The 115,343-nt window shown below is 34.6% G+C and carries 114 protein-coding genes, 1 other RNA gene and 3 other annotated features (1 of these 118 cut by a window edge); of the genes, 11 read left to right on the forward strand and 104 right to left on the reverse strand.

Annotated elements, in window-relative coordinates; genetic code table 11:
* Positions 1 to 1,001: 1,001 nt before the first annotated feature.
* Entirely contained in the window at positions 1,002 to 1,496 is a 495-nt protein-coding gene (locus CRO45_RS03795; RefSeq protein WP_141400313.1) for a hypothetical protein, read from the forward strand.
* Between the two features lie 9 nt (positions 1,497 to 1,505).
* On the opposite strand, the gene recO is transcribed toward CRO45_RS03795, so the two are convergent.
* From recO to gpr, 26 genes are all read right to left on the reverse strand, one after another.
* On the reverse strand, positions 1,506 to 2,300 hold the full coding sequence (recO, locus tag CRO45_RS03800; RefSeq protein ID WP_097148308.1) for a DNA repair protein RecO: 795 nt from the start codon (positions 2,298 to 2,300) through the stop codon (positions 1,506 to 1,508).
* A 254-nt stretch (positions 2,301 to 2,554) separates the two neighbouring features.
* A complete protein-coding gene (locus tag CRO45_RS03805) occupies positions 2,555 to 3,463 on the reverse strand; it encodes an NAD(P)H-dependent flavin oxidoreductase (protein WP_097148309.1) in 909 nt (302 codons plus the stop codon).
* Between the two features lie 143 nt (positions 3,464 to 3,606).
* Entirely contained in the window at positions 3,607 to 4,524 is a 918-nt protein-coding gene (era, locus tag CRO45_RS03810; RefSeq protein WP_097148310.1) for a GTPase Era, read from the reverse strand.
* On the reverse strand, positions 4,499 to 4,924 hold the full coding sequence (locus CRO45_RS03815; RefSeq protein WP_170949400.1) for a cytidine deaminase: 426 nt from the start codon (positions 4,922 to 4,924) through the stop codon (positions 4,499 to 4,501). Before CRO45_RS03815 ends, era begins: the two co-directional genes overlap by 26 nt.
* Positions 4,925 to 4,952: 28 nt before the next feature.
* Entirely contained in the window at positions 4,953 to 5,303 is a 351-nt protein-coding gene (locus CRO45_RS03820; RefSeq protein ID WP_097148311.1) for a diacylglycerol kinase family protein, read from the reverse strand.
* Between the two features lie 2 nt (positions 5,304 to 5,305).
* A complete protein-coding gene (gene ybeY, locus CRO45_RS03825) occupies positions 5,306 to 5,773 on the reverse strand; it encodes an rRNA maturation RNase YbeY (protein ID WP_097148312.1) in 468 nt (155 codons plus the stop codon).
* A gap of 30 nt (positions 5,774 to 5,803) precedes the next feature.
* Complete coding sequence (locus tag CRO45_RS03830; RefSeq protein WP_235864516.1) at positions 5,804 to 7,954, reverse strand: HD family phosphohydrolase; 2,151 nt, start codon at positions 7,952 to 7,954, stop codon at positions 5,804 to 5,806.
* Between the two features lie 149 nt (positions 7,955 to 8,103).
* Positions 8,104 to 9,060, reverse strand: a complete 957-nt coding sequence (locus CRO45_RS03835) for a PhoH family protein (RefSeq protein ID WP_097148313.1) — start codon at positions 9,058 to 9,060, stop codon at positions 8,104 to 8,106.
* A gap of 4 nt (positions 9,061 to 9,064) precedes the next feature.
* Positions 9,065 to 10,189, reverse strand: a complete 1,125-nt coding sequence (locus CRO45_RS03840; RefSeq protein ID WP_097148314.1) for a sporulation protein YqfD — start codon at positions 10,187 to 10,189, stop codon at positions 9,065 to 9,067.
* Positions 10,186 to 10,428, reverse strand: coding sequence for a hypothetical protein (locus tag CRO45_RS03845; RefSeq protein WP_097148315.1), 243 nt, complete (start codon positions 10,426 to 10,428; stop codon positions 10,186 to 10,188). Before CRO45_RS03845 ends, CRO45_RS03840 begins: the two co-directional genes overlap by 4 nt.
* 77 nt (positions 10,429 to 10,505) lie before the next feature.
* Entirely contained in the window at positions 10,506 to 10,973 is a 468-nt protein-coding gene (locus tag CRO45_RS03850; RefSeq protein ID WP_141400314.1) for a hypothetical protein, read from the reverse strand.
* 87 nt (positions 10,974 to 11,060) lie between these two features.
* On the reverse strand, positions 11,061 to 12,047 hold the full coding sequence (gene floA / locus CRO45_RS03855) for a flotillin-like protein FloA (protein ID WP_170949411.1): 987 nt from the start codon (positions 12,045 to 12,047) through the stop codon (positions 11,061 to 11,063).
* Positions 12,048 to 12,070: 23 nt separating this feature from the next.
* Positions 12,071 to 12,826, reverse strand: a complete 756-nt coding sequence (locus CRO45_RS03860) for an NfeD family protein (protein ID WP_097148318.1) — start codon at positions 12,824 to 12,826, stop codon at positions 12,071 to 12,073.
* Positions 12,827 to 13,073: 247 nt separating this feature from the next.
* Positions 13,074 to 13,247 carry a 30S ribosomal protein S21 gene (gene rpsU, locus CRO45_RS03865; protein ID WP_097148319.1) on the reverse strand — a complete coding sequence of 58 codons (174 nt, stop codon included), beginning with the start codon at positions 13,245 to 13,247 and terminating at the stop codon, positions 13,074 to 13,076.
* A gap of 133 nt (positions 13,248 to 13,380) precedes the next feature.
* Positions 13,381 to 14,049: a deoxyribose-phosphate aldolase gene (deoC, locus tag CRO45_RS03870; RefSeq protein WP_097148320.1), complete on the reverse strand. Its 669-nt coding sequence runs from the start codon at positions 14,047 to 14,049 to the stop codon at positions 13,381 to 13,383.
* Positions 14,050 to 14,201: 152 nt separating this feature from the next.
* The gene (gene mtaB / locus CRO45_RS03875) at positions 14,202 to 15,536 is read right to left on the reverse strand and encodes a tRNA (N(6)-L-threonylcarbamoyladenosine(37)-C(2))-methylthiotransferase MtaB (RefSeq protein ID WP_097148321.1); all 1,335 of its coding nucleotides are present in this window, start codon (positions 15,534 to 15,536) and stop codon (positions 14,202 to 14,204) included.
* A 16-nt stretch (positions 15,537 to 15,552) separates the two neighbouring features.
* Positions 15,553 to 16,296 (reverse strand): 16S rRNA (uracil(1498)-N(3))-methyltransferase, encoded by a 744-nt coding sequence (locus CRO45_RS03880; RefSeq protein ID WP_097148322.1) that lies wholly within the window; start codon positions 16,294 to 16,296, stop codon positions 15,553 to 15,555.
* Positions 16,297 to 16,586: 290 nt separating this feature from the next.
* The gene (prmA, locus tag CRO45_RS03885; protein WP_097148648.1) at positions 16,587 to 17,525 is read right to left on the reverse strand and encodes a 50S ribosomal protein L11 methyltransferase; all 939 of its coding nucleotides are present in this window, start codon (positions 17,523 to 17,525) and stop codon (positions 16,587 to 16,589) included.
* 78 nt (positions 17,526 to 17,603) lie between these two features.
* Positions 17,604 to 18,728: a molecular chaperone DnaJ gene (dnaJ, locus tag CRO45_RS03890; RefSeq protein WP_097148323.1), complete on the reverse strand. Its 1,125-nt coding sequence runs from the start codon at positions 18,726 to 18,728 to the stop codon at positions 17,604 to 17,606.
* Between the two features lie 298 nt (positions 18,729 to 19,026).
* A complete protein-coding gene (gene dnaK / locus CRO45_RS03895) occupies positions 19,027 to 20,871 on the reverse strand; it encodes a molecular chaperone DnaK (protein ID WP_097148324.1) in 1,845 nt (614 codons plus the stop codon).
* Between the two features lie 64 nt (positions 20,872 to 20,935).
* Complete coding sequence (grpE, locus tag CRO45_RS03900) at positions 20,936 to 21,517, reverse strand: nucleotide exchange factor GrpE (protein WP_097148325.1); 582 nt, start codon at positions 21,515 to 21,517, stop codon at positions 20,936 to 20,938.
* Between the two features lie 12 nt (positions 21,518 to 21,529).
* Complete coding sequence (hrcA, locus tag CRO45_RS03905; RefSeq protein WP_097148326.1) at positions 21,530 to 22,564, reverse strand: heat-inducible transcriptional repressor HrcA; 1,035 nt, start codon at positions 22,562 to 22,564, stop codon at positions 21,530 to 21,532.
* Positions 22,565 to 22,654: 90 nt separating this feature from the next.
* Complete coding sequence (gene hemW / locus CRO45_RS03910) at positions 22,655 to 23,800, reverse strand: radical SAM family heme chaperone HemW (RefSeq protein WP_097148327.1); 1,146 nt, start codon at positions 23,798 to 23,800, stop codon at positions 22,655 to 22,657.
* 133 nt (positions 23,801 to 23,933) lie between these two features.
* Entirely contained in the window at positions 23,934 to 25,763 is a 1,830-nt protein-coding gene (gene lepA, locus CRO45_RS03915; RefSeq protein ID WP_097148328.1) for a translation elongation factor 4, read from the reverse strand.
* A 215-nt stretch (positions 25,764 to 25,978) separates the two neighbouring features.
* Positions 25,979 to 26,845, reverse strand: coding sequence for a stage II sporulation protein P (gene spoIIP, locus CRO45_RS03920; RefSeq protein WP_097148329.1), 867 nt, complete (start codon positions 26,843 to 26,845; stop codon positions 25,979 to 25,981).
* 138 nt (positions 26,846 to 26,983) lie between these two features.
* Complete coding sequence (gene gpr / locus CRO45_RS03925) at positions 26,984 to 28,015, reverse strand: GPR endopeptidase (RefSeq protein WP_097148330.1); 1,032 nt, start codon at positions 28,013 to 28,015, stop codon at positions 26,984 to 26,986.
* A gap of 165 nt (positions 28,016 to 28,180) precedes the next feature.
* Between gpr and rpsT the strand changes: the two genes are divergently transcribed.
* Positions 28,181 to 28,432, forward strand: coding sequence for a 30S ribosomal protein S20 (rpsT, locus tag CRO45_RS03930; RefSeq protein ID WP_097148331.1), 252 nt, complete (start codon positions 28,181 to 28,183; stop codon positions 28,430 to 28,432).
* A 59-nt stretch (positions 28,433 to 28,491) separates the two neighbouring features.
* Here the strand turns inward: rpsT and holA are convergent, their stop codons facing one another.
* Positions 28,492 to 29,502 (reverse strand): DNA polymerase III subunit delta, encoded by a 1,011-nt coding sequence (gene holA, locus CRO45_RS03935; RefSeq protein WP_097148332.1) that lies wholly within the window; start codon positions 29,500 to 29,502, stop codon positions 28,492 to 28,494.
* A 177-nt stretch (positions 29,503 to 29,679) separates the two neighbouring features.
* Between holA and CRO45_RS03940 the strand changes: the two genes are divergently transcribed.
* Positions 29,680 to 29,841 carry a YqzM family protein gene (locus CRO45_RS03940; protein ID WP_097148333.1) on the forward strand — a complete coding sequence of 54 codons (162 nt, stop codon included), beginning with the start codon at positions 29,680 to 29,682 and terminating at the stop codon, positions 29,839 to 29,841.
* Positions 29,842 to 29,885: 44 nt separating this feature from the next.
* Here the strand turns inward: CRO45_RS03940 and CRO45_RS03945 are convergent, their stop codons facing one another.
* From CRO45_RS03945 to CRO45_RS03995, 11 genes are all read right to left on the reverse strand, one after another.
* Positions 29,886 to 32,183 carry a DNA internalization-related competence protein ComEC/Rec2 gene (locus CRO45_RS03945; RefSeq protein WP_170949401.1) on the reverse strand — a complete coding sequence of 766 codons (2,298 nt, stop codon included), beginning with the start codon at positions 32,181 to 32,183 and terminating at the stop codon, positions 29,886 to 29,888.
* On the reverse strand, positions 32,152 to 32,727 hold the full coding sequence (locus tag CRO45_RS03950; RefSeq protein WP_097148334.1) for a ComE operon protein 2: 576 nt from the start codon (positions 32,725 to 32,727) through the stop codon (positions 32,152 to 32,154). The genes CRO45_RS03945 and CRO45_RS03950 overlap by 32 nt, the downstream gene beginning before the upstream one ends.
* A gap of 80 nt (positions 32,728 to 32,807) precedes the next feature.
* Entirely contained in the window at positions 32,808 to 33,416 is a 609-nt protein-coding gene (locus CRO45_RS03955) for a helix-hairpin-helix domain-containing protein (protein WP_097148335.1), read from the reverse strand.
* 131 nt (positions 33,417 to 33,547) lie between these two features.
* Entirely contained in the window at positions 33,548 to 34,288 is a 741-nt protein-coding gene (locus CRO45_RS03960) for a class I SAM-dependent DNA methyltransferase (RefSeq protein ID WP_097148336.1), read from the reverse strand.
* Positions 34,285 to 34,635 (reverse strand): ribosome silencing factor, encoded by a 351-nt coding sequence (rsfS, locus tag CRO45_RS03965; RefSeq protein ID WP_097148337.1) that lies wholly within the window; start codon positions 34,633 to 34,635, stop codon positions 34,285 to 34,287. The genes CRO45_RS03960 and rsfS overlap by 4 nt, the downstream gene beginning before the upstream one ends.
* Before the next feature lie 64 nt (positions 34,636 to 34,699).
* Complete coding sequence (gene yqeK / locus CRO45_RS03970) at positions 34,700 to 35,260, reverse strand: bis(5'-nucleosyl)-tetraphosphatase (symmetrical) YqeK (protein ID WP_097148338.1); 561 nt, start codon at positions 35,258 to 35,260, stop codon at positions 34,700 to 34,702.
* Positions 35,247 to 35,819, reverse strand: coding sequence for a nicotinate-nucleotide adenylyltransferase (locus CRO45_RS03975; protein WP_097148339.1), 573 nt, complete (start codon positions 35,817 to 35,819; stop codon positions 35,247 to 35,249). The genes yqeK and CRO45_RS03975 overlap by 14 nt, the downstream gene beginning before the upstream one ends.
* A gap of 13 nt (positions 35,820 to 35,832) precedes the next feature.
* The gene (yhbY, locus tag CRO45_RS03980; protein WP_097148340.1) at positions 35,833 to 36,138 is read right to left on the reverse strand and encodes a ribosome assembly RNA-binding protein YhbY; all 306 of its coding nucleotides are present in this window, start codon (positions 36,136 to 36,138) and stop codon (positions 35,833 to 35,835) included.
* A 41-nt stretch (positions 36,139 to 36,179) separates the two neighbouring features.
* Complete coding sequence (gene aroE / locus CRO45_RS03985; protein WP_097148341.1) at positions 36,180 to 37,004, reverse strand: shikimate dehydrogenase; 825 nt, start codon at positions 37,002 to 37,004, stop codon at positions 36,180 to 36,182.
* Between the two features lie 26 nt (positions 37,005 to 37,030).
* Positions 37,031 to 38,134, reverse strand: a complete 1,104-nt coding sequence (gene yqeH / locus CRO45_RS03990; RefSeq protein WP_097148342.1) for a ribosome biogenesis GTPase YqeH — start codon at positions 38,132 to 38,134, stop codon at positions 37,031 to 37,033.
* Entirely contained in the window at positions 38,131 to 38,652 is a 522-nt protein-coding gene (locus CRO45_RS03995) for a YqeG family HAD IIIA-type phosphatase (RefSeq protein ID WP_097148343.1), read from the reverse strand. Before CRO45_RS03995 ends, yqeH begins: the two co-directional genes overlap by 4 nt.
* Before the next feature lie 236 nt (positions 38,653 to 38,888).
* On the opposite strand from CRO45_RS03995, the gene sigK reads away from it, so the two are divergent.
* Positions 38,889 to 39,629 carry an RNA polymerase sporulation sigma factor SigK gene (sigK, locus tag CRO45_RS04000; RefSeq protein ID WP_170949412.1) on the forward strand — a complete coding sequence of 247 codons (741 nt, stop codon included), beginning with the start codon at positions 38,889 to 38,891 and terminating at the stop codon, positions 39,627 to 39,629.
* Between the two features lie 311 nt (positions 39,630 to 39,940).
* Here the strand turns inward: sigK and mtnN are convergent, their stop codons facing one another.
* From mtnN to alaS, 13 genes are all read right to left on the reverse strand, one after another.
* Complete coding sequence (gene mtnN, locus CRO45_RS04005; protein WP_097148345.1) at positions 39,941 to 40,633, reverse strand: 5'-methylthioadenosine/S-adenosylhomocysteine nucleosidase; 693 nt, start codon at positions 40,631 to 40,633, stop codon at positions 39,941 to 39,943.
* A 65-nt stretch (positions 40,634 to 40,698) separates the two neighbouring features.
* Entirely contained in the window at positions 40,699 to 41,445 is a 747-nt protein-coding gene (locus CRO45_RS04010) for a YrrS family protein (RefSeq protein WP_097148346.1), read from the reverse strand.
* A gap of 199 nt (positions 41,446 to 41,644) precedes the next feature.
* Positions 41,645 to 42,130 carry a transcription elongation factor GreA gene (gene greA, locus CRO45_RS04015; protein WP_097148347.1) on the reverse strand — a complete coding sequence of 162 codons (486 nt, stop codon included), beginning with the start codon at positions 42,128 to 42,130 and terminating at the stop codon, positions 41,645 to 41,647.
* A 246-nt stretch (positions 42,131 to 42,376) separates the two neighbouring features.
* Entirely contained in the window at positions 42,377 to 43,015 is a 639-nt protein-coding gene (udk, locus tag CRO45_RS04020) for a uridine kinase (RefSeq protein WP_097148348.1), read from the reverse strand.
* On the reverse strand, positions 43,016 to 44,293 hold the full coding sequence (locus CRO45_RS04025; RefSeq protein ID WP_097148349.1) for a peptidase U32 family protein: 1,278 nt from the start codon (positions 44,291 to 44,293) through the stop codon (positions 43,016 to 43,018).
* Positions 44,294 to 44,309: 16 nt separating this feature from the next.
* A complete protein-coding gene (locus CRO45_RS04030) occupies positions 44,310 to 45,242 on the reverse strand; it encodes a peptidase U32 family protein (protein ID WP_097148350.1) in 933 nt (310 codons plus the stop codon).
* Between the two features lie 5 nt (positions 45,243 to 45,247).
* Positions 45,248 to 45,877: an O-methyltransferase gene (locus CRO45_RS04035; RefSeq protein WP_097148351.1), complete on the reverse strand. Its 630-nt coding sequence runs from the start codon at positions 45,875 to 45,877 to the stop codon at positions 45,248 to 45,250.
* Positions 45,878 to 46,123: 246 nt separating this feature from the next.
* Entirely contained in the window at positions 46,124 to 47,248 is a 1,125-nt protein-coding gene (gene mltG / locus CRO45_RS04040; RefSeq protein ID WP_097148352.1) for an endolytic transglycosylase MltG, read from the reverse strand.
* 189 nt (positions 47,249 to 47,437) lie between these two features.
* Positions 47,438 to 47,959 carry a DUF1292 domain-containing protein gene (locus tag CRO45_RS04045; protein ID WP_097148353.1) on the reverse strand — a complete coding sequence of 174 codons (522 nt, stop codon included), beginning with the start codon at positions 47,957 to 47,959 and terminating at the stop codon, positions 47,438 to 47,440.
* Positions 47,960 to 48,079: 120 nt separating this feature from the next.
* Positions 48,080 to 48,388 (reverse strand): DUF1292 domain-containing protein, encoded by a 309-nt coding sequence (locus CRO45_RS04050; protein WP_097148354.1) that lies wholly within the window; start codon positions 48,386 to 48,388, stop codon positions 48,080 to 48,082.
* A gap of 108 nt (positions 48,389 to 48,496) precedes the next feature.
* Positions 48,497 to 48,922 carry a Holliday junction resolvase RuvX gene (gene ruvX, locus CRO45_RS04055; protein WP_097148355.1) on the reverse strand — a complete coding sequence of 142 codons (426 nt, stop codon included), beginning with the start codon at positions 48,920 to 48,922 and terminating at the stop codon, positions 48,497 to 48,499.
* A gap of 6 nt (positions 48,923 to 48,928) precedes the next feature.
* Positions 48,929 to 49,195: an IreB family regulatory phosphoprotein gene (locus CRO45_RS04060; RefSeq protein ID WP_097148356.1), complete on the reverse strand. Its 267-nt coding sequence runs from the start codon at positions 49,193 to 49,195 to the stop codon at positions 48,929 to 48,931.
* Between the two features lie 150 nt (positions 49,196 to 49,345).
* The gene (alaS, locus tag CRO45_RS04065; RefSeq protein ID WP_097148357.1) at positions 49,346 to 52,006 is read right to left on the reverse strand and encodes an alanine--tRNA ligase; all 2,661 of its coding nucleotides are present in this window, start codon (positions 52,004 to 52,006) and stop codon (positions 49,346 to 49,348) included.
* 502 nt (positions 52,007 to 52,508) lie between these two features.
* Between alaS and CRO45_RS04070 the strand changes: the two genes are divergently transcribed.
* Complete coding sequence (locus CRO45_RS04070; protein ID WP_097148358.1) at positions 52,509 to 53,198, forward strand: YjbE family putative metal transport protein; 690 nt, start codon at positions 52,509 to 52,511, stop codon at positions 53,196 to 53,198.
* Positions 53,199 to 53,214: 16 nt separating this feature from the next.
* Here CRO45_RS04070 and CRO45_RS04075 read toward each other — a convergent pair whose 3' ends face one another.
* The 7 genes from CRO45_RS04075 to recD2 all read right to left on the reverse strand — a co-directional run bounded on the left by CRO45_RS04075 (position 53,215) and on the right by recD2 (position 60,812).
* Entirely contained in the window at positions 53,215 to 54,363 is a 1,149-nt protein-coding gene (locus tag CRO45_RS04075; protein ID WP_097148359.1) for an MFS transporter, read from the reverse strand.
* 127 nt (positions 54,364 to 54,490) lie between these two features.
* Positions 54,491 to 55,513 (reverse strand): threonine aldolase family protein, encoded by a 1,023-nt coding sequence (locus CRO45_RS04080; protein ID WP_097148360.1) that lies wholly within the window; start codon positions 55,511 to 55,513, stop codon positions 54,491 to 54,493.
* Between the two features lie 178 nt (positions 55,514 to 55,691).
* Positions 55,692 to 56,462, reverse strand: a complete 771-nt coding sequence (locus CRO45_RS04085; protein WP_097148361.1) for a sporulation protein — start codon at positions 56,460 to 56,462, stop codon at positions 55,692 to 55,694.
* Positions 56,463 to 56,536: 74 nt separating this feature from the next.
* Positions 56,537 to 56,965 carry a DUF1801 domain-containing protein gene (locus tag CRO45_RS04090; protein WP_097148362.1) on the reverse strand — a complete coding sequence of 143 codons (429 nt, stop codon included), beginning with the start codon at positions 56,963 to 56,965 and terminating at the stop codon, positions 56,537 to 56,539.
* A 127-nt stretch (positions 56,966 to 57,092) separates the two neighbouring features.
* A complete protein-coding gene (locus CRO45_RS04095) occupies positions 57,093 to 57,743 on the reverse strand; it encodes an SIMPL domain-containing protein (protein WP_097148363.1) in 651 nt (216 codons plus the stop codon).
* A 14-nt stretch (positions 57,744 to 57,757) separates the two neighbouring features.
* Positions 57,758 to 58,210, reverse strand: a complete 453-nt coding sequence (locus tag CRO45_RS04100) for a DinB family protein (RefSeq protein ID WP_097148364.1) — start codon at positions 58,208 to 58,210, stop codon at positions 57,758 to 57,760.
* 106 nt (positions 58,211 to 58,316) lie between these two features.
* On the reverse strand, positions 58,317 to 60,812 hold the full coding sequence (gene recD2, locus CRO45_RS04105; RefSeq protein ID WP_097148365.1) for an SF1B family DNA helicase RecD2: 2,496 nt from the start codon (positions 60,810 to 60,812) through the stop codon (positions 58,317 to 58,319).
* Positions 60,813 to 60,981: 169 nt separating this feature from the next.
* Between recD2 and hisA the strand changes: the two genes are divergently transcribed.
* A complete protein-coding gene (gene hisA / locus CRO45_RS04110; protein ID WP_097148366.1) occupies positions 60,982 to 61,740 on the forward strand; it encodes a phosphoribosylformimino-5-aminoimidazole carboxamide ribotide isomerase in 759 nt (252 codons plus the stop codon).
* Positions 61,741 to 62,194: 454 nt separating this feature from the next.
* Here the strand turns inward: hisA and CRO45_RS04115 are convergent, their stop codons facing one another.
* The 4 genes from CRO45_RS04115 to cymR are packed head-to-tail and all read right to left on the reverse strand — an operon-like array spanning position 62,195 to position 65,663.
* A complete protein-coding gene (locus CRO45_RS04115) occupies positions 62,195 to 62,854 on the reverse strand; it encodes a tetratricopeptide repeat protein (RefSeq protein ID WP_097148367.1) in 660 nt (219 codons plus the stop codon).
* 59 nt (positions 62,855 to 62,913) lie between these two features.
* Positions 62,914 to 64,035 (reverse strand): tRNA 2-thiouridine(34) synthase MnmA, encoded by a 1,122-nt coding sequence (gene mnmA, locus CRO45_RS04120; RefSeq protein WP_097148368.1) that lies wholly within the window; start codon positions 64,033 to 64,035, stop codon positions 62,914 to 62,916.
* A gap of 32 nt (positions 64,036 to 64,067) precedes the next feature.
* Complete coding sequence (locus CRO45_RS04125) at positions 64,068 to 65,210, reverse strand: cysteine desulfurase family protein (RefSeq protein ID WP_097148369.1); 1,143 nt, start codon at positions 65,208 to 65,210, stop codon at positions 64,068 to 64,070.
* 33 nt (positions 65,211 to 65,243) lie between these two features.
* A complete protein-coding gene (cymR, locus tag CRO45_RS04130; RefSeq protein ID WP_097148370.1) occupies positions 65,244 to 65,663 on the reverse strand; it encodes a cysteine metabolism transcriptional regulator CymR in 420 nt (139 codons plus the stop codon).
* A gap of 147 nt (positions 65,664 to 65,810) precedes the next feature.
* On the opposite strand from cymR, the gene CRO45_RS04135 reads away from it, so the two are divergent.
* On the forward strand, positions 65,811 to 67,097 hold the full coding sequence (locus CRO45_RS04135; protein ID WP_097148371.1) for a replication-associated recombination protein A: 1,287 nt from the start codon (positions 65,811 to 65,813) through the stop codon (positions 67,095 to 67,097).
* A gap of 52 nt (positions 67,098 to 67,149) precedes the next feature.
* Here CRO45_RS04135 and CRO45_RS04140 read toward each other — a convergent pair whose 3' ends face one another.
* A complete protein-coding gene (locus tag CRO45_RS04140) occupies positions 67,150 to 67,686 on the reverse strand; it encodes a hypothetical protein (RefSeq protein ID WP_097148372.1) in 537 nt (178 codons plus the stop codon).
* Positions 67,687 to 67,975: 289 nt separating this feature from the next.
* Between CRO45_RS04140 and CRO45_RS04145 the strand changes: the two genes are divergently transcribed.
* On the forward strand, positions 67,976 to 69,436 hold the full coding sequence (locus tag CRO45_RS04145; RefSeq protein WP_097148373.1) for a methyl-accepting chemotaxis protein: 1,461 nt from the start codon (positions 67,976 to 67,978) through the stop codon (positions 69,434 to 69,436).
* A 49-nt stretch (positions 69,437 to 69,485) separates the two neighbouring features.
* Here CRO45_RS04145 and CRO45_RS04150 read toward each other — a convergent pair whose 3' ends face one another.
* From CRO45_RS04150 to hisS, 4 genes are all read right to left on the reverse strand, one after another.
* Positions 69,486 to 70,250: a tRNA threonylcarbamoyladenosine dehydratase gene (locus tag CRO45_RS04150; RefSeq protein ID WP_097148374.1), complete on the reverse strand. Its 765-nt coding sequence runs from the start codon at positions 70,248 to 70,250 to the stop codon at positions 69,486 to 69,488.
* 154 nt (positions 70,251 to 70,404) lie between these two features.
* Positions 70,405 to 70,592: non-coding RNA, 6S RNA (gene ssrS / locus CRO45_RS04155), on the reverse strand.
* A gap of 165 nt (positions 70,593 to 70,757) precedes the next feature.
* A complete protein-coding gene (gene aspS / locus CRO45_RS04160; RefSeq protein ID WP_097148375.1) occupies positions 70,758 to 72,521 on the reverse strand; it encodes an aspartate--tRNA ligase in 1,764 nt (587 codons plus the stop codon).
* A 31-nt stretch (positions 72,522 to 72,552) separates the two neighbouring features.
* Positions 72,553 to 73,821, reverse strand: a complete 1,269-nt coding sequence (gene hisS, locus CRO45_RS04165) for a histidine--tRNA ligase (RefSeq protein ID WP_097148376.1) — start codon at positions 73,819 to 73,821, stop codon at positions 72,553 to 72,555.
* A gap of 92 nt (positions 73,822 to 73,913) precedes the next feature.
* Positions 73,914 to 74,149 (reverse strand) — a binding site (T-box leader).
* A 245-nt stretch (positions 74,150 to 74,394) separates the two neighbouring features.
* Here hisS and CRO45_RS04170 point away from each other — a divergent pair.
* Positions 74,395 to 75,945, forward strand: coding sequence for an N-acetylmuramoyl-L-alanine amidase (locus CRO45_RS04170; RefSeq protein WP_097148377.1), 1,551 nt, complete (start codon positions 74,395 to 74,397; stop codon positions 75,943 to 75,945).
* 25 nt (positions 75,946 to 75,970) lie between these two features.
* Here CRO45_RS04170 and CRO45_RS04175 read toward each other — a convergent pair whose 3' ends face one another.
* The 8 genes from CRO45_RS04175 to CRO45_RS04210 form a co-directional block, all read right to left on the reverse strand.
* Positions 75,971 to 76,867 (reverse strand): manganese catalase family protein, encoded by an 897-nt coding sequence (locus tag CRO45_RS04175; RefSeq protein WP_097148378.1) that lies wholly within the window; start codon positions 76,865 to 76,867, stop codon positions 75,971 to 75,973.
* Between the two features lie 66 nt (positions 76,868 to 76,933).
* Positions 76,934 to 77,143, reverse strand: a complete 210-nt coding sequence (locus CRO45_RS04180; protein ID WP_097148379.1) for a DUF2642 domain-containing protein — start codon at positions 77,141 to 77,143, stop codon at positions 76,934 to 76,936.
* Between the two features lie 65 nt (positions 77,144 to 77,208).
* Positions 77,209 to 77,649: a D-aminoacyl-tRNA deacylase gene (gene dtd / locus CRO45_RS04185; RefSeq protein WP_097148380.1), complete on the reverse strand. Its 441-nt coding sequence runs from the start codon at positions 77,647 to 77,649 to the stop codon at positions 77,209 to 77,211.
* Between the two features lie 21 nt (positions 77,650 to 77,670).
* Positions 77,671 to 79,863, reverse strand: coding sequence for a RelA/SpoT family protein (locus CRO45_RS04190; RefSeq protein WP_097148381.1), 2,193 nt, complete (start codon positions 79,861 to 79,863; stop codon positions 77,671 to 77,673).
* Positions 79,864 to 80,088: 225 nt separating this feature from the next.
* Positions 80,089 to 80,601, reverse strand: a complete 513-nt coding sequence (locus tag CRO45_RS04195; protein ID WP_097148382.1) for an adenine phosphoribosyltransferase — start codon at positions 80,599 to 80,601, stop codon at positions 80,089 to 80,091.
* Positions 80,602 to 80,620: 19 nt separating this feature from the next.
* The gene (gene recJ, locus CRO45_RS04200; RefSeq protein ID WP_097148383.1) at positions 80,621 to 82,957 is read right to left on the reverse strand and encodes a single-stranded-DNA-specific exonuclease RecJ; all 2,337 of its coding nucleotides are present in this window, start codon (positions 82,955 to 82,957) and stop codon (positions 80,621 to 80,623) included.
* 392 nt (positions 82,958 to 83,349) lie between these two features.
* Positions 83,350 to 85,623, reverse strand: a complete 2,274-nt coding sequence (secDF, locus tag CRO45_RS04205) for a protein translocase subunit SecDF (protein ID WP_097148384.1) — start codon at positions 85,621 to 85,623, stop codon at positions 83,350 to 83,352.
* Positions 85,624 to 85,821: 198 nt separating this feature from the next.
* Positions 85,822 to 86,145: a post-transcriptional regulator gene (locus CRO45_RS04210; protein ID WP_097148385.1), complete on the reverse strand. Its 324-nt coding sequence runs from the start codon at positions 86,143 to 86,145 to the stop codon at positions 85,822 to 85,824.
* Between the two features lie 98 nt (positions 86,146 to 86,243).
* Between CRO45_RS04210 and CRO45_RS04215 the strand changes: the two genes are divergently transcribed.
* Positions 86,244 to 87,758 (forward strand): putative polysaccharide biosynthesis protein, encoded by a 1,515-nt coding sequence (locus CRO45_RS04215; protein WP_097148386.1) that lies wholly within the window; start codon positions 86,244 to 86,246, stop codon positions 87,756 to 87,758.
* On the opposite strand, the gene CRO45_RS04220 is transcribed toward CRO45_RS04215, so the two are convergent.
* The 8 genes from CRO45_RS04220 to CRO45_RS04255 form a co-directional block, all read right to left on the reverse strand.
* Positions 87,739 to 88,392, reverse strand: a complete 654-nt coding sequence (locus tag CRO45_RS04220; protein ID WP_097148387.1) for a DUF421 domain-containing protein — start codon at positions 88,390 to 88,392, stop codon at positions 87,739 to 87,741. The two genes, CRO45_RS04215 and CRO45_RS04220, sit on opposite strands and share 20 nt — an antisense overlap.
* A gap of 115 nt (positions 88,393 to 88,507) precedes the next feature.
* Entirely contained in the window at positions 88,508 to 88,768 is a 261-nt protein-coding gene (gene yajC / locus CRO45_RS04225) for a preprotein translocase subunit YajC (protein WP_097148388.1), read from the reverse strand.
* A gap of 146 nt (positions 88,769 to 88,914) precedes the next feature.
* Positions 88,915 to 90,060, reverse strand: coding sequence for a tRNA guanosine(34) transglycosylase Tgt (tgt, locus tag CRO45_RS04230; RefSeq protein ID WP_097148389.1), 1,146 nt, complete (start codon positions 90,058 to 90,060; stop codon positions 88,915 to 88,917).
* 93 nt (positions 90,061 to 90,153) lie between these two features.
* On the reverse strand, positions 90,154 to 91,194 hold the full coding sequence (gene queA / locus CRO45_RS04235; RefSeq protein WP_097148390.1) for a tRNA preQ1(34) S-adenosylmethionine ribosyltransferase-isomerase QueA: 1,041 nt from the start codon (positions 91,192 to 91,194) through the stop codon (positions 90,154 to 90,156).
* Positions 91,195 to 91,211: 17 nt separating this feature from the next.
* Entirely contained in the window at positions 91,212 to 92,210 is a 999-nt protein-coding gene (gene ruvB, locus CRO45_RS04240; protein ID WP_097148391.1) for a Holliday junction branch migration DNA helicase RuvB, read from the reverse strand.
* Positions 92,211 to 92,222: 12 nt separating this feature from the next.
* Positions 92,223 to 92,849, reverse strand: coding sequence for a Holliday junction branch migration protein RuvA (ruvA, locus tag CRO45_RS04245; protein WP_097148392.1), 627 nt, complete (start codon positions 92,847 to 92,849; stop codon positions 92,223 to 92,225).
* Between the two features lie 143 nt (positions 92,850 to 92,992).
* Positions 92,993 to 93,835 (reverse strand): aminoglycoside phosphotransferase family protein, encoded by an 843-nt coding sequence (locus CRO45_RS04250; protein WP_097148393.1) that lies wholly within the window; start codon positions 93,833 to 93,835, stop codon positions 92,993 to 92,995.
* Between the two features lies 1 nt (position 93,836).
* Positions 93,837 to 95,414, reverse strand: coding sequence for a LysM peptidoglycan-binding domain-containing protein (locus CRO45_RS04255; RefSeq protein ID WP_097148394.1), 1,578 nt, complete (start codon positions 95,412 to 95,414; stop codon positions 93,837 to 93,839).
* A gap of 144 nt (positions 95,415 to 95,558) precedes the next feature.
* On the opposite strand from CRO45_RS04255, the gene CRO45_RS04260 reads away from it, so the two are divergent.
* The gene (locus CRO45_RS04260; RefSeq protein ID WP_097148395.1) at positions 95,559 to 96,089 is read left to right on the forward strand and encodes a transcription repressor NadR; all 531 of its coding nucleotides are present in this window, start codon (positions 95,559 to 95,561) and stop codon (positions 96,087 to 96,089) included.
* Between the two features lie 67 nt (positions 96,090 to 96,156).
* Here the strand turns inward: CRO45_RS04260 and pheA are convergent, their stop codons facing one another.
* The 21 genes from pheA to CRO45_RS04370 all read right to left on the reverse strand — a co-directional run.
* A complete protein-coding gene (gene pheA / locus CRO45_RS04265) occupies positions 96,157 to 97,032 on the reverse strand; it encodes a prephenate dehydratase (RefSeq protein WP_097148396.1) in 876 nt (291 codons plus the stop codon).
* Between the two features lie 56 nt (positions 97,033 to 97,088).
* A complete protein-coding gene (locus CRO45_RS04270; RefSeq protein ID WP_097148397.1) occupies positions 97,089 to 97,544 on the reverse strand; it encodes an ACT domain-containing protein in 456 nt (151 codons plus the stop codon).
* Between the two features lie 82 nt (positions 97,545 to 97,626).
* Positions 97,627 to 98,916, reverse strand: a complete 1,290-nt coding sequence (obgE, locus tag CRO45_RS04275; protein WP_097148398.1) for a GTPase ObgE — start codon at positions 98,914 to 98,916, stop codon at positions 97,627 to 97,629.
* A gap of 12 nt (positions 98,917 to 98,928) precedes the next feature.
* Complete coding sequence (locus CRO45_RS04280; RefSeq protein ID WP_170949402.1) at positions 98,929 to 99,450, reverse strand: Spo0B domain-containing protein; 522 nt, start codon at positions 99,448 to 99,450, stop codon at positions 98,929 to 98,931.
* 240 nt (positions 99,451 to 99,690) lie between these two features.
* Positions 99,691 to 99,981 carry a 50S ribosomal protein L27 gene (rpmA, locus tag CRO45_RS04285; protein ID WP_097148650.1) on the reverse strand — a complete coding sequence of 97 codons (291 nt, stop codon included), beginning with the start codon at positions 99,979 to 99,981 and terminating at the stop codon, positions 99,691 to 99,693.
* 5 nt (positions 99,982 to 99,986) lie between these two features.
* A complete protein-coding gene (locus tag CRO45_RS04290; RefSeq protein ID WP_097148400.1) occupies positions 99,987 to 100,343 on the reverse strand; it encodes a ribosomal-processing cysteine protease Prp in 357 nt (118 codons plus the stop codon).
* Positions 100,344 to 100,357: 14 nt separating this feature from the next.
* Positions 100,358 to 100,666, reverse strand: a complete 309-nt coding sequence (rplU, locus tag CRO45_RS04295) for a 50S ribosomal protein L21 (protein ID WP_097148401.1) — start codon at positions 100,664 to 100,666, stop codon at positions 100,358 to 100,360.
* Positions 100,667 to 100,680: 14 nt separating this feature from the next.
* Positions 100,681 to 100,756, reverse strand: a sequence feature (ribosomal protein L21 leader region).
* 42 nt (positions 100,757 to 100,798) lie between these two features.
* Complete coding sequence (locus CRO45_RS20255; protein ID WP_235864517.1) at positions 100,799 to 101,437, reverse strand: site-2 protease family protein; 639 nt, start codon at positions 101,435 to 101,437, stop codon at positions 100,799 to 100,801.
* The gene (locus CRO45_RS04305; protein WP_097148402.1) at positions 101,410 to 101,976 is read right to left on the reverse strand and encodes a peptidoglycan DD-metalloendopeptidase family protein; all 567 of its coding nucleotides are present in this window, start codon (positions 101,974 to 101,976) and stop codon (positions 101,410 to 101,412) included. Before CRO45_RS04305 ends, CRO45_RS20255 begins: the two co-directional genes overlap by 28 nt.
* A 166-nt stretch (positions 101,977 to 102,142) precedes the next feature.
* The gene (minD, locus tag CRO45_RS04310) at positions 102,143 to 102,940 is read right to left on the reverse strand and encodes a septum site-determining protein MinD (RefSeq protein ID WP_097148403.1); all 798 of its coding nucleotides are present in this window, start codon (positions 102,938 to 102,940) and stop codon (positions 102,143 to 102,145) included.
* 1 nt (position 102,941) lies between these two features.
* Positions 102,942 to 103,610 carry a septum site-determining protein MinC gene (locus tag CRO45_RS04315; protein ID WP_097148404.1) on the reverse strand — a complete coding sequence of 223 codons (669 nt, stop codon included), beginning with the start codon at positions 103,608 to 103,610 and terminating at the stop codon, positions 102,942 to 102,944.
* 26 nt (positions 103,611 to 103,636) lie between these two features.
* A complete protein-coding gene (gene mreD, locus CRO45_RS04320) occupies positions 103,637 to 104,164 on the reverse strand; it encodes a rod shape-determining protein MreD (RefSeq protein WP_097148405.1) in 528 nt (175 codons plus the stop codon).
* Positions 104,165 to 104,166: 2 nt separating this feature from the next.
* Positions 104,167 to 105,066, reverse strand: a complete 900-nt coding sequence (gene mreC / locus CRO45_RS04325; RefSeq protein ID WP_097148406.1) for a rod shape-determining protein MreC — start codon at positions 105,064 to 105,066, stop codon at positions 104,167 to 104,169.
* 12 nt (positions 105,067 to 105,078) lie between these two features.
* Complete coding sequence (locus tag CRO45_RS04330) at positions 105,079 to 106,098, reverse strand: rod shape-determining protein (protein WP_097148407.1); 1,020 nt, start codon at positions 106,096 to 106,098, stop codon at positions 105,079 to 105,081.
* A 513-nt stretch (positions 106,099 to 106,611) separates the two neighbouring features.
* A complete protein-coding gene (radC, locus tag CRO45_RS04335) occupies positions 106,612 to 107,310 on the reverse strand; it encodes a RadC family protein (RefSeq protein ID WP_097148408.1) in 699 nt (232 codons plus the stop codon).
* A gap of 7 nt (positions 107,311 to 107,317) precedes the next feature.
* Complete coding sequence (locus CRO45_RS04340) at positions 107,318 to 107,911, reverse strand: Maf family protein (RefSeq protein ID WP_097148409.1); 594 nt, start codon at positions 107,909 to 107,911, stop codon at positions 107,318 to 107,320.
* 94 nt (positions 107,912 to 108,005) lie between these two features.
* Positions 108,006 to 108,668 carry a hypothetical protein gene (locus tag CRO45_RS04345; protein WP_097148410.1) on the reverse strand — a complete coding sequence of 221 codons (663 nt, stop codon included), beginning with the start codon at positions 108,666 to 108,668 and terminating at the stop codon, positions 108,006 to 108,008.
* A 173-nt stretch (positions 108,669 to 108,841) separates the two neighbouring features.
* Positions 108,842 to 110,098 (reverse strand): bifunctional folylpolyglutamate synthase/dihydrofolate synthase, encoded by a 1,257-nt coding sequence (locus CRO45_RS04350; protein WP_097148411.1) that lies wholly within the window; start codon positions 110,096 to 110,098, stop codon positions 108,842 to 108,844.
* Entirely contained in the window at positions 110,098 to 111,393 is a 1,296-nt protein-coding gene (locus CRO45_RS04355) for a bifunctional folylpolyglutamate synthase/dihydrofolate synthase (protein ID WP_097148412.1), read from the reverse strand. Before CRO45_RS04355 ends, CRO45_RS04350 begins: the two co-directional genes overlap by 1 nt.
* A 123-nt stretch (positions 111,394 to 111,516) precedes the next feature.
* Positions 111,517 to 114,165: a valine--tRNA ligase gene (locus CRO45_RS04360; protein ID WP_097148413.1), complete on the reverse strand. Its 2,649-nt coding sequence runs from the start codon at positions 114,163 to 114,165 to the stop codon at positions 111,517 to 111,519.
* A 54-nt stretch (positions 114,166 to 114,219) separates the two neighbouring features.
* Positions 114,220 to 114,469 (reverse strand) — a binding site (T-box leader).
* 373 nt (positions 114,470 to 114,842) lie between these two features.
* On the reverse strand, positions 114,843 to 115,343 hold the 3' portion of the coding sequence (locus tag CRO45_RS04370; protein ID WP_097148415.1) for a hypothetical protein. It continues 471 nt past the right edge of the window; the window shows 501 of its 972 coding nt (coding positions 472–972); its start codon lies off the right edge, out of view; it ends in the stop codon at positions 114,843 to 114,845.

A 115,343-nucleotide genomic window follows, 5' to 3' on the forward strand; every position in this document is an offset into this window, starting at 1 on the left:
ACAATTCTAGAATGTATCGGAGTATATTTCGCTAAGGCGAGATATACTCCCTTTTTCATACTTACATGCGCGTTTGCACCGAGGATTGTGTTGCTTGCAAGACAACCACAGGTGCAGATTTTTGTCGTCGTATGCCTATTTCAGAAGTGAAGGCATATATCGAGAAGCATTTACAATTCTAGAATGTATCGGAGTATATTTCGCTAAAAGCGAGATATACTCCCTTGTTATTAGCTGCATACGAATCTGCGTCGAGGATTGTGACGCTTTAGCGTGACAACCGCAGACGCAAAGTTGCCTATTTCAGAAGTTAAAGCTTATATCGAGAAGCATTTATAATTCTAGAATGTATCGGAGTATATTTCGCTAAGGCGAGATATACTCCCTTTTTCATACTTACATGCGCGTTTGCACCGAGGATTGTGTTGCTTGCAAGACAACTTCAGGTGCAGATTTTTGTCGTCGTATGCCTATTTCAGAAGTGAAGGCATATATCGAGAAGCATTTACAATTCTAGAATGTATCGGAGTATATTTCGCTAAGGCGAGATATACTCTTTTTTTCTTCCAAGGGTAATTCCCCCTATTAACTCTTTGATGAGAGGTGGTTATCTTGACAATAATTCTAAATTCTACGGTATATTGTCAAGAATAGGTGGTTATCTTGACAGAAATTCTAAAGTATCGTTAAAAGTGTCAAATAGTAAGCAATGGTGTATAAGATTCATATGTCCAAAAGCTACTTCTATTACAACAAACGCTTCAATTAGAACAGTTTACCCTATCTATATATCATTTTCTTCCAATACAATTGTACTCCTCTATTAATTAATTCATTCCCACTTCACGCTCCCCCTCTTTTGCAGGGAACGAATTTTATCCCAAAATGGCTAAGACAACTAACCACTTCTCAACTTAAAAATCAAATATCTGAAATTTCGAAATTTATAGGTGAATAGTTTTTTCCAATTAGGTATATTAGTGGTAGGGGATATTTTTACATTGGGGAGGTTTGCTATGTTCTTTCAATCATTTACAAAAAGACAAATGGAAACCGTTATTAAAAAAGATTTATATGATCAGCTACAGCATATAGTTGTAACAATTTTATCGGGAGAAGTAACAAATCATTTTCAAGCGAACCATATACTTTATTCCGCTAATATACAGTTAGCAGAATTAAAAGAGATTGCTTCATATCATCGTAAAAATATTAATATGCATTCTGAAGTTGGTCAATTTCATAAAGATGCTTACGATATGACTATTAAAAAAGCTAACCAACTTCAGCTAATAATTGATTCTTATGTAACTTTGCATATTGATTTGGAGCGAGAACGTATCAATCATAGACTTCGATTTTTGGATGATAAAGTAGTATCACTTTATAATGAATTAATAGAATTTAAGAATCAAACGATTCTCCCACAGTTAGAAGAATCATATTGGGGAGCATATAAAACCGATTTAATGCCTATTTTAGCCGAATTAAGATAAGGAGGATAGCTAACTGCTACCCTCCTTTTTTTCATCATTATCTGTATTCCTAGGTAATATTTCCGGTGTTCTTTCCAACTGTTCAATAAAGGTTCTAGACTTTAATCGAATTCCTGTTTGTTCTTCGTAAATCGTTGTCACAATTTTTTTAATAAACCTTTTTGTTTCACGTTTTAATTCAATTTTACCGAGTTGATCAATCGGTACCATATAAAACATTCGTATTAACTTCAATTGCGTAGGTGTTAAGCGAATGATATATGGATCTAGATGAAAACAACGATGACATAAAAATCCACCTTGGGTAAATGAAAATGCAAACTCCCCATCTACTGCACCACAAGAAGCACATGCATGTAAAATTGGTTGAACTCCAGTATAAGGTAGCATTTTCCAATCAACAAACAAAGTGATAGCCTCAGGATCATATCCTTCTTCAATCGCATTTAAAGCTTGTTGTAACACGTCAAAGGCATGAGGTTCAGGTTTTCCCTCTTCCACAAGACGGTCAATAATTTCAACAATATAACTAGCGTAAGCTGTCAAAATAATATCCGTTTGAATATGTCGCATAGAATTTAAATGTTCTCCTTGTTGGAGAGTTCCCATTCCACTTGTTCGTTGACAAACAAACATCCCGTGCATAAATGTTTGTGTAACACCCGCTAAACGGCTTGTTGGTTTTTTGGCACCTCTAGCCATCACTGTAACTTTTCCCGCTTCCCTTGTTAAAAGCGTAACAATTTTATTTGATTCGCCATAAGCGCGAGATTTGATCACGATGCCTTCCCATTTATGTAACACATTGGCACTTCCTTCAATAATTCATTACTTCTATTATACATGAGAAAGATAAAGGTTGCGTTAATTCAAAGAGCAATTTATTTTTACTCACTACTTTCTAAATCTTGTATTTTCTCCATAACCATCTTTTGCATACGACATATTAAGAAATATGTGCAAAATGCACTTAATTTTAAATAAGTTGTATGTCGATTTCGTGAATCGTCACTTCTTTCATACAAAAAAGAACACCTACGAAACGTAGGCATTCTCCATTAAACAACTGGAATTAATTTTGACTTTGCTTCTTCATATTCTTTCTTCAAATCGTCAACTACTTCTGAAACTTTTTTAATTGCCTTAATGGTTGTCACACCTTGTCCTGCTGACCAAACATCACGCCACATTTTCACTTCGTCCATATGTGAAAAATCAACGGATTCTTTACTTTTTAAATTTTTAGGATTTAAATTATTTTTTAGCAAACTTGGTATGAGGAAATTTGCATGAACTCCGCTGATCGCATCAGTATAAAGAACATCTTCAATAGATGAATCTACTAACATTTCTTTATACTCTTCAAATGCAACACTTTCTTTAGTTGCGATAAATTTTGTACCCATATAGGCAAAATCAGCACCCATAATTTGTGCAGCTAACACATCTTTTCCGTGAGAAATTCCACCAGCTAAAATTGTGTAACCATTCCAAAACTCTCGAACTGCATCTAAAAAGGCAAAGGGATTAAGTGTGCCTGCATGTCCCCCTGCACCGGCAGCAACTAAGATTAACCCATCCACATTGGCTTCTGCAGCTTTTCTTGCATGTTTCACCGTTGCAACATCTGCAAACACAAGCCCACCATAACTATGAACGACTTCAGTTACAGTTCCAGGATGACCAAGGGATGCAATAACTATTGGTGGTTGATAAGTTTTAATTAACTTTAAATCTGTATCGTGTCGCTTATTTGTTTTATGAGCGATAAAATTTACAGCCCACGGTTCAGTTGGTAAAGCTTCTTTTAATGACTTTAACATATTCTCTGCTTCTTCGGCTGTTCTTGCGTTTAACATTGGAATGGAACCAACAAGCCCGTTCTTACATGATTCAATAACCAATTCTACACTTGAGACTAAAAACATAGGTGCTACGATAACTGGTAACTTCAGTTTATCAAACATACCTTTTCCCCCTTTTACATTACTCCATGTATTTATTCAACAGTAAGCTAAAATATCCTTTTAATAATATATCTTCTATAAAAAACGGTTTTCTGGTTCCATAAAAAAGACACCTACAGCTTTCACTGTAGATGTCCTTCTATCTAATATTCATCTTCACGATATCCAAAATCTCTTAATTGCGTTTGTTTATTGCGCCAATCTTTTTGCACTTTTACCCAGAGTTCTAAATATACTTTAGATCCCAAAAGCATTTCAATATCTTTTCGTGCCTGTGTACCAACTTGTTTTAATAAGGAACCTTGTTTTCCAATAACAATCCCTTTTTGAGAGTCACGTTCAACCATAATTGTCGCTGCTACGCGAATTTTATTTTCATTTTCTTCATCACGTTTAATTTTATCGATGACAACTGCAATTGAATGAGGGATTTCCTCACGAGTTAAGTGTAGTATTTTTTCACGAATTAACTCCGAAATGATAAATCGTTCAGGATGGTCGGTTACTTGGTCTGCTGGATAATATTGCGGACCTTCAGGTAAATAACTTTCAATTGTTGCCAACAAATTATCTACATTATTTCCTTCCAGCGCTGAAATTGGAATAATCTCTTTGAACGGATATTTATCCTTAAATGAATTAATAAATTTAGCTAATGCATCTGGATGAACTTGGTCAATTTTATTTACAACTAAAAATACTGGAGTAGAATTTCCTTCCAACATTTCAAGGATGAATTCATCACCCTTCCCTAATTCTTGCTCGGCATTGACCATAAACATGACAATATCAACTTCGCGTAATGTATTTTTAGTTACCTTAAACATAAACTCACCTAGTTTATGTTTAGGTTTATGAATTCCTGGTGTATCGATAAAAACCATTTGGCTATTCGTTCGAGTTAAAACACCTTGAATTTTGTTACGTGTAGTTTGCGGTTTATCGGACATAATTGCAATTTTTTGACCAATTACTCTATTTAAAAATGTAGACTTACCTACATTCGGTCTACCAATTATTGAAATAAACCCTGATTTATAATTCTGATTTTCCTGCTGCATAATCTAAATCCTCCGGTGAGAAGGCAAATGGTATAAGTTCGCCTACTGTAGTTTCTAATACGTCCCCTTTTAGGTTTGTTAAATATACTGGCATATTTGGTGAGCAAAATTCACTCATTACTTGCCTACACGCCCCACATGGAGCACATGGTCCATCAGTATCTGCAACAACTGCTATTGCTTTAAATTTAGTAACGCCATCTGAAATTGCTTTAAAGAAAGCTGTACGCTCTGCACAGTTAGCCATACTATAACCTGCATTTTCAATATTGCATCCGTGATAGATTTTCCCGTCTTCGCCTAAAAGCGCAGCACCTACTGGGAATTTTGAATAAGGGACATATGCCTTTTCACGTGCAACTTTTGATTGTTCTAATAATGTATTCTTATCCACTGTCATTGTAATGACACCCCACAATAATAATTTATTAAGTCCATTTTGGTAAAAAAATAATCAATCCAATCACTATACTCGCTACGGCAAATATTAATACCGCGCCTGCAGCAATGTCTTTTGCTTGTTTTGCAAGAGGATGTATCTCAGGCGAGGCTAAGTCAACAACACTTTCAATAGCGCTATTAATCATTTCCGCACCGATCACTAATGTTATGATTAAAATAATGACTAGCCATTCAAGTGATGAAAGCCCAGTTAATAAACCTACAATAATTACGATTACAGCACTTGCAAAATGAATACGCAAATTTTGTTGCTTTAAAGCCGTAATAATTCCTTCAAGCGCATAGCCAAAAGAGAGAACGAGCTTCCTCAAATCCATGTTTACTCACGACCTAAACCGTAAGACGACAATATTTCATCTTGTTTACTAAACATTTCCTTTTCATCTTCAGCTGACATATGGTCGTATCCTAAAAGGTGTAAAAAACCGTGAACGGCTAAAAAACCTAACTCTCTTTCAAAAGTGTGTCCATACTCTTCAGCTTGCTCTTTCGTTCGATCAATGGAAATAATGATGTCGCCTAAAACTCTAGGCATATCTTCACCTAAAATTTCAACTTCTCCATCGCTTAATTCTTCTAAAGCAAAGGAAATTACATCAGTAGGTTGATCTTTATCTCTATAAGTGCGATTAATTTCATGTATCGCTTCATTTGTTACAAAGGTAATTGAAACTTCGCTATCTTCTTCAATATTTTCCACTTTTGCAGCATGGTGAAGCAATTTTTCAACCAAATCGATATGTTCTTTCTGCACTTCATTTGTTTCATCTAAAAAATCGATATTCATCGCTTTGATTTCCTCCAATTGTTCATGAACTTAACCCTCTTTTGGATATTCAATTCGCGAGTGGAAAATGCCATTTAATGTTTTACAAAGTTCTTCTTCAATTATTTTTAATTCTTTTATGGAAACATCACATTCATCAAATTGATTTTCTTGTACGCGACTTTGAATGATGGAATGGACTAAATTACGGATTTTATCACTATTTGGATTTTTCATGGAACGTACTGCTGCCTCTACACTATCCGCAATGCTAATGACAGCTGCTTCTTTCGTTTGCGGCTTAGGTCCTGGATAAGAAAACATTGCCTCATCGACTTCTTTCCCCTGTTCCTTCGCTTTGTGTACGAAGAACTTTAATGTACTTGTCCCATGATGCTGTAGTGCAATATCAATAATTTCTTTAGGCATTTTATATTTGTTTAACAAGTCCGCCCCATCCGTAGTATGTGCAATAATAATTTCTGCACTTCTTTCGGGAGGTAGTGAATCGTGTGGATTAATACCTGACATTTGGTTTTCTATGAAGAATGCTGGTCTTTTTGTTTTCCCAATATCATGATAATAACATCCTACACGCGCTAAAAATCCATCTGCACCAATCGCTTCACACGCTGCTTCTGCTAAATTAGCTACCATTACACTATGATGATATGTTCCAGGTGTTTCTGTTAATAGTTTTTTCAACAGTGGATGATTTGGATTAGATAATTCAATTAATCTCATTGTCGACAATAATCCAAATGCTGATTCAAAAAATGGCAATAATCCCATCGTTAATGCTCCCGAAAGTAACCCCGATACAACCCCGGAAATACCATAGAATAATAATTCCATTAAGCCATAATCTGTTTGAATCATTAATAAATAAAAAGCTATAAATGATACGTTAATAATTGCAACGATACCGCAAGCTTTAAGTAGATCTGATCGTTTTTCGATACTTCGCATAAAGAAAATACTAGCAAATCCACCAAACATAATATAAAGAGCAATGTCCATTTGAAGTACTGCAGCATAACCTTCTTGGAAGATGACGCCAGCAGACGTTGCAATTAATACTGTCACGACACTTGCTATTTTATCATTACATAATAATCGCACAATCATAGTAGCTAATGCTGTTGGGTAAATAAATGCAACTGTCACATCGAATTCATCGACAATTAAACTCATAAGCTCCATTAATATGATTGATAACGCATATACAATAGATGTTACTAGAACAGCATTGCGCTTTTTAGTTAACTCCATTTTTGACCTGTCAAATAAAATATATAAGAATGACATTTGAATCGATATTAAAATAATTAATCCAAATATCGGATTATAGGATGCTTTATTATCTAACATCCCTAATAATTCTAACTGACGATAAACTTCTCGGTCGACAAGCTCTCCTTCGGTTACAATAATTTGACCTTGTAGTATGCGAGTCGGTTCAACTGAATCTCGAGCTTGTTTCTTAAGTTCATCAGTTTTTGCTTGGTCTAAAAGATAGTTTTCAACAATTGCTCCTCTAGCAATAACAATCGCAGCATTAATAAGCGTAGGGTCAATATTTGAGTTTTGACGAACATCATTTTCTATTTCGTTACGTACAGAATTTACTTGCTCTTTAGTAATATATTTGTTTAATCTCTCTTTTACTAAAGTTTGTATCGTATTACTTGCAATTTGCAAATCAGATTTCGCACTAGTAAGAAGTGACCATAAGTGATCGTCTGTAAATGTTAGTTGTGATTGACTTTCAGTTATTTCCGCCAACTTTTCTCGTAATAATTTAATTTGAGTTTCTTTAGATGGAGGCTTTACTTCAACACCAATACCTTCGGTTTCTACAGGAAGTGCATTACTATTTTCAAAATCAGTACGTACATCCAGAACGATTTCAAAAATAGAGTAAATTAGCTCCATTCGATGTTCTACAGTTTCATCATTAAAAACATAAACCTGTTCAACAGCTCTTTCAGCTTCATCTCGCTCTTTTTCTGTCTTAAATGTATCTTCTACCGTTTTAGCTGAGCGAATCGTATCAGGTGCTAATTCAAATGTTTCAATATCGTAAGTTACGCCTCTCACGTTTTCAAACATTAGTACAAATTGTAGTAAACCAGTAATTATGAGGACAATAACTAAAAATGTACGAAAGTTAATAATGTTTAGAAACTTATTATAGTGCAATTATAAGCACCCCCAATAGCATATATATACTAGTTTACCAATTTATAATATGAATTTCATTGATTCATATAAAATTTATTTTAAATCCTTTACAAAAAATTCAACTCGACCATAATTTGGTCGAGTTGATTCAATTGGCAATATGGGTTTTATAATTCTTGATCAGTGTAAGCTTGGATAATTCTAGCTACTAATGGATGACGAACAACATCACCAGCTTCTAGAACTTGAAAACTAATATCTTTTACATATTTTAAAGTTCTTTCAGCTACTATAAGACCGGATTCAGTATTTTTAGGTAAATCAATTTGAGATTTATCGCCTGTAATGACCATCTTCGATCCAAAACCTAAACGAGTTAAAAACATTTTCATTTGGGCATGGGTTGTATTTTGAGCTTCATCTAGAATAACAAAAGCATCATCCAATGTTCTACCTCTCATATAAGCTAGAGGCGCAATTTCAATGGTACCACGCTCTATTAATCGGCCTGTTTGTTCTGCTCCATAAATATCATGTAAAGCGTCATATAGCGGTCGTAAATACGGATCTACTTTTTCTTTTAAATCACCAGGTAAAAAACCTAGAGATTCTCCAGCTTCAACTGCAGGCCGCGTTAAAATAATCCGTTTTACATGTCCATTTTTTAACGCTTGTGTCGCCATTACAACAGCTAAGTAAGTTTTCCCAGTACCGGCAGGACCTATTCCAAACACAAGATCCTTGTGACGAATTGCTCGAATATATTCCCTTTGACCAATAGTTTTTGCACGTATCGGTGTCCCTTTACTATTTCTGGCAATTTCTTCATTATACAATTCGCTAAAATATTCTATTGTACCTTTATTGACCATTTCTATTGCTGTAGCAACATCTCGTAAATCAATATTTATTCCTTTACGAATAACTTTTAATAGCTCTGAAACAAGTGTTGTAGCTTGTTTTTTAGCCTCTTGTTCACCTGTTATTTGAATTACTTCTCCACGAGTAATAATTTGTACTTTAAATGTTTCTTCGATTAATTTAATATTTGCATCTTTCATGCCTAATAGCATTACTGCTTCATTTGGGTTTTCAACTTGTAGTATTGATAATTGTTCTGACATTCAATCATTCTCCTTGGGAAATAGGGTATGGTTTTGCAATGTTTTCATTTACCAAAAATAGGACTTTCCCCTTCACTTTATCACCATCGAAGGAAACGTGCAAAATGTTTTCCTTTTTGATAATTGTTTTTGGTGGTAAAGACTTTAATATTTTTTCGTGCAATAGTGGCAAAATAAATGAGTCGATTTGTTCTTCTGTAATTTCTTGACTTGAAGTAACGTACTCTTGCGTCTCTCTGATTTCGATAAATCTTGAAAGCCACTCCGGTAAATCCACTTCTCGAAACGATTGTACCTGCTCCTTCTCGTCATTTGATGATTTAAAATTAATTGTCCATTTCCTTTCTGTCGAAGAAACGAATTGAACTTTTTTAGGTATGGTAAATTCCGTTTCCAACCAGTAATCTGCATATACTTCTCCAACAGCACCAATTGTTACGGATTTATCACCTACAGTAATCTCCCCTGAAACAAGCATATCTCCTTCGTGAACAGTCGTATTTGGCATAATGCGCCGTTCACCACTAGATAAATTAAAATGGGTAACAACACCGCTTTTAGAAGCAACTAAATGGTTTAGTTGTTCAGTTTTTTGCTCCCTCGTATCTGTAATTGGTGCAAGTTGAGGTGCAATAGTCATTTTACTCCCATTCTTGAAAATATGAACCCAAGATAAATCTCGCATTTCTTCCATAATGGTTTGCCTTATTTCAAAATCAGACTCAATATTTCTTTTAAACACCGGGCTATCGAGGGTTAGCTTTTCAGCCATAACCTTCTCTACAGCAACTCTAACTTCAGGTGTTTCTGCCACTACTTCCACTTCCCAAACAAACTGTGAAAAAGCAATTGGAATTATAAATAAAAATAATAACCCTATTAAAGTTTTTAGTTCTTTTTGAAAAATTTTTGATGTATGCAAATAACGTATTTTTAATTTAAGGTTGTATTTTTTACGTATTTCTCGAACGATTTTTACATCATGTCTAGAAATTTCAAAAGTCACTTCGTTGTCATTTACATCGATGTTTTTAACTTTCACTTTTCTATGATGTAATGCTTGTATAAATCGATTGACCTTCTCATTCTTTTTAATTTTTATTTCAACTGGGCGATAATCAATTGTCATGACGAATCACCCTTCTTTTTCATTTCAATGGACTCTAAATCTTCAACATGTAATAGTAATTCTTCCACCTTTAACACATCAATATGTACTTTTTTCGCTTTTATCTGTATGTAAAATTGTTCATACAAAAAAGCGCAATGTTGGTCAGATGCTTCTAAAAACTTATACTGACCAATTATTCGAAACTCTTTACATTTGAATAGTTCAATTAAAGGTTCGGTTTGGAACAATTTTTTCAAATAAAAACGCCCCCTTTCGCAAAAGTATATGCTTTTGGAAAGAGGGACATGAGTTATTTTAGACGTTGTTCTTAAAGTTATCTTTGTTTCGCTTTTGGTGGCCCAATAATTTCTGAAGCCACAATAGCCTGGATAAGAGCCTGTTTTGTAGATGGTACGTAAGAACCAATTTCGTTCTGTTTAATCACATCGTTATCTAATGGCTTGTCATATTTTTTGGATGAGCGGTTTTCATCGAATGTAGGTCTATTTCTAGGAACACTCTTTGTAACCGTGGATTCTGGATTATTTACATTTGAATGACTTACTTTAGGTTCAACAACCACTTCTTTTGTTTCTGGAACAGTGAAAATATCCTGCGGTTGATTATTTTTTTCGTTAAGTTGTTCAAATACCTCTTTAGCAAAATCCTCTAAAGACTTCGCCGTTCTTTGTGATCTCGTAGGTTCCACTCTCTGTTGTGGAGTAGGTTTATACCTGGTAGTATCTGGCTTATTGTTAAATGGGGGCATCGGTTTTTGTTGTTTTTCTTTATTTTTAGACATTAAGGAGCCTATGATCCCCATTATAATAAAAAGTATAAATGCTTCCACAGCAAACGGACACTCCCTTCTTTAGGGCTGTAAATCACCTTATTTATTATTAGGTGCATCTGGTTTATCATTTGATACTTTTGCAATTGAGTCACGCATTGAAGTGTCAGCTTGGATATTTTTATAGTTCATATAATCCATTATTCCGAAGTTACCTGAACGTAACGCTTCAGACATCGCCATTGGTACTTCAGCTTCCGCTTCAACTACTTTTGCTTTCATCTCTTGAACACGTGCGATCATTTCTTGTTCTTGGGCTACTGCCATTGCACGACGTTCTTCTGCTTTTGCTTGAGCGATATTTTTATCTGCTTGTGCTTGTTCAATTTGTAATTCTGCACCGATGTTTTTACCAACGTCCACATCAGCGATATCAATGGATAAGATTTCAAATGCAGTTCCTGAATCTAAACCTTTTGCTAGAACTGTTCTAGAAATCATATCTGGGTTTTCTAATACATCTGTATGTCTTGCAGAGCTACCGATTGTTGAAACGATCCCCTCACCAACACGGGCAATGATTGTCTCTTCACCAGCACCACCGACTAAACGTTCGATGTTCGCTCTTACAGTAATACGTGCTTTCGCCTTAACTTCAATCCCGTTAATCGCCATACCAGCAATGAATGGTGTTTCAATTACTTTCGGGTTAACGGACATTTGTACCGCTTCTAATACGTCACGACCAGCTAAGTCAATAGCTGCACAACGTTCAAATGGTAATTCAATATTTGCACGGTGAGCCGCAATAAGTGCGTTAACTACTCTGTCAACATTACCACCTGCAAGGTAGTGGGACTCTAATTGGTTAATTGTCACTGCTAATCCTGCTTTATGAGCTTTAATAAGAGGATTTACGATACGAGATGGAATTACTCGACGTAATCTCATACCAATTAAAGTGAAAATACTAACTCTAACACCTGCTGCTAGTGCGCTAATCCACAGTGCAACTGGAACTAACGTAAAGAATACAGATAAAACAATGATGGCAAGTACTACAATAATTATCATACTTACTAACATTCCATCTTCAAAAATACCCATTCTTATTCATCTCCTTTAATAATTTCTCTCACGACAATGCGTGAACCTTCAACACGAATAATTTCTACATTCTTATTGGCATTGATGTAACTACCTTGTGATACAACGTCAAGTCTTTCATTTTCCACTTGGATCGTACCTGCTGGACGTAAAGGTGTAATAGTTACTCCCATTTTTCCTAAAAGATCCACACGGTTCTCATTTGAGACGTAACCTTCATCTGTCGTAGTTGCATCTCTTAAAATAAGCTTGTTAAAGAAATGTAAGTGTTTACCCAGGAATTTCATCATTATCACCATTCCTAATACCGCAATAATAATTGCAATTAAAATCGAATAGGCCATATAAACAATATTTTCACCTGCAAATAACAAACTAATAATTACAAGTGCAGCGCCTATTACACCAACTATTCCACCTGGTATAAATAGCTCGCCTATGATAAGCGCAAAACCAATAATAAACATAATAACGGAAGCATAACTTGCATGCCCTTCCACCATATGTCCATAGAAAAATAGGGCGAAGGCAATTATTCCTATTACACCAGGTAGGCCAAATCCAGGTGAAAATAATTCAATGACTAAACTTAAACAAGCGATACTAAGTAGGATTGTTACCACAATTGGATTGGTTAAAAAGTTTGCAATGGAGTCAACAAATGTGTTTTTCGTATCAGTGTTAGCGAATGCGTGTAGACTTGGAAAAGCAAGCAAGAAAGCGACCATTAACAAACCAACCCTATTAATACTTCTCATAGTTCCATCAAATCCTCCCTTCCCAAATGCTCTTACTATGTTTACGGTTACATACTTAAAAAGTTTCAAATGTTTATAAAATATTTCATCTTTATTTTACACTATGTATAAGATTCATTTTAACTAAAATAATAATAAAAATGAAAAATACCCTAGTATTTACTTTTAGCAAACACTAGGGTATGTCATTTCTCATGTTAGAAAATCTAAAATTGCGTGTTTTGAACGTAGGGACTTACAGGAAAAATTAGTACTTACGTTTACGTGCAGCTTCTGATTTCTTTTTACGTTTTACGCTTGGTTTTTCATAAAATTCGCGTTTTCTTACCTCTTGAATAGTACCACTTTTAGAAACAGTACGTTTGAAGCGGCGAAGAGCATCTTCAAGCGATTCGTTTTTTCTAACGACAGTTTTTGACATCTCTCTTTCCCTCCCTCCGAACACACGTCAATACACAACCATGAAAATTCTCATTTGTGTACTAAAAGATTATATCGTATAGTATAATCCCAGTCAATAGAAAGACGAAAATCTATTTAATAAAATTTTCGCATTAATAATTAGAACTGGAAGTTAAACCATTCATAATAGCTACGCCAGAACTTGCACCAATTCTAGTTGCGCCTGCTTCGATCATTTTCTTCATGTCTTCAAGGTTTCTTACTCCACCAGAAGCTTTTACTCCTACATCAGGGCCAACTGTTTTTCTCATTAATGCAACATCTTCTGCTGTTGCACCACCTGTAGAAAACCCAGTTGATGTTTTGACAAAATGAGCACCTGCTTCAACCGATAATTCACAAGCTTTTAATTTTTCTTCATCAGTCAACAAACATGTTTCAATAATAACTTTAACTAAAGTACCATTTGCAGCTGTTACAACAGCTTTAATGTCATCTCTTACTAAATCATATGCTTTATCTTTTAAAGCACCGATGTTAATGACCATATCAATTTCTGTTGCACCGTTTAGAATAGCATCCTTTGTTTCAAATGCTTTTACTTCTGATGTCGTAGCACCTAACGGAAATCCAATAACTGTACAAACTTTTACTTCCGAATTAGCTAATTTTTCTGCACTTAATTTTACCCAAGTTGGATTAACACAAACGGAAGCAAATTTGTATTGTAATGCTTCTTCGCATAACTTTTCAATTTGTGATTGCGTTGCATCCGCTTTTAATAAAGTATGGTCAATTAATGCCGCAAAATTTGTTGTCATTATCCTACCTCCAAATAAATATACGCCCATATTATCATATCATTAAATTTTTATAAGTGGAAAAAATCAAATATTATAACTATTTCAATTATTAATAATTAGTATGGAGAAAAAAATAACGGTAAACCCTATTAAGATTTACCGTTACTTGATTATTGTACTTGTTCTTCTAAAACTCTTACAAATTGCCCTTCATTATAAGGGTATCCAGCTTTTGTTATTTTTACTTTAATTAATTTACCAATCATCTCTTCTGAGCCTTCAAATACAACACGTAAATAATTATCAGTATAACCAGATAACAAATTATTTTTTCCAGTCTCAGTGAATTTTTCTTCTGGAATTACTTCTAATACTTCGCCTTCAAAACGAGAAGCGTATTCTTTAGCTAATTGATCATTTAATGTAAGTAAACGATGAACACGTTCATTTTTCACTTCTTCATCCACTTGATCTTCCATACGTGCAGCAGGTGTACCTGTACGTTTTGAGAATGGGAACACGTGTAATTCAGCAAATTTATGATCTGCAATAAAATTATATGTTTCCATAAATTCTTCTTCTGTTTCACCAGGGAAACCAACGATCACGTCTGAAGTAATTGCCAAGTCTGGAAGAGCATCATTAAGTTTTTCTAGTCTTTCAGCAAAGAATTCCATTGTATACTTACGACGCATACGTTTTAAAACAGTATTTGAACCAGATTGAATTGGAATATGCAAATGACGTACAACGATATTTGAATTTTTTAATACTTCGATTACTTCATCAGTTAGTTGAGAAGCTTCAATCGAAGAAATTCGTAAACGTTTTAAGCCCTTAACATTCCCTTCTAAATCGCGAAGTAATTGTGCTAAATTGTAGTCTTTAAAGTCTTGACCGTACCCACCAGTATGAATACCAGTTAATACGATTTCTAAGTAACCAGCATCAACTAATTGTTGTGCTTGTTTAATTACTTCTTGAGGATCACGAGAACGCATTAATCCACGTGCCCAAGGAATAATACAAAATGTACAGAAGTTGTTACAACCTTCTTGAATCTTTAATGATGCACGTGTACGATCTGTAAAATATGGTACGTCTAATTCTTCATAGACACGATTTTTCATAATGTTACGTACAGCATTTATTGGTTGACGTTCTTGACGATATTGGTCGATATATCCTAGCATTTTTTGACGATCTTGTGTTCCAACCACAATATCGACACCAGGAATTGCCATTATTTCAGCAGGTGAAGTTTGTGCATAACAACCCGTTACACAAATTACCGCATCTGGATTTTGACGTACTGCACGACGAATTACTTGACGTGATTTCTTATCTCCAGTATTTGTTACAGTACATGTATTAATTACATAAACGTCTGCTTGATGTTCAAATTCAGTACGTTCATATCCTTGTTCTTTAAACAGTTGCCAAATAGCCTCTGTCTCATAATGGTTTACTTTACAACCTAATGTATGAAAAGCCACTGTTGCCAAGGCTAGTACACCTCTTTCATTCAAATTCATATGAAATGGCAGAAAGCGCATATAGTGGTGCTGTTTCTGCTCGTAAAATTCTTGGTCCAAGTGACATCGTTTCTGCTCCAGCAGTACTAAAGCCTTCAGCTTCTGTTCTAGAGATTCCACCTTCAGGGCCAAAGATTAATAAAATTGACTTCGATTTATTATCATACACCTTTTTTAGCTTATCCGCAAATCTTGTACGATTATCTTTCTTCGCATCTTCCTCATCAGCAATAAAAACGACATCGTAATCTGACATCAATGAAATAAGCTGTTTAAACGATATGGGAGGAAGGATTTCCGGTACTTGTGTACGGTGAGATTGTTCCGCTGCTTCTTGTGCAATTTTTTGAAGTCTTTCGGTTTTCTTTTCACCTTTTTTCTCGTCCCATTTTACAATTGAACGTTCTGCCTTAAACGGGATTAACCGATGCATTCCAAGCTCTGTTGCTTTTTGTGCAATGAATTCTAATTTATCTCCCTTTGGAAGTCCACAGGCTATGTCAATACGAATAGGCATTTCTGGAGAAGGAACGATATCCCCGGTTTGCCTTACTACGATTTGATCACTTATGGAAACAATCTCACATATGTATGCAACTTCATCTACAACTGTTACTATTTTTTCTCCAACTTCCATTCTCATTACTTTCGAAATATGTCTAGCACTCTCTCCAGTAATGGATAATTCATTTTGTTCATTAAACGTTTCTTGTACAAAATATCGTTGCATTTCGTACCTCCAAATAGTTTTTAAGACAATGTAAATACCTGCGTTCAGATGTTCATCTTTTGCATGACTGTTTTTCGTTTATTGGTTAGTATAGTCATCTATTTTAAAAAATTGACGATTTGAAGAATCTATTTTAGATTTTAAGTTTCCGAGAAACAGTATCATTGACATTTTTTAGATTTTTAGCTTTTGTGTCCTCGAGAACAGAACCCAATTCAAGAACAACTTCTCCACCAAAAAATAGACTGTTGATAATCATTGATTATCATACAGTCTAATATAAACTAATATTAAGGACGCTTAGCGATAATTGCTACCCAATCTTCCATCATTAACACTTCTTCGATTTCAAATCCGGAGTTCTCTAAAGATTGTTTTACTTCATCCTTTTTAAACCCGATAATTCCGGAAGTAATGTATTTACCACCTGGTTTCACAATTGAAAAAGCATCATCAGTAAATGACATAATAATTTCTGCTAATAAATTTCCTACTACGACATCTGCAGGTTCATTTATAGAATCTAGAAGATTTCCATGAAATACTTCAACTACATCATTTACTTTGTTTAACTCAACATTTTCCTGGGCTGATTTGACTGCAACTTCATCCAAATCTAATGCATGAACTTTACCAGCACCTATAAGAGCTGCACCAATTGCAAGAACTCCTGATCCAGTTCCAACATCCACAACAGAATCGCCACTTTTCACTACTTTTTCAAGGGCTTGAAGACACATAACCGTCGTTGGGTGTGTTCCTGTTCCAAATGCCATACCTGGATCGAGTTCAATAATTAATTCATCTGTACTTACTGGTTTATAGTCCTCCCAAGTAGGTACAATAGTAAAACGTTCAGAAATTTTAACTGGATGGTAGTATTGTTTCCATGCTGTTGCCCAATCTTCCTCATCTACTAGAGCAGTTTGAAGCATCTCATCCCCAATATTAATGTCGAAGTTTTTAAGATTTGCTAATGCAAGTTTGATTTCCTCAACAGTTTCAGCAATAAAACTCGATGCAGGTAAATATGCTTTTACCACGACTCCTGCCGTTGGGTAATCATTTGGATTCAAATCATAAATTTCTCCAAATTGGTCAACCCGTTCTTTTTTTACTTCCGTTGAATCTTCAATAACAACTCCACTTGCGCCTGATTCATGAAATACGTTTGAAACAGCTTCTACCGCTTCGTTTGTTGTTAACAATGAAATTTCAGTCCACTTCACTTGCATCCAGCTCCTCTTAAAAAATTATTGCAATCAGCCATTATGTTAAACACATTATTTCCAAACTTTGCGTTCTAATTAGTCACCTTTTAATGTTTTCTTAATTCGGTCAAATAAAGAACTACCTTGCTCTTCAGGTATATCTCCACTTATTTCAGCAAAATCTCTTAAAAGCTGTTTTTGTTTTTCTGTTAATTTAGTTGGAGTTACTACTTTAACAATGACATATTGATGACCTTGCCCATAACCATGAACATTTTTAACACCTTTATCTTTCATACGGAACTTTTCGCCGGATTGCGTACCTGCAGGTATTTTTAATTTCACTTTTCCATAAATTGTAGGCACTTCAATATCATCACCAAGTGATGCTTGTGGGAAAGTCAGTTTAAGTTCATAGTAGATGTCATCGCCATCTCGTTCAAAGTATTCATGGTCTCTAACATTGAATAAAATGTATAAATCACCTGCTGGTCCTCCGTTTTTACCTGGTTCACCTTGACCAGATACACGTAGTTGTTGACCATCGTCCACCCCTGCAGGAATAGTTACTTTTATTTTTTTACGTTTTTGAACTGCCCCAGCTCCGTGACATGTTGAACATTTATCTACAATGATTTTACCCGTACCACGGCAAGTATTACATGTTTTACGATTTACCATACGGCCAAATGGTGTTTCGACAGTTTGATTAATTTGACCTGCACCATTACAGCTACCACATGTTTTTGGTGAAGTACCTGGTTTTGCACCGGATCCGCTACATGTCTCACATGTTTCTTCACGAGGTATCTCTACTTCGGTTTGTTTACCAAATACAGCATCCTCAAAAGAAATATTCATGCGATATTGGAGATCGTCACCTTTACGAGGGGCATTTGGATCTGAACGACGACTACTTCCGCCAAAGAAGGAACTAAAAATATCATCAAAGCCACCGAATCCAGAGAAGCCATCACTAAAGCCACCGCCAAAGCCGCCTCCAGGACCTTCATGACCGAATTGATCGTATTGAGCACGTTTATTTTCATCACTTAATACTTCATACGCTTCAGCAATTTCCTTAAATTTTTCATCCGCGCCTGGTTCTTTATTAATATCTGGGTGGTATTGTTTTGATAATTTGCGATATGCTTTTTTTATTTCATCTTGACTAGCACTCTTACTAACTCCAAGTACTTCATAATAATCGCGTTTACTCATCGTTCACACTCCGCTCTCTATACATAACGTTCATTGTAACATATTTTCTATCTATATTTATTAAATAAAGTTTTGAAAAGTATGTTACAAAATTCACCTTACAATGAAAAAGTCAAAGACCGATATCGGCTTTGACTTTTCAACTTAAATGAATCTTTATCTTCAGTAATTTTAATGATGTCTAGCTACGAACGCTAGCTCCTCTACAACTTCGAAACCGCCTGCAAGGGCAAAGAACGCGCCATTTTGCCGGTTCCTCCAGTTGTTATCGGAGCTGGGCGAGCGTTCTTCGCTTTTCTTATTTGTTATCGTCTTTTACTTCTTCAAAGTCAGCGTCGACAACACCGTCGTCTTTCTTGTCAGCATTGCTAGCGTCTGCTCCAGCATCGCCTTGTGCTGCTTGTGCTGTTGCAGCTGCTTGCTCATAAACTTTCATCACTAAAGGTTGTAATACACCTTCCAATTTTTCTTTAGAGGCTTTAATTGTATCGATGTTGCCCTCTTCTAAAGCTTTTTTCAACTCTTCCTTAGCTTCATTCACTGAATTTTTCTCATCTTCAGTAATTTGTTCACCAAGATCAGAGATTGTTTTATCTACTTGGAATACTAATTGATCTGCCTCGTTACGTAACTCAGCTTCTTCTTTACGTTTAGCATCGGCTTCTGCATTCGCTTCTGCATCTTTCACCATACGTTCGATCTCTTCATCTGATAATCCAGAATCAGATTGAATTACTATTGTTTGTTCTTTTTGTGTTCCAAGGTCTTTAGCTTTAACTGATACAATACCATTTTTGTCGATATCGAAAGTTACTTCAATTTGAGGAACACCACGTGGTGCTGGTGGAATATCCGCAAGTTGGAAGCGACCTAAAGTTTTGTTGTCTGCTGCCATTGGACGTTCCCCTTGAAGAACATGAATATCTACAGCTGGTTGGTTATCTGCAGCAGTTGAGAATACTTGTGATTTTGAAGTTGGAATTGTAGTGTTACGATCGATTAGTTTCGTCATAACTCCGCCCATTGTTTCAATACCAAGTGAAAGTGGTGTTACGTCAAGTAAAACGATGTCTTTCACATCACCTGTAAGTACTCCACCTTGTACAGCAGCACCCATTGCTACTACTTCGTCTGGGTTAACACCTTTATGTGGTTCATGACCAGTTTCTTTTTTCACTGCATCTTGAACAGCTGGAATACGTGTTGACCCACCAACTAAAATTACTTTGTCTAATTGTGAAGCTGCAATACCAGCATCTTGTAGAGCTTGACGTACTGGAACCATTGTTCTTTCCACTAAATCACGTGTAATTTCATCGAATTTAGCACGAGTTAAGTTTACTTCCAAGTGTAATGGACCATCAGCACCAGCTGTGATAAATGGTAAAGAAATTTGTGTTGAAGTTACACCTGATAAGTCTTTTTTCGCTTTTTCAGCTGCATCTTTCAAACGTTGCATTGCCATTTTATCTTTTGATAAGTCAATGCTATTTTCTTTTTTGAATTCGTCTACTAAATAATCGATAACTTTTTGGTCAAAGTCATCTCCACCAAGTTTGTTATCACCTGCTGTTGCAAGAACTTCAAATACACCGTCACCTAACTCTAGGATAGATACGTCAAACGTACCACCACCAAGGTCAAATACTAAGATTTTTTGATCTACATCTTGTTTATCTAAACCGTAAGCTAAAGCAGCTGCAGTTGGTTCGTTAATAATACGTTCTACTTCAAGTCCTGCAATTCTACCAGCGTCTTTTGTAGCTTGACGTTGAGCATCATTAAAATAAGCCGGAACAGTGATAACTGCTTTAGTAACAGTTTCACCTAAATATTCTTCAGCATAACCTTTTAAATATTGTAAGATCATTGCAGAAACTTCTTGAGGTGTATACTCTTTATCTTCAATCTTAACTTTTTCACTTGAACCCATTTTAGATTTAATTGATAGAATTGTGTTTGGGTTAGTAATAGATTGACGTTTTGCAACCTCACCAACTTGGCGTTCACCATTTTTGAATGATACAGCTGATGGAGAAGTACGATTACCTTCTGGATTTGGAATTACTTTTGGTTCTCCACCTTCTAATACTGCTACACAAGAGTTTGTTGTTCCTAAGTCAATACCAATAATTTTGCTCATATTAAATTTTGCCTCCTATAAATTGAAAAACTAAAGTTGAATCTAACAAAGAAGAATAAAAAGGTTATTCATTGACAGAGACCATTGAAGGTCGGATCACACGATCTTTTAATTTATAACCTTTTTGTAATTCTCGTAAAATGATGCCTGATTCTTTTTCTGAATCAGATTCTTGCATGACTGCTTGGTGTACAGTTGGATCAAATTGAACCCCTTCAGCAGGAATCAATTCTAGTCCTTCTTTATTCATCGCATCTACAAATGATCTATAGACCATATCGATTCCTTTATATAAAGCAACCGCATCATCAGATGTTACTTCGACTTGAAGAGCGCGTTCAAAATTATCTAGCACTGGTAAAAGGTCTGTAAGTAAACTTTGTGCACGATATTTTTCTTGTGACTCACGATCAAGTTGAGTACGACGACGCAAATTGTCATAATCTGCTCTTAATCGTAAATAACGATCTTCTTCTTCAGCTAATTTTGATTCTAATTCTGAAACTTTTTGTTTATATTCCTCAGTTGTAAGTTCTATTTCTTGAGACTGTTCGTTTGTAGTTTCAGTAACTTCTTCCGTATTTTCTGTTACTTGTTCTGCAACATCTTCTTTCAATGATTCCTTGTTCTCAGTTGTTTCAGACACGATAAATCCTCCTTATTTTCCATCCTTCAATTTCATAGTTAGAGTATTTGAAAGCCCACTACGCATAAGCTCAAGCAACGATATAACCCGTTGATAATCCATGCGAGTTGGTCCAATGATAGCAATTGAACCTGTTTGGTCTTCTCCAATCGAGTAAGTCGTAGTAATTACACTACAATCTTCCATTGCTAAATGGTTATTCTCCGATCCAATTCGTATATGGATATTATCATCTTCTGGATGGAATAAAGAGATGATCTGGCTTTTTTTATCCATTAAATCCATAAACATACGAATTTTATTCAAATCATGGAACTCAGGCTGGTTCAACATGTTCATCTTTCCAGCAAAATAAACTTCACTTTCCTTTTCCACTTTAGCCATATTCTTCAGTGATTGAAGTAAGGAGTCTGCTGTACGAATATGTTGTCTAAGAACTTCAAGTGTTTCCAGTTCCAATTTGGATTGAAGCTCTAAAATCGGAACACCTACAAGTCGGTCATTTAATATATTAACAGTTTTTTCAATATCTAGGGCATCAAAGCCCTTAGGTAATTTGATCATTCGGTTTTCAACATGGCCATTATCAGTAACAACGATGGCTACTGCTGCCTGTTCTGATAAAGGTATAAGTTGAAATTTCTTTACTCGATGGTTTCCTACATTTGGACCAAGTAGGATTGTTGTATAGGTTGTTAAATCTGATAGAATATTTGCTGACTGACGGATTACTTGTTCAATCTCTATAATTTGGTTTTGAAAAATCGATTGAACGATTCCGACATCCTTCATTGACATCGTTTTTGGCTTTAATAAATGATCCACATAAAATCGATACCCTTTTTCTGAAGGAACTCTCCCAGAGGAAGAATGAGTTTTTTCTAAATATCCTAATTCCTCTAAATCAGCCATCTCATTTCTAATCGTTGCTGGACTAAAGTTTATCCCATTTTTTTTAGAAATTTGTCGAGAGCCCACTGGCTGTGCTGAACTAACAAAATCGTCAACGATTACTTGCAATATTTGTAATTGTCTGTTTGTTAACAATTTCATCACCTCTGTTAGCACTCGCGAACGTAGAGTGCTAATACTATTATTAAGTTATCAAAACTCCAAATTCATGTCAACGAAATCGAACTATTCGCCTAATAAAAATTGTTGGAATACTTCATTCCCAACAAATCGGCCTTTTCTAGATAATCGAACACCTATATGATCAACAATTATTAATTCATCACTAGCAAGCTTAGTTAGAATTGTTTGATATTTCTCCATCATGGATATACCTAATTTTCTTTTAAAGCTTTCAAAGGTTACTCCTTCTGTTTTACGTAATCCTAAAAACATTTGTTCTTCACATTTTTCATCAAACGTTACTTCATGTTCTGAAAAAATAGGTCTATTACCATTTTGAATTGAATCTAAATATTTTCTTATTGGACCAATATTAGAATAACGTATACCTTTTAAATATCCATGAGCTCCTGCGCCTATTCCAATGTATTCATCATTATCCCAATAGACTTTGTTATGGGTTGAAATTAAACCATCTCTTGCAAAGTTACTAATTTCGTATTGGTGATGTCCATTACGTTCCATCTCGTTCATTAATAAATCGTACATTTCCGCCTCTAAATCCTCTGATGGTAAGTGCAATTTCCCTTTTGCATATTGGATATAAAATACAGTTTTTGGTTCAACAATTAAAGAATATGCGGAATAATGGGGAAGGTTTAATGATAATGCTTTTTCTAAAGAATCTTCCCACTGTTCCATAGTTTGTCCAGGTAAACCATACATTAAATCAATATTTATATTATTTAGACCAACCGCTTTTGCATTTTCAATTGTTTCATAAACTTGTTCATTTGAATGGGTTCTACCGAGTCTTTTTAATAAGTCAGTATCAAAAGACTGTACACCCATACTAAGCCTGTTTATACCGCCAGCTTTTAATGCTTGTAATTTATCAACTGATAATTCATCTGGATTTGCTTCTGATGCAAATTCAATGAGGTTATTTGTTGGGATTATATCGTTAATTAGTTCTAACAACCGGCTAATTTGACTTGCAGATAGAGAGGTTGGTGTTCCACCACCTAAATAGATAGTCTCTATTTGTTGGAAAGCTTTAGGTTCCTGTTGTTGAATTAATTTTAATTCAGTTCCAATTGCTTCTATATACTCATCAACTGGCTGATTTTTAAAAAATACTTTATTGAAATCACAATAATTACAAATTTGGTGACAGAACGGGATATGTATATAAACGCCTCGAGCCATTTTGGGATCACTTCTTTCTAGATTTAACAAAATTTATTTCTTTATTGTAACTTTTCAAAGAAATAATTCAAATTTATAACACGAACTATAGGTAAAGGACAGGCTTGTTGAAGGCCTGTCCTTTTTTTCCAACCTATTTTTTATCATCCATTTTCAATACTGCCATAAATGCCTCTTGTGGTACTTCAACTGAACCTACTTGTTTCATACGTTTTTTACCTTCTTTTTGTTTTTCAAGAAGTTTACGTTTACGAGAAATATCCCCACCATAACATTTAGCAAGTACGTTTTTACCCATTGATTTAATAGTTGAACGAGCAACGATTTTTTGACCGATAGCTGCTTGGACTGGTACTTCAAATTGCTGACGTGGAATGAGTTCCTTTAATTTTTCAACTATAACCTTTCCACGCTCATAGGCAAAGTCACGATGTACAATAAAGCTCAATGCGTCTACAGTTTCAGCATTTAATAGAATATCCATCTTCACTAATTTTGATGGTCTATAACCAATTAGCTCATAATCAAACGATGCATACCCCTTTGTACTTGATTTTAATTGATCGAAGAAATCGTAAACAATTTCAGCTAATGGGACATCGTATTTAATGGATACACGTGTAGTATCGATATAATCCATTCCTATGAAAGACCCTCGTTTTTGTTGACAAAGCTCCATTACTGCTCCAACGTAATCATTTGGTACCATCATTGTTGCTTTAACGTATGGCTCCTCAACACGATCAATTTTTTGAGGATCTGGCATCATTGAAGGATTATCAACTTTAATTGATGTTCCATCTGTTAAAAATACTTCGTAAATAACAGAAGGAGCTGTCGCAATTAGATCAATATTAAACTCACGTTCGATACGTTCTTGAATAATTTCCATATGAAGTAATCCTAAGAAACCACAACGGAATCCAAATCCTAAGGCTTGTGAAGATTCAGCTTCAAATTGAAGAGCAGAGTCATTTAACTCTAACTTTTCTAATGCTTCACGTAAATCGTTATACTTCGCCGTATCTATTGGATATAGTCCACAATACACCATCGGATTTAACTTTCGATACCCTGGTAACGGTTCTTTTGCAGCCTTACTTCCTGCAAATGTTACTGTATCACCTACACGAGTATCTGCAACATTTTTAATAGATGCTGTTAAATATCCTACATCTCCAACTGTAAGTTCGCTTTGTGGAACCGATTTAGGAGTATGAATTCCTACTTCAATTACATCGAACTCTGCACCAGTTGCCATCATTCGTATCTTATCACCAGGCTTTACTGTTCCATTGATAATACGAATTGAAATGATAACCCCTTTATAAGCGTCGTATACAGAATCAAAAACAAGTGCTTGTAATGGAGCATCTGGATCTCCAGTTGGAGCAGGTACTTTTTCAACGATTTGCTCCAAAATATCTTCAATTCCGATCCCTGCTTTTGCTGATGCTAGAACTGCTTCAGATGCATCAAGTCCTATGACATCTTCAATTTCTTGTTTTACTCTATCAGGATCAGCAGCTGGTAAGTCGATTTTATTAATAACAGGTAAAATTTCTAAGTCATTATCAAGGGCTAAATAGACGTTTGCTAATGTTTGCGCCTCAATACCTTGTGCAGCATCTACAACTAAAATTGCTCCTTCACAAGCTGCAAGCGAACGTGATACCTCATATGTAAAGTCGACATGTCCTGGGGTATCAATTAAATGGAATGTGTATTGTTCGCCATTTTTCGCATTATATTTTAGTTGTACAGCATTTAATTTAATCGTTATCCCACGTTCACGCTCTAAATCCATTGAATCTAATAGTTGCATTTTCATCTCGCGTTGAGTAACTGTTTGTGTTTTTTCTAAGATTCGGTCAGCAAGCGTTGACTTCCCGTGGTCAATATGGGCAATTATTGAGAAATTTCTAATGTTTTCTTGACGTTTTAAACGTTCTTCTCGGTTCATGTATGTCCACTCCTAATCAAATACGCCTCCGTGAAATGATGATCCACATAAAAAGTGTGGTCATTCTACGGAGGCTTTAACCTTTCACGCAATAAATTGCAATAAATTTCTAAATTAAATAAGAACTTCTATCTTATCCTAGGTTAAACTAATTTGAATTATAGCAGTGTAACATTAACTTTAGCAATGTTTCTTATCAAGAAAACAATATATATTTATAACTCTTTCGTTACAAATGTTTTTGAAATTGCCTGAGCAAGAATTGAAATTGTACGATACACTTCATCTTCCGTATTATCAATTCCACCAATTTCAACTACTAATAATTCTTTCGCTAAATCCTGGTTATAGACTCCATCTACTCCCTTACCCTCTTTGATCAATGCACCACGGGAGATACCTGGGATTATTTTATTTAACGAGTCACTTAATGCATTGGCATAAGATAAATTCGATTTATAGTTTGGGTTTTCAGCCCCTACTACAAAGGCTATTTTTGCATATTTCACATTATTATGTGACACAGTAGTCGCTTCGGCACCTACAGCGTCTCGATGAATATCCAATATTAAATCATACGTATTCTGCTGCAATTCTTCAGCTACATATTTTCTAGATGTATCATACGCTAAATGGAATGGTAATCCATTTTGCTTCATGACACCTTGAACATCAACATCTAATATTTTTGTAGTTAAGCCGTTTAATTGAAAGTAATTTTTTATCATATCTTGCATTGAAAATAAATTCGTAATGCTATCATAAACAGCAATTGTTCCAGTTGCGCTTTCAACAAACGGTTTGTACGTTTCATGAGAGTGAGTAAAATAAATCAAAACATCAAAGGGACTAAGAGGTTGGGAAACGTCAGTTGTTGTTGGCGTTGATGAAACTGTCGTTGTTGTAGGTGGTGTCTCTGTTTTCGGTGTTGTAACTGTACCTGCCGCATACACAATTTGTGGTTCTTTCACTTTTGGATATTCAATTTTTGCGTTATTCGGAAACGGTAAAAGTCCTGCAATAATCGGTAAAACAAAAAAGAAAACTAAAAAAGCAGCTAATATTTGTATTTGTTTTATCATGACATCCTCTCCTTCCACTACAATATGGAGAGGAGAGGAATTTTAGAACTATCTATATACACCTTAATAAAATTGTGACTTTTGATAGTTTTGCCATTGTTAATAAGCATAAAAATAGGAAACTTCTACTAAACCAGGCTACACTTTTTTCTTCATCCATTTAAATAAAGCATCACTTACTAATAGAGAATATTTAGTAATCCACACATCAACTTCTTTAGGAGTTACTATTAGTCTTTCCGGATTTGAGTTTAATACTTCTTGGAATAATTGAAGACGATCGTTAGAAGACCATGTAGACCATTCTCCAAAAATCGGTTTAATAACATTCATATCAAGTCTCGCATTTGGATCTGGTGTCCAAGATGAAACAGATAATTTACTAGAAGGTTTACCTTTCTCCTGAACTCTAGCAGCAATTGATCGAAATACTTTTTCTACTGCATCTGCGATAATAACCGTAGCATCTACTACAGTAGGAATACCTATTGCTGTAACTGGAACACCAAATACTTCTTTTGATACTTCTGTACGTTGGTTTCCAACTCCCGATCCTGGATGAATACCAGTATCAGTAATTTGAATCGTCTTACATAAACGCTCAGATCCACGAGTTGCTAAAGCGTCAATAACGAGAACTAACGCAGGATTTATTTTTTGAACTAATGCATGGATAAAGTCACTTGTTTCAAAACCTGTTTGTCCCGTAACACCAGGAGCATACATAATAAAATGATCACTTGGATTTTCTGAATTCTCAGCTTGCATTGCATCAATTGCAAATGGTCCGACAGCATCGGGTGTTATTGTTTTATTTCCAAGTCCAACGACGAGAACTTTACTTTCCTTATCAATTGTAATATCTTTATGAATCTCATCTAAGTATTTTACGAAAGATTTTTCTAGTTGTTCAAATCCATTTTCGTCATCTACGTATAATGTAGGAACGGAAAGTGTAATATAAGTACCCTCTTTTTTTCCTATCTCTTCTGAACCTTGTTTATCTACCGTAACTTTCGTAACATTTACTCGATTTTCCTTAAATTCTTCAATGACGACGCCACTGGTCTCTTCTAATTTTTCTTTTTGCTTTTTGGTGCGATGTTGTACTACTTCTTCGGCCTCATCTATTAGGTCGGTTCTACTCCAATTTACCTCAATTTCTGCCATTAAAATCACCTCAATTTATATGTTGGTCAAACTGTCAAGTAAATATTCTTTGCATTTATCTATTGCAATTATAGATTTCCTTTGGTAGAATGATTTTTGTTGTATTGACAATCGAAACTAGTGAGAAGATACTCATCTCAGGTCCTATCTTAGGAGGTGAAAGTTATGCCAAATATTAAATCTGCAATTAAACGTGTTAAAGTTGCTGAAAAAGCAAACGCTGCAAACTCACAAGCAAAATCTGCTATGCGTACTACTGTTAGAAAAGCTGAACAAGCTTTAGCAACAGGTGCTGAAAACGCACAAGAATTAGTAGTAGCAGCACACAAAGCTCTTGATACAGCGGCTTCTAAAGGCCTTATTCATAAAAATGCGGCTAGCCGTAAAAAGTCTCGTTTAACTAAAAAAGCGAACTAATTGAAGCCTTTAAAAATAAAAACCATCCTTACTTTAAGTAGGATGGTTTTTTTATATGTTTATAATGCTTTTAGTAGAAACATTTCTAAATATCTTTCTCTATTTCCACTAACACTCTTCAACATTAAATCGATCTCAGATAGTTTATTTAACGCTTTTAATAGTCTTTCTTCACTAGGACGAGATTTTTGTTCTAGCATTAATTTCACGCGATATGGATGCACCTTAAGCTGCTTAGCTATTTGCGTTGGGTGGTAGCCTTTTCTTTGTAAATAAAACACATTGTTCATCGTGCGAATGTTGGATGAAAGTAAACCAACTAACATAATCGGTTCCTCTTTTTGTCTTAATAAATCATGGTAAATTTGAATAGCTTCTGCATTGTTATGAGCTAAATATGCATTCAACATTTTAAAAGCATCATGCTCTAACGTTTTAGCTACTAAATCCTCTACCAAATTTACGTTAATAACTTGATCATCACCAAGGTAAAGTGCAAGTTTTTCAATTTCTTTTTGTAATTGCAACATATTTACGCCTACCATCTCGACTAATTTATCAATGGCATCGTTGTTTATTGTTTTACCATAGCTTTTTACTGCACTTAGAACCCAAACATTTAAGTCATTTTCTTTTAGTGGTTCTGCAATTAACATAACACTATTTTGTTTTATTTGTTTTGTAATTTTTTTACGCTCGTCTAGCTTTTCATAAGGAGCAATAAAAACTGTAACAGCAAAATCTGATGGGTTTTTCAACCAATTTTCTAAACGTCCTAAATCATGATCAATTTTTTCTTTACCTTTTTCTGTTGCTTTTAAAAAGGATGCATTTTTTGCTATAATTAATTTCTTTTCTGAAAAGAAAGGAAATGTGTCAGCTTCATCTATTACAAAATCTACAGGAGACTCTTCCAAATCAAAGCTCATAATTTCAGCATCTTCAGTTGATGCTAATGCTTTTTTTAATCTATTTAGCGTTTCGTCTATAAAATAGGACTCTTCTCCAACTAAACAATAGACAGGAGCAATATTCCCATTCTTTATATCATTCCAAACTTTTGTAAACATACAAATAGCCCCCTATAAATCTTTCCACTTATAAGTATACACATTTTAACACATACTTGTTGTATGTTTGTATAAAGTGTGACGTACTTCTAATGCTCAATTGGTAGATTTTATTTGATTTCATATAGATTTTTACTATTTATTAACTTATAATGTAGTTTGAGTAGGAGGGATAGTATGGCACATAATACAGAAAACGTTGTTACACATAACCCTTTTGAAGGCGATAATGGAGCTATGCAAGGAAACCAAGTAATCCCTGCTGGCATTGGATTTGTAGTATCATTCGTCTTCTTTGCACTTATGTTTACGATCGCAACAATTATTGCTGCTGTATAACTAAGTCGAAAGCTTTGTCAAATTTGACAAAGCTTTTTTCCTTTTTAGTAACTTGTTATTACCTTTATTTCTTTTTTGTTGACCGTAATTTCTATCGTTCCAGAATCTGCAGTGTTTAACATTCCGATTCCATTGTTTTGATATCGTTCAATGACCTCTTTATGAGGATGTCCATATCGATTATTTTTCCCCGAGCTAAAAATTGTTAATTGTGGCATTAAATTTTGTATAAAAATTTCACTACTTGATGTTTTACTCCCATGGTGACCTGCTTTTAAAATATTTATATTTTTTAACTTCGGGTATTGTTTTAGCATCTCTTTTTCACCTGCTTCTTCTAAATCGCCAGTAAACAATACGCTAAACTGATCATTCGCAACATATAAAACGAGAGAATCATCATTCCCCTCATATTCAACATCATTTGGCCAAAGATATTGAAAAATATAATCGTTTGCTATCCAATAATTATCCGACATTTGTTCTAGTATAGGAATCTTCATATCGTTAGTCGCTTGAACTAAATCCTTCATAACATCTTTTTCATAAGAATTAGGTGAAATATGGATTTCTTTCACTTCTAGCTCCTTTACAATTTCTTCAGCACCTTCTACGTGATCACTATCAGCATGAGTTATGATTAACTTATTAATACGATGTATCCCTTTTCCCTTTAGATATGGTACAACGACTTGTCTTCCCACTTCATAGGGCTCATTCGTTTTTTTCCATTCCTCACCTTCAAATCTTAAAACACCACCTGAATCTATTAGGTAGACTTCTGAGCTATAAGGTAACTCAATTAAAATACTATCTCCTTGTCCCACAGAAATAAATGATATTCTCAAATCTGCAAACGATTTGTTATGGAAATGTAAAAGCAAAATAGGTATGAACAAGACTAAACAATACTTCCAAATCTTTGCACCTTTATCAAACAAGTAAAAAGAATAAAAGATGCTTAAATAAGCGACTACAATTAGTATTAAAGCTGGTTTACCTGGAATCCACATCTGATTAGGTAATGTCTGAATCCATAAAATAAACTGAGCTAAAAGCTCCCTCAATGGTTCATAAATATTAAAAAGAATACTATCAACCTGTCCTGGTAAAAAGGATACAATTAATAACACAATATTAATAGGTAAAATAACAAACGAAAAAAGTGGTACAAAAACTATGTTGGCAACTAGCGAAGAAATACTTATTTCATAAAAATGGAATAGTAATAAGGGATATACTAACAATTGGCAAACAAATGTAATTAAGAAGGATTGAATAATCCAAGACTTATAACGATTTAGTATATTTCCAGAATAAATTAAACTTAAAGTTGCTAAATAAGAAAGTTGAAAACCGATTTGATAGATTGACCAAGGCTCTATCAATACAAAGAAAATAAAACTAATGGCTAAGGCATCATCCACCGGTATTTTTTTATATAGTTGTGTCAGCAGGATAATTTCGGCGACTATAACCGCGCGCCATACAGAGGGGGCTCCCCCCGCTAACATACCATAGATGGGCAATATTAAAATTAATAATAAAGTAGCAAGCTCTCTTCTTACCCCGATTCTTAATAAGCCTTGAAATACAATTAACGAAAGAATTGCAATGTGCAATCCTGAAATCGCAAATAAATGGGTAATTCCAAGCTTTTGATAAGCTCTTGTCATTTCTGAATCTACATTTTCCTGGAAACCAATGAGTAAACTTTGAGCTTCTGCTACGAGAGATGTTGGAAAAGTGTTTTCAATATGTTGAATTAGAAAATGCCTTTGTGAACTAATTTTTTGAAAAATAGAAGAAGTTGAATTAATGTATGTCCAATCCAAAATTTCTAAAATACCAATTGCACCTTTACTTTTTAAATAATTGTCCATATTAAATCCATACTTATGAGCCGGTGGATCTGGCTTATTTAACGTACCAATAATTTCAAATCTCATACCAACTAATGGCATCGTTTGAAACCGATACTTCTCTTCCTTTGTTTTGAGTTCGTAAGTTACATAAACTTTATGCCCCTGATCATCCTTCATAAAACCTCTTATTTTAGCCCCATTAATTTTATACTCATCTGTCCAGGTTAGCGTGACGGGAAGTTCCAATGGTTCGTAAATTTGATTCATTTGGTTCGAAAAATGTAAATAACAAACGATACCAACTATAATTACATAAAAACAATGAAGCATCGCGAACCGCTTGTAGACGCAAAATAGAAAAACTACTAATAACAAAAATAAAAACCCTATCGATTCATGTGCAGCGATTGCTGCTACTAAAACCGACAAGGCGTAAATTAACCATTTATGCTTTAATGAGTTTACCAAATAATTCATTCACCTTCTGTTCAAAAGGGACTAATTCTTCCTCTGTAGCACCTAAACTACGAAGTTTGTTCATCATTTCAAGAGAAAACTGTAGTTTTTCATCTTGTAAGAAGTCTATTTTCGCTTCATCAAATGGGACGTGTACAACATTCACATTTGCTTTTTCAAACAATTCTAAAGCATAAGGGTTATTTTTATAACTAGTAGCGTAATACACATTTTTAATGCCAGATTGAATAATTGACTTCGTACAAGGTAAACACGGGAAATGTGTAACATATAAATCTGCATCGTCTGTGGATGTACCATATTTTGCACATTGTAACAATGCATTTACTTCTGCATGGACAGTACGAACACAATGGTTATCAATTACATAACACCCTTGTTCTATACAATGCTCGTCCCCTGATATTGATCCATTATAGCCACCAGCTATAATTCTTTTTTCCCTAACTATAGTAGCTCCTACAGCTAATCTAGTACATGTACTTCTTAAAGCTAATAAATGACTTTGTGCCATGAAAAATTGATCCCAAGTAATACGTTCCATATGATTACCTCCACACTTTATCTATCTATTGTTAGTTTAGACCTAAAACAGAACAGTTGCAATGTGAGGATCAATATTTACTATTTTACAGTAATAAATTCTTTCAATTTTTCAAAGGTTTTATCACCAATACCAGTTACATTTTTCAAATCTTCCACTGTTTGAAAATTCCCTTGTTCCTGGCGATAAGCAATAATTGCCTGGGCTTTAGACGGACCAATTCCAGGTAAAGTTGATAGTTCTGATTCATTTGCCATATTGATATTTACTAGATTTGATGAAGATTTAGTTTCTGGAGAAGTGACGATAGATTTAAATTGTTCTTCTTCCATTTCTTCATCTATTCTAGGAACATATATTACCATCTCATCCTGTAATTTTTGTGCATGATTTATGTTCTTTGAATTAGCGTCTTCTGTATAGCCACCAGCAAGTTCGATGACGTCGATAATACGTTTTTCCGATGAGAGCTCGTAGACACCAGGGTATTTTACAGCCCCCTTAATATCAACAATTACATTTTGTTGAAACTCTTGCTCTTCTATAACAAGAGATGGTTCGTCCAAATTCGATTGTTCAGTTTCAATTGGAATTAATGTAAGTGGTTCAAGTTGTTCTTCACTTGAGTGGTTTTGTTGAAGGAATATGAAAAGAATTACAATACAAAGTATGCCTGGGGAATAGCACACTTAATCCATACTTTTTCACGAAGTTCTGGAACATTAAAACACCTACTTTCCAGAAGGTAAATCATATGGAGATATCTCTATATTACAAAATTTACCTTCTGTTAACAAGAGGTATTTGAGAGAATTTTTATTCATTTTATAGCTCTAAAAAAGATTCTCTCACTCTCAAAATCCGGATCTTCATCAGTAAAATCAGCGTAAATTTCAACTTTAGAAAATCCAGATTGATATAGCCATTCTTTATAAAAGTCTATTGGAAACGTACGCTGATAATGTTCTTCATCAAAGCGTACAAATTTTTCCGTATTACTTTCCTTTACAAAGAATGTCATTTGATGGTAAACGGAATGTTCATCTTCTCCTTCTTCTGTATGCCAAACATATAGAATATTACCATCATCATATGTGAATGGACTTTCCATGAAAATCTCATTCATTTTATATAATGAGTGAACGTCAAAAAATAACTGTCCACCTTTACGCAAAGATTCATAAATACGTTTAAATGTCTCCTGAACGGAGTGCTCATCTTGAAGATAATTTATAGAATCAATGGGAATAGTAATTACATCATAATTTTGAAACCCATCAATTTCATCCATCGACATTTGAAAAAAAGGAATCGAAATTCCTTCTTTCATTGCTCGGTCATTTGCGATAGCTAACATTTCTTCGGAAAGATCAATTCCACTCACATCATATCCTTCTTGGTGGAATTTTGATGTAAGTGTTCCTGTTCCACAACCAACATCTAATAATAATGGGTACTCTTCACTAGGTGCATACTTCTTTACCCAATTAATGTATTCATTGTATGGAACGTCTTGCATCAGTACATCATATACTTCTGCAAATTTTACATAGTTGCTCATAGTTCTATAGTCGGGGCATCTAATTGTGGTGCATCGCCCCATAAACGTTCTAAGTTGTAAAACACTCTTTCATCCTTATGGAAAATATGCACAACAACATCACCTAAGTCCACTAAAACCCAACGTGCGGAATCAAAACCTTCTACTCTTTTCACATCAAAGCCTTGCTCGTATGCTTTTTCTTGAACTTCTCTTGCTATCGCTTGAATTTGTCGATCAGAGTTCCCATGACAAATAATGAAATAATCCGCTAGTAAAGAAATGTTTTGCATATTTAACACAACGATATCTTCCGCACGTTTGTCGTCAATAGCTTTGTAAGCAACTTGTAATAAACTTTCTGTCATTCTTTCACTTTTCCTCTCTTCTTAAAGTTTTTAATAATTTTCATTTTAATTATTAGCCTTGAATTTAGTCCAAATCAATTAAATCGTTATAACATTCAATCGATAATGGGTAAATCTTTTGTTTAGTGTTAACTAAAAACTGAATAGAATGCCAAATGCATGAACGCATTGCTTTTTCTAAATCTATTTCAGCATTATTTCTAAGTTTTTCTACTCCGTCAAACTTACGGTTCGGTTCAATCATATCAGCAATAAAAATAATTTTTTCTAGTTTAGACATCCCAGGTCTACCTGTTGTATGAAAGCGAATTGAATTTAGTATATCTTCGTTATTAATATTAAATTCATGTTCCGCAATCCACGCGCCAACTGGTCCATGTAAAATTTCAGGACCCCAATTGACAAGCTGTTTGTCTAGCCCATGTTCTTGCACAATTTGGATCATCCATTGTTCATCCGCATACTTAGCAATATCATGTAAAATTGCAGCAGTTTCAGCAGCTTTAACGTCTTCCCCATATTTTCGAGCTAATTTAATTGCCGTTTCCATAACTCCTAATGTATGAATATATCTTTTTTCAGGCATTCTTTGTTTAATTGCTTCTAAATATTCAGCGCGTTCCATATAGACCTTCCTTTCGAATATAAGCTTCTACACCTTCAGGAAGTAAAAATTTTAATGTTCCCCCATTAGTAAAGCGATGTCGAATTAACGTGGAAGATAAGTCTATTTCAGGTGCTTCAATCATTTGCACTTTTAAGTTTGTGTAAGAGTTAGAGCCGGGACGTCTAAAACCAACAAACTTTACGAGCTTCATTAATTCATCAATTTTAAACCAATTATGGAGTGAATCAATCATATCTCCACCAATAATAAAATAGAACTCTACATTAGGTTCACGATTGAGTAAAGCTACCATCGTATCATAAGTATATGAAATGCCACCACGTTCAACTTCAATGGTTTCTACCTTGAAATTTGGGTTCGATTCCGCCATAATCTCAACCATTCGAAGTCGATCGGTCGTTGTGGCATCTCCTCTAAGTTGTTTGTGAGGTGCAATTGCATTTGGCATAAAACGGACTTCATCAAGGTTAAGTGCATGAAAAGCTTCATTTGCACAAATGAGATGACCGATATGTGGAGGGTTAAATGTTCCACCTAAAATGCCAACTTTTTTCATTCCAAACAACACCTTACTTTTTATCTACTCGAGGTAAATGAATTTTTTTATTATTTTTTGATTCTTTATATAGTACGACAGTTAAGCCGATTAATTGCACAAGTTCAGAGTTCGTTCCTTTTGCTAGTGCTTCAGCCACTTCATGTTTTTCTTCTTCACAATTGTCTAAGATGCGTACTTTTAATAACTCACGGGCTTCTAGCGCATCTTCTATTTGACGTAGCATTTGCTCATTGACGCCACCTTTTCCAACTTGAAAGATAGGTGTTAAATGATGTGCCTCTGCTCTTAAATATCTCTTTTGTTTTCCTGTTAACATAAAAAATGAAAATCCTCCTGTAGGTAAATTACTATATACCTTTAATTTAACTGTTCTGTTAGTTTTTCAACCATCAGTTTTGTATCTGGATATTGACCTAACCAATGTTCATAAGCAATTGCTCCTTGATGTACAAACATTCCAACACCAGTTACAACGGTTGCTCCAATTTCTTTTGCATGTTGTAAAAAAGGAGTCACTAATGGATTATACACAATATCTGACGCAATTGCGTCTTTTGACATTCGGTCTATTGAAAATGGTAAAGAAAATTCACCGTAATTCATACCAGCAGATGTCGTTTGAATTATTATTTTATATTTATTTAACATTTGACTTGCTTCTTCATTTGTTATGACTTTTCCACTACCTAAAGCGTCGATAAGATCACGTGCTTTAGATAGTGTACGGTTAGTGACAGTAATGTTTTCATAACCTTGATTTTTTAAAGCAAAAGCAATTCCTCTTGCTGCACCACCTGCACCAATCATTAGTACAGGTTGATTACGTAATTCATTGCCTACCTTTTCTTCCAAAGAGCGAACAAATCCGACTCCATCAGTGTTATACCCTTTTAAATGGCCATTTTTTAAACGAACTACTGTATTAACAGCTCCCATAAGTTTTGCTGTTTCATCGATTTCATCTAAAAATGGGATGATTGTAGTTTTGTGTGGAATAGTGACGTTAAATCCACTAACTCCCAGCAAATTCAAAGAATTAATCGCTTTTTCCAAATCCTCTGGTTTTACTCGAATTGGAATATAACTCGCATCGAATCCATCCAAGTCAAACCATGTATTATGCATTTCTGGAGATTTTGACTGAGCTATTGGATCTCCAATTACAGCAAACCATTTCTTCATTTTCCAAATATCCCTTCTCTTTTTATTTATATTAGTGAAGGTCGTATAAACACCTCTACACCTTTTGGAGCATGGACTGCAACAACTACATTTGCATGTTGTACAGTAATCCATCCTAAACCAGATATAACGACGTCAGTTTTATTTTCTTTAATTGAAAATTCGTGTCTTACAAGTTCCGGTAATCTTTCTATGAACTTTGAAGTAGGTGGTGATAATAATTCGCCCTTATGTTCTTCGTATAGTGTATCTGCTTTTTCTAACTTTGTACGATGAATTGGTAAATCATTTGCTATATGAATCGTAAAAGCAGATCTTTCTCCACGTATAAAGTCGAACCTTGCTAAAGCACCAATAAATAATGTTTGTCCAGCATTTTGCTGATATACTTTCGGCTTAATTTCCTTTTTCGGCGTAATGTATTTTAATTCACTTGAATCGATATGGTGTGCCATTTGGTGATGGTTAATTATCCCAGGTGTATCGTAAAGTGCTGCACCGTCGTCTAATGGTATTTCAATCATATCTAAAGTTGTACCTGGGAAATGCGATGTTGTTATTACATTTCCTTCTCCTGTTGCCTGCTTAATAATACGATTAATAAACGTCGATTTTCCAACATTAGTACAACCTACTACGTAGACATTTTTCCCTTTACGGTGTTGTTCAATAGCTTCAACAACGTCTGATATTCCAAACCCTCTATGGGCACTAACTAGTAGCACATCAATTGGTTGTAATCCTAAACTTTTCGCTTCTCGTTTAATCCAGTTAATCACTTTGTTTGGCTTAACTGATTTCGGAAGTAAGTCTGCCTTATTTGCAACCAATAAAACCGGATTTTTGCCAACAAATCGATGAAGTCCAGGTAACCAACTGCCATTAAAATCAAATATATCGACAATTTTTACAATTAGTCCTTCTTGTTCACCAAGACCATTTAAAATACGTAGAAAATCGTCGTCAGTTAGACTCACTGGTTGAATCTCATTGTAATTTTTTAAACGAAAACAACGTTGACAAATAACGGTTTCCTTAGTTAATGATGAAAGAGGTGTATATCCCACTGCCTCTTTATCTTCTGTTTGAATTACTGCACCACAGCCAATGCAATGTAGCTCTTCTGTCATTCTTTTTCCTCCCAAGTTTTAATGCCTCTACGTTTTAAAGAATTAAATACACGTCGTTCAACAAAACGATTGAATTTCGTAACCATACCATCTGATTCTGCTACAGGTCGAACTAAAATTGTATACAATTTCAATCGATTAGCTCCCATAACGTCAGTAAGTAATTGATCTCCAACCATTATTACTTCGTTTTTCTTTAATCCTAGTTGCTTTAATGCTGCTAAATAAGCTGCTCCTAACGGCTTTCTTGCTTTATAAATATATGGAATACCTAGTGGATCTGCAAATCGTTTTACCCTTGCTTCATTGTTATTTGAAGCAATAATGACTTTGATTCCCGCTTCTTCCATACCTTTAATCCAATTTGCAATCTCTTCTGTTGCTTCATGTCGATTCCATTCGATTAACGTATTATCTAAATCAGTAATGATTCCCTTAATCCCTAGTTTCTCTAACTTTTCTGGAGTTATTTCATATACTGAAGTAACAAACTCTTTTGGCAATAAAAAATTATACAACGATGATACCCCACTCAATAAATTTTATTATTTGATTATATCATAACGAATTAGCTTGTCCCATTGTCACTATGTCATTTCTTGCATATTATAGATAATCAATAAATAATTATCATTTTTTAGAAATGGAAACCTTTGTTTTTTATGAATAACATTTTTCTTATTTTCTTAAAGTATTTTCATTTTCACTCGTTAAAAATCATATAATGTCGAAAAAGGTAGAAAGGATGACGTAACTGGGCGGACTCTTTGCTTCACTTATGCAGCTTTGGTTAGATATTCCTTCATTCCTTGGATATCTTAAGGGTCAGGCTTTTCACAAGCCTTTTACTAAAGAAGAAGAGGCAAAGGCCATTGAACGTTTCATGGCTGGTGATGAACAAGCACGTCTTGATTTAATTGAACGAAACATGAGATTGGTCGCTCACGTTGTAAAAAAGTTCCACCCGGCACATGAACAATTAGACGATTATATTTCAATTGGAACGATCGGTTTAATGAAAGCTGTAAGTAGTTACACACCTGACAAAAAAACTCGTCTAGCAACCTATGCAGCAAGATGTATTGAAAACGAAATTTTAATGCATCTCAGAGCACAGAAAAAAGTACAAAAAGATGTTTCTTTGTTTGAACCCATTGGTGTAGATAAAGAAGGTCAATCTTTGCAAATCAGAGACCTACTTCAAATGGACGAACAACCTGCTATTGAAGTTATTGAACAGAAAGAAAGTTTTGAACAACTCTATGAGTATTTAAATACCCTTGAACCTAGAGAACTAGAAATTATCGTTTATAGATATGGTTTAAATAATAATGATCCACTAACTCAAAAAGAAATTGCAAAAAAACTAAAAATTTCTAGAAGTTACGTTTCTAGAATTGAAAAACGGGCACTTGTGAAATTATATCAGCAATTTAAACACAATCAAATTCAACAGGAGAAAGAAAGAGAAAAAGAGAAAACAGATATCCAATAAAAATGGCTCATTTAAGACGTTACGTCTTAAATGAGCCATATTATTGGATATTTTAGTATGTTGTATCCTCAGTAGTACCGAAATAAGCAACTATACCAATCACCGCAGTAATACATACTGATGCAGCCATAATAAATAACATTGACCATGACCTCCTCACAAATCACATAATAATATCATTGTACCATTTGTAACAATAAATTACTGTTAAATTTTTCACGTTGTCTAACCAATTTATTAAATATCAGTAAATAATCAAATATTTATAGTGCGGTTTGAAGCTAACCTGACTACTTCTAGACTTTTAGTTTTTATAGTTTCGAAATCGTTTTAAGGACAATTTCTGTTGAATGTTTTGCAGCAGTTGGCAAAAATTCATCAAAACTTATATTTGATTCTTTTCCAGCGATATCAGACAACGCACGAATTACAACAAATGGTGTACCAAATTGATAGCATACTTGAGCTACAGCGGCAGCTTCCATTTCACATGCTTTCATGCTTGGGAAGTATTCTCGTACCATTTCCACACGCTTCGGATCGTTCATAAATGAATCCCCTGAACAAATTAAGCCAACAGCATATTGATGTTCACCAACTTCAGCAACCGCTTCTTTTGCGACATTCATTAATCGTTCGTCTGATTTGAATGCAGCAGGTAATTGTGGGACTTGCCCCATCTCATAATTAAAAATTGTTACATCTACATCGTGATGTCGTACTTCATCAGAAATAACAACTGCTCCAACTTCAAGGTTTGGGTCATATCCACCTGCTGATCCTGTATTAATGACCACATCTGGTTTAAATTCATATAACAAAATTGTTGTACCCATTGCAGCATTTACTTTCCCAATGCCACTTTTAAGTAATACAACTTCTTTATCATTATATGTACCAGTAGTAAACTCGCTATTTGCAATAGTCTTTACTTCTGAATTTTTTAGTTCATTTCTTAGTAATTCTACTTCTTCTTCCATTGCTCCGATTACTGCTATTTTCATTCATTTACCTCCATAGCTACCCTTATTGAATGTAGAAATTATCTTTAAAGGAAATTACCAAAATACTAATATGCGCCTTCAATTTCTTTTAATATTTCCATTTTAACAGGTTTCCAACCTTGATTTGCTACCCATTCAATACTTACACGATATTTTTGTTGCTTATCCATTGATGAAACGACTGCAATTGAATTTTCGCTACTTCCGTTATTTTTAACACTCCAATAAATAATATTATCTTCACTTAATCCAACTGCGTTTCGAATTGTTAGTAATTTCTCTTCATAATCAATATGACCTTTTTCATAAGTAGATCTATGTTCGCCACTTTGTTTCGTTGGCGTCACTTCCCAATTCGGGTTAATAATTACCTGCTCTACTATAGGGTCATCTGAATTTTGGGTGATTACCGATTCTGTATTTGTCGAATTTGTTTCTTGTGAATCATTCGGGTGGGCGCTAGTGCCATTATTTGATTCACTACTATTTTCGTTACTATTTGTACTTTCATTATTCGAGTCTTCACCTAAATCTTTACTTGAATCTTGTCCACTAGTACTAGACTCTATAGGTTCATTCTGATCATTATTTTTAGCGACTTGATCAGAAGACTGATTTGTTTCTGTTTCGTTTTTATTTTGAGCTTTTTCGTCATTAGATGTAAAAATAAAGTAAAAGTTAATTAAAATTAATACTGCAACAATTGCTATGAGTACGTTTAGTAGGCGATCTAATTTTTTCCGACCTTGATTTCTATTTGATCTTTTTTTACTTGCAGTGCGGGTTAAAAAGTCATGATCTCGATTAGACATCGATAAAATCCTCCTTAAGGTTACGTCATTAACATTTTATCAGCAGCAAATTTAAAAAGCTTTATTGTCATCTAATTTTAATTTCAATTTTATAAAAACGTCAAAATTGAAAAAGTCGACAAACCTATTTAATATGTTGTCGACTTCTACTATTTTTTCATTACAACTGTTAGTTATTTACAAGTAACTAATGATTACATTATTTAGCTGTACTAATTGAGATAATGCGCACTTCCATATCTCCACCAGGCGTTGTTAATTTAACAACGTCATCTACTTTGCGGCCTAATAAAGCTTTTGCAATCGGAGAATCATTTGAGATTTTACCATCAAATGGGTCTGCTTCTGCAGAACCAACAATTGTATATTCTTCTTCCTCACCATCAGGAAGTTCAATGAATTTTACAGTTTTACCTAATGTAACAATATCGCTTTCGCCTTCAGTTTCTTCAATAATCACTGCATTACGAAGCATCGATTCAATTGTTGAAATACGACCTTCAACGAATCCTTGTTCTTCTTTCGCTGAATCATACTCAGAGTTCTCCGATAAATCACCAAAGCTACGAGCGATTTTTATACGTTCAACCACTTCTTTACGTTTAACCGTAATTAGGTGCTCTAATTCGTCTTCAAGTTTCTTTTTCCCCGCCAAAGTCATCGGGTATTGTCTCTCATTTACCACAATACTTCCTCCTTAATCCCTCACATTAAATACACCAGCTCTATGCAATCGTTTACTTTTTATAAAATAGATGTGCATAGTATAAAACCCGGTTATAAAAATAAGCATATGAAAATTATTGACCATATAGAATGGTTTTCAATATGCTTATTTAATAACCGAATTTTCCATTTGGAATATTGTTATGTTGCATTTATTGTACTTTGTAAATTACATGTAAATAATTCCAATACTTTACTCATCATATTATAGAATGGATGTAGATTCAAGAATAGTTTTAATTTTTGTAACTAATAAATCGATAGCTACTTCGTTCTCCCCACCCTCAGGGATAATTATATCTGCATATCTCTTAGTAGGTTCGATAAATAAGTTGTGCATTGGACGAACTGCTGTCATATACTGCTCTATTACAGAATCAATTGTTCTACCACGTTCCTTAATATCCCTCTCAATGCGTCTAATAATACGTATATCCGCATCTGTATCTACAAATAGTTTGATGTCCATTAAGTCACGCAAACGTTGATCTTCTAAAACTAATATTCCTTCTAAGATAATAACATCCTTAGGGTCAACATGAATGATATCACTTGAGCGTGTGTGTTGAACATAATCATACACTGGTTTGTCGATAGGTTTACGATCTAATAATTGATGTAAGTGATCAATTAATAAATCATTATCAAATGCTAATGGATGATCGTAATTTGTTTTTAAACGTTCTGAAAATGACATATGACTTTGATCTTTGTAATAGTAGTCTTGTTCAATGACAACAACTGAATGCTCGCGGAATACATCATAGATTGAATTCGTCACACTAGTTTTCCCAGAGCACGAACCTCCTGCGATCCCTATTACTAACGGGCGCTTTTTTCCCATTTACTTGTTCTCCTTTCGCATCATGTTGTTTTTGAACAACGGGCGATCTACTTTAAATGTTACGATTTGAAGTGGGTGGTTCGCTACTTCAATTTCTTTACCTTTATCATTCCAGATTTGTCCTACTTCCATTTTAAAGCTTTCAATTTCTGGTCCGAAAAATTCAATTGTGTCACCTTTTTTAAAGTAGTTTCGTTGTTGTAATGTGACCATTTGTGTTTCTTCATTGTAATCGAGTACTAACCCCGCGAAATCCCATTTCATTTGAGCTGGTGCAAAACCAAACATTTGCTGTTTATAGCTTGGTTCGCCTTCAAAGAAACTAGATGCTGTTGCCCTATTCGCACAACGATCAAGTTCTTCTAACCACTCTTTTTTAATTGTAAAATTCTCAGGATCTGCACAATATGCATCAATCACTTTCCGATAAACCGAAATAACTGTTGCAATATAGTGGATTGATTTCATACGTCCTTCAACTTTTAATGAGTCAATACCAAGTTCAATCATGTGTGGGATTGATTCAATCAGTTTTAAATCTTTAGGACTCATTGCAAACGGTGCGTCACCATCTTCAAATAACGCTTTTTCTTCACCGTCTACATTTTCATATAGGTCATAATCCCATCGGCAAGATTGACAGCACCCGCCTCGGTTTGAGTCACGAGCTGTCATATGGTTTGATAATACGCAACGACCTGAATAAGCAATACACATAGCACCATGAACGAATGCTTCAATTTCTATATCTACTTCTTCTTTCATTTTACGCATTTCTTCAGCACCAACTTCACGTGCTAAAACAACACGGTGAAGACCTTCTTGTTTCCAATACTTCACAGCTTTCCAGTTAGATAACGATTGTTGCGTTGAAAGGTGAATTTCTAATTTAGGTGCTACTTTTCGACACGTCTCAATAATAAGTGGGTCTGCAACTATAATTCCTTTTACGCCTACTTCTTCAATAGCTTTTAAGTATTCTTCTAAACCTGCCATATTTTCATTGTGTGCGAAAATATTCGTTGTTACATAAACAACTGCACCATATCTTTTAGCAAATTCAACACCTTCACGCATTTCCTCTATAGAGAAGTTACCTGCATTGGAGCGTAAACCAAACTCTTGCCCACCAATAAATACAGCATCTGCACCATAATGAACAGCAACTTTTAGTTTTTCTAAGCTTCCAGCTGGTGCAAGTAATTCAGGCTTTTTAGTTATGACAGTTTTTCCATTGACTGTTTCACGAATTTTATCATTTTGTATTAACTGTAGCATTTGTTACGCCCCTTTCTTAGTAAACTGTTTCTTTGAAGATAAAACCAGTATCAAGAGGACGCAATGGTGGTTGAATTTCTTCGATTTTTTCTAGTAATTCCTCTTTTACATTTTCATAAGCATCTTCGCCTTGGTCAAAATAAGCATCAATTGCCTGGCGGTAAATGTTTGTTACTGTTGTAATATAGTCCTCTGTTTGTAGAACACCGTCAAATTTCAAAGAATCAATACCAGCTTCAAAAAACTCTGTTAATTCATCAATTAAACACATATCATTCGGTGAAAATATGTGCGTCCCATTTAAATCTTCATAGATTGGATATTTGTTTTTTCTTTCTTTGTCGTGTAAAAACATCTTTTTATTTTCTTTGCGATTTTCTATTTCCATCGCTTCTCCACGATATAAGAAATAATTACCTAACAATTTTCGTTTAGATTGGAACATACAAGTCATACCGTGCACTTGCACTTCGATTTCTAGTTTTGAATTTTCTTTAATTTCGATAATCTCATCTAAAGATAATTCTCGTGCAAGAACAGCTCTTTTAGCTCCACGTTCTGCCCAGTAATTTGCTTGGAACCAGTTAGTAGCTGTCGTTTCAGGGTTCCAGTGTAAAGGAATCGTAATACCAAGTTCACGAACTGCAACTAAAACAGCAGGGTCTCCAAAAATAAGAGCATCTACACCAATTTTTTGCATTTCTTTCAAATAATTATCTAGAGCATCTAGACGGTCATTATGGAAAAGTGCATTCACTGCTACATATACTTTTTTATTAGCTGCATGAATTAGTTCTGTTGCTTCTTGCACTTCTGATACTGTAAACTCTCCAGCTAGACGTAATCCAAATTGTTGTTCACCGATAACAAATGCATCAGCTCCAGCATTAAGCAATTCATTAATATGATCTACTGTTTTTGGAGTTACCAATAACTCTGGTTTTCCCATTTCTTTCACCTCTTAAAACAAATTAATAAACCATCACCAACTGGGAAAAACGTGCTATCATACTCATCATGATTCATTATCCATTCAGAGAAGTTTTTTAAATTACGGATCATTGTTCTTTTTCTTCTTGGCACTTCTTCTAATTTTAAATCGGATAAGCCATGCATGTACATGTTATCGATGTATAATACACCACCCGAAGGTACTAGAGCTGAAAATTTTTCGAAGAAACGCATGTACTGACCTTTTGCCGCATCAATAAAAACAGCATCAAAAGTAGTGTTCTTATCAACATCCACTTCCAACGCATCTCCTTCAATGACCGTAATTCGATTTGCTACTTCAGATCTTGATATAAAATCCTTTGCTAGTGCAACACGTTCAACATCTCTTTCAATTGTTACAATATTACAATCTGGTAATGTAAGTGCCATTCGAATCGCTGAATAACCAATAGCCGTACCGATTTCTAGAATATTCGAAGGTTTTTGTATTCTAAGCATTTGATTTAACACTTCAATTGCAGGCAACTGCATGATTGGTATGTGGTTTGCATCAGCGAAAGATTCCATTTCAACAAGCAAATCGCTTCTAGGTTGTATGAAGGATTCTATATAAGCATTTGAATATTCCATTTGGCTTCATATTCCCTTCAGTAAGTTTTTCGTACATAGCACAACTCGACCTAGTAAGGTCGAGTTGAAATCTTTCCATATGCAGGTATTACTGCTAAGGATAAGTTGGTTTTAAATAGTCTATTTTTTATAAACAAAAAATCACAATATATGATATCACGAAAAGAAAAGGAAAGCGAATTTTTCTCGACTAAAATACTATGAATAAAATCATAGTCCTCGAGGGAAATTCGTTTCCTTTCACAACTAACGAAGATAGGTTTCTATATTTTGCAGATGTTCTTCATAAGTTTTAGCAAAATGATTTATTCCTTCTTTATCAGCTAAAAAGTATAAATACTCTGTATTTGTTGGATTTAACGCAGCTTCAATCGAAGTTTTACCCGCATTTGCAATAGGCCCAGGTGGTAAACCATTAATAACATAGGTATTATATGGACTTTCTACCTTTAAATCTTCGTAAAGCACGCGATCTTTATGTGACCCTAGCGCATATAAAACAGTTGGATCTGTTTGTAATGGCATATCTATCTTAATTCGATTATAAAATACACTTGCAATTGTTTCCCGATCAGTCTGAGCAGTTGCTTCTTCTTCTAACAGGGATGCAAATGTTAATAACTGATGAACAGTCATTTGCTTTTCTTCTAACAATTCGTTATATCCTTTCACAACATCAGCAGTTTGTGAAATCATTGTCGTAACAATTTCATCTAACGATGGATTCTCATCATAGAAAGAATAAGTTGCAGGATATAAATACCCTTCAAGAGAATAACGAATATTTCCTTCTAGTACTTCTTCAGTTATCGTTTCAGGATATGTACCTATCATATCTTGTATAAATTTTTCATCTGTGACTTTTGTCATAAACTCGTCAGCAGAAAACTTTGTATTCTTCTCAATGACTTTTGCAATTTGTTCAAGAGTTAAACCTTCAGGAACTGTGAGAGTAAATACAGGTTCACGATACACTTTCCCTGTTTTCAAACTTTCTATAATTTCATCTAAAGTCATACTTTTAGTCATTGTATAATTTCCAGCTTGGAAATCCGATTCATTTTTAAATTTTGTGTAATATTTAAAAATACGTGCATCCTTAATAATTCCGTTTTCATGTAACGTATTGGCTATCGTTGTTAAACTTGAGCCGATTGGTATTTCAACTTCAATAGCAGTTGTGGAATTTGGATCAACAGGTTCTAGTGCTGATTTCACATATGAATAACCTGCAAATACTACGATACCTATGATTAAAACAATTGCTAATGAAGTGATACCTACAATTTTCCGAACTGTTCTTCCTTCTTGTTTACGTTGTTTTACTTTTTTAAACATCTCTTGTTTTTTGTCTTCTTTCTCTTTTTCCATGGGTGTCCCCCCTTACATCTTTTAATATGATACATAGAAACTATGAAATATTCAAATCATCTTTCATAGTATTTAATTTCATTAAAATAAATCAATTATTAATATTCCCAAATCGCTATTAACATATTCCATTTTTCCCCATGCAAATAAAAAAAGCCGTAATCTTATATAAGATTACAGCTTTTTGTTTTATTTTTCCGTAATAAAATCTAATTCCCGTTCAATTGCAGACCATTCTTCTTCAGAATCAATAGGAATTAGGTCCACCACTTCACCATTTTCACCTGCGATATAAGAAGCCGCAAATATTTCAGTTGCTTCTTCTTCATCTGCAAAGGTATAAAGTATATAAGATTTACCGTATTCCTTTAATTCAAAACGATGTAGAATTTCACAAATCACATCTTCGTTGTCATCATTAGTAATAGTGAAGTAATTCGTTAAATCATTTGAAAACTCATGTACTAATGTATTTAATACTTCTTCAACCATTTCCCATTCTTCATCAGTTTCTAATGATGAAAAATCAGTCATTTCACCATTCTCATCTAATTCATAGCGGAGTGCCGAAACTTCTGTACTTTCCTCTCCATTGTCTTCAATTAATGAGTAAAGTACGTAAGAATGCTCTTCCGAATCAAATGTAAAGATGACCTTACCTTGTTGTTCCTTTCCATCCTCGGTAACTACAGAAATTAATTGGTTTTCCATAAGCACTCCTCCAGTACTATCAAAATTCATTTTTGTACCTATCTAAGAAAGTAGTTACAAATGATGTTAAATATCTTTAAAAAAAGGTAGGCGAACTTGCCTACCTTTTTTTAAATAAAATTATTCGTCATCTTCGTCGTCTAGTTCATCTTCTAAAGTATTTAATACGTCTTCGATTAAATCCCATTCTGCTTCTGTTTCAATTGGTTCTAACTCGCCGTCTTCACCATTTTCAGAAGGAGAAAACGCAGATGCAAAGATTTCGATTTGGCCATCTTCATCTTCTTCTGCTCCTACTAATGAATATAAAACATATGACTTACCAAATTCTTCTGAGTCAAATGTGTAAATTACTTCGCATAATTGCTCATTACCGTCTTCGTCAACAATTGTAATGTGACGGTGTTCGTGATCGTGTTCATGTACCATTATGGTCACCTCTTTAATTTAATAAATACTATTACTAGTTGTTGCGATTGGTTCAATTTCTTTGTGCACCAGTCACTTTTAATACATAGGATGCGGTCGTAGAGAATCTTAAATTATTGAACCTCTACTATCTAAGTATCCTTGTAGGATCATTACAGCCGCCATTTTATCAATGACTTTTTTACGTTTTTTTCTACTAACGTCCGCTTCGATTAGCATTCTTTCAGCAGCCATCGTTGTTAAACGTTCATCCCACAGTTTAACGGGTAATTGGAACGTTTCCTCTAATAACTTCTTATATTGTTCTGATGCTTCACCACGGGGACCAATCGTGTTATTCATATTTTTAGGGAGACCAACAACAAATTCCGTTACAGCATATTCTTTGACAAGCTGTTTTATTCTTTCAATGCCAAACTCGCCTTCATCTTCATTAATTTGAATGGTTTCAATCCCTTGTGCAGTCCAACCAAGTGCATCACTTATTGCAATGCCTACTGTTTTAGACCCAACATCTAAACCCATGACTCTCATTAAATATTATGCCTCATTATTCTTTCTAATATAAAATTTTACGAGCTCCTCTAAAATTTCATCGCGCTCGAGCTTGCGAATTAAATTACGTGCGTCCTGATGGCGAGGGATGTATGCAGGGTCACCTGATAGCAAATACCCAACAATTTGATTAGTAGGATTATACCCTTTTTCTTCCAACGAAGAGTATACCTTTAATAATACTTGTTTAACTTCTTGCTCCATCGATTCTTCTGGGAAACTGAATTTCATTGTTTGATCAAACGAACTCAAGACCAGCACCTCGCTCTCGAAGTTAGGGAGGTTAAGTCCTCCCCATTTTTTTCTATTATAACCTATTCTTTGTATAGAGTTAAATGAAATTCTTAAACTTATGAACTTAATATCGATTTAAATACAAATCTTATGAATACAAAGTTTAACTTAAATCGATTTAACGTAATCATACACAGATTGAAGTGCTTCATCAAGTTTAGACACTTCTTTTGCACCAGCCATTGCCATATCAGGACGACCGCCACCACGACCGCCACAAAGTTCAGCAACTTGTTTTACAATATTACCTGCATGATAATTTCCACCAACTAAGTCTTTTGTCACACCAGCACATAGCATTACCTTATCTCCATCGACTGCACCAAGAACAATGACACCACGATCTAATTTTTCTTTTAAATCATCCATCATTTGTCTAAGTTGATTGTTATCTTTTGCATCAACTCGTGTAGATAGAACTGTTACATCTCCGATAGTTTCTGCTGCATTTAATACTTCACCAGCTTGTGCATTGGCAATTTTCTGTGACAGTGATTCGTTTTCGCGTTGAAGTTCTTTTAACTCATGTTGTAAGTTTTCCACACGATGAACTAAATCTTTAGGATTTGATTTTAATATTGTAGCCGCTTGTTCTAGTAAATGTTGTTCTTCTTTAACAGCTATAAACGCAGCTTTACCAGTTACCGCTTCAATTCGACGGGTACCAGCTCCAATACCGCCTTCTGAAACAATTTTAAATAACCCGATTTCAGACGTACGATTTACGTGAATACCACCACAAAGTTCAACAGAATAATCGCTTACTTGAACAACGCGTACCACATCTCCATATTTTTCACCAAATAGAGCCATCGCACCCATTGCTTTAGCTTCTGCAATTGGCATTTCTTCAATGACTACTTTAATATCTTCCCAGATTTTTTCATTTACAATACGTTCTATTTGTTCTAATTCATCTTTTGTTACTGCACCAAAATGAGAGAAGTCGAAACGTAAACGATCTGGACCAACATACGAACCAGCCTGATTGACATGTTCACCTAAAACATCTTTCAAGGCACTTTGCATAATGTGAGTTGCTGTATGGTTTTTCACAACTAGATTACGCTCATCACGATCAACTGTTGCTTTTACTCCATCATTTAGGTGCATTTCCCCAGATTCAACAATTACAGTGTGTAATGATTGGCCATTCGGAGCTTTTTGAACGTCTTTCACAAACGCTTTGAATGAATCGTTTGAAATAGTTCCGTGATCAGCTACTTGACCACCCATTTCAGCATAGAAAGGAGTTTCAGCTAAAATTACAAGTACTTCATCACCTTCAGATGCAACTTCTACTGTTTGACCATTTGCTACAATTGCTACAACATTTGTAGCAGTTTGTAATGTTTCATAACCTACAAAGTTAGATTCCATTGTTAAGTTTGCTAGTACCTCAGATTGCACTTGCATTGAATCTACATCTGCACGTGCAGCTCTTGCACGCTCACGTTGCACATTCATTGCAACTTCAAAACCTTCTTGGTCTACAGTCATACCTGCTTCTTCAGCATATTCTTCCGTTAGCTCAATTGGGAATCCATACGTATCGTATAATTTGAATGCATCAGCTCCAGGGATCACTGTTAACCCTTGTGCTTTTTGTTTTTCAATTACTTCTGAAAGAATTGCAAGTCCACCATCTAATGTTTCATGGAAACGATCTTCTTCATTTTTAATAACACGTGCAACAAATTCATGTTTTTCTTTCACTTCTGGATAGAAGTCGGACATGATTTCACCAACAGTTGGTACTAACTCAAACATAAATGGCTTTTCAATACCGATTTGTTTTGCATAGCGTACAGCTCTACGTAATAGACGACGTAATACATAACCACGACCTTCGTTTGATGGAAGTGCACCATCTCCAATAGCAAATGCTACTGTACGAATGTGGTCTGCAATAACTTTAAACGGTGTGTTAATATCTTCTGTACTACCGAAAATTTCTTTTAAGTCGATTTCGTTTGGACGTTTATATTTACGGTTTGAATACTGTTCAATCTTTTCAATGATAGGCATGAATAAATCCGTATCATAGTTTGTCGGTACATTTTGTACGATTGAAGTTACACGTTCAAGCCCCATACCCGTATCAATATTTTGTTTCGGAAGCGGTGTGTAAGTGCCGTCAGGATTATGATTGAATTGTGAAAATACTAAGTTCCATACTTCTAAGTAACGTTCGTTTTCTCCACCTGGGTATAGTTCTGGGTCATTTTCATCATTGCCATATTCCGGTCCACGATCATAGAAGATTTCTGAGTTTGGACCAGATGGACCTTCTCCAATATCCCAGAAGTTCCCTTCGATTCTAATTAATCTCTCTTCAGGAATGCCAATTTCATCGCGCCAAACGTTATAAGCTTCCTCATCTTCTGGATGAATTGTAATTGATAATTTTTCAGGATCAAAACCTAACCATTTTGAATCTGTTAAGAATTCCCACGCTAAATGAATTGCTTCTTTTTTAAAATAATCACCGATTGAGAAGTTTCCTAACATTTCGAAAAACGTATGGTGTCGTGCAGTTTTCCCTACATTTTCGATATCGTTTGTACGAATAGATTTTTGTGCATTTGTAATACGTGGGTTGTCTGGAATAACACGACCGTCAAAATATTTTTTTAAAGTCGCAACACCTGAGTTAATCCATAATAATGAAGGGTCATTTATTGGCACTAAGGATGCAGAAGGTTCTTGAGCATGCCCTTTCTCAATAAAGAATTCTAAATATTTGCGTCGAATTTCTGAAGCTTTCATCTTTCATATCCTCCTAAATTGTTGTCATGAAGAGAGTTGAGTTGTTTAACAAGTACTAACCAAATAGAACGAATAAAAAACAAAAAAGCCCCCATCCCAAATAAGGGACGAAGACTATAATCTCGCGGTACCACCCTCGTTATAAATAGCTGTAAGTTTGCATCATACAACTGCTTATATCTCGAGCACTGTAACGTAAGTGAACGGCAGGGATTAGCTGCACTCTGGATTAGCTTTCGGTTACGCATTTGAAAGATTCTTTCAGCCTAAGGAATCTCTTTCTAAATCAAATAGCTTCAACTTACTCTTTCCATCATTGTGTTCTTCATATTCTGTTCTAAATTATATGCGAATGAAATATTTGTGTCAATTACAACCCTTACTATTATTTATTATTAATTTCCCCTAGCGTACAAAGTATTCAGAATAGACAAATTTAAAATTCATATATATATCATTACCACACATAGTTTAGAAATATAAAAAAATAGGGGTTGTCCATATGGATTTATTAACAAATGAATTTTTCACCGGATTGTTAGCAATCATTTTAATTGACCTTGTGTTAGCAGGCGATAATGCTCTTTTAATAGGTATAGTAGCAAAAAACTTACCACGACATCAACAAAAGATGACTATTGTTATTGGAGCAATTACTGCAGTAGTCGTACGGATTCTATTTACATTAGTTGCAGTGAGATTACTAGAAATTGACGGACTTTTGTTAGTTGGTGGGGTGTTGTTGCTTTATATCGCCTATAAAATTTTATTAGCAGATCAACAAGTCAATATAAAACCAAGTAAAAATACTTTCTTAGGTGCTATTGGTACAATACTATTAGCAGATTTACTTATGGGAATCGATAATATTATTGCAGTAGCAGGAGTAGCAGATGGAAATTCATTACTAATCATGATTGGTTTAGCTATCTCTATTCCTATTGTTATTTGGGGAAGTACATTAGTTATTAAATTATTAGAAAAATTCCCTATTATCCTTTTCGTTGGTACTGGAATTTTAGCATATACAGCAGCTAAGATGATTGCACATGATGCTTATATGGCTCATTTCTTTCCTACAGAAAGTTCAATCCATAAGTTTCAAGCAATCGTTGTATTAGTTGTTCTTTTTGTAAGCATTACAATGAAATCTATTCTTATGATTAAGAGTGAAAAAGCCGTCCACAAATAGTGGACGACTTTTTTGTTTAGTAACGATATCTGTTTCGAGTTCCTAAAATAAGGATAATCGCTGGGATAGTAAATACAACCATTCCCAAAAAGGCTAAGCCTGGTTGAATCTTATAAAGATAGCCACCCCATAAAGTCAGTAATGCAGCACTTAAACTCATTGCTAAAGCAGAATATATTCCCTGTGCATTGGAGAATTGTTGTTTAGGTAGTGTTCTCGTAATATATTGAATAAATGCAAAATGTGCCATAGCAAAGGATAAAGAATGTAAGGTTTGTGAAAAGATAAACGACCATACATTCGGAAATAACCAAATAATAATCCATCGAACAGTTGAGGCAATTGCAGCTATCAATAATAATGTAGAAGTTCGATAATTTGAAAATACTTCCGCCTTAGTTAAATAAATAACTTCAAAGATTACAGCTACATTTAATATGATTCCGATATAGATTGGATTTACCCCTAAAAATTGTAAGTACAAATAACTATAATTGTAGTAAGATGCAAGGGCACCTTGTAATAGAATAACAATAAATAAAATTAGTGAAAATCCTTTAATTTTGAAAAGTCCGCGCATAGAATACGAACCTTTACGATCTTCCACAGTCGGTTGTACTTTTAAACTTGCTGGTGTTGGCATCGCTTGAATTAATAATAATATGAGTAGCGACACAATCATACACCATAGAATGGCATTTTCATTAAAAACACTTATAATTCCACTAATAATGAATACAGCAACAACAAACCCTATCGAACCATACGACCTGCTTTTACCGTACTTTACATTCCCTTCTTGTACAAGAACCGTCGCTCCACTTTCAATCGCAGGAAGCAGCGAAGGGTAAAACAAACTAAAAACAAATGTAATAATAAACAATGAGGTAAATGAATTAGCTGGGATATAAGTTAGAGTTATGAGAAGAGAGCCAATTACTAACAATACAATCAGTTTTTTATTACTTAAAAATTTTGAAGCAAGGGGAAAGGCAAATAAAGTTGCGATGGCTCGTGCAATTAGCCCCATTCCCATAATGAAACCAACCTCTGTTACATTAAGACCTTTGCCTTCTGCTAACCAGCCAGACCAATATTGTAAAAATACCCCCCAAGTAAAGAAAAAGATAAAGAAATTTTGAGATAGCCAACGTTGATTATTCATAAAATAAGTTATCCTCCATAGTAAAAACGTCCATTACGCAAACTTTAGCATAATGGACGAACCGTACTAAACGTTTCATTTATCTATCATTGTACTATATACAATAATAAATCTACCCGATTTAGTATTAATTCATAATTTTTTTAATATCTTCAATTAGTTCTTGGCAACTCTCTTTTGTTGTTGCCCACGATGTAACAAATCGAATTGCGAGTCCACCTGGCACTTCTTCCCAAACTTCAAAATCGTATAATTCACTTAACGACTCGACTACTTCTTTACTAAAAATCGGGAATATTTGGTTTGTTGAAGACTCACTAAAAAATGGCACATTTAAGTCTTTAAGTTCGTTTGTTAAAAATCTTGCAAGGTCATTCATATGATATCCAATTGTTGAATAGAGATCATCTTGAAATGCTCTTTCAAATTGAATTGCAACTACGTAACCTTTTGCTAGAAGTGCACCTTTATTTTTAATATGATGTCTAAAATATGGTTTTAAGCGATCGTTAAATAATACTATGGCTTCCCCACTTAAGAAACCTGTCTTCGTTCCACCAATATAAAAACAGTCACATAAATCTTTAAACATATTTAACGAAATATCACTTGCTGCTAAAGCACTTGAAAGACGAGCTCCATCAATAAATAAATATAATTGATGCTCTCTACAATAATTGTAAATTGCTTTCATCTCATCGTAACTATATATAGTACCAAGTTCAGTGGATTGGGAAATGTAAACCATTCCTATTTTCACCATATGTTCGTCATAATGCGCTTTCAGAGCATGCTCAATATCGATGGGTCTTAACTTTCCATCTACACCCTCTTCTGTCACAACTTTGTGTCCAGTAGCTTCAATCGCACCAGTTTCATATACATTGATGTGGGCAGTACTACACGCAAGTACCGCTTCAAAAGGACGTAGTATATACGAAATTATTGTAGCGTTCGCTTGTGTTCCACCTGTTACAAAATGAATATCACAATCTTCAGTTTCAAGTTTTTGTTTAATTAATTTTTTCGCATTTTCAGAATGTCTATCCATTCCATAGCCTTTATTTTGCTCATTACTAGCTTGCAGTAATGCTTCTAGTAATGCTGGATGACCTAGTTCACTATAATCATTTCGAAAACTATATTTCATAAGAAGACCCCACTCACTTCATGAAGTTTATTGAGTTCTTGTTAGTAAACTTCTATAAGAACCATAAAACATCATATCATGTGAGGCAAAATATTTTTATACTTTTTTAAAATGATGTAATTTTCAAAATTTAATCAATTAAAAAACCCAGGGAAACTAGTTCCTGGGCATTTAGATATTAGGAGTATCTGGAAATTGTTTGTTCTAGTTTATTACTAAGATTGGGAAGATCATCCACTGATACCGAAAGGCGAACGTGACTTTCATCTGCATCTAACGCTTCTGCTAAAAATCCACCAAAACCTCGTGCTCGACGGTCTACTTGCATTAAAATATCCACTTGAGTTTCCGTTTGTGATAAGAAAACAATTTCTAGTTCATCTAGTCTCCCACGGAAAGGACCACTTACTGGCACATACTCGAATTCTTGAATAAATGGATATTTACTACGATATTTATAAGAAGCTTTTTCACATTCTGCCTTTCGTAATACGAATCCAAGGTTTTGCACCTCATTTAATAATCTAGCCGCAATTCCTGACGGGCGGATATCGATATAATCTTTATCTTCAGAGTCAGCACCACTTCGGATGTCTAATTCAGTTTTAATCCAAACTTTTGTACTTCCGACTGTGATTGGCATATCATATGGTAACTGGAATGAAAATGGAAGTGTTTTCCTTTCATTCGGCTTAATGACAAACGGCTCACTCACCCGATATTTTTCTATAGGCGCTTTTGACGTATATTTATGATCATCTACTTCTTTAATATACGTTGTGTATAATGTTAAAAAAATTGCATCAATTTGTTGTTCAACATTGCCACCATAAATCTCAACTTCCCCACGAATAATTTCTCCAGCTTCGTAAGAAGACTTCGCTAATTTTGTATCTACTTTTGATGAACCAATACCAATACTCGCTAAAACTTTATTGAAAAATGACATACCGATCACTCCTCCTTTTCAAATAAAAACGTCTATATTTATTACGAACGAAGAGTGAAAAAGATTCCCAAAAGTTACTCATTTGGATATTTTTTTTGTACGTATTGGATGTCCGATTGAATAAACTCTTTTAATACATTTTCGTCAATATCTGCTAACTTGTTAATATATACACAGGACTTACCTGTTGTAAATTTCCCAAATCGACTTAGCAATTCTTCTCGGTTAGGTAAATCTGGTGAAAAATATAGACTAATTTTTGATTTACGAGGTGAAAATCCAGCAAGTGGCGCATCACCTTCATGGCCTGAACCATATTTGTAATGATATGTGCCAAACCCAATAATACTTGGTCCCCACATCTTTGCTACATAACCAGTTGTTTCTTCATAAATTTTTAATAATTTATATGCATCTTCACGTTTCTTTTCACTTTCAACACTTTCAATAAATTCTACGACACTGTTATCTGTAAATTTTGTTTTTATTTCATACTTTGCCACCGAAATAACCTCCAAATATTCTAATTGGAAAAAGTATACCAATAAAAATTATTCTATGAAAAGTAAAACCACCAAATACAATAAAAACCTGTTTTAAAGGCTTAACCTTTAAAACAGGTTTCAAATTTCAAAACTGAAATTTTACTAGAACTCTCGCATTAATGGTGATTAGACCTTGTTCAATTGGCGTTTGGAGAGACTCCTGTGTCATTGCGACAGCTCTATACAGAATGGGTGGTGCTTCTACACTTTCTTCTACAATCTCAATTGGCAGTGGATGCATCGGAAGATTCATTGATTCAGCAATAGTTCTAGCCTTTTCAACAGCATTATACAAAGCAATTTGCAACGCTTGATTGTAATATAAATTTTCATTATCTAATTTAAACTCAAGAGAAGAAATTCGATTTGCTCCATTTCTTATTGCAGTATCAATTACAATACCAACCTGGTTTATATTTCGAATTTTTACAGTCAAAGCATTTGTCACTTCGTATCCTCTAAACACTTGCCGTCCATCAACGTAATCGTACTGTGGAAAAACTGAAAATGACGACGTTTGAATATCTTCTCTAAAAATACCAAGTGAAAGCAATGCTTGAATCACTTGGTTCATCTTATTTGCATTCTCTCTTTGTGCTTCACTCAGATCCTCTGACTGTGTGACAACCTCAATTCGTATTTCCGCAAAATTCGGTGGAACACTAATTTCTCCATTCCCATTTACTGTGATTACACGAGACTTTTGTGTTAGATGTCGACTATATTTATGGTCCAATTTGTTCCCCTTTCTTAAGACCTAATATAATGAATAAAATCAAGTACGACAGGCTCAGCACCTAACGAGCGAAGTTTCGAGTTAATTTGTCCCCGATGATAATGACCATGTAAACAAACGTGGGTTAATATTTCCCGAATTGTATTTTGGAATTCATTACCTTTACTATTTTTATAAGTAATGTTTTTATCTAAATCTTCTTTATTTACAATTAACAAATATGAAATAATATTCTCTTCATTTTTCTTCACTAATTGCTCACAAAATTTTAAATCTACTTCCGCCCAAATGGGTAGTTTAGAACTGTCAATTCCTTGTAAACGTGCCATCCATACTATTTCAGAAAATAAAATATGGGAAAATAAACGAATCACCTCTTGCTGTTCCTCATTTATAGTATGCAAAGTAGCAAGAATTCGTTTATTTGCCCAAATTAAATGTTCATACATTTTTTGAATGGTTTCCAACAATGCACATCCTTAAATAGTTTTAACTCAACATATGCTTTTCATTGCAATTGTTGAACTAATGATTGATAAAAACCCCTACACCGAAATGCAGGGGTCAAAGGTTTTAAGAATCTTCTTCCATAAAGTCGAAAGGCGAAACACCATTCATACCGATGAGCGGATGTACTGTATGGACCGTTTCTGTTGTTAAAGCTGGTATTACCGCTTCACCTAAAACGGTAAAAATTTCTTGTTGTTCCTTTACGTCACTTATTGGCGTAACTTTTTGTTGATTGTTTGTTTGTATTTCCGTTGATACAACTTCATCTATAAGCACTTCTTCTGGTTCCATCGGATTCAATCTTGCTCTTAAACTTGTAAGTCGTTGTAAGTCATCGGTTTTATTTAATCCTGTTGTAAATACTTCCGGTTCTCCACACAGAATTAAGAAATTTTTTGCCCTAGTTATACCTGTGTACAGTAAATTTCTTCTTAACATTTTTGAGTAGCCACGAACAATTGGCATAATAACTGTTTGGAATTCACTTCCTTGGGATTTATGAATAGAACAACAATAGGCTAATGTTATTTGATTCAAATCAGCTCGCTGATAAGTGATTTCATTTCCATCAAAAGATACGACTAGTAAATCCTGTTTTTCTATGTTTTCTTTTGCTTTAATAATGGCAATAACTTCACCCATGTCACCATTAAACACGTTACTTTCAGGTTGATTTACTAGTTGCAGTACTTTATCGCCAATTCGGTAGACTACATCACCATAGGCTAATTCTTTTCTCGTTCCATCAACATTTGGATTGACTAACTCTTGAATTTTTTTATTCAGCTGATCGATCCCCGCTGGCCCTTTATACATTGGGGCGAGTACCTGTATATCACGAATCGATTGACCTTTAGAAATTGCACTTTTTACAATTTGTGTAACTACACTTGGAATTTGATCTGCAGAAGATTTAATGAATGAACGATCAACAGTCTTCTCAACAATTTTTCCTACGTGAGGGATGGCCCCTTTTTTAATTTGATGGGCTAGTTCAATAATTGTTGAACCTTCTGCTTGACGATAGACATCTTTCAACTCAACTGTTGGGATTTGCTTAGATGCCAACAAATCTTTTAATACTTGTCCAGGTCCTACAGGTGGCAACTGGTCCTGGTCACCTACAAAGACGACTTGCGCATCTTCATTTATGCTTTTTAATAGTTGGTGTGCAAGCCAAGTATCCACCATGGACATTTCATCGATGATTATAAGTCTTCCGTCAATTTCTCTTTCTGTTTCCTCTTCTTTTTCAAGACCATTAAACCCTAACAAACGATGGATTGTCATAGCTGGCAACTCAGTCGATTCAGCCAATCTTTTTGCAGCACGACCAGTTGGTGCAGCTAAGACTATAGGAAATGGTTCTTCTTTTTTCGCATATTCTTTTGGGTTCAAGGAAAGACCATTCAGCTCAGCATAAACTTCTACCAAACCACGAATGACGGTAGTTTTACCCGTACCTGGACCGCCTGTTAAGATCATAACTGAAGAGTTTAATGCACATTCAATGGCACTTGCTTGAGTTTCAGCATAGGTAACATTAAAGCGTTCTTCCACTTCACCAATCGCTTTTCGAATATCGTCTTTTGTAAACCGTTGTTGCTTTTTATTTTGAGATAAAAGCTCAATAATTTTTGAAGCAATCCCAATTTCACTAAAATACAATGACGGTAAATATAATCTCGTTTCTTCTCCACAAATTTTGCTTTCTTCGCGCATTTCAATAACAGCTTTTGATATTGCGTCATATGGGATTTCTTCACGTTGACTTTGTTCTAAAATTGCTTTAACTTGCGGTAAAACTTGTTCTGCATCCAAATATACATGTCCGTCCGATAATGATGCATTCGTTAACACGTGTATTACGGCAGCTTTAATTCGATCAGGATGATTTCCTGTAATACCTAGCTTTGCACCTAATTCGTCCGCTCGATTAAACCCTACACCTTCAACATCTTCTATCAGTCTGTATGGATTTTCAGTTAAAAGTGAAATTGTATCTTCTCGGTACGTTTGATAAATTTTCATTCCCAACTGTGGACCAAAGCCCCACTGGTTAAGTTGTATAATAATCCGTTCCAACCCTAAATTTTGTTCCAGTGTTTCGCGAATTGCGACCTTTTTGTCCTCTTTTAAACGTGGAATAATATCTAAAGCACTTGGATCTTCCATAATTTTTTTTATAGCATCAGCTCCAAGCTTTTCAACAATAATTTCTGCGGTTTTTCGTCCAACCCCAGGAAACAAATCACTAGATAAATAATGAACAACACCTTGTTCTGTTGCAGGAACTTCTTTTTCAAATGTCTCTGCTTGGAACTGTTGTCCATATTTCGGATGATTTTTTAGCACACCAGTAAATCGATATAAATCTTCTTCCGATAAATTTGGGAAATACCCAACTACAATAATCTCTTTCTCGTCAAATTGTAGATTTGTTTCTTGTATTTTCACTCGTGTAATTGAATACATATTGGAGGGGTTATGGAAAATGGATACGATTGGCCGACCGAGAACGAATAATTTACTCGTCTCAAATAAATTATTATTTACCATATTTTCAACCTCCCCTACACTTTTCTAGTACATTTGATTTTATCATAACCAATAATAACTGTCTTTCTTACTTATACAAATATCCATCTATTATATATATTGATTTTCATAATATTGAGACAATGTTATGATAAATTAATGGAAAGATAGAAAGAAAGTAGTGAGGAATTTGGAATTTAGACCATGTATTGATCTACATGATGGGAAAGTAAAACAAATTGTTGGTAGTACATTAGGATATTCAAATCAATCCGTCGTAGAAAATTTTATATCTGAACAAGATTCTGCCTATTATGCGAAGATGTTTAAAGAAGATGGATTAACTGGTGGTCATGTCATTATGCTTGGCTCCGGCAACGAAGAAGCAGCCATTTTAGCATTACAGTCATACCCTAGTGGGTTACAAGTGGGTGGGGGCATTCGTGCAGACAGTGCAAAGAAATATATTGACGCAGGAGCCTCACATATTATTGTCACTTCATACATATTCCATGATGGCCTCTTAGATTTAGAGAGACTAGAAAAGTTAGTCGATGCTGTAGGAAAAGAACATGTAGTAATTGACCTAAGTTGTCGTAAACGTGATGGTAAATGGTTTGTAGTTACAGATAAATGGACAAAGTTTAGTAATTTTGAAGTGAATGAGGAATCAATTTCTTATATTGAGCAATTTTGCGACGAGTTGTTAATCCATGCTGTAGATGTTGAGGGCAAGCGTAGCGGTATGCAAGAAGAATTAGTTCGCGATTTAGCAAAATGGACTTCAATCCCAACTACCTATGCAGGCGGAGTAAGATCTTTGGAAGATTTGAAAAAGTTTGAGCAACTTTCTGAAGGCAAATTACACGTTACTATAGGGAGTGCGTTAGATATTTTTGGTGGCGATTTAAGCTACAGAGATGTTGTGGAGTATTGTAGAAAAAAATAAAATTCAGAGGAATTATTGGACGTCTTTTTTGTGTGATACAATCTAGAATAATTAAAGTATTAACTTAGACATTAAGATTCTCCTAAAATGTATTAATTATGCTACTTATTAGACAAAAAATCAGGATTCTCTTAAAAAATGTCTAGATAAAGCGATTTATTAGACAAAAAATCTTGATTCTCTCTGAAAATGTCTAAATGAAGCCATTTTTTAGACAAGAAATCTTGTTTCTCTTGGAAAATGTCTAAATGAAGTCATTTTTTAGACAAAAAATCTTGATTCTCTTGAAAAATGTCTAGATAAAGCGATTTATTAGGCAAAAGTAATGATTCACTTTAAAAAATGTCTAGATAAGATTCGAATATATGGCATACGATTTAAAATCGTATGCCTTTTTTTGATTAGTTCCATATAAAAAAACGACCTATTTGTTAGGTCGTTCATTTCGAGATAGTTAATTAAACCGTTGACTAACCATATCGTAAATATATTTTGCTTGATCGAATTCGGGAGCAATAGTATAAGCCTGCTTTAAATGATATAAAGCTGCATTTGAGTCTTCTGATGATACCGCGTAAAGAACACCAAGATTATAGTGTGCATCCGCGTTGTTACTATCCTTTTCTATTACAAATTCCAGCTCACTTTTAGCTAAATCAAACATTTCTAACGTACATAGTAAGATGCCATATGAAAGTCTAATTTGTAAATCTTCTGGGGCTAACTCAGCTGCCCTTTGCATGTAAGGTAAAGCTAATTTATATTTTTCATCTCGTTCAAAGGATTTTGCTAACATGTAGTAAGCATCTGCTCCTTCGATTCCAAGGTCAATAGATTTTTGATATAACTTAGCTGCTTCAATATAACGTTCTGAATCATAATAAAGATTAGCCAAACCATAATAAGCAGTTGCTGTCTTTTCATCTACTGTAATTGCTTTTTGGAAAAATCGTTCTGCACGTTCCAAATCATTCATAGCGGCTAATAAATTCCCGAAGTTTACATAACCAATTGCATTGTCAGGATTACTTTCTATAGCTTCTGTAAATGCTTTTGCTGCATCTTCATATCGCTTTTCCTGAAAGGCCTTAATTCCAATTTCGTTATAATCCATACATAACACCTCTAAACAAAATGAATAGGCGGCCGCATCACACAACCGCCTATAATTATTTAACCAACATATGTTAGTTTTTCATTATTATTAAACACTTCATCAATCGTACCGCCACCTAAACACACTTCTCCATCATATAAAACAACAGCTTGACCTGGTGTAATAGCACGAACAGGTTCTTCAAAAATAATATGGGCAGTCCCGTCTTCTAATAATTCAACTTCAACAGGCGAATCTTCCTGTCTGTAGCGGAATTTTGCGGTACAACTAAACTTCTTCGCTCTTTCTTTCGTTGAAGTAAAATTCATTTTTACTGCTTTTAATGAAGTGGAATATAATGCTTCGTGGTGGAAGCCTTGACCAACATATAAAACATTACGCTTTAAGTCTTTTCCTAGTACAAACCATGGATCTCCATCTCCACCAATACCTAAACCGTGACGTTGACCAATTGTGTAATACATAAGACCATCATGCGTTCCCATTACTTTGCCGTCAAATGTTTCCATTTTACCAGGTTGAGCAGGTAGGTATTGACTTAAAAATTCTTTAAAATTACGTTCTCCAATAAAACAGATTCCTGTTGAATCTTTTTTCTTAGCAGTCGCTAACCCTGCTTCTTCCGCAATTTTACGTACTTCTGGTTTTTCAATACCACCAATTGGGAACATAACATGTTTTAACTGTTCTTGAGATAATTGATTTAAGAAATACGTTTGATCTTTGTTACGGTCAATTCCTCGCAGCATAGCAACTTCCCCATCACGCTCTTCTACACGAGCATAATGACCTGTAGCTAAATAATCTGCACCCAATTTTAAGGCATGTTCTAAAAAGGCTTTAAATTTAATTTCTTTATTACACATTACATCTGGATTTGGTGTTCTTCCAGCCTTATATTCCTCTAGGAAGTACGTAAACACCTTATCCCAATATTGTTTTTCAAAATTGACCGCGTAATAAGGAATGCCGATTTGATTGCACACTTTTATGACGTCATCATAATCTTCAGTCGCTGTACATACACCAAACTCGTCGGTATCATCCCAGTTTTTCATGAAGATTCCGATGACATCATACCCTTGCTGCTTTAGTAAATAAGCAGCTACGGATGAGTCGACCCCACCAGACATTCCAACGACTACACGAATTTTTGATGGGTCTTTCGTTTCTAACATTACGTTCACCTTTTCTATTTAAATTAACAAAATTAGTTGGCTAGTCTTTTGACAATTTTCGCTGTACGTTTTGCAGCCTCAATAATATCTTCATCTGTCAGTCCCAACCCAAAACTAAATCGGATGGAATTCCTTAATTCATCTGCATTTTTTCCGAACATCGCTACTAGGACGTGGGAAGGATCGATAGAACCCGCAGTACATGCTGAGCCACTTGAAGCAAAGACTTTCGACATATCAAGATTGACTAAGAACGACTCAACATCTATTTCTTTAAAGCTTATATTTAAAACATGCTGCAAAGTATGTTCTGTATTTCCATTTACTTCAAATTGGATATTTTCATCCTTTAATTCTTTTATAAACAACTCACGGAAGTTTTTAAACTTATCCTTTTTCAGTTCAATTTCCTGTTGGGCAATTTCAACAGCTTTAGCAAAGCCTAGCGTTCCCGGTACATTTTCAGTTCCTGCACGTCGTTTTTTCTCTTGGGAACCACCAAAAAAAGTAGGGATAAGAGAGGTTCCAGTCCGTTGATATAAAAACCCAATTCCTTTAGGACCGTTTAACTTATGACTTGATACGCTTAATAGATCTACATTTAACTGATCTACATTCAGTCTTTCAATACCATAGGCTTGCACAGCATCTGTATGCAATATAGCTTGATGGTCTTTTAAAATTTCACCGATTTCCGCTATTGGTTGAACAGTTCCAACTTCGTTATTACCATACATGATTGTTACTAGTATAGTATCTTCACGTAAAGCATTTTTAAAAGTATCAATAGAAATTCGACCACTTCGATCAACAGGTAAGTAAGTAACTTCGAAGCCCTCTTTTTCTAATTTTTCACAAGCATGCATAACTGCATGGTGTTCGACTTGTGTTGTGATAATATGTTTTCCTTTATCTCTTAAAGCATAAGCAGATCCGAAAATTGCCATATTATCTGCTTCTGTACCACCACTTGTGATGATGATTTCATTATCTTTTGCACCAATGGATTTTGCTAGGACTTGTCTTGCATCATCTAAAACCTTTCGTGACGTTCGACCGACTGTATGGATACTTGATGGATTACCAAATACTTCAGACATTGCCTTAGTCATCACATTGATTACTTCTGGATGCACTGGTGAAGTCGCTGCATGGTCTAGATAAATTGCATTCATTGTTGATCAAAAACTCCTTTAATTGAGACTCAATTAGATATAAAACATATAGCCGTCATATTCAGTATCATCTTTGTAGTTTGCTAAATCTAGTAGAGAAGTTGTATCTAGTACATTTTTTACAGCGTCACGAATACGAATCCAAAGCTCTCGTTGTGGAGATTCTTCCTCATCTATACCTTCGACAGGTTGTATAGGTCCTTCTAGAACTTTAATAACATCTGCTGCCGAAATTTTCTCTGGTGGTAGTGCTAGTAAGTATCCCCCATATGCACCACGAACACTTTTAACTAATCCAGCAATACGAAGAGGAGAAACTAGTTGCTCTAAATATGCTTCGGATAATCCTTTTTCCTCTGCAATTTGTCGAAGGGGTACTGGCCCTTCTCCAAAATGTTTAGCAAGTTCAATCATAATTGTTAGGCCATATCTACCTTTTGTAGAAATTTTCATTATAAGCACCTCTATTTTACTTGTCCAAATATCTGCTCAATTATACCATAACACCTTTTATTCCACTTGGAAAAGGTCTAATTTGGGTTAATATGATATTATGATAAATTAATAATGATAAAGAATAAAGTTCGGGGGATTGTCAAATTGCAAAACGAACCGTTAGCATTCCGTATGCGACCTCGCAATTTAAATGAGGTCGTTGGTCAACAACATATTATAGGAAAATCAACAGCATTATATAAAATGATTGAAAATGGCCATGTCCCTTCTATGCTATTATATGGAGATCCTGGAATCGGGAAAACATCGATTGCCTTTGCTATTGCCGGCAGCTCAAAACTTCCTTTCTTCTCTTTAAACGCGACTCATGCAGGGAAAAAAGATGTAGAACAAATTGTTGATGAAGCAAGACTTGCAGGAAAAGTAATATTATTTCTAGATGAAATACACCGGTTCAACAAATTACAGCAAGATACACTACTTCCCCATGTTGAGAATGGATCCATCGTATTAATCGGTGCTACAACTGAAAATCCTTTTCATGATGTAAACCCAGCGATTCGTTCCCGTTGTGGAGAGATATTACAATTAAAACGACTTTCTATTGAAGATATTGTACACCTATTAAAGATTACTTTAAACGATGAGGATCGAGGTCTAGGTAAAATAAAATTTGAGATTTCAGAGGAGCAACTCGAAAAAATCGCACTAAGTTCAAATGGTGATGCACGAAAAGCACTTACTCTATTAGAATCAGTATATTTTGCTTCTGATGAGGTGGACGGTAAAACAATTGTAGAAGATCACATTATTGACCACTTAGCAAAGCGAATTGGTGTTTACGGCGATAAAGTAGGTACCCATTTTTATAATTTGTTGTCCGCTTTACAAAAGTCTGTTCGTGGCAGTGATACAAATGCTGCACTTTACTATTTAGCACATCTACTAGAAACTGGAGATTTAGTTGCTGTTTGTAGAAGATTGCTCGTCATGGCGTACGAAGATGTTGGCTTAGCAAATCCTGCAGTCGGTGCACATGTATATGCAGCAACAGAATCTGCTAAAAGACTTGGATTACCAGAAGCTAGAATCCCTTTAGCTAATGCAGTCATTGAAATGTGTTTATCCGAGAAGTCAAATTCAGCTTATTCAGCTCTGGATATGGCGATAAAAGCAATCAACGAAGGCAAAACTGGTGATATTCCCCTTCATTTGCGTGATAGTCATTATGCAGGAGCCAAAGTATTAGGACATGTTGGATACAAATATCCCCATGATACACCTATTGGAACATTTGGTGGTTGGGTTGACCAACAATATTTACCAGATAATCTTGTTGGCATGGAGTTCTACAAACCTGTCATCGCTGGGGAGGAAAAAAAACTTGCTGCCATTTACGACCGTCTTAAAACATTTAAAAAAGATAAATAATATAAGAAAGCTCACATTCATTTAACATTATAAATGAATGTGAGCTTTTAATTTATTCTTGGTGTTGGTGTAGATAAGCTAATTTCGTAGTGTAATCAAATAGAACTGATAAACTATCTTCTAACTTACAGTCTTTCTCTACAATCGAATGTTTAAATTTCCCCTTTTCACCATCAAGGAATCGTATTTCCTCAAAACTTTCACAAATCTCATCTAACAATTCATGCTCATTATTAACATTTACATTAGATAAGCAGTTTGCTGCAACTATATAACCTTCAATAATGTTTTCAACATCATCATCAGTTTGTAGATCTGTTACATGCCTTTCAGCTAATGTTTTGAAATAGATTAATCTCCCCACAACATCCAAGAATAGTGACCAGTAAACATTTGCTTTAGGTATGCCATTATTATTGACATACTTATCATAAAATTGGATAGTTTGCTGAAATAAATTATTTAATCCTTTATAAGCTTTGCCCCAATTTTGTGTTGTATCGATATAATCGAAGACAATCTGATCAGCTTTCTCTTGGAGCTGTGTTACATTTAATAGATTATTTTTTATTTCAAGTTGTGTGAACATAGTTCCCCCCCTTTTCCCAACAATAATAATAATATAACAATAAATGGTCATTCATTTTTCAGAAAATAAAAACTGACGAAAAAATCGCCATATAATTGGCGGATTTATTCATTTTTAACAATATTCTAAACTTTTTAACGCGCTTTCTAATCCATCAAAAGAAGTTTTACTCGTATAACATTATTTTTGAAATATATTCATATCTTTTAAATAAACGTGACAAATTTGTGAAATTATTGTATAACTTAAGAAAAAGTAGAATCGTAGATACTTCTTTGGGGGTAAATAGATGAATATTAGCATTATTAAGCGAAAAGATTTAGTAGAGAAGAATACAATTATTATGTTAATTTATGGACTCGCTGCAGGATTAGGTGGTACAGCACAATTTATTTTAGGAAGACCTATTGGAATCGCACTATCTCTTTTCATTCCATTAATAATTACCCTTATTTTATATCTAATTCAAAGAAAAGTAGAGTTTATGCAACGGGTTTTTCCATATCTAGTTCTGCTATCGATGATTGCAATGATTTACTTTACAATTGCATCTTTCAAAGTAACGTTAGCAACTATTGTAATGAGCTTTTTCGCATTGATTATTGGAAGTATTCATAATCAATATTCTGTTTTTATATTTGCATATGTCTGTTCATTGATAGAACTGATATTCAATTTCACATTGGATACTGGAGGTTATGCTGTAGATCCAGCGAATGTATTTGTTGTACATGCACTAATGGCATTAGCTGTTATTTTACAAGTTCGTCAAAACAAAAAAATGCAAGCTAATATCGAAAATTTGATGCTTGATGAAAATTTAAAAGCAAAACAAGAGGAACAATTACATTTAAGTTTAAATAATGCTGTGAGAAGTATTACGTCTAAATTAGAAATGATTACCGAAAGTATGAATAGTGCTACAACGGCTCAAAGTGAAATGCTCAACTCTGTCCAAGAAGTGAGTGCTGGTTCACACAGACAATCTGAACATGTTATTGAAATCGTTAAAAATACAGAACTAACCTCTTCAGAGATTTCAAATATGATTAAACAATTGCAAGACATCTTAAATGATGCAGGTAATGCAAGTGAAAATGCTGTTGTTGGTGCTAAAACAATGAGCACATTAAAAAGTGAAATAGATTCATTCACACAATTTTTCGAGGAATTAAACAAAACATTTACGGTTCTTTCTAGTAAAATTCAAGAGACTAACCAGTTCGCACAAGATATTAAAAAAGTTACAGACCAAACAAACTTACTTGCCTTAAATGCGTCCATTGAAGCAGCACGAGCAGGAGAATACGGTAAAGGATTCGCAGTAGTCGCAGATGAAATCCGCAAACTTGCCGGAAATACTGATGAAATGCTACTGAAAATAAATGAAAATTTAAAGCAAGTGAACACTTATAATGTTGATGCTCAATCGAAATTAAAAATTGGACTTGAACATATTACTATTCAAGCAAACACAGCTCAAATTTCGAATAAAACGTTTCAACAAATGTTTGAGCTAATGGATGTTCTTAAAAACAAATTAAAACAATTTACAGATGGAGCAAATTCCATAGAGAAAAATAGTATCTCGATTCAACAAAGTACAGCTGAATTTGCAGCAATTATAGAAGAAAGTTCTTCCACAATTGATCAACTAAGCAGTATATTATCAAAAGTAAATGAAGAACAAATTAAAATTAAACATCATATTGACGAGACTTATCAGGATGCTTTAAGTATAAGAAAATAAATAAGAGGTTGACCAAAGGAAAAAATCGTTTCCCTTAGTCAACCTCATTTTATTTATCCTTTACACGAGTAATTTTAACATCTTTTAGCATATCATTGATTACCCAGCTTGCAGCAAACAGACCTACAACAGAAGGTACGAAAGCGTTTGAAGATGGGGGCATTTTAGCCTTACGAATTTGTGCATTTGGATTCCCAACTTCTTCTACAACATCAGGACGAGCGACAACTGGAGATTCGTCAGAAAATACGACCATTAGTCCTTTTCGTATACCTTCTTTCTTTAGCTTATGACGAATCACTTTCGCTAGAGGATCAGTATGTGTTTTAGAGATATCTGCAATTTGGAATCTTGTTGGATCCATCTTGTTTGCAGCACCCATGCTAGAAATGATTGGGATATTTCTTTTAATACATTCGATTGCTAAGTGAACTTTATACATAACTGTGTCTGAAGCATCAATAACATAATCGATACCTAGCTCGAAAAACTTTTCATAAGTTTCTTCTGTATAGAACATATGCATATCGATCACTTCACATTCAGGGTTTATATCAGCGATACGTTCTTTCATAATCGCTGATTTTGACTTACCAATCGTTGATAAATATGCAACAAGTTGACGATTTACGTTTGTAATGTCTACATTATCTTTATCCACTAAAATAATACGGCCAACTCCACTACGAGCACAAGCCTCAGCAGCGAAAGAACCAACGCCACCTACTCCTAATATAGCAACCGTTTTATTTTTAATTTTTTCTAATCCTTCTTTTCCAATTGCTAATTCATTACGGGAAAATTGGTGTAACATGTACTATGCCTCTCAATCTATATTAGTCTAGTCGGAATTATATCATAATTTATTATTAGTGGCGAGACTAGTTTAACAGATTGTAAATTGTAAATAAAATAAAAAAATCTCCCAATTACATATAGGGAGAAAAAAGCAAGGAGTTTAGGAATTAACAAATCCCGAATTGCCGCATTTGGCAAAAAATTTTGAACCCGTACTTACCTAGGTGGGTGCTTTCAACTACTAATTAAACGTCCCGTACAAAATGCGGGCTTGTTTGCCGAGTAGAAATTTAAGCTCCCGACATCGTGTTGTTCGGTCAAAAATGATGAACTGTATCCGCTAACAATTCAGGATTCGTGTTGGTTTTATATTAACACGAATAGTCTGAATTTTCAAACGATATTGCAAAAAAAATAATAAATTTTTTAGGTATTCATGATTTTATTAATACTTAATGGATTTTCCTGATTCACTTCATATAAATAAAAAACAGGGAAATGATTTGTCATTTCCCTGTTTATATTATTTAAGATCTATTTTTAATTTAAGTTCTTGTAATTGTGCTGGTGATACTTCACTTGGTGCATTCGTTAATAAGTCGCTAGCTGTAGCTGTTTTAGGGAATGCAATTGTATCACGTAAGTTTGTACGTCCAGCAAGTAGCATTACTAATCGGTCAAGACCAAATGCTAATCCGCCATGTGGAGGAACTCCATACTCAAATGCTTCAAGTAAGAAGCCAAATTGTTCTTGAGCTTCTTCTTGTGAGAAGCCAAGTACTTCAAACATTTTTTCTTGAAGTTCACGTTCATAAATACGAAGTGACCCCCCACCAAGTTCATAACCATTTAAAACGATGTCATATGCTTGTGCACGTACCGAAGCTGGATCTGTACTCATCTTTTCGATATCTTCATCAAACGGACGTGTAAATGGATGGTGAGCTGCAGAATAGCGACCAGCTTCTTCATCATATTCTAGTAATGGCCAGTCTGTAATCCATAGGAATGCAAATTTAGATTCATCAATTAAACCTAATTCTTTTCCTAATTTCATACGTAATGCACCTAGTGATGCAGCAACGACTGAGGATTTATCAGCAACAAATAATAATAGGTCACCTGGTTCAGCATTCAATACATTTTTCAAACTGTCTACAATTTCACCTTCGAAAAATTTTGCGATTGGTCCTGTGAAACCTTCCTCTGTTACTTTAATCCATGCTAGACCCTTCGCACCATAAATTGCTACGAATTCAGTTAATGCATCAATATCTTTACGAGTAAATTTATCGCTAGCACCTTTTACATTAATTGCTTTTACTTCCCCACCATTTTCTACTGTTTGAGCGAATACTTTAAATGATGAGTCTTTAACAATCTCTGATAATTGTGTTAACTCTAAGCCAAAACGAACATCTGGTTTGTCAGATCCAAAACGGTCCATCGCTTCAGTATATGTCATTCTTTGTAAAGGTAATTGTATTTCCACATCCATTACTTCTTTCATTACTGTTTGAAGTAATTGTTCGTTCATAGCGATTATTTCATCCATCGACATGAAAGAGGTTTCAATATCTACTTGTGTAAATTCAGGTTGACGATCTGCACGTAAGTCTTCATCACGGAAGCATCGAGCGATTTGGAAGTATCTTTCAAATCCTGATACCATTAACAATTGTTTAAATAATTGTGGAGACTGAGGTAAAGCATAAAATTCACCTTCATGAACACGGGATGGTACTAAATAATCACGTGCACCTTCTGGGGTAGATTTTGTTAAGATTGGTGTCTCAACTTCTAAGAATCCTTCATTTTGTAAGAAGTTACGGATAGAACGAGTAATATCCGAACGTAGTTTAAATGTGTTGTACATTACAGGACGACGTAAATCTAAATATCGATATTTTAAACGTGTTTCTTCCCCAATTTCTACTTTATCTTCAATTGCGAATGGAGGAGTTTTCGCTTCATTAATAATTGTTATATTAGACGCAACAATTTCAATTTTTCCTGTTTTAACATTAGGATTAATTTGACTTTCATCACGAAGAACTACTTCACCTTCAATTTCTACGACATATTCACTACGAATTTTTTCAGCAATTGCTAAAGCTTCAGGTGCAGAATCGCCAAATACAACTTGAACAATTCCAGTACGGTCGCGTACATCAACAAAAATCAAACCACCTAAATCGCGGCGACGTTGTACCCATCCTTTTATAATTGCTTTCTGCCCTACATGGTGTTCACTAACTTCACCACAAGCATTTGTTCTTTGTGCCATTATTTTTACCTCCATTGAACTTCCAACTAATTTATTTATGTTCTAATAAGAAATTTACTAAATCAACAAACTGGACTTTTTCCTGGTTTCCAGTTTGCATATGTTTAATGTTTACAGCTGCTTCTTCTAGTTCAGATTCACCTATAACAATTACATATTTTGCACCAAGACGGTCTGCCGATTTCATTTGTGCTTTCATTTTACGATCTACATAATCCATATCTGCAGAAATACCTTTTGCTCTGAACGAACTTAACAATTCTACAGATTTCAATTTTGCTTCATCGCCAATAGCAACGACATAAATATCTAATGAATCTTCAACCTCAAGTTCAATTCCTTCAGCCTCTAAGGCTAACAACAATCTCTCAATTGATAATGCAAATCCGATACCCGGAACATCTGGTCCACCAATATCTTGGACTAATCCATTGTATCTACCACCACCACAAAGAGTTGTGATTGCACCAAAACCACTTGCGGTACTCATAATTTCAAATGCCGTATGATTGTAATAATCAAGGCCACGTACCAAGTTCGGATCCACAACGTATTCAATACCTAGTACATCTAAATATTCTTTTACTTTATCAAAATAAGCAGAAGAAAATTCTGTTAAGTAGTCAGTTAGTTTAGGAGCTGACTCCATTAAAGGATGTTCATGATCTACTTTACAATCCAATATACGTAATGGATTTTTTTCTAAACGGTTTTGACAATCGGAACAAAACTCACCAATTGAAGGCTTAAAGTGATTAATAAGTGCTGAACGGTGTGCATCACGAGTCTCTTTATCACCTAAAGAGTTTATGTGTAATTGTAAATCCTTTAAGCCTACTGAATGATATACGTCCATTGCAAGTGAGATTACTTCAGCATCAATAGCAGGGTCTGCTGAACCTATAGCTTCCACGCCAAATTGAACAAATTGACGATATCTTCCTGCTTGTTGTCTTTCATATCGGAACATCGGACCAATATAGGATAATTTAACTGGTTGATCTGGTATACCAAACATTTTATGTTCCACATAAGAACGTACTGCAGATGCAGTTCCTTCAGGTCTTAATGTTAAAGAACGACCTCCACGATCTTCGAAAGTATACATTTCCTTTTGTACGATATCTGTTGTATCACCAACACCACGTTGGAACAATTCAGTTTGTTCAAACATTGGTGTTCGTATTTCTTTATAGCGGTATACACGTGATAAATCACGAAGAATTGATTCAACTTTTTGCCATTTTGGAGTTTGTTCTGGCAAAATATCTTGTGTTCCACGAGGTACTTTAAACGACATAAGTATTCTCCTTTCATCTTTCTTTCATTTTGTGTAAATCGTATTTGCATTGTTTTGTGCAAAATAAAAAGCTTTCGCCCATTGCAATTTTTGCAAGGGACGAAAGCTATTAAGTTCCGCGGTTCCACCCTAGTTGATGTACGTATAGTACACCCTCTCGTGTTCGGATAACGGCCGATTCCGTTTCCCCCTACTAATTTTAATAACTTTCGAAGGAACGCCTCTCAAGTGTTGTTCACTCATACTTACTGTAGGAAAGATTTCAGCCTAAGTCTTTCCCTCTCTTTTCAGCATTGGTAACAGCTACTTTCTTGGTCAATGGCTATTATGGTTATATTTACATTACAAATTATCATACGTGTTGTCATCCAACATTGTCAACTATTTTTTATTAAACCTTTATTTCATTTACATTGTAGTTTTCCTTGTAAGTTTGTTAATATAACTAAAGTCATCAATTTAGGAAAAATATATGGATTTATTCATTTATTTCCTTATACAATATAAATTATACATTTAATAGACACCATCCCACTTATATATTGTTTTAAAGAAGGAAGAGGTGGATTTAGTTTGAAAAAACTATATAGTATCCTTGTCATTGTTATTCTACTATTAGCCATATATTTATTCACACAAAATACAAATTTAGCAACTAGTTCAGAACAAAGTAAACAAGTTGTCATTTTAAATAACGATATCAATTTACGAAAAGGACCAGGTCTAAGTTACCCTATTGCTGTTTCTGTAAACGAAGGACAAGCCTTTTCAATGATAGAACAAAAAGGTGATTGGATTTATGTTGCTAAAGATGAAGAAACAGTAGGTTGGGTACCTGCATGGCATACGTCTAGCAATGAACAAAATCAATTATCATCAAATATAAAAGTAGCTATTTCAACTGTTAATGGACTAAACGTTAGGGCTGAACCTAAGACATCTTCTGCAGTGCTCACTCAGTTATCACTTGGTAACGAAACAGTAGTTGTAAAAGAGGAAAAAAATTGGGTAAAAATAGAAGATAACTTAGGCACATCAGGGTGGGTTTCTAAAGATTATATTAATATTAAAGAAAAATCTGCAGATGTGTTAACAGAGATGAAAAGTCCTAGTGAAGTAGAATCATTTATCACCATCAAAGTGGAATCAGTTAACGTTCGTGATGAGCCAGATGCATCATCTGCTATCGTTGGTACTGTAAACAAAGAGGAAACTTTTAAAATATTAGATCAGAAAAATAATTGGTATAAAATCGAATATTCAGAAGAACAAGAAGCATGGGTTTATCGTTTTTATGGGATAGTTGATTCGATTGCTCCTTCAAGTAATGAATCAAAGTCAATAACAATTATCTATGGGGGCACTAATTTAAGAGAATCACCTTCCACAAATTCACCTGTTGTTAAACGTGCAAGTTTAGGAGAATCCTATGAAATTCTTTCTACAGAGGGAGATTGGTACGAAATAGCAATTAGCTCTAATGAGTCTGCTTATGTAGCCCAATGGGTTGTTTCATCTGATATAAAACAACAAAGCATTTCAAAAGACAAACCCGTAGTGAATCGTAAAAAAGGAACTTTAAATGGGGTTACAATCGTATTGGATCCAGGTCATGGAGGTAACGACCAAGGAACCGCGGGATATAGAGGTTCTATCGAAAAAGATATAACACTTATGACTGCACAATTATTACAAGAAAAATTGAAAAATGCTGGCGCGACTGTGTATTTAACGAGAGAATCCGATATGTATGTGGATTTAAGGAAAAGGGTTTCAGTCGCTCATACATACGCTGCCGATGCGTTTATTAGTATTCATTACGATGCTACTGATGATTCAACTATTTCCGGATTTACAACGTACTATTACCACGATTATCAACAAAAGCTCGCACAATTTGTAAATGATAGTCTAGCTAAAAAAGTAACTCTTAGAGATCGAGGTGCTCAAATAGGCGATTATTTAGTATTACGTGAAAATTATCAGAATGCTATTTTAATAGAACTAGGGTATTTAAGTAATCCAACTGAAGAAAGAGTTATTACTACTGATTTTTACAGGGAACAAGCAACCCTAGGGATTTATGAGGGAATTATTAATTACTTCGATGCTCAATTACAGTAAGAAAGACGGGAAATGATCCCGTCTTTTACATTTTTGCTAATAATCTTTTTGCAATTGCATGGAACTCATCAGGCCCTATTCCTGGAGCAAATTCTTCTGGGAGTTCATCTAAATTAGGGACTTTCCCTGATGTTTCAGGTATCCCCTCTTTTACAATTAACTTCTCTCCAGTTTGTGGATGTGGACCTTTCCAAATTTTATTAATATCTGTATAATCCCCAACGTAGTTCCATGTAAATAAAACATTACCATAACCACGATCCTCATATTTTCTAGCTGCGTCAAATACTCGATTATCAAGATTAGGTATTGGTAACATTTTTGTTACATCAACGCCAGTAGCCATTTCTAGTGCCTTAGCATATGCAACAATATGTGTTCCTCCGCGCACTAATAAATACCCAATCATTTCTCTTGCAACAGGGTGATCCGTCATTTCATAGACTCTCATCTTGTGTGTACGTGCACCACATTCTAAGAAGAAGTTATGAAGTAGATCTAATACTAAGTTCCCACTCGTAAAAACATTTTCACCAGTCCATGGTAACCCCATTGAATCATGTGGAGAAGACGTTTGCGCAGTTGCAATAAATGCTTTAGCATTTCTCATGTTTTTACCGTTCTGAAGCGGTGTTAAGTCTGGAGCTGCTGGAAATGATGCTCCTTTATTTAATAAATTTATCGTTGTTGCAACTAATTCAACATGACCAAATTCCTCTGCAGTGATACTTGCTACTAAATCATAGAAGGGTTTCAATTTCACTTTTCCACGGAAATTAAAAGATTGGTACATATAATTATTTAATGTACTCATTTCACCAAATTTTCCACCAAGCAATTCTTGTACAGCAGATGCTGCATTAACATCACCATATTCGACTTCTGGCAATTCTATAGCTAATCGATTTACTCGTTGAAACAAAAAAACACCTCCTAATTGTCACTTGTAACATATGACTGGGAGGAGGTGTATATTCTACCTAAATTATTAAATTTGTCGCCCTAAAGTAACCCAGACGATTTCATCCGTACGTATGAAGAATGGTACATGACAGATGTCTAATACTATATGATCTGGATAAACATGTGTTAAAACTCCATGGTGAAGTGTTTTGGCTGTCGTTTGAACTGCTACATAATTTCCAATAAACCCTTTCACTGTTTCAGAATAATAAGGGCTAGTTAATCCACTACCCATTTTTCCACTCCTTTATAAATCAATTCCCTTATATAATATGGAATGGAATAACTTCATGATACTATTTACTTAGATTCTACAATAACAGTTACTGGCCCATCATTAATTAGTGAAACATCCATCATAGCTCCAAAAATACCTGTTTCAACTTTCAAACCATACACCCTTAATTGATCGTTAAAGGCTTCCCATAAAGGAAGAGCTACTTCCGGTCTAGCCGCTTCAATAAAGCTAGGTCTTCTCCCTTTTTTTGTTTCAGCATAAAGAGTAAATTGAGAAACAGATAAAATGTCGCCACCATGCTCTATTATAGAGCGATTCATTTTCCCATCTTCATCTTCCCACAATCTAATTTCAGCAACTTTTTTTGCTACGTACTTAACATCTTCTAAAGTGTCACTGTGGGTTAAACCGACTAATAAAACGTATCCCTTTTCAATAGCACCAGTGACTTCACCATCAACTGTCACCGATGCTTGTTTACTACGCTGTATAACTACTTTCATTACCTTACCACTACCTTAAATTTAATTAATCACTCGTTGAACCGAATAAATGTCTGGAAGTTGTTTAATCTTTTCTACCACTTTATGCAATGCAGTAATATTGGAAATTGAAATAGTTAAATGAAGTGTAGCAATTTTGTTGTAATCTGCTTTACCTGTTACAGCTAAAATGTTCACTCTTGTATCAGTAACTGCATGCATGACATCATTTAAAATCCCCGGACGATCATAAGCATAAACTTCAATGTCAACTGGATATTCTTTTCTTGACTGAGTTTCACTATGTTCCCATTCAACTTCAATTAGTCGTTCGTTGTCGTTTTCATTTACATTTGGACAATCTGCACGGTGAACAGATACACCTCGACCTTTTGTAATAAATCCAACAATCTCATCCCCTGGTACTGGTGTACAACAGCGAGATAAACGGATTAATAAATTATCAATACCTCTTACTATTACACCAGATTCTGTACGTTTTTTAGGAGTTGGATTTTGCATCTCTTTTACAATCTTTTCGAGTGCTTCCTCTTTCTCACGTTCTCGACGTTTCTTTTCCGCAAGACGATTCACAAGTTGCTGGGCAGTAATACCACCTACACCAACAGCTGCATATAAATCTTCCTCATTTGTAAAATTAAGCTTTTCAAGTACTCGTTTCACATTTTCAGTCGATAAAACTTCTTTACTATCAAAGCCTTGAGCTTTTATTTCTTTTTCTACTAAATCTTTTCCTTTTAGTACATTTTCTTCACGCAAATGCTTTTTAAAGAATTGCTTAATTTTATGTTTTGCTTGGGAGCTTTGAGCAAGTTTCAGCCAATCTCGGCTAGGTCCAAAAGATTGCTTTGAAGTTAATATTTCAATTATATCCCCTGTTTTTAACGGTGTATCTAAAGGAACCATCTTTCCGTTCACTTTCGCACCAATTGTACGATTTCCTACTTCCGAGTGTACTCGATATGCAAAATCAATTGGTACAGATCCTGATGGTAATTCAATTACTTCTCCTTTAGGGGTAAATACGTAAACCATATCAGAGAATAAATCAAATTTTAATGACTCCATAAATTCTTCAGCATTGGAAGATTCATTTTGGAATTCTAATATTTCTCTAAACCATGTCAGTTTTTGGTCGATACTTTCCTTATCTTGTTTAACAGTTTTTCCTTCTTTATATGCCCAGTGAGCTGCAATCCCGTATTCTGCAATTTCATGCATCTCTCTTGTTCGAATTTGCACTTCTAATGGGTCCCCAAACGGTCCAATAACAGTTGTGTGTAAAGATTGATATAAATTTTGTTTGGGCATTGCAATATAATCTTTAAAACGACCTGGCATTGGTTTCCATAAAGTGTGGACAATTCCTAGTACTGCATAGCAATCTTTAATGCTATCTACTAAAATACGAACAGCTAGTAAATCATATATTTCATTAAATTGTTTATTTTGTAAAATCATTTTACGGTAGATGCTGTAAATATGTTTTGGTCGACCGTAAATGTCTGCATTGATCTCTACTAAATGAAGTTGGCTTCTTATTTCGTTCATAACATCTTCTAAGTAAGCCTCACGTTCGACACGTTTTCTCTTCATAAGACTAACAATGCGATAATATTGTTGTGGATTTAGATAACGTAAAGCCGTATCTTCGAGCTCCCATTTAACTTTGGAAATCCCTAGGCGATGAGCAAGTGGTGCGAATATTTCTAAAGTTTCGTTGGATATTCTACGTTGTTTTTCAGTGGAAAGATGCTTAAGTGTTCGCATGTTATGTAGGCGGTCTGCAAGTTTAATTAATATTACTCGTATGTCTTGTGCCATAGCAACGAACATTTTACGATGAGTCTCAGCCTGCTGTTCCTTTTTAGAACGATATTTAATTTTCTCAAGCTTTGTTACGCCATCAACTAACATCGCCACTTCTTCATTAAATTCGCGTACTAAATCATCTCGTGTTACCGTTGTATCTTCAACGACATCATGTAGAAAACCCGCTGCAACGGTTTCAGGATCCATCTGTAGCTCTGCTAAAATACCAGCAACTTGAATGGGATGAATAATATATGGTTCTCCAGAACTCCTAAGTTGCTCTTTATGCGCTTCTTTTGCAACTTCGTACGCCTTCTTTACGAAATCCACATGTTCATCATTCATATACGCTTTGACTTTCGAAAATACATCCTCGGGCGTCAAAATTTGCTCTTTCGCCATTAGTTGTCCACCTTGCTAATAAATTTTCATAATTAATAGATATATAAATTTTATTGTATAAAATGTAAGTATAAAATGTAAAGTTAAGTGGCTAATATCTTTAAAAAATCAGATTAATTTGTCATATTCCCACCTTTTTTGTCACACTCCATTCATAATTATTCCATTAATTGTATTTAAAAAACCTCTCCTATTGTAAATACAATAAGAGAGGTAAATATGAATTTAATAAGTGATTAAAGTTTTAATTGGATATTTGCCGATTTTATCACGGCCATGTAGTTCTTCAAGCTCTATAATGAAAGCACAGCCTGAAACTACTCCACCTAATTTTTCAACTAACTGAATTGTAGCATCTACTGTACCACCAGTAGCCAATAAATCGTCAACGATTAAAACTTTTTGACCTGGTTTTACAGCATCTTTGTGCATTGTTAACACATCTGTGCCATACTCTAAACCATACTCAACACGTACAACATCACGTGGTAATTTACCTTCCTTACGAACAGGCGCAAAGCCGATTTCAAGTGCGTAAGCTACAGGACAACCGATAATAAATCCGCGCGCTTCAGGACCAACGATAATTTCCGCTCCAACTTCTTTTGCAAATTTTACGATCTCATCAGCAGCATATTTAAATGCTGGTCCATTATCCATAATTGTTGTAATATCTTTAAAACTGATCCCTTCTTTTGGCCAGTTTTCAACTGTTGTTACATACTGCTTTAAATCCATTAAGAAAATCCTCCTGATATTAGGAATATTGATATTCCTTTGATGTCATTAATTCGTAAAAATATTGTTTCAAATCTTGATAGTTCGCATATAAAAACTTCTGCTCAATTTCTAATTGTTGTACGCGTAATTTATATGTAGGTGCTTCTTCAAGAGTTCGTTTTGGTGCTCCTTCTACTAAAGAAATCAGACCATTGTTTATTGTAACAAATCCTAGCTCAAAAAACACGGTTGTCATAAATTTGATGATTTCTATTTTTAATCCACTAACATTTGCTAATTGTTGAATTTTTTCATTTATATTAAAGGATGGTCTTTGTTTAATAAAAGTATAATACCAAGCAAAATGTTCTCTTGTAGGCATTCCATTAAAGAATTGTGAATCTTGTGTATAAAATACAGCATAAATTCTAGACGGTTTCGCCTCAGCTATAACTTGTTCTATTTCCTGCATAGTATTTGGTAAATCCAAAAGAACTATATATGGCTCTTTTGAATAATGTAAACTTTTGTTGTACAAATGAATCGAATCTGAGATCAAAGTTTGGTATTGATTGATTGTTTCTTGTTTGAATGCAATATAAACCACATTTTCTTTTGGAATAAGCTGAATCCAGCGATGAGATTGAACCTTGCCTCGATAATCAAATAATTGCCACTCATCAGTTTGTATATCAGTTATCATCAATTGAGGTTTTTTCCTACCTTGCCATTCATTAATTTGCAAATCTCCAACAAAGGATACCTTTACTCCATAAGAAATTTCTTCGTGTAAATAACCTTTATCAAAACCTATGGCATCAAGTAAACCGTAATCATCTTCTAATTCCATTTTTAAATGGTTTTCTTGTGCACCAATCTTTTTCATGGAACGAACTTTAACATCTTGAATTGTATAAATCGGTTTTGAAAATCCAGTTCCAAATGGTCCTAGTTTTTTAATTTCCTCAATTGCCTCAACAGTAATTTCAGATAATTCTACAGGAACATCAATTGTTAATTTGGGAGTCAGTAATTCTTCAGTTAAACACTCTGTCGCTTGTATGTGAAGTCGATTTCGTAACTCGTCCACATACTCCAATGGGAATGTCATACCAGCAGCCATAGGATGGCCACCAAAATGAGGTAATATTTCACGATTTTTTGCCAATTCATTATACATGTGGAAGCCTTCAATACTTCGTGCAGATCCTTTTGCAAATCCTTTTTCAATGTCTAATGATAATACAATCGTTGGCTTATAATAAAGTTCTACTAATCGTGATGCAACAATTCCAATAACCCCTGGATTCCAACCTTCTTTTGCAATAACTAAAACTTGAGAGTTGGCTATAGTGTCATCGTTTTCAATCATACTAATTGCTTCTTCAGTAATTGACTTCACTATTTCTTTACGTTCTACATTTTTCTTGTTTAGGAGTTTTGCCCCATCAGCTGCACTAAATGAATCGTCACTCATTAAAAATTCCACACCTGGAGATGCACTACCTAAACGGCCAATTGCATTTAGTCTAGGACCAAAATAAAATCCAATACTATCTTCATCGATTTCATGTTGATTTACACCTGAAACTTCACATAATGCTTTTACCCAAGGATTCGATGACCTTTTCAAATAATTAATACCTTGTTGAACAAAATAACGATTTTCTCCTACTAAGGGGACTAAGTCTGCAACAGTTCCAATTGCAACGAATTCATACAAATGTGTTGGTATATGACCATAGAGCGCTTGTGCTAACTTAAATGCAACTCCAACGCCTGCTAATTCAGGAAATGGATATTGTCCTTCCGGAACGCGAGGATGAATAATTACATCAGCTGGTGGTAATACATCTCCTGCTTCATGGTGATCTGTGACAATGACATCCATATCTAACTCTTTAGCAATACGAATAGGTTCTATACCACTTATACCATTATCAACTGTAATGATTAAATCTACTCCAGACTCATGAAGTTGTTGAAACAACTCTGTATGAGGTCCGTATCCATGTGTAAATCGATTAGGAATCATATAGTCTACATTTGCTCCTAATTCTTGCAATGTACGCAACATAACTGTTGTACTTGATATTCCATCGGCATCATAATCGCCATATATACATATATTTTCATTATTTTCAATTGCTTTATTAATACGTTCTACCGCATCACTCATTCCTTGTAGTAAAAACGGATCATGTAAATTGCTATCATCCATGTTTAAGATAGAATGTGCATCACTTGCTCGTTCAACACCTCGAGAAATGAGTATTTTGGATGCTATTGATGAAATGCCTAATTCAGTTTGTAATTGTTTAACGAGTTCTTCATTTGGTTTTTGAACAACCCACTTCTTCTTCGATTTAATCAAACTACTCACTTCCTTACCATTGTTCATTATACATAATAAATATTAAAATAAGTTATTTTTAATATTTTTAAAGATTTATAGAAATAAAAAAACGGTTAATTCAATGAATGAATTTGACCGTGTATAATTTATGAGTTCATTTTTTACTTATCAGTAGAATTCTTTTGGTTTTCTGCTGCCAATTTTATATTTTGTTTATTAACTTTTGCTTTTATTTTATCATAGTTAGGGATTAATTTTTTCTAATTCTTTAATTTTTTTTGCATTCAATAGATTTTAAATCCCGTAAAACAAGTACTAATGATGACACCTAATAATAAGAATTGCTATTATTAATAAAAAAGGAATGTAGCGAAGTTTAACTTTCGCCACATTCCTCTATTTTTTATACATTAAACAACTGGCTCGTCTGAACCCCACTGTTTTTTCTCTTTCATTACAACTTTTGTACCTTTGTTCTTCATTTGACGTACTTTTAACGTGTACCAAAGTTGAGCAGCGATACAGATCGAAGAGTACATACCAGTTACTAAACCTATAATTAAAGCAATAGAGAAGTTTTGAATAGCTGGAGCACCTAATATTAACAATGCAACAACTACGATAATTACAGTTAACACTGTGTTAATTGAACGACCCATTGTTTGTCTTAAAGATTTGTTTACAATTTCAGCTAACTCTTCAGGTGTTGAAATTTCACCTCTTCGGTCAACATTTTCACGAATTCGGTCAAATGTAACGATTGTATCGTTTATAGAGTAACCTACAATCGTTAAGACAGCTGCAATAAATGTTATGTCTACTTCTATTCTAAAGAAACTAAACAGTGCTACGATAAAGAATACGTCATGTAGTAACGAAACGATAGCACCTACACCCATTCGCCATTCAAATCGGATAGCAACATAAATAATAATACCTAATGCTGCAATGGCCAATGCGTAGATAGCATTTTTCACTAGCTCTTGTCCAACTGTTGGTGAAACTGTACTAACACTTGGCTCATGACCATAATCTTTTAACACTACTTCTTTAAATTCTAATATCTCAGCTTGAGTTAAATCATCTTTATAACGGATTACTGCTATATTTTGCTCTTCTCCAGATATTACAACATCCTCAGATGGGAAACCTATAGTTGAAATATAATCAGTAATTTCCTCTTGAGTAATTGCTTCATTTGATAATACTTCTACACGTGTACCACTAGAGAAATCAATTCCTAAATTTAATCTGAAAATGCTAATAATTACTACACCAACAATTAGTATTAGCATTGAGAATGTATAGAATTTTTTTCGATGATGTACAAAATCTAATCGATCAAAATTTGTAGTTAAATCTAAAGAAGTTAATTCTTCAGATTCGTTGTGTATTTTTGATTTACGAACACCATATAAAAATGGGTTATCAAAATAACCACTTTGCACTAGTAAACCTAGTAATACACGAGATAACCACACTGCAGTAACGAAACTTAAGACAATTGAAATCATTAATGTTGTAGCAAATCCTTTTACAGAACTTGTACCAAACCAGAATAATACCCCGGCAGCTAATAATGTAGTTAACTGAGCATCAATGATGGCAGATAGCGATTGTCTTGATCCTAAATGATAAGCTTCTTTTGCACTCTTACCAACACGCAATTCCTCACGAATACGTTCAGCAGTCAAGATGTTTGCGTCTACAGCCATACCTATACCTAAAACTAGGGCTGCAATTCCTGGTAAAGTTAATACTGCTTGAATTGAATTGAATACCCATAGTACTAAGTATGTAAAAACTGATAATGTAATAATAGAGATTAAACCAGGTAAACGGTAATAGAATAACATAAAGATGAAAATTAATAGTACACCTATAACACTTGCATAAACTGTACTTTTTAATGCTTGTTCACCGAATTGAGCACCTACAGAAGTAGAATAAATCTCAGTTAATTTTACTGGTAATGCACCTGCGTTTAACACACTTGCGAAATCTTTCGTTTCTTGAACTGTGAAATTACCGGTAATCATTACATTTGTTGTATTTAATACTTGACTAACAGTCGCAGCAGAAATAAATTTTTGTTGTTCTTCAGGTTTTAAAACTTCTTGTGCGTAACTATCTACACCCTCTTCAAAATCTAGCCAAACAACAAGAAAATTTTGTCCTGGAGGCATTTGCGAAACCTGTCTTGTAACTTCAGCAAATTTTCCAGCATCTTTTAAAGTTAAAGTAACAATTGGTTGGTTAGTATCACTAAATGAGCCAGCTGCTCCACCTTCTACTAAATCCGTTCCATCTAATAATAAGTTATCATTTACATCACGGAATGATAAGTTAGCAGTACTCGATAGAAGCTCACGTGCTGACGATTGATCATCAAGTCCTGCAAGTTGAACACGTATACGGTTTTCACCTTCTACTTGAATACTAGGTTCACTTACACCAAATTGATTGATACGGTTGTTTAAAGCAGTTGTTGTATCTGCTAATATATCAGATGTTATTGGTTGACCTTCTTTTAATGGTGTAACTTCATATAATACTTCAAAACCACCTTGTAAATCTAAGCCGAGTTTTACATCTTCTAATATCCCTTTAACTGTTCCACCCATTGCTGCAAACAAAACGACAACAACGACTAGAAAAGCTAATATACGGCTTTTTAATTTCATGCATAATCCTCCTTGGGTGTATGTATACAACTTATAAAACAAAAAAACGCATAGAGCGTCTTTTGCTTAAATGCTATCGTTCTACTAACGGATTAGCATAGTTCTTAACAACTTAGAACTCGAATCTTCTTTAAAGCAACAAACTTATTATGTAACACGAATTGCATGGTGTCAAATCAATATAAACAAACTGTAACGTTATGTTTGATGATTTTTTTTCGGTTCTTTTCTAAATAGCTCATTCAATTCATCTTGATTTAATTCCCCAAACCAATCAGAAGTGCTAAATGATTTAATTTGGGTATAACTAACAATTTCTGATGCTGAAATGGAAAAGATTGTTTCTACTACTTCATATAATTTTAACTCTTCAATAATCTTTTTTCTCCATTTTTTATTTACACAATAATTCCACAAATCTTCTTTTGTAATATGTTCATAACCATAATGCTGAAACTCTTCAATTTTACTTTGTAAAGCAGGTAAAATTTTTTTAAATAAATCAGGATGTAGATTCTCCATTTGTTTTCACCCCAAAGATTAGATTTGTTTTAACTTGTGTAGTACGAGCATACAAATATTGTAGCGGATATTTCTTGAAATGAGAAGGGATTGAATAAATGGGATCGTTTGTTAGAGGGACCGTTTTTTTAATGATTGTTATTTTCTTATCTAAGTTGTTCGGCTTTGTATATAGAATGCAGTTTATGAGGGTGGCCGGGGAAGAAGTAGTCGGGGTATATATGACCGCCTACCCTGCTTATATCTTCTTTATCTCACTCGTACAAATAGGACTACCTATCGCTGTAGCAAAAATCATTGCAGAATTTTATGCGAAAAAGCGAATTGGACAACTTAAAGCTGTTATGTCAACAGCCATTAAGTGGTCCATTGCTTCTATGATTGTTTTTATACCAATTCTTTACTTCTTCATTCCATTTTTAGCTGGTACACTTTTACAGAATGAAGCTACAAAAGTAACACTATATATCGCATTAGGCGCAGTTCCAATAGTTGTAATTTCTGGACTTATTCGCGGTTATTTACAAGGTGTAACTAAAATCTCGCCTACAGCTTGGTCACAAATGATTGAACAATTAGTACGAATTGCCCTTATTTCAATGATTTTACCTGCTTTTATTGTACAAGGTAATCCAGAAATGACGGCCGCGTATGCTATGGCAATAACTGCTATCGGTGAAGTTGTATCTTTCATCTATTTATATCTACATTATCTTTATACAAAATCAAAATTAAAATCAACAGAAAAACCAAAACCATATCCTGCTATGCCGCTCCTTAGAATTGCCGTTCCATCAGCAGGTAGTCGCTTATTCGGAACATTTACTTGGTTTTTAGAACCAATCATCTTTTTAAAAGCATTGACGATAGCTGGTTTAACTGCAGCGGGTGCCACAACTTTATATGGAGTAATATCCGGTGTTCATATTCCGTTATTACTATTTCCTTCATTTATTCCAAACGCTTTAGCAATTGTTTTGATTCCAGCGGTAAGTAGCGCAATCGCTAGAAACAATTATTCATTGCTAAATGATCGTATCGAGATTTCATTAAGAATGTCTTCATTAATCGGTTGTTATGCAGCTGCCTATTTTTTCTTACATGGCGATGAATTAGCATTAATGTTATTTGGTCTAGAAGATACAAAAGGTTATATGCGCATACTAGCTCCAATCTTTTATTTTTACTATATTCAAAGCCCATTACATTCGATTTTACAAGCCGTTGATGAAGCTCGGGCTGCAATGATGAACTCAATTTATGGTGGTTTAGGAAAGTTGTTTATTATGTTTGTACTAGCCTCTCAAGCTTCAATTGCTGAATATGGTGCGATTATTGCAATCGGGTTTGGTGTGTTGATGACGTCGTTTTTACATATTGCAACTATTCGCCAACATAAAATGATTGCTGGAGGCTTCCGATTCTTTGTCATTCCATATGTTGTATTTATAGCAACTTGTATTATTCAAAGTTATCTGTTACCAATGCTCAATTTTAATTTTTGGACAAATAGTGCGATTACTTTAGGAATTGTTACATTACTTTTAATTATCTTAAATCAGTTCCGTTTAAGTGATTTTAGATATTTACGATCTATTGTTTCCCGTCAATAGGAGTGCCTTTTAGTTGGACATGTAAATCATAATCTTCATAACAACAATAAAAAATTTCATCTATATTATTGTAGCCTTTTGTTATTAGCGTATCTTTGAGCCATTGTTCATCTTTATCTATCATCCTTAAATGTCTTTCTATTACATCACCATCGACAATTAAGGGGATAATGAGTGGGTCGTCATCTTTTAAAAACACAGATAATTTTCCTGATGGCTCTAGATATGCATAGGCAATATTTTTTATAGATGGCACTCTTTCTTCTCGTAATTGCTGGAATAAGTCATCTAAGTTATATCGTTGTTTTCTCATTTCTTCTTCGTTAATGACTCCATTTTTAACGACTAAAGAAGGATCGCCATCGATTAAATCTCTTACTTTTTTACTTTTTAAAGCAAGTAACGAATTAAAATACTGAATGAGGAACAATAGGATTATTGGAAAAATAGTTGGTAGTAGCTCTTTCTCCATATCTTCCAAGGCAAAAGCAACACATTCAGCAATTAATACAAAGACAACTAAATCCATTATACTTAACTCGCCAACTTCCCTTTTTCCCATTAATCGGAAAATGACAAGTATTAAAATATATAAAATAATAGTCCGAAAAATTATTTCTAAATAAATTTCCACCTCAAAACTCCCTTTCTAATCTCATTGTTTGCACTATAAAAGGGAACTATTCATCGTAATAAATGAAAAAAGCTTACGAATAAAGGTTGTCCTAAATTCGTAAGCTTTTTATTTGTTATTCTGTAATTACACGACCAATTGCTTGACGCTCAAATTTCATACGAGTTTTCCCATCAACTAAGATGTACACAGCAGTATCTTCAATCGCATCGATTTCACCATGAAGTCCACCGATTGTTACAACCTGATCTCCACGTTTAAGGCTATTTTGCATTTGAACAGTTGCTTTTTGTCTTTTTTGTGCTGGACGAATTAAGATAAACCACATCGCCGCAAACATGATAATAATTGGTAGCAAACTATATAATGTATCCAAACTTTTTCCCCCTTTCTAAATCTCACTTAAATAGTATAGTATAATTTTAATTAAAAAAGCGATTTCAAACTATTATTTTTATGAAAATAATCAAAATATGATAAAAATTTGAAGATTTTCATTATATTTTTACTATTATATAAGAACTAGAAGTTTTTTGCATCAGGTTTATTAAAACCATATTTTTCGAAAAATTCTTCTCGGAAGTCACCTAAACGATCTTCTCGAATCGCTTGGCGTACTTGTTCCATTAGTTTTAATAAGAATTGTAAATTATGATAAGTTGTAAGTCTAATACCGAATGTTTCACCAGCTTTTATTAAGTGTCTAATATAAGCTCTTGAATAGTTTTTACATGTGTAACAATCACAATTTGGATCAAGAGGTCCAAAATCTTTTGCATATTGTGCATTTTTCACAACTAGTCTACCTTCTGATGTCATCAATGTACCGTTACGAGCAATTCGTGTTGGTAATACACAATCAAACATATCTACTCCGCGAATCGCACCATCAATTAAGGAATCAGGTGAACCAACGCCCATAAGGTAACGAGGTTTATCAAACGGCATGAGCGGTGTTGTAAATTCAAGTACTTTATTCATCACATCTTTTGGTTCCCCTACAGACAGCCCACCAATTGCATATCCTGGGAAATCTAGTTCAACAAGGGCTTCTGCTGAACGTTTTCTTAAATCTTCAAATTCGCCACCTTGAATAATACCAAACAAACCTTGCTCTTCTGGACGGCTATGTGCTTCTTTACAACGTTTTGCCCAACGAGTTGTACGATCTACAGAAGCTAACATATATTCATAAGTTGCTGGGTATGGTGGACACTCATCAAATGCCATAATAATATCCGCGCCTAAATCGTTCTGAACTTGAATCGATTTTTCTGGACTTAAGAACAGCTTGTCCCCATTTAAATGGTTGCGAAAGTATACTCCCTCTTCTTCAATTTTACGAAAATCACTTAAAGAAAATACTTGGAAACCACCAGAATCCGTTAAAATAGCTCTGTCCCAGTTCATGAATTTATGAAGCCCACCCGCTTCTTTCACGATTTCGTTCCCTGGACGTAACCATAAATGATAAGTGTTTGATAGAATGATCCCTGCACCCATCTCTTTCACTTCTTCAGGTGACATTGTTTTTACGGTTGCTTGTGTTCCAACAGGCATAAATGCAGGTGTTTCAAAAGAACCATGCGGCGTGTGAACGATTCCTAGTCTAGCTCCAGTTTGTTTACATGTTTTAATATGTTCATATCTTATTGCTGGTTGTGTCATAAAAAATTCCTTTCATAATGAAGTAAGCACAGTACTTCGGTTTCTTTTTAGGTTTCCCCATTTTAATGTAATTTTATCAATTTTAACAAATGTTTAATCACGAATTGGGCGAATAAACATTGCATCACCGAAGCTGAAGAATCGATACCTTTCTTCGACAGCTTTCCTATATGCACTTAAAATTATATCTCTAGATGTTAATGCACTTACTAACATAACTAAAGTAGATTTAGGTAAATGGAAGTTTGTAATTAACCCATCTATTGCTTTATATTCGAAACCTGGATAGATAAAGATGTTTGTCCATCCTTGTTCGGCACGTATTTCACCATCGTATTTTTGAGCAATTGTTTCAAGTGTACGAGTGGAAGTTGTTCCTACAGCAATTACTTTTCCACCATTAACTTTCGTATGATTAATCGTATTTGCTGCTTCCTCTGTAACACTATAAAATTCAGAGTGCATATCGTGACTTTCAATAGAGTCTACACTTACAGGACGGAAAGTTCCAAGCCCAACATGTAGTGTGATAAAAACAATTTCTACGCCTTTAGCTTTTATTTTGTCCAATATTTCATTGGTAAAGTGTAATCCAGCTGTAGGTGCTGCTGCAGATCCAATCGCTTTCGAGTAAACGGTTTGATAACGTTCACGATCGTCTAGCTTCTCATGAATATATGGCGGAAGTGGCATTTCACCAAGTTGGTCTAATATTTCATAAAAAATACCGTCATAACTAAACTTAAACATTCGCCCACCGTGATCTAATTCACCGGTACAAGTAGCTTTTAGCAAACCATTTCCAAATGTTATTTCTGTACCGATTTTTACTCGTTTCGCTGGTTTTACTAACGTTTCCCACTCATCATCTTGACCTTGTTTTAACAACAACAATTCGATATGGGCACCTGTACCTTCCTTTGTACCAAAAAGTCTTGCTGGCATAACTCGTGTATCATTTAAAACAAGACAATCTCCTTCATGTATTTCATCTAGAATATGTGGAAATTGATGGTGTTCTACCTCTCCAGTTTGACGGTCGACAACCATTAACCGACTTGCAGTTCTATCTTCTAATGGTGTTTGAGCTATTAGTTCTTCAGGTAATTCAAAATCAAAATCTTCTACTTTCATGTTGAAACTTCCTTTTTTTAAGTTTGATGTGGGTAACCAAAATGATCGTACGCTAAGACGCTTGCAACACGACCACGTGGTGTTCTTTGTATAAATCCAATTTGCATTAAATATGGTTCGTATACATCCTCAATTGTTACCCTTTCTTCACCAATTGATGCAGCAAGAGTATCCAACCCAACAGGTCCGCCTTTAAAACTTTCAATCATACTTTTTATTAACTTATGGTCAATATGATCAAGGCCTAAAGGATCTACTTGGAGTAGTTGGAGTGCTTGATTGGCAATTGGTAGTGAAATTACACCATCTCCAATGACTTGTGCATAATCCCTTACTCTTTTTAATAATCGATTGGCTATTCTTGGGGTACCACGGGAGCGTCTAGCAATTTCTCTGGCAGCTGATCTTTCAATATCAACTTCAAATAGTTTAGCACTTCGAAGCACAATTTCAATTAGAGAGGATTCATCATAATATTCTAGGCGTAACATTACACCAAAACGGTCTCTAAAGGGGGCTGATAATGCTCCCGCTCTCGTAGTAGCCCCTACTAAAGTAAAAGGAGGTAAATCTAATCGAACTGTTCTTGCTTCATGTCCCTTTCCAATAACAATGTCTAAAGAATAATCCTCCATCGCTGGATATAGGACTTCTTCAATCGCTCTTGATAGACGATGAATTTCATCAATAAACAATACATCACCAGGTTCGAGAGAACTAACGATTGCAGCTAAGTCTCCAGGCCTTTCAATGGCAGGGCCACTAGTCATTCGTATGTTAACATTCATCTCATTCGCAATAATACTAGCTAGAGTTGTTTTCCCTAATCCAGGGGGTCCATACAAAAGCACATGATCTAAGCTTTCTTCACGGAGTTTTGCTGCCTCTATAAAAATCTTTAAACTTTCTTTTACTTTCGGTTGTCCTATATATTGAATTAGTTTTTGTGGCCTTAGGGAAAATTCAAATTGTTCATCAAACTCATTTGCATTACTTGAAATAATTCGATCAGACATGCAATCTCCCCCTTACTTCACTGTTAATAATAGTTGTAAAGCTTGTTTCATATAGCTTTCAGTCGTTGTTAATGAATCATTCTCTTCAAGTTGAGGCTTAATTTTATTTAGCTCTTTATCTGAATAACCAAGGGCACCTAAAGCTAAAATTGCTTCTTCTAAATGTTGTTGATTCGGATTCACTCCGAATAATGGTAATTCATCTTCTTTACTTGGTATAACTAAGTTAGGATCATTCATAAGACTTCCTAGTTTTCCTTTTAAGTCAAGAATCATTTGACGGGCTGTTTTCTTTCCCACCCCAGGAAATTTAACTAAGAAAGCTTCATCTTCACTTTCAATCGCTGAGATTACCTGTGATGGGTTACCACTTGCTAAAATAGCGAGTGCTCCTTTAGGTCCTATCCCCGATACCTGCAATAGTTTTCTAAATAGTTCACGTTGTTCAATTGTTTTAAACCCAAATAACTGTTGAACATCTTCACGCACATGCATATGTATATAAACTTGCTGATTAGCTTCCACGATTTGAAAAGCGAAAGGATTCGGCGTGTAGATACACCACCCGATTTGATTTTGTTCCAGAACAATATATTCATGACTAACACGTTTTACTTGACCAATAATATAATCATACATTGCTATCCCTCACATTCACATCTATCAATTATAGCATATTGGAACTAGAATACTAATCGTAACATGACACATATATAAAAGACCGTCTTAAACAAGACGGCCTCATTTTTTCGATTTATATTTAACAATAGAACAATAATTCTTTACCTAATTCTTTCACTTTTTGCAATTAACAAAGGCCAATGCCTTAATGCATTTTCTGTAAATGGCATTATATAGTCTAAGAAGGCTTCCTTTTCAATATCACCAAGTTGTAAAATATACAACCATTCCCGTAATAGCTCATTCGGATATTGGAGATAGTGCAGTTTACGAAGACATGTATCCTTCAAATATTGATTTTCATTTAATAATTTTTGCAGATCATAGTTAACTGTTGGAAGCGCTCGGTGTAACCATAATATTAATTCATCAGCTGGATCTCCAACGACTGATAAATCAAAATCAATAATTTTCATACCATCTCTAGTAATTAAGAAATTATGATGAACAACATCACCGTGCAATAACGTAAGATTTGAAGGATTTTTTTCGGTTTTCTTCCGCATTTTCCTCAATGTTCTTTCTGCATAATGCGTAATATCATAATATGACTGTTGTAAATACGGAACGAGTTCTTTTTCATGAGATAAAAATCTTTCAAGTCTTGCTGACCACTTATTAAATAAATTTTGTCTCGGAATAATGACATTACTTTGCCAGTCAATGAAATTATTTGTTTCATGTAACGCTTTTAAAATATTTACAGCTTGTTTTCGATTACGTGCATCTGAGAAGTCTGAACTATAGCTTCTATGTTGCCAACTTTGAACGAGTAGATTCGGTTCGTTCGTTTTTTTTAAGGGAATCACATATGGAAACCTAATCGCTTCTAATTGTTCATGGATGAATCTTACTTTTTCAGCGACTAGTTCATTTTCGTATTTTTTTATAAATAATGTTTCATTTGGTGTTTCACGCTTCCATATATTATTTTTTATTTGCATTTTAATAAGTCCAAGGTTTGTAATTTGAAGAATGATGTCCCGGTTGTGGATAATATGGTTGCGATGGGTAGTTCATATGTTGTGGCATCATATGTGGTTGCTGCATCATCGGGTATGACATTGGTTGATGCATATAGTAATCTGGCATATTGTACTGTTCTGACATATGTTGCGGCATTTCATAGTGTTCTGGCATTGGTTGGTATGGCATTTGATAATGTTCTGGCATTGCATGTTCTAGCATTGAATAATCTGGCATGTATGGCTGTTGTTGCATGAAATGACTTGAAGGATAATTCATATCATGATGACCATAAACATGTTCAGATGGTCTATAATCATCTTCAATTTTTCTCATTTGATGATAGTAATCAGCTACCTTTGAATCTTTATCATCATACATGCGATCATCGGTCATATCATCCTTAGATTGTTCATGACGTGCACCTAGAACACCTGGATATGAGGAAGAGTCAACTACCCAATCAGGTAAAGTAGAGTCTTTTCCATCATCGTCCATTCCATAATCATCCATCCCATAATCATCATCCATTATCGGTGCAATATCATAGTTTGGTTCAAAATAAGGATATGGCATTTGATTGTACGGTGTAGCTTTATTGCAGCCACAAGGCATAGGCATTTGGGTCATATGCATTGGCATTTGCTCCATATGCATCGGCATTTGCTCCATATGCATTGGCATTTGTTCCATATGCATTGGCATTTGTTCCATATGCATTGGCATTTGTTCCATATGCATTGGCATTTGTTCCATATACATTGGCATAGTTTGATTACCACCACAGCCACATGGTCGATGTTTTTTATGGCATCGATGTTTTTTATGTTGACATGGGCATGGTTGTGGTTGTGGAACATACTTCATATGTTCTATTACATGTGGTACATAGACTAAATATGGTTGGGGAACAGGAACATATTCAGTTTTCGTCACTTCTTTTTCCTCAACTCGAATTTCAGGTTTTGGAACTTCAATCATAATAGGTTGTGGCATTGGCATCGGCATAGGTATTGGTTGTGGCTGAGGTTGTGGCTGTGTCATAATAACTTTTTGAGACTGTGGCATTGGCATCGGTTGTGGTTGTGGTTGTGTAAAGTGCATTTGTGGTGCAAAATGAAATTCAGGCATAAATTCTGGTTTAATTTGTGGCATTGGCACAGGCTGTGGTGCTGGAGTTGGCATTACATATTCTGGTAATGGCTCCGTCATTTTCTCTTTCGATGGTCTTGTTTCCCTTACTGGTTGCGGTGGTAATTCCGGCATTGGCATAGTCATTTCTTCTTTGGATGGCTTTACATTTTGGACAGGTTGTGTCGGCCTTTCCGTAGTTGGCCCAATTGGCGCAGTTAGAGTTTCTTTATTACTAGTTGTTCTAGTTGTGGCAGTATTACTTGTATTGGAAGCATGATCAGGCAATATTATCTCCATTCCCGGAACAACATAATCAGGGTTAGCTAAATGCCCATTAAGACGCTTTAATTCATCAAAACTTATACCATACTGTTTAGCGATTTTCCATAGTGTATCGCCCTTTTGTACAACATGAGTTCGCACAAAACATCCTCCTTTTCTCGTTTTATAATATGTTAATCAAATGAAAAGGACACAAAAATATAAGAATGATTTCATTCCTCGTGATAAACTATGTAAAAGACAGTATTTTTAATACAGAAAAAAATTGGTAAGGGGAGGATTTGCATGAAAAAAATGTTAGGAGATGAAAGAAGAAACGAACTTCTCACACTTCTTAAAAACGCTCAAGCTCCAATTACAGGTACTGAGTTAGCAAAACATGCAAATGTTTCGAGACAAGTTATTGTCAATGATATGAATTTATTAAAAGCTCGTAATGAACCAATAATTGCAACTAGTCAAGGGTATTTGTATTTACACACTGATGAAACAACTCAAACATATGAACGTAAAATTGTATGTGTACATACTGCCGAACAAGCAGAAGATGAAATGCTAACAATTGTTGACTGTGGTGTTACGATTAAAAGTGTGATTGTAGACCATCCTGTTTACGGCGAAATTACAGCATCAATGATGATTTCCAATCGATTAGATGTTCAAAAATTTCTTGAGCAAGTAGAAGATACAGGGGCGAATTATCTTTCTGTATTAACAAACGGAACACATCTTCACGTATTAAGTGCACCATCAATTCAACAGTTGGATCGTGCAGAACAATTACTTCGATCAAAGGGGTATTTAATAGAAAGTTAAAAAAGATACGAATTGCCCAAATGGCAATTCGTATCTTTTTTAGTTTAAAGTCCAATATCCAATTCAATCACACTTCTGGGGTATTATATGTATAGTATGTACCGAGTGATTTTACCGTAACACCAATTGATTTTAATTCTTCAAAAGCTCCACGCATCATTACATCATTTTCATCTGCTAATACGTCTGCAATGAAGAAGTAATCACCTAATCCTGTTTTTAGAGGTCTTGATTCAATTTTACTTAGATTAAGCTTTCTCCAAGCAAATACAGATAATACCTGGTGTAATGTACCTGACTCGTCGGATGGTAATGTAAGCATTAACGTTGTTTTAGGTTCACCGTTAGATTGTTCAATTGGTAAACGTGAATTTTGTTTTGCCAAAACAAAAAAGCGTGTATGGTTAAAATGGAAATCATGAATATTTTTTTCAACAATTTCCAATCCGTATTTTTCAGCTGAAGAAAAATTACCAATTGCTGCGATACATCGATCTGGATTATCTGCTACAAATTTTGCTGCAGCTGCTGTAGATGTACTTTGTCGTAATGGCACTCCACTAAATCGATAAAATAAATACTTATGACATTGAGCTAACGCATGTGAATGTGAGTAAATTTCTTCTATGTTATGCCAATTTTCAATTTGTGAATTGTTTACCATTAGATGTTGTTGAATTTTCTCTAACACTTCACCTACAACATATAAGTTCACTTCATGATATAAATAGTCAATCGTTAATGGTACTATTCCTTCTAATGCATTTTCTAAAGGAACAACAGCATATTTTACTTTCCCTTCAACTACAGCATCAATACATTCTGGAATTGTAGTCATTGGGATTAGTTGATCCTCAGGGAAAAGTGCATCTGCTGCAATATATGTAAATGTTGCTTCTGGACCTAAATATGCTATTTTTTGTTGTACTTGTTCAGACTTCACGAAAACTCCCCCGTATTCTATTATAAGAGCAGTTAAGTAATTCTATTGGGAATTATTTATAACGCACCCGAACTAATTACTTCCGCTGATTCTACAAATTCTAGTTTTTTTATTTTTCCAATTAATTCGTTTAAATCAATATCCATGCTCGTAACATCTAAAGATAGCGTTACATTCGCACGCCCTTGAATCGGGATTGTTTGATGAATTGTTAAAACATTGCAATGCGCATTCGTAATAATACCAAGTAAATTGGCAAGTGTCCCCTTTTGGTCTTGCAATTGAATACTAATTGTAAGTATACGTTCCTTAACAATAGAGTGAAACGGAAATACAGCATCTCGATACTTATAAAATGCACTTCGTGATAGATCAACTTTTTTCACTGCATCCCAAATTGATGAAACCGAACCACTTTCTAGAAGTTGTTTTGCTTCCAATGTTTTTTGCATTGCATCTGTGAGCACATCTTCTCTAACTAAATAATAACGCTGATTTGCAATGTTCTTCATAAAAGATCCCCCTAAAACCCTTTGCTAAATGAAAATGTGAGGTCAAATCAATTTCTCATTTGACCCCATTTTTACAAAAACTTTAATCTACAAACTCAAATTCAAATTCAAGTAATCGAACTGTATCTCCATCGGTTGCACCTTTTTCACGTAAAGCATCGTCAACCCCCATTGCACGAAGCTGTCTAGCAAAGCGACGAACACCGTCTTCACGGCTGAAATCAGTCATTTTAAATAATCTTTCAATTGAATAACCTGAAATTACAAATGCACCGTCATCATCACGAGTAATTTGGAAATCTTCACCTTTTTTCTCATGTTTATAAAGAACAGTAGCGTTACTTTCTTCTTCTTCAATTTCATGTAACGTAAACTCAGGTGTTACTTCTAATAAATCAGCAATTTCATATAAAACAGGTTTTAAACCTTGTCGTGATACTGCTGAAACTGGAAAGACCTTTACAGAATCTCCTACCTTTTTTAAAAATTCTTGAAGATTCTCTTCTGCCTCTGGCATATCCATTTTATTTGCAACTACAATCTGAGGACGTTCTGTTAATCGAAGATTATATTGTTTTAACTCTTCATTAATTGTTACATAGTCCTCATACGGATCTCGTCCTTCCATTCCACTCATATCGACTACATGTACAATTACACGCGTACGTTCAATATGACGAAGGAATTGCATACCTAAACCAACACCTTGATGTGCACCTTCTATTAAACCTGGCAAATCGGCCATTGCAAAACTTCGGCCATCATCTGTTTCAACCATACCTAGATTAGGGACAATTGTCGTAAAATGATAGGCTCCGATTTTAGGTTTTGCTGCAGATACAACAGAAAGGATCGTTGATTTACCAACGCTTGGAAAACCTACGAGACCAACGTCTGCAAGTACTTTTAATTCTAATATAACATTTAATTCCTGACCTGGCTCTCCTTTTTCAGCAAGCTCAGGAGCTGGATTTGCTGGTGTTGCAAATCGTGAATTTCCTCTTCCACCTCTACCGCCTCGGGCAATAATTGCTTTTTGTCCATGCTCTACTAAATCCGCAATGACAGCACCGGTTTCTTCATTAACAACAACTGTTCCAGGCGGTACTTTAATAATTAAGTCTTCTGCATTTTTTCCATGCATTCCTTTACTCATCCCGTGTTCTCCACGGTCAGCTTTAAAGTGACGTTTATATCTAAAATCCATTAACGTTCTTAATCCTTCTTCTACAAGGAATACGACGTTTGCTCCATTACCTCCATCGCCACCTGCTGGTCCTCCCATAGGTACATACTTTTCACGACGAAAGGCTACCATACCGTCTCCACCGTCGCCGCCTTTTACATAAATCTTAACGTGATCAACGAACAATTAATTTCACTCCTATTCTGATGTCAATTCATATTCCCAAGATAGATTTGTCTTTTCATATGTTTTGACTTTTATATTAGTCAATTTTGTCGGATGTGCTAATTCAGTCTCCCATTTTCCAGTGAGTTGAAATTGAAGTTTAAAGTTGTTTTGTTTTATTTGTATATCAATTAATAATTTGTGTTCAACAGATGGATCTAATCCATTGTAAATATGTTTTATTGTATTATCTAAGTATTCTACAATTTCATCATCATTTTGCAGACGATTTACATCTTTGACCGAACTATTTATTGTTAAGTGAATGGCCGGATATCGAAAATTAAATGTATATAGCCATTCCACAGTTTTAGGTAAGGGTATCATTTTTAATATCGAATAAGTTTTATAATTCTCGGAAATATTTTTAATTAGTCCTTTAGCTTCTTCAATTCGACCTAATTCTAAATTTAGATTTATAAGCTGAAGATGATTTAAAAAGTCATGATTTGCAAAACGTATTGTATCTACAACTGTAAATGTTTTGTTCTCCATAATTCTCTCCCAAAAATGCGACATGAAAACAAAAAGACATTGAATCGAACTATTTTCTAGTATACCAATTTTGTCTATTAATTTCTTGTCATTTTACTTTTTGGAAAGAATGATAATATGCAACTTCCTTTTAAATATTGATGTTCTTTGCACTAAAAAGGACTGCAATTTGCAGTCCCTTACAATTTTCATATACTTTTTTATAATAGAAAAGGACTGCATAAAGCAGTCCTTAAATAATTATGCTTCTTGAGCTACTGGGTATACACTAACTTTTTTCTTGTCACGGCCCATACGTTCAAATTTAACAACGCCGTCAACTTTAGCGAAAAGTGTGTCATCTCCACCGCGGCCTACGTTAGTACCAGGGTAAATTTTTGTACCGCGTTGACGGTAAAGAATTGAACCACCAGATACGAATTGACCATCAGCACGTTTAGCACCAAGGCGTTTAGCTTCAGAGTCACGACCGTTCTTAGTAGAACCTACCCCTTTTTTCGAAGCGAAAAATTGAAGATCTAAAGATAACAATAATTTCATTCTGTTCCACCTCCTACTTGATTGTAGTTGATACGAATATATTGCCCGTAACTTTGCACCATAGAATAAACTTGGGCAGTCATTACTTGGACAATTAACTGTAGTTTTGCATCGATTTCAGAATCTATATCAGATGGAAGTTCTACTCGTAAATAGCCTCCACCTTCATTAGCCTGTTCAATTTTAGGTTCAATATTTAATAATGCGTAGATTGCATTGACTGTGCCAAAGGCGATCGTCGATGCACCAGCACAAACTAAATCTTTACCTGTTTGGTCATACTCAGCATGACCTGAAAATTCAAATGCAGATACATGTCTATTTTCATCGTGATGTATCGTAACAGTTATCATGTCATCACTCCTAATTAAGCGTTGATTGATTCAACAACTAATTTAGTGTATGGTTGACGATGACCTTGTTTACGACGGTAGTTTTTCTTCGCTTTGTATTTGAATACAGTGATTTTTTTAGCGCGACCTTCTTTTACAACTTTCGCTGTAACAGTAGCACCTTCAACAGTTGGAGCTCCAACTTTTACTGTTTCGCCACCTACGAATAAAACTTTATCAAAAGTTACAACCTCGTCAGCTGCTACACCTAGTTTTTCAACATAGATTTCTTGTCCAGCTTCTACTTTGATTTGTTTACCACCAGTTTCGATAATTGCGTACATTTAACTGCACCTCCTCTTAGACTCAGACTCGCCTGTTATGAAAGGTGATCTAACGATACTTAAACCTTCCCAGAGCGGTTGTAGCACGGGTGCTACAAACAATAACAGTAAAATACTAACATAGTAATTTTCTTAAGTCAATCTTTTCATCACATGTTTTTCAAACGCCAAACGGTATTTTCGATATCGCCATTCTTGTACAATTTTTATAAATAAAAACAAACTTAAAACAAAAATAATAAGAGAACGAGGTAAGAAAATAAATGAAATAAGTACAGTAAAACAAATAGTCATTAATGAAAATAAAAGAAACAATTCAAAATTTCTAGACTTTCTACCAAACATTAAAATTAAAGAAAGAACAATTCTCCCGCCATCAAGTGGCCAAATAGGAACTAAATTAATACATAATAAGATTAATTGTATTTTTAAAAATGGGTCAGCAAATAATGGATCTAACAATGGTGTCATTAATATACAAACTACGGTTGCAATTGGTCCACCTAATGCAATGATTAACTGTTTTTTAGCGTCCAGCGAAGTTCCACCTGCCAGCTCAATCTCGCCACCATAGGGCATAATGACACATTTTACAACTTTAACTCTAACAATCCAAGCTGCTAATAAATGACCAATTTCATGGACAATTAAAGATATTAAAATCATTGCATAATACGCTACATCTCCATATAAGACCATTCCAAATAGTAAAGGTAAAAATAATGGATGAATGACCATTCGAGTCACGATTGTACGAACTCTCGCATCCATTTAATGGTTTCTTCTAAATTTAATCGCTTACCATTTGTTTCAATTTGAATATATAAATTACCAGGTTCTTCTTTATTTGCAATGGTCTGTCCTTTTTCAACTGATGTATACGGTAATGTTGTAAATGCATCAACAAAGCCGTAAGTAACTGTTGTATTATTTTCATAAAATACAGATATAGTTTTACCTGTATGCGTATTATGACCAGTATAAACAACTAGTCCATTTTCAATCGAAATAATTGGAAGTGGCTTTTCAAAGGTTAGTAAGTATCCTTCATCATATGGTTTTACAGCAATGAAAGATAGTAGCTCATTACTAACTGTTTCACTAGAAACTGCAATTTTCGGCTCTTCTTCCGTATTAAATACTTCCCGTAAAACATTGCGCATTGAATTCAAGTCTTCTGAACTATATACAATTTTTTTTACATTCATATTAATTTGACCGTTTTCTTGTAAATAATTTGCTACAAGAATTGATAAACAGATAATGCTAGCGCCTATCCATTTCCATTTTTTAAACACTTTATCATCCATTCCCCATTTTTCAATAGTATATGAACAATAGAAAATTAAGATTCTACGAGAAATTAAAAAGATTATGTCATAAACAGTATTGTGTCTAAATCCGTAGATATATAGAGGTTTTATAAAAATAAAAAATCCCCTAAGAGAAAAACTTAAGGGATTTTCGTCTAGTGAACTATCTAGAGAAAAGAGATTTAATTTTTGCAAATACGCCCTTATTATCTTCCTCTATAGCCATTAATGGAACTGACTCACCAAGAATTCGTCGAGCGATATTGCGATAACCTAATGAGGCTTTATTATTTGGATTCATTACGATCGGTTCTCCTTTATTTGAAGAACTGATGACATCTTCACTTTCTATAATAATACCTAATAGATCAATAGATAAATGGGTTGTAATATCATTAATATCTAGGTTATCGTCTTTATTCATTAAATTTTTTCTTATCCGATTAATAATGAGGCGTGGCGGTTCAATATCCTCTTGTTCTAACAATCCGATAATTCGATCTGCATCGCGTACAGCAGATATTTCAGGAGTTGTTACTACAATTGCTCGGTCAGCACCAGCAACTGCATTTTTATAACCTTGTTCAATTCCTGCAGGACAATCAATTAGAACATAGTCAAACTCACGCTTTAGTTCATCTATGAGACTCTTCATTTGCTCAGGATTGATAGCATTCTTATCCGTCGTTTGAGCAGCAGGTAATAAATATAGTTTTTCATCAACACGTTTGTCTCGAACGATTGCTTGATGAACTTTACAGCGGCCTTCGATTACATCTACTAAATCGTAAATAATTCGATTCTCTAGCCCTAGTACAACATCAAGATTTCGTAAACCAATATCAGTATCAACTAAACATACCTTCTTACCTTGAAGAGCCAATGCAGTTCCAAGATTCGCGGTAGTAGTGGTTTTCCCAACACCGCCTTTTCCTGAAGTAATTACAATAGCTTCACCCACATTAGCTTCCTCCCTGAATAGTATTTAATAATGGACGTAAATTTCTTGCTTCCTGTAGTCGTTCATATGCTATGACGCCCTTTTGATCAATAAAAGCAACGATTTGATCTACATGTTGACTTACAAATGGTTTTTCATTTGACATGATATCAATTTGATCGGCTATATAGACATGTGTTGGTTCAAAATGGGATGCAACGATAATTGCCTCCTTATTCCCATCAACCCCTGCATGTACTTGTCCTTTCAATTTTCCAAGAACATAAATGTTTCCACCAGCTTCAACTCGTCCGTTCGGATTGACATCCCCAATAATCACAATATCTCCGGCAGCCTTAACTATTTGACCGGAGCGAACAATTCCGATATAGGTGTCGCGCTTACTTGCGAGAAGAAGTTCATTACTCTCATTTACACTAATAACTTCGCTAAATACATTTTGCACATGCATTTTACCAGATTTCTCTACAACTTGAATTAAATCATTTTTCTGTTCTTCCGTTAAGAAACGATATCCTAAATCCAGTTGGACATCAACTCTATTATCGATACCGCCTTCAGAAACTTTGTTTTCAAGCTCGTCTATTAAATCCGCGTAGGCGCAACAGTCATCAAGTCGAAGTACCAATCCTTCTTTTGTCCCTTTAATGTGGACAAGCTGTTTTTTCATAATAAAGCGACACCTCACGCTATTGTCTAAGTATTTTCATTTGCACGTTGTAAAACCCGTGCATTGATTAAATATTTGAATACCCAACCTAACATAATTAAAAATAGTAAATTTGCTATTATTGTAGGAATTAAACGGCTTGCCATAAAAATGGAAAACGTAATAGATGTAAAATTAATAATATAAAAGAAATAGTAAAGTACGATTTCCATCAATCCTACTAATATTAAAGATATCAACGTTGTAATGATTAAATGTTGATGAATGAACTTTACTGTTGAACCAGCAATTAAACAAATTAGTGGATATAGGACACAATATAATCCAATAATATCAATGTAAAATACATCATACAAGAGTCCAAAAATAACACCATAAACTACAGCACGTTTACGACTGTAGTAAATAGATACGAATATTAAGTACAGAATTAAAAAACGAGGAACTAAATAGACAGTTTGTCCATTTAATTCAATCGGAGAAAATAACGCAAATTCTGGTTCTAATAAAAACAATAAAATGGCTATAAATGGTATTAGAAATCGAACAACCATTATTATTCACCTACATTTTCAGTTTCTTCAGATTGTTCGTTTTTCAATTGTTCGTGCTCATCGATTGAAACGACTGTTCGTTTTGCAATCATAACGTCTTGTAACATAGAAAAATCAGCAGCCGGTTTAATATAGGCCATCTTTGTTAGACCAAAATCGTCTGTTGTAATTTCTGTAATTTCCCCGATTAGAATTCCTTTAGGGAAAATTCCACCTAATCCAGATGAAATAACAAGTTCTCCTTCTTTTACCTCAAAGCTTGAATCGATTCGCTTCATTATTAATTCATTACGTTCTACATCAAATCCTTCTATTAAACCGAAAATCTCTTCATTTTCCCCTTGGATGACAGCGGAGACTCTAAAATTTGGATTGTTCGTTTGAATTAATTCCACTTCTGATGTAAGCGGAGTCACCAAACTTATTTTACCAATTAATCCTTGAGCTGTCATGACTGCCATATTAACTTTTACTCCATGAGAAGAACCTTTATCTAAAATAATTTTTTCTTCCCATTGATCTGGATTTCGAGCGATGACAGTTGCTTGAACTGGAACGTATTCTCTCAAACTATTTTCTTTTTCAACAATGTCACGCAAAGATTTATTTTCATTTTTCAACGTATTTACTTCAGATTGTAATGCTGCAAAGTCTTCTAAACGTACTTTCAAGCGTTTATTTTCTTCGTAAGTATTTAAAAGTGAATTAATATCGTTAAAAATTCCTGTTATGTAATTTGCTGGTTTAGCTACTAAACCTTGAACTAAACCAACAGTATCTTTAATGAATTGTTCGGGTAACGTTGCATTTTGACGGTCACGTAACGAGAAGCTAATCAATGCCACAATGAAAATCATGCTAACAAGTAGCAATATTAATTTCTTGTTTGAAAAATGTGGCATTGTTATTCCTCCTTATTTTTTTAATTGTTGAGAGCGAACTAAATCAATGTGATCTAACGCTTTTCCAGTACCGATTGCCACACAATCTAAAGGATTTTCCGCAATAAATACCGGCATTTTTGTTTCATCACTAATGACTTTGTCAAGATTTCGTAGTAGAGCTCCACCACCTGTTAAAACAATTCCTCTTTCCATTACGTCTGCAGACAGTTCTGGAGGTGTTTGCTCTAGTGTCTTTTTAACACCATCAATGATTGTAGCAATCGCTTCTTTTAATGATTCAGAAATTTCTTTAGATGAAATCTCAATAGTTTTCGGTAGTCCTGTAACAAGGTCTCGTCCACGAATTTCCATTTTTTCAACTTCACCATCTACTCGTGCAGTACCGATTTCAATCTTAATGTTTTCAGCAGTACGTTCACCAATAGTTAGATTATAAGCTTTACGAATGTAACTAGTAATTGATTGATCTAGCGCATCTCCACCAATTCGTACAGAGTCACTAGTTACAATACCACCTAATGAAATAACGGCAACTTCTGTCGTACCACCACCGATATCTACTACCATAGACCCAGTTGGATCCCATACTGGTAAATTTGCTCCGATTGCAGCAGCAAATGGTTCTTCAATAGTAAACGCCTCTTTTGCACCTGCTTGTCGACTAGCGTCAATTACTGCGCGCTGTTCTACTGAAGTAATACCATAAGGCACACATATCATTACATTTGGTTTTTTCCAATTAGAACCTGAATTTTTCAAAGCTTGTCTTAAATAATATTGAATCATTGCTGTAGTAATATCAAAGTCAGCAATTACGCCATCTTTCATTGGACGTATTGCAACGATAGAACCTGGTGTTCGCCCAATCATATTTTTTGCATCGTTTCCGACTGCTACAATTTCACCAGTTTTTGTATTTTTTGCGACAACTGAAGGTTCGCGTAGAACAATTCCCTTCCCTTTAATGAATACTAATGTATTAGCTGTGCCAAGGTCGATCCCGACATCTTTATTTCCTAGTCCAAACAAGTTTTGTACTCCCTTTCTCTAAGCCAAGGACATAATTGGTCCTTAAATCATACGATTTATTATAGCTGATTAATTTAAAAAATTATAGTGCGGAAACAATCCTACACATAAAAAATGTAAAAGTTTAACTAAAGTAAATAGGAATATGAAAACCATTCCTTTTACCTAACAAAAAGACAACTACTTTAAAATAATGCAAGTAGTGTTTTAATTCAACATCTTTCATTGTATTTCTATTTTGCCCATAGAACAAATAAAAAATTTATTAACTTATTACATTCATATGACTAAATTCGACTATTTACATGACGAATAAATCAAAAATAGGTTCTCACGAAATGTTTATGTAATATTGGTTAAAAATCGCAACATGGCCTAATTTACAAATTAAGCCTAAAAAACTTATTAAATATACTTCCCTAAAGCATATATCTAAGTTTGTTGACTATTAAATATTTCTACGTTAAAAAACTCGTCCCTAAGGAAATGGGACGAGTTTTTTATAATAAAAAATTACATATATCCTTTTTCTTTTAAACTTATGAATTGATGGTCACCAATTATAATATGGTCAATCAAATCAATACCAATAATATATCCGGCCTCTTGAATCCTTTTTGTAACATCAATGTCTTCTGGACTTGGAGTTGCCACTCCGCTTGGATGGTTATGTGCGCATATGATAGAAGCTGCAGATCTTTTTACCGCCTCACGGAATATTTCCCTTGGATGTACAATTGAGGAATTTAAACTGCCGATAAAAATGGTTTGTTTATGAAGAACTTGATTTTTCGTATTTAAAAATAAGGTTACAAAATGCTCCTGGTTTAAAGATGACATTTCTGGCATGAGGTAACTTGCGGCATCTTGTGGGGATCTAATCGTAAAGCGATTATTTACTTGCATTTGGGCTATTCTCCTACCAAGCTCAATGGCCGCTAAAAGTTGGACTGCTTTCGCTTCACCAATCCCCTTAATAGATACAATTTCCTCTAGTGTTGCATGTTTTAACTCATGAATCTTTTCAAAATAATTTAAAATCCGATTCGCTAATGACAAAACGGACTCATTTTTCGTACCTGTCCGTAGTAAAATAGCGATTAGTTCTTGGTTGGACAAACTTTGTGGGCCTTGACTTATAAGTCTTTCCCTAGGTCGATCATTTACGTGAACATCACGAATCATTAGCTCTGGTAATGTATTCACTACCATACTTTAATCACTCCCGAATATGTAAAATATTTAAAGTGATCAACTTTTCAAAAACCGTTGCTAATGGAAAACCGACAACGTTATTATAATCTCCTTCAATTCGATCGATAAATAAAGCACCATCAGTTTGGATACCATACCCACCGGCTTTATCAAAAGGGTCCCCAGTATCTACATACGCCTTTATTAACGCTAGGGGTAGTTTCTTAAAATAGACTTTCGTTTCTTCAACAAACGTTTCTTCTTTTCCATTCCCATCAATGATGGCTATAGCAGTCATTACAGAATGGCAATTATTAGAAAGCTTTTCTAAATGTGCAATTGCTTCTTCTGTAGTTTTTGGTTTATGGAGAAGTTGATTTTGAAAAACAACAATTGTGTCTGCACCGATAATAATTTTCCCTTTTTCCTTTTTTGCAACATCACGTGTTTTTAACAAAGCTACTTCCCGAACATAGTTTTCCATATTACTTTCCTTAATGGAAGTTTCTTCAACATTACTTGCCACAATTTCAAAAGGTACTCCAAGTTTTGATAGTAACTCTTTTCTTCTTGGAGATGCTGAGGCAAGAACAATATTGTGATTTGTAGTAAATTTCATGACCATTCCTCCTACTGCTATCATACCTCGGGAAAATTGTTTTGGAAAATTTGACTGTTTGTTAAAAAATTAAATTCAAAGTAAAAACCGCTATTTAAAATTGGATTTTCAAGCAGCTATTTAGTTCAGTATAATGCTTTAATAAGTGTGCTCGAGTTACATCTAAATCGCTTGAAAGGTTCGCCATTGCTACAGTTATCGTTTGCCAATCATCCGGTAAATTTTCAGGAATTTCCCCACCTTCAAAATAATATTTTGACCGATCTTCATTTGATAATAAAATTGGGATATTTTGAATGGATGGATTTGTACAAGCACCACCAGATAAAGTAAATTCTTTAATAAAGGATTCAGGATTTTCTGATTTAGTTAACCCTTCTTTTACTGTGGATATTTCAGACCAAATATAATAACTATTATCCACTTTAACGATGGCACTTGTGTTTAAAAAAGGATACCCGGCCATAAATTCTGTCGCTCCATTAAATGTTGAAAAGACACCGTATTGATTTGCATAAAATTTTTCAACAAATAAATCGCTAGTAGGTGTATTTGTTTCGCTTTCGGTTTCGTTTGACTGTACAGGGATTGTTTCTTCTTGGCCTTCTTGATTTGGATGTGCTGATTCTTGGACATCAACTGAATTCATAGAATTTAAAATAAACACAAAAAATACTACACCTATAATTCCAGCTATGGATCCAAATATCGCCGCTTGCATCAGTTCTTTTTGTCCGATTACTCTGTTAAATTTCATGCATATCACCTCTAGTCTACCGTACCAAACATAAACCAAAAAAGGACAAGACCGGTGTCGCCTTGTCCTAAAAAAATATCGCATTATTTTCTGAAAATCATCATTGAATGACAATAAAATTAGTAGTTTTAAAATATGAAAATGGATTTAAGTATAGAATACCCAATATTCTATTATTTTCTACATAATAGTTGTTGACGAATTTCAGCAAGGAGATAAAGCGAACCTGTCACAATCGTTTTCCCATTGCTTAAACTAGCCTTTTGTATAAAAGGTAAATAATCCTTTAACACATGTTTCTCTGTTGCATTCGACAAATTAAACATTTCTTCAGCATTCATTGCACGTGGGTTTGAAAAATCAACAAAATAAAAATGATTGCTAGTAGTTTCTAAAATTGAAAGTACACTTTTTACGTCTTTATCTGCTAACATCCCCACTACAAAAATAATCTTTTCACTAGGGAAATGTTTCTCAATTGTTCTTACTAACTGTGTTGCACTTTCAGGATTATGTGCGCCGTCAAAATATACGTTATTAATAACTTCTTCAAATCTCCCTGGTACTTTTGTGTTTGCTATTGCTTTCCTAACTTTGTCGATATCAATTGATAATTGAAAATAATCTGCAACTTCCAAAAATGAAGTAATTGCTAGTGCCATATTGGAACTTTGATGGTTTCCAAGAAGTGAGCGATGGATCTCCTCAATATGAATACTTTTTCTTTCATTGATATATCTGTCACCAGTACTAGTTAATTCAACTTGAAATTGAATACCTAAACGATACAACGGAGCATCTTTAGATACTGCTTCTTTCTCAATTACTTCAATAGCACTGTTAGGTAAGTTTCCAATAACAACAGGACGATTTTTCTTAATAATTCCCGCTTTATGTCCTGCAATACTTTCAATAGAATTACCTAGAAAACGAGTATGTTCTAATGAAATGCTAGGAATGACAGAAACTATAGGCATAATTACATTTGTACTATCTTCACGTCCGCCCATTCCTGCTTCTAATAACACTAAATCAACTTGTTTATTGTTAAAGTGGACAAATGCCGCGCATGTTAACAATTCAAAGTCTGTTAACAAACCTTCAATATTTGACTCTTTAAAAAAAGAAAATATTTCATTCATTTCTTGTTCTGTAATAGGGACACCATTAATCTGAATTTGATCATGCACATCGATTATACAAGGGGACATAAACTTACCTACTGTTAACCCGTGTGCTAAGGCAATATTTTCAATAAAGGACAAAGTCGATCCTTTCCCATTTGTTCCAGCAATATGGACAACATTTAAGTCTTTGTGAGGATTTCCTAACAACATTAGCGCATGGATAATTGAATCTAAGCCAGGCTTGATTGACGAATCACTGTGGACACCCCAGCTATCTTTATATAAATTAAGTTTCGGTATCATTAGTGAGTATCCTTCTTTCGTTCAAAAGTTGAAAAGAGATAAGATCGAACCTCAGCAATAAAATAAAGTGAACCAGTTATAACTAGAAGTTCATCTTCCTTTAGTTCATTTAGTTCTATTTCAATTAATTGTTTCCAATTCTCATTCACTGTAATTTTGTTATGTTTTGATTGGGAAGCTAAATTGTTTGCCTTCGCTCTACGCGGTAAGGCGATTTCTGTAAAGCTCATTTTATGGGCGACTTCATCCATCATTTGTATACTATTTTGATGGTCCTTATCTTGCAGTGCTGCGTAAACAAATTTATATTTTTTGTTCGGTTCGACTTCTTTTAACGTTTCAATCAACACGCTTGTCCCTTCCGAATTATGAGCTCCATCAATAATGATTTGTTTACCTATTCTTTCAAAACGCCCTTCCCATTTTGCGTTACTTAGTGCATGACGTATCGTTTCATCAGTTATTGTCGAATCATAGATAAGTGCTGCTGTTATTGCTAAAGCCGCATTATCAATTTGATGATTTCCAAGCATAGAAAGTGGAATGTCCGTAATATCTCTAGAATTTAAAGAGTAATTAAAAATTTGTGGATTTTTTCTAATTATATTTGAAACATGAATTTCTCTTCCTAAGCGATACAATTCTGAACCCATTTTTTTTGCCTGTTGATTAATTACTTGTAGAGCTTCTACATTTTTCACTCCAACTACCACTGGGACTTTTTCTTTTATTATTCCAGCTTTTTCAAGAGCAACTTTAGCATATGTGTCACCAAGTATTTCTGTATGTTCTAGGGAGATTGTCGTAATCACTGAAACTTCTGGCGTAATAACATTTGTTGAATCAATACGGCCACCAATCCCTGTCTCGATTAATGCGATATCAACTTTTTCATTAGCAAAATGTAAAAATGAGATAAGCATCATTACTTCGAAGAAAGTGGGATATTTCCCATTAAGTTTTTCTTCAATAATGGATGATAATTTATTGGCATAATAAAGAAACTGTTCATCAGTAATTTGTTGTTTATTGATTGTAACACGCTCATTTGCTCTTTCTAAATGCGGAGATATAAATGCTCCAACTTGTAATCCATGGCCCATTAATATTTCACGAGTAGCATTTAGAGAAGAGCCTTTGCCGTTTGAACCTGCAAAATGTATGAATTTAACCGAATTGTGTGGATTACCAAGCTCGTTTAAAATAATTCGAACTGCCTCTAATGGCTTGCCTTTATATTGGCTTGCCTTTAATTGAAAGATAAAGTTTGTACATTCTTCTATAGTATGGAACATTTAGTATCGCCTCTGTTTATTTATTTCTACTATGTATTTTAGTTGATGATTAACAATTCTTTATCATGTTTAATTGGAAAATAAGAAAATGCCCTAGTTTACACTAGGACATCTCTAATCATATTACATATTTTTCAGTTCTGCTAAACGTTTTTCAACTGTTTCATATTTTTCTTGATAATCAGCCAATTTTTCACGTTCTTTTGCTACTAATGCTTCAGGTGCTTTTGAAACAAATTTTTCGTTTGATAATTTTCCTGAAACTAGTTTTACTTCTTTTGCCCATTTTTCAAGCTCTTTAGATAGACGTTCAATTTCTTCCTCAAGATTAATTAATCCTGCTAATGGTAAGAACAACTCAGCACCAGTAACTACAGCAGTCATCGATTGACTCGGAGCTTCTAAATTCACTCCAATTGTTAGTGTTTCCGGATTACAGAATTTTTCTAAGTAAGCACGGTTTTCTTCTAAAATCGATTTTGTTTCTTCATCTTTTGCAGCAATAAATAATGGTACTTGCTTACTCATTGGAGTATTTACTTCTGCACGAATATTACGTACTGAGCGAATAATCTCTGTAAGTAACTTCATGTTTTCTGCATCCTGTGCAAAGTTATACTCTTCTTTAACAGTTGGCCATGCTGCTACAGTAATTGACTCTCCTTCATGTGGAAGGTGTTGCCAAATTTCTTCTGTAATGAAAGGCATCATAGGGTGTAATAAACGCATTGTATTATCTAAAACATATGCTAATACAGAGCGAGTCGTTTTCTTCGCAGCTTCATCTTCACCGTAAAGTGGAAGTTTAGCCATTTCAATATACCATGAACAGAAGTCATCCCAAATGAAGTTATAAAGTTCACGACCAACTTCTCCAAACTCATATTTGTCTGATAAAGTAGTTACTCGTTCAATTGTTTCGTTTAAACGTGTTAAGATCCATTTATCTGCAACATTTAAATTACCTGTCAAATCAATTTCTTCAAACGTTAAACCTTCCATGTTCATTAATGCGAAACGAGAAGCGTTCCAAATTTTGTTTGCAAAGTTCCAAGTAGATTCAACTTTTTCCGTTGTATAACGTAAGTCTTGACCTGGAGATGAACCAGTAGCTAAGAAATAACGAAGTGAATCGGCACCGTATTGGTCAATCACATCCATCGGGTCAACACCGTTACCAAGAGATTTACTCATTTTACGACCTTCGCCATCACGAACTAACCCATGGATTAATACATCTTTAAATGGACGTTCCCCAGTGAATTCTTTTCCTTGGAAGATCATACGGCTAACCCAGAAGAAAATAATGTCGTAACCAGTTACTAATGTATTTGTAGGGTAGTAACGTTTATATTCTTCATTTTCCGTATCTGGCCAACCCATAGTTGAAAACGGCCATAAAGCAGATGAGAACCAAGTATCAAGAACGTCTTCATCTTGTGTCCAGTTTTCGCTATCTGAAGGTGCCTCTTTACCAACGTAAATTTCACCTGTTTCGTTATGGTACCAAGCAGGAATTTGGTGTCCCCACCATAGTTGACGAGAAATACACCAGTCATGAACGTTTTCCATCCAACGGTTATATGTGTTTTCAAAACGGTTAGGAACAAAGTTAACTTTCTCGTCTTCGTGTTTTTGGATTTCTAACGCTTGCTCTGCAAGTGGTCCCATTTTTACGAACCATTGTGCAGATAAGTAAGGTTCAACAACTGCACCAGAACGTTCAGAATGTCCAACTTGATGTGTATGTGGTTCGATTTCAACAAGTACGCCTGCTTCTTGTAAATCTTTCACAATTTGTTTACGGCATTCGAAACGATCCATTCCAGCATATTTACCAGCTAAATCATTCATTGTACCATCTTCATTCATAACTAAAATACGTTCTAAATTATGACGGTTACCTACTTCAAAGTCATTCGGATCATGAGCAGGTGTCATTTTAACTACACCAGTTCCAAATTCCATATCAACATAATCATCTGCAACGATTGGGATTTCACGACCTACAATTGGAAGAATAACTGTTTTTCCAACTAAATGTCTATAACGCTCATCCTCTGGATGTACTGCTACACCAGAGTCTCCAAGCATTGTTTCCGGACGTGTAGTAGCTACTCGTAATTTACCAGAACCATCTGCTAATGGATATTCCATATGGTAAAATGCACCTTCTACCTCTTTATGGATTACCTCAATATCAGAAAGAGCAGTTTTTGCTGCTGGATCCCAGTTAATAATACGTTCACCACGATAAATTAAACCCTTTTCGTATAATTTAACGAATACTTCTTTTACTGCATCTGAAAGGCCTTTGTCTAAAGTAAAACGCTCACGAGTGTAATCTAAAGCTAAGCCTAGTTTTGACCATTGTGCACGTATATGACTAGCATATTCTTCTTTCCATTCCCAAGTTTTTTCAAGGAATTTTTCACGGCCTAAGTCATAGCGAGAAATGCCATCTGCACGTAATTTTTCTTCTACTTTTGCTTGTGTAGCAATCCCTGCGTGGTCCATACCTGGTAACCATAATGCATCATATCCTTGCATACGTTTCATACGAATTAGAATATCTTGTAATGTTGTATCCCATGCGTGACCAAGATGCAGTTTACCTGTTACGTTTGGAGGTGGAATTACAATTGAGTATGGATCTTTTCCACTTTCAGGTTGTGCTTCGAAGTATTTGCCTTTAAGCCACCATTCATAACGACCCGCTTCAATACTTTGTGGATCATATTTTGTTGGCATTGAGATGTTTTGTTCTGTCATATTGATCGACTCCTCCATAATTTTATAGAAAAATAAAAAAACCCCTATCGTCTTAAAAAGGACGAAGGAGTTTTACATTTTTTTCCGCGGTACCACCTTTATTCTAAGCCGATATCAACAAAATCATTGGCATCGTCTTAGCTCTCGAATCGATAACGGCGTTAAACCGACATTTTGCTACTACTATTTCACAAAAGTTGCTCATAGGCTACCTTCAAATGAATGTTTTGCAGAAACTTTTCAGCTACCGTTTCCTCTCTAATGCAATCATGCTCATTTTACTCTTCCTATTCATCGCATCACTTATTGAACTAAATTTTTAAACTGTTCATATTGTATAATATACCATTAACAGTTTTCAAGTGACAACAATTTATCTTCATTCAAAAAAATTTAAACGGCTAGTAAAAGTATGTCTTTAGAATCAGAATTTGATTCTAATATTCTCATGAATGAAGTTAATGCATTAGGGTTTATGCCCAAATTACATTTATATTAGAAAGGAGTGAAATGATTTGAAACGGAAAAGACGAAGAAAATATAATCCATATACATTGCCACCGGGTTTAAGAAAAATAAGATTCTACTGTAGAACCGTCATTATACCAATTGTTGTTTTTCAAGGAGTCCGGGTCTTCTTTATACCAACTACCGGTGACATATTACTTTTATTGATTTTACTCGTAATCGCTTGGCTCCTCTTGGCTGACCTTATTTGACTTTAAATCTAAAAGAGTATAAGACTCACTTAAACTAGAGAAGAAATCATCAGAATCAAACGCTCGATCAACAACTTCTTCCTCTGGTGATAAATCTTCTGTCTGTACTAAGTTACCATCTACTAAATCTAATTCATTATTTTCTAATTCATTGCTCGCTTGTTCAACTTCAGATACTACAATTTCTGGTTCAGGAACTATAACATTTGAAGATTGTAAAAATGTCTCTGGTTTAAAATCATTAATACTTTCTTCAGAATTGTTCTCGAAGCTTTCAACATAACTAGAATTATCAAAACTTACTTCATCAATTGTATCATCTTTCAACACAAGTTCTTCTTCGTTAGAAACAGGTTCTTCGTCGGATACAGGCTCTTCATTAACTGGGCTTACTTCAAGCTTGTCTGTTTCAGTATTTTGAATTAGATCTGCAAAGGCATTTGCACTGGGAATCTCAAG

It is taken from the genome of Ureibacillus acetophenoni, assembly GCF_900220965.1.
Taxonomy (GTDB): Bacteria; Bacillota; Bacilli; order Bacillales_A; family Planococcaceae; genus Ureibacillus; species Ureibacillus acetophenoni.

What these genes read in the sequence shown, in the direction of transcription:
- CRO45_RS04025 (WP_097148349.1), bottom strand. Translation starts at nt 44,293, where the DNA reads ATGCTACAGTTAATACAAAATGATAAAATTCGTGAAACAGTCAATGGA.
- deoC (WP_097148320.1), bottom strand. Translation starts at nt 14,049, where the DNA reads ATGACAACAAATTTTGCGGCATTAATTGACCATACTTTATTAAAAGCG.
- yqeH (WP_097148342.1), bottom strand. Translation starts at nt 38,134, where the DNA reads ATGACAGAAGAGCTACATTGCATTGGCTGTGGTGCAGTAATTCAAACA.
- CRO45_RS04280 (WP_170949402.1), bottom strand. Translation starts at nt 99,450, where the DNA reads ATGGAGAACAAAACATTTACAGTTGTAGATACAATACGTTTTGCAAAT.
- CRO45_RS04125 (WP_097148369.1), bottom strand. Translation starts at nt 65,210, where the DNA reads ATGAATGCAATTTATCTAGACCATGCAGCGACTTCACCAGTGCATCCA.
- ruvA (WP_097148392.1), bottom strand. Translation starts at nt 92,849, where the DNA reads ATGTATGATTATATTATTGGTCAAGTAAAACGTGTTAGTCATGAATAT.
- queA (WP_097148390.1), bottom strand. Translation starts at nt 91,194, where the DNA reads ATGAAAGTAGAAGATTTTGATTTTGAATTACCTGAAGAACTAATAGCT.
- recD2 (WP_097148365.1), bottom strand. Translation starts at nt 60,812, where the DNA reads ATGGTAAATAATAATTTATTTGAGACGAGTAAATTATTCGTTCTCGGT.
- CRO45_RS04035 (WP_097148351.1), bottom strand. Translation starts at nt 45,877, where the DNA reads ATGGAATATTCAAATGCTTATATAGAATCCTTCATACAACCTAGAAGC.
- mtnN (WP_097148345.1), bottom strand. Translation starts at nt 40,633, where the DNA reads ATGAAAATAGCAGTAATCGGAGCAATGGAAGAAGAAGTAGAATTACTA.
- rpsU (WP_097148319.1), bottom strand. Translation starts at nt 13,247, where the DNA reads ATGTCAAAAACTGTCGTTAGAAAAAACGAATCGCTTGAAGATGCTCTT.
- ybeY (WP_097148312.1), bottom strand. Translation starts at nt 5,773, where the DNA reads ATGAATATCGATTTTTTAGATGAAACAAATGAAGTGCAGAAAGAACAT.
- mltG (WP_097148352.1), bottom strand. Translation starts at nt 47,248, where the DNA reads ATGGAAAAAGAGAAAGAAGACAAAAAACAAGAGATGTTTAAAAAAGTA.
- aroE (WP_097148341.1), bottom strand. Translation starts at nt 37,004, where the DNA reads ATGAAGAAATGGTTTGCTGTAATTGGAGATCCAATAGCTCAGTCAAAA.
- CRO45_RS03815 (WP_170949400.1), bottom strand. Translation starts at nt 4,924, where the DNA reads ATGACAGTGGATAAGAATACATTATTAGAACAATCAAAAGTTGCACGT.
- era (WP_097148310.1), bottom strand. Translation starts at nt 4,524, where the DNA reads ATGCAGCAGGAAAATCAGAATTATAAATCAGGGTTTATTTCAATAATT.
- tgt (WP_097148389.1), bottom strand. Translation starts at nt 90,060, where the DNA reads ATGACACAACCAGCAATAAGATATGAACATATTAAAACATGTAAACAA.
- CRO45_RS03950 (WP_097148334.1), bottom strand. Translation starts at nt 32,727, where the DNA reads ATGGAACGTATTACTTGGGATCAATTTTTCATGGCACAAAGTCATTTA.
- dnaJ (WP_097148323.1), bottom strand. Translation starts at nt 18,728, where the DNA reads ATGAGTAAACGCGATTATTATGAAGTACTTGGAGTTAGTAAGAGTGCT.
- hemW (WP_097148327.1), bottom strand. Translation starts at nt 23,800, where the DNA reads ATGGCTCGAGGCGTTTATATACATATCCCGTTCTGTCACCAAATTTGT.
- spoIIP (WP_097148329.1), bottom strand. Translation starts at nt 26,845, where the DNA reads ATGATAAAACAAATACAAATATTAGCTGCTTTTTTAGTTTTCTTTTTT.
- CRO45_RS04140 (WP_097148372.1), bottom strand. Translation starts at nt 67,686, where the DNA reads ATGTTCACACAACTTGAAATAAAAAATAATCTATTAAATGTAACACAG.
- aspS (WP_097148375.1), bottom strand. Translation starts at nt 72,521, where the DNA reads ATGGCACAAAGAACAAATGCTTGTGGTGAAGTTAGTGAACACCATGTA.
- CRO45_RS04340 (WP_097148409.1), bottom strand. Translation starts at nt 107,911, where the DNA reads ATGAAATTTACTACAAATCACAATATTGTTCTTGCCTCAGCATCTCCA.
- CRO45_RS04270 (WP_097148397.1), bottom strand. Translation starts at nt 97,544, where the DNA reads ATGAAGAACATTGCAAATCAGCGTTATTATTTAGTTAGAGAAGATGTG.
- CRO45_RS03820 (WP_097148311.1), bottom strand. Translation starts at nt 5,303, where the DNA reads ATGGATTTGAGGAAGCTCGTTCTCTCTTTTGGCTATGCGCTTGAAGGA.
- CRO45_RS04115 (WP_097148367.1), bottom strand. Translation starts at nt 62,854, where the DNA reads ATGGATTATAACGAAATTGGAATTAAGGCCTTTCAGGAAAAGCGATAT.
- cymR (WP_097148370.1), bottom strand. Translation starts at nt 65,663, where the DNA reads ATGAAAATTTCTACAAAAGGTAGATATGGCCTAACAATTATGATTGAA.
- gpr (WP_097148330.1), bottom strand. Translation starts at nt 28,015, where the DNA reads ATGGCAGAAATTGAGGTAAATTGGAGTAGAACCGACCTAATAGATGAG.
- CRO45_RS20255 (WP_235864517.1), bottom strand. Translation starts at nt 101,437, where the DNA reads ATGGATGCGAGAGTTCGTACAATCGTGACTCGAATGGTCATTCATCCA.
- CRO45_RS03860 (WP_097148318.1), bottom strand. Translation starts at nt 12,826, where the DNA reads ATGAGAAGTATTAATAGGGTTGGTTTGTTAATGGTCGCTTTCTTGCTT.
- CRO45_RS04180 (WP_097148379.1), bottom strand. Translation starts at nt 77,143, where the DNA reads ATGGGTAGTGGATTAACTAGCCCTTATTATTCTGAAACAGTGAAAGGG.
- CRO45_RS04190 (WP_097148381.1), bottom strand. Translation starts at nt 79,863, where the DNA reads ATGGCGAAAGAGCAAATTTTGACGCCCGAGGATGTATTTTCGAAAGTC.
- CRO45_RS03975 (WP_097148339.1), bottom strand. Translation starts at nt 35,819, where the DNA reads ATGAAAAAAGTTGGCATTTTAGGTGGAACATTTAACCCTCCACATATC.
- CRO45_RS04010 (WP_097148346.1), bottom strand. Translation starts at nt 41,445, where the DNA reads ATGTCTAATCGAGATCATGACTTTTTAACCCGCACTGCAAGTAAAAAA.
- mreC (WP_097148406.1), bottom strand. Translation starts at nt 105,066, where the DNA reads ATGCCACATTTTTCAAACAAGAAATTAATATTGCTACTTGTTAGCATG.
- CRO45_RS03945 (WP_170949401.1), bottom strand. Translation starts at nt 32,183, where the DNA reads ATGAATTATTTGGTAAACTCATTAAAGCATAAATGGTTAATTTACGCC.
- CRO45_RS03805 (WP_097148309.1), bottom strand. Translation starts at nt 3,463, where the DNA reads ATGTTTGATAAACTGAAGTTACCAGTTATCGTAGCACCTATGTTTTTA.
- CRO45_RS04030 (WP_097148350.1), bottom strand. Translation starts at nt 45,242, where the DNA reads ATGGGAAAACCAGAGTTATTGGTAACTCCAAAAACAGTAGATCATATT.
- CRO45_RS04345 (WP_097148410.1), bottom strand. Translation starts at nt 108,668, where the DNA reads ATGAAATTTAACAGAGTAATCGGACAAAAAGAACTGATGCAAGCGGCG.
- lepA (WP_097148328.1), bottom strand. Translation starts at nt 25,763, where the DNA reads ATGAACCGAGAAGAACGTTTAAAACGTCAAGAAAACATTAGAAATTTC.
- CRO45_RS04290 (WP_097148400.1), bottom strand. Translation starts at nt 100,343, where the DNA reads ATGATAACTGTTACGATACATCACGATGAAAATAGACATGTATCTGCA.
- mnmA (WP_097148368.1), bottom strand. Translation starts at nt 64,035, where the DNA reads ATGTTAGAAACGAAAGACCCATCAAAAATTCGTGTAGTCGTTGGAATG.
- CRO45_RS04360 (WP_097148413.1), bottom strand. Translation starts at nt 114,165, where the DNA reads ATGACAGAACAAAACATCTCAATGCCAACAAAATATGATCCACAAAGT.
- CRO45_RS04145 (WP_097148373.1), top strand. Translation starts at nt 67,976, where the DNA reads ATGAATATTAGCATTATTAAGCGAAAAGATTTAGTAGAGAAGAATACA.
- CRO45_RS04045 (WP_097148353.1), bottom strand. Translation starts at nt 47,959, where the DNA reads ATGGAAAACCAATTAATTTCTGTAGTTACCGAGGATGGAAAGGAACAA.
- CRO45_RS03940 (WP_097148333.1), top strand. Translation starts at nt 29,680, where the DNA reads ATGGCACATAATACAGAAAACGTTGTTACACATAACCCTTTTGAAGGC.
- floA (WP_170949411.1), bottom strand. Translation starts at nt 12,047, where the DNA reads ATGTTAGTAAGTATGATAATTATTGTAGTACTTGCCATCATTGTTTTA.
- rplU (WP_097148401.1), bottom strand. Translation starts at nt 100,666, where the DNA reads ATGTACGCAATTATCGAAACTGGTGGTAAACAAATCAAAGTAGAAGCT.
- yhbY (WP_097148340.1), bottom strand. Translation starts at nt 36,138, where the DNA reads ATGTTAACAGGAAAACAAAAGAGATATTTAAGAGCAGAGGCACATCAT.
- CRO45_RS03850 (WP_141400314.1), bottom strand. Translation starts at nt 10,973, where the DNA reads ATGTCTAAAAATAAAGAAAAACAACAAAAACCGATGCCCCCATTTAAC.
- CRO45_RS04150 (WP_097148374.1), bottom strand. Translation starts at nt 70,250, where the DNA reads ATGTTACACCAATTTTCCCGTAATGAATTAGCAATTGGAAAAGAAGGA.
- CRO45_RS04080 (WP_097148360.1), bottom strand. Translation starts at nt 55,513, where the DNA reads ATGAAATATAGTTTTCGAAATGATTATAGTGAACTAGGTCATCCAGCA.
- dnaK (WP_097148324.1), bottom strand. Translation starts at nt 20,871, where the DNA reads ATGAGCAAAATTATTGGTATTGACTTAGGAACAACAAACTCTTGTGTA.
- ruvB (WP_097148391.1), bottom strand. Translation starts at nt 92,210, where the DNA reads ATGTCTGATCGAATTATTTCAAGTAATGCAAATGAGTTTGATGAACAA.
- CRO45_RS04215 (WP_097148386.1), top strand. Translation starts at nt 86,244, where the DNA reads ATGGGATCGTTTGTTAGAGGGACCGTTTTTTTAATGATTGTTATTTTC.
- CRO45_RS04195 (WP_097148382.1), bottom strand. Translation starts at nt 80,601, where the DNA reads ATGGATTTAAAGCAGTATGTAACAACAGTTGAAAACTGGCCAAAAGAA.
- ruvX (WP_097148355.1), bottom strand. Translation starts at nt 48,922, where the DNA reads ATGAGAGTCATGGGTTTAGATGTTGGGTCTAAAACAGTAGGCATTGCA.
- mreD (WP_097148405.1), bottom strand. Translation starts at nt 104,164, where the DNA reads ATGGTTGTTCGATTTCTAATACCATTTATAGCCATTTTATTGTTTTTA.
- yqeK (WP_097148338.1), bottom strand. Translation starts at nt 35,260, where the DNA reads ATGGAACGCGCTGAATATTTAGAAGCAATTAAACAAAGAATGCCTGAA.
- CRO45_RS03880 (WP_097148322.1), bottom strand. Translation starts at nt 16,296, where the DNA reads ATGCAACGATATTTTGTACAAGAAACGTTTAATGAACAAAATGAATTA.
- radC (WP_097148408.1), bottom strand. Translation starts at nt 107,310, where the DNA reads ATGGTAGTGAATACATTACCAGAGCTAATGATTCGTGATGTTCACGTA.
- alaS (WP_097148357.1), bottom strand. Translation starts at nt 52,006, where the DNA reads ATGAAAGCTTCAGAAATTCGACGCAAATATTTAGAATTCTTTATTGAG.
- CRO45_RS04355 (WP_097148412.1), bottom strand. Translation starts at nt 111,393, where the DNA reads ATGTTCCATACTATAGAAGAATGTACAAACTTTATCTTTCAATTAAAG.
- CRO45_RS04210 (WP_097148385.1), bottom strand. Translation starts at nt 86,145, where the DNA reads ATGGAGAATCTACATCCTGATTTATTTAAAAAAATTTTACCTGCTTTA.
- CRO45_RS04070 (WP_097148358.1), top strand. Translation starts at nt 52,509, where the DNA reads ATGGATTTATTAACAAATGAATTTTTCACCGGATTGTTAGCAATCATT.
- CRO45_RS03835 (WP_097148313.1), bottom strand. Translation starts at nt 9,060, where the DNA reads ATGTCAGAACAATTATCAATACTACAAGTTGAAAACCCAAATGAAGCA.
- CRO45_RS04260 (WP_097148395.1), top strand. Translation starts at nt 95,559, where the DNA reads ATGAAAAAAATGTTAGGAGATGAAAGAAGAAACGAACTTCTCACACTT.
- hisS (WP_097148376.1), bottom strand. Translation starts at nt 73,821, where the DNA reads ATGTCGTTTAAAGTACCTCGTGGAACACAAGATATTTTGCCAGAACAA.
- rpsT (WP_097148331.1), top strand. Translation starts at nt 28,181, where the DNA reads ATGCCAAATATTAAATCTGCAATTAAACGTGTTAAAGTTGCTGAAAAA.
- CRO45_RS04050 (WP_097148354.1), bottom strand. Translation starts at nt 48,388, where the DNA reads ATGGTACATGAACACGATCACGAACACCGTCACATTACAATTGTTGAC.
- CRO45_RS03840 (WP_097148314.1), bottom strand. Translation starts at nt 10,189, where the DNA reads ATGACAATTGATTATCGCCCAGTTGAAATAAAAATTAAAAAGAATGAG.
- CRO45_RS03960 (WP_097148336.1), bottom strand. Translation starts at nt 34,288, where the DNA reads ATGAGCAACTATGTAAAATTTGCAGAAGTATATGATGTACTGATGCAA.
- dtd (WP_097148380.1), bottom strand. Translation starts at nt 77,649, where the DNA reads ATGAAAGTAGTTATACAGCGTAGTAAACAAGCATCGGTGACAGTTGAT.
- CRO45_RS04315 (WP_097148404.1), bottom strand. Translation starts at nt 103,610, where the DNA reads ATGAAAAAACAGCTTGTCCACATTAAAGGGACAAAAGAAGGATTGGTA.
- udk (WP_097148348.1), bottom strand. Translation starts at nt 43,015, where the DNA reads ATGGGAAAAAAGCGCCCGTTAGTAATAGGGATCGCAGGAGGTTCGTGC.
- holA (WP_097148332.1), bottom strand. Translation starts at nt 29,502, where the DNA reads ATGTTTACAAAAGTTTGGAATGATATAAAGAATGGGAATATTGCTCCT.
- CRO45_RS04350 (WP_097148411.1), bottom strand. Translation starts at nt 110,098, where the DNA reads ATGATACCGAAACTTAATTTATATAAAGATAGCTGGGGTGTCCACAGT.
- CRO45_RS04075 (WP_097148359.1), bottom strand. Translation starts at nt 54,363, where the DNA reads ATGAATAATCAACGTTGGCTATCTCAAAATTTCTTTATCTTTTTCTTT.
- CRO45_RS04085 (WP_097148361.1), bottom strand. Translation starts at nt 56,462, where the DNA reads ATGTCATTTTTCAATAAAGTTTTAGCGAGTATTGGTATTGGTTCATCA.
- CRO45_RS04250 (WP_097148393.1), bottom strand. Translation starts at nt 93,835, where the DNA reads ATGCAAATAAAAAATAATATATGGAAGCGTGAAACACCAAATGAAACA.
- CRO45_RS04305 (WP_097148402.1), bottom strand. Translation starts at nt 101,976, where the DNA reads ATGGATGATAAAGTGTTTAAAAAATGGAAATGGATAGGCGCTAGCATT.
- secDF (WP_097148384.1), bottom strand. Translation starts at nt 85,623, where the DNA reads ATGAAATTAAAAAGCCGTATATTAGCTTTTCTAGTCGTTGTTGTCGTT.
- rsfS (WP_097148337.1), bottom strand. Translation starts at nt 34,635, where the DNA reads ATGACAGAAAGTTTATTACAAGTTGCTTACAAAGCTATTGACGACAAA.